94 protein-coding genes and 1 riboswitch are annotated in these 102,845 nt (G+C 68.6%); of the genes, 50 read left to right on the top strand and 44 right to left on the bottom strand.

Features of this window, described 5'->3' with window-relative positions; translation table 11 throughout:
• Nucleotides 1–122 precede the first annotated feature (122 nt).
• The 3 genes from J7I44_RS04265 to J7I44_RS04255 all read left to right on the top strand — a co-directional run bounded on the left by J7I44_RS04265 (nucleotide 123) and on the right by J7I44_RS04255 (nucleotide 3,414).
• Nucleotides 123–1,496: a M16 family metallopeptidase gene (locus J7I44_RS04265; protein WP_209616324.1), complete on the top strand. Its 1,374-nt coding sequence runs from the start codon at nucleotides 123–125 to the stop codon at nucleotides 1,494–1,496.
• 8 nt (nucleotides 1,497–1,504) lie between these two features.
• Nucleotides 1,505–2,923, top strand: a complete 1,419-nt coding sequence (locus J7I44_RS04260) for a M16 family metallopeptidase (protein WP_209616321.1) — start codon at nucleotides 1,505–1,507, stop codon at nucleotides 2,921–2,923.
• Between the two features lie 119 nt (nucleotides 2,924–3,042).
• Nucleotides 3,043–3,414, top strand: a complete 372-nt coding sequence (locus J7I44_RS04255; RefSeq protein WP_209616318.1) for a VOC family protein — start codon at nucleotides 3,043–3,045, stop codon at nucleotides 3,412–3,414.
• Nucleotides 3,415–3,436: 22 nt separating this feature from the next.
• Here J7I44_RS04255 and J7I44_RS04250 read toward each other — a convergent pair whose 3' ends face one another.
• On the bottom strand, nucleotides 3,437–3,931 hold the full coding sequence (locus J7I44_RS04250) for an NUDIX hydrolase (RefSeq protein ID WP_245187922.1): 495 nt from the start codon (nucleotides 3,929–3,931) through the stop codon (nucleotides 3,437–3,439).
• A gap of 101 nt (nucleotides 3,932–4,032) precedes the next feature.
• Between J7I44_RS04250 and J7I44_RS04245 the strand changes: the two genes are divergently transcribed.
• Both J7I44_RS04245 and J7I44_RS04240 read left to right on the top strand, forming a co-directional pair.
• Entirely contained in the window at nucleotides 4,033–4,824 is a 792-nt protein-coding gene (locus tag J7I44_RS04245) for a phosphodiester glycosidase family protein (RefSeq protein ID WP_209616312.1), read from the top strand.
• Nucleotides 4,821–7,241, top strand: coding sequence for a penicillin acylase family protein (locus J7I44_RS04240; protein WP_209616309.1), 2,421 nt, complete (start codon nucleotides 4,821–4,823; stop codon nucleotides 7,239–7,241). The genes J7I44_RS04245 and J7I44_RS04240 overlap by 4 nt, the downstream gene beginning before the upstream one ends.
• Before the next feature lie 292 nt (nucleotides 7,242–7,533).
• Here J7I44_RS04240 and J7I44_RS04235 read toward each other — a convergent pair whose 3' ends face one another.
• Nucleotides 7,534–7,923 (bottom strand): DUF3224 domain-containing protein, encoded by a 390-nt coding sequence (locus tag J7I44_RS04235; protein WP_209616306.1) that lies wholly within the window; start codon nucleotides 7,921–7,923, stop codon nucleotides 7,534–7,536.
• Between the two features lie 133 nt (nucleotides 7,924–8,056).
• Here J7I44_RS04235 and J7I44_RS04230 point away from each other — a divergent pair, with 133 nt between their 5' ends.
• Together J7I44_RS04230 and J7I44_RS04225 are read left to right on the top strand one after the other, a co-directional pair.
• Nucleotides 8,057–8,482, top strand: a complete 426-nt coding sequence (locus tag J7I44_RS04230; RefSeq protein WP_209616304.1) for a YciI family protein — start codon at nucleotides 8,057–8,059, stop codon at nucleotides 8,480–8,482.
• 54 nt (nucleotides 8,483–8,536) lie between these two features.
• Nucleotides 8,537–9,796, top strand: a complete 1,260-nt coding sequence (locus tag J7I44_RS04225) for an RNA polymerase sigma factor (RefSeq protein ID WP_209616301.1) — start codon at nucleotides 8,537–8,539, stop codon at nucleotides 9,794–9,796.
• A gap of 353 nt (nucleotides 9,797–10,149) precedes the next feature.
• Here the strand turns inward: J7I44_RS04225 and dapE are convergent, their stop codons facing one another.
• From dapE to dapD, 3 genes are all read right to left on the bottom strand, one after another.
• On the bottom strand, nucleotides 10,150–11,343 hold the full coding sequence (dapE, locus tag J7I44_RS04220) for a succinyl-diaminopimelate desuccinylase (RefSeq protein ID WP_209616297.1): 1,194 nt from the start codon (nucleotides 11,341–11,343) through the stop codon (nucleotides 10,150–10,152).
• 111 nt (nucleotides 11,344–11,454) lie between these two features.
• Complete coding sequence (locus J7I44_RS04215; protein ID WP_209616294.1) at nucleotides 11,455–11,811, bottom strand: Spx/MgsR family RNA polymerase-binding regulatory protein; 357 nt, start codon at nucleotides 11,809–11,811, stop codon at nucleotides 11,455–11,457.
• Nucleotides 11,808–12,635 carry a 2,3,4,5-tetrahydropyridine-2,6-dicarboxylate N-succinyltransferase gene (gene dapD / locus J7I44_RS04210; RefSeq protein WP_209616291.1) on the bottom strand — a complete coding sequence of 276 codons (828 nt, stop codon included), beginning with the start codon at nucleotides 12,633–12,635 and terminating at the stop codon, nucleotides 11,808–11,810. Before dapD ends, J7I44_RS04215 begins: the two co-directional genes overlap by 4 nt.
• Before the next feature lie 150 nt (nucleotides 12,636–12,785).
• On the opposite strand from dapD, the gene J7I44_RS04205 reads away from it, so the two are divergent.
• Nucleotides 12,786–13,901 carry an HD-GYP domain-containing protein gene (locus J7I44_RS04205; RefSeq protein ID WP_209616288.1) on the top strand — a complete coding sequence of 372 codons (1,116 nt, stop codon included), beginning with the start codon at nucleotides 12,786–12,788 and terminating at the stop codon, nucleotides 13,899–13,901.
• An 80-nt stretch (nucleotides 13,902–13,981) separates the two neighbouring features.
• Here J7I44_RS04205 and glnD read toward each other — a convergent pair whose 3' ends face one another.
• Entirely contained in the window at nucleotides 13,982–16,627 is a 2,646-nt protein-coding gene (glnD, locus tag J7I44_RS04200) for a [protein-PII] uridylyltransferase (RefSeq protein WP_209616285.1), read from the bottom strand.
• A gap of 220 nt (nucleotides 16,628–16,847) precedes the next feature.
• Nucleotides 16,848–17,612 carry a type I methionyl aminopeptidase gene (map, locus tag J7I44_RS04195; RefSeq protein WP_209616282.1) on the bottom strand — a complete coding sequence of 255 codons (765 nt, stop codon included), beginning with the start codon at nucleotides 17,610–17,612 and terminating at the stop codon, nucleotides 16,848–16,850.
• A gap of 306 nt (nucleotides 17,613–17,918) precedes the next feature.
• On the opposite strand from map, the gene rpsB reads away from it, so the two are divergent.
• Complete coding sequence (rpsB, locus tag J7I44_RS04190; RefSeq protein WP_209616280.1) at nucleotides 17,919–18,803, top strand: 30S ribosomal protein S2; 885 nt, start codon at nucleotides 17,919–17,921, stop codon at nucleotides 18,801–18,803.
• Between the two features lie 60 nt (nucleotides 18,804–18,863).
• Nucleotides 18,864–19,748 carry a translation elongation factor Ts gene (gene tsf / locus J7I44_RS04185; RefSeq protein WP_209616277.1) on the top strand — a complete coding sequence of 295 codons (885 nt, stop codon included), beginning with the start codon at nucleotides 18,864–18,866 and terminating at the stop codon, nucleotides 19,746–19,748.
• A gap of 182 nt (nucleotides 19,749–19,930) precedes the next feature.
• Here the strand turns inward: tsf and J7I44_RS04180 are convergent, their stop codons facing one another.
• Complete coding sequence (locus J7I44_RS04180) at nucleotides 19,931–20,317, bottom strand: VOC family protein (RefSeq protein WP_209616274.1); 387 nt, start codon at nucleotides 20,315–20,317, stop codon at nucleotides 19,931–19,933.
• A 123-nt stretch (nucleotides 20,318–20,440) separates the two neighbouring features.
• On the opposite strand from J7I44_RS04180, the gene pyrH reads away from it, so the two are divergent.
• The 21 genes from pyrH (at nucleotide 20,441) to J7I44_RS04075 (ending at nucleotide 43,787) form a co-directional block, all read left to right on the top strand.
• Nucleotides 20,441–21,163, top strand: coding sequence for a UMP kinase (gene pyrH, locus J7I44_RS04175; protein ID WP_209616269.1), 723 nt, complete (start codon nucleotides 20,441–20,443; stop codon nucleotides 21,161–21,163).
• 166 nt (nucleotides 21,164–21,329) lie between these two features.
• On the top strand, nucleotides 21,330–21,887 hold the full coding sequence (gene frr, locus J7I44_RS04170) for a ribosome recycling factor (RefSeq protein ID WP_209616265.1): 558 nt from the start codon (nucleotides 21,330–21,332) through the stop codon (nucleotides 21,885–21,887).
• Nucleotides 21,888–22,092: 205 nt separating this feature from the next.
• Complete coding sequence (gene uppS / locus J7I44_RS04165; protein WP_209616262.1) at nucleotides 22,093–22,815, top strand: polyprenyl diphosphate synthase; 723 nt, start codon at nucleotides 22,093–22,095, stop codon at nucleotides 22,813–22,815.
• Between the two features lie 26 nt (nucleotides 22,816–22,841).
• The gene (locus tag J7I44_RS04160) at nucleotides 22,842–23,663 is read left to right on the top strand and encodes a phosphatidate cytidylyltransferase (protein WP_209616259.1); all 822 of its coding nucleotides are present in this window, start codon (nucleotides 22,842–22,844) and stop codon (nucleotides 23,661–23,663) included.
• Between the two features lie 112 nt (nucleotides 23,664–23,775).
• A complete protein-coding gene (locus J7I44_RS04155) occupies nucleotides 23,776–24,951 on the top strand; it encodes a 1-deoxy-D-xylulose-5-phosphate reductoisomerase (protein ID WP_209616256.1) in 1,176 nt (391 codons plus the stop codon).
• Nucleotides 24,952–24,988: 37 nt separating this feature from the next.
• Nucleotides 24,989–26,335 carry an RIP metalloprotease RseP gene (gene rseP, locus J7I44_RS04150; protein WP_209616253.1) on the top strand — a complete coding sequence of 449 codons (1,347 nt, stop codon included), beginning with the start codon at nucleotides 24,989–24,991 and terminating at the stop codon, nucleotides 26,333–26,335.
• A 156-nt stretch (nucleotides 26,336–26,491) separates the two neighbouring features.
• Nucleotides 26,492–28,879: an outer membrane protein assembly factor BamA gene (bamA, locus tag J7I44_RS04145; RefSeq protein WP_209616250.1), complete on the top strand. Its 2,388-nt coding sequence runs from the start codon at nucleotides 26,492–26,494 to the stop codon at nucleotides 28,877–28,879.
• A gap of 202 nt (nucleotides 28,880–29,081) precedes the next feature.
• A complete protein-coding gene (gene lpxD / locus J7I44_RS04140) occupies nucleotides 29,082–30,110 on the top strand; it encodes a UDP-3-O-(3-hydroxymyristoyl)glucosamine N-acyltransferase (RefSeq protein WP_209616247.1) in 1,029 nt (342 codons plus the stop codon).
• The gene (gene fabZ, locus J7I44_RS04135) at nucleotides 30,103–30,576 is read left to right on the top strand and encodes a 3-hydroxyacyl-ACP dehydratase FabZ (RefSeq protein WP_209616243.1); all 474 of its coding nucleotides are present in this window, start codon (nucleotides 30,103–30,105) and stop codon (nucleotides 30,574–30,576) included. The genes lpxD and fabZ overlap by 8 nt, the downstream gene beginning before the upstream one ends.
• A complete protein-coding gene (gene lpxA, locus J7I44_RS04130; RefSeq protein ID WP_209616236.1) occupies nucleotides 30,573–31,346 on the top strand; it encodes an acyl-ACP--UDP-N-acetylglucosamine O-acyltransferase in 774 nt (257 codons plus the stop codon). Before fabZ ends, lpxA begins: the two co-directional genes overlap by 4 nt.
• Nucleotides 31,347–31,425: 79 nt before the next feature.
• The gene (gene lpxB / locus J7I44_RS04125; RefSeq protein WP_209616234.1) at nucleotides 31,426–32,619 is read left to right on the top strand and encodes a lipid-A-disaccharide synthase; all 1,194 of its coding nucleotides are present in this window, start codon (nucleotides 31,426–31,428) and stop codon (nucleotides 32,617–32,619) included.
• A 211-nt stretch (nucleotides 32,620–32,830) separates the two neighbouring features.
• On the top strand, nucleotides 32,831–33,403 hold the full coding sequence (gene rnhB, locus J7I44_RS04120; RefSeq protein WP_342451868.1) for a ribonuclease HII: 573 nt from the start codon (nucleotides 32,831–32,833) through the stop codon (nucleotides 33,401–33,403).
• A 182-nt stretch (nucleotides 33,404–33,585) separates the two neighbouring features.
• Nucleotides 33,586–33,789 (top strand): hypothetical protein, encoded by a 204-nt coding sequence (locus tag J7I44_RS04115; protein ID WP_209616231.1) that lies wholly within the window; start codon nucleotides 33,586–33,588, stop codon nucleotides 33,787–33,789.
• A gap of 94 nt (nucleotides 33,790–33,883) precedes the next feature.
• Entirely contained in the window at nucleotides 33,884–37,426 is a 3,543-nt protein-coding gene (dnaE, locus tag J7I44_RS04110) for a DNA polymerase III subunit alpha (RefSeq protein WP_245187914.1), read from the top strand.
• A gap of 311 nt (nucleotides 37,427–37,737) precedes the next feature.
• Entirely contained in the window at nucleotides 37,738–38,694 is a 957-nt protein-coding gene (locus tag J7I44_RS04105) for an acetyl-CoA carboxylase carboxyltransferase subunit alpha (protein WP_209616226.1), read from the top strand.
• Between the two features lie 15 nt (nucleotides 38,695–38,709).
• Nucleotides 38,710–39,087, top strand: coding sequence for a VOC family protein (locus J7I44_RS04100; RefSeq protein WP_209616224.1), 378 nt, complete (start codon nucleotides 38,710–38,712; stop codon nucleotides 39,085–39,087).
• Between the two features lie 59 nt (nucleotides 39,088–39,146).
• Nucleotides 39,147–40,373 carry a YbbN family protein gene (locus J7I44_RS04095; protein WP_209616222.1) on the top strand — a complete coding sequence of 409 codons (1,227 nt, stop codon included), beginning with the start codon at nucleotides 39,147–39,149 and terminating at the stop codon, nucleotides 40,371–40,373.
• 27 nt (nucleotides 40,374–40,400) lie between these two features.
• Nucleotides 40,401–41,156 carry an NYN domain-containing protein gene (locus J7I44_RS04090; RefSeq protein WP_209616220.1) on the top strand — a complete coding sequence of 252 codons (756 nt, stop codon included), beginning with the start codon at nucleotides 40,401–40,403 and terminating at the stop codon, nucleotides 41,154–41,156.
• On the top strand, nucleotides 41,149–42,453 hold the full coding sequence (tilS, locus tag J7I44_RS04085; RefSeq protein ID WP_209616216.1) for a tRNA lysidine(34) synthetase TilS: 1,305 nt from the start codon (nucleotides 41,149–41,151) through the stop codon (nucleotides 42,451–42,453). Before J7I44_RS04090 ends, tilS begins: the two co-directional genes overlap by 8 nt.
• A gap of 181 nt (nucleotides 42,454–42,634) precedes the next feature.
• Complete coding sequence (locus J7I44_RS04080; RefSeq protein WP_209616213.1) at nucleotides 42,635–42,892, top strand: exodeoxyribonuclease VII small subunit; 258 nt, start codon at nucleotides 42,635–42,637, stop codon at nucleotides 42,890–42,892.
• On the top strand, nucleotides 42,852–43,787 hold the full coding sequence (locus J7I44_RS04075; RefSeq protein WP_209616210.1) for a polyprenyl synthetase family protein: 936 nt from the start codon (nucleotides 42,852–42,854) through the stop codon (nucleotides 43,785–43,787). The genes J7I44_RS04080 and J7I44_RS04075 overlap by 41 nt, the downstream gene beginning before the upstream one ends.
• 124 nt (nucleotides 43,788–43,911) lie before the next feature.
• Here J7I44_RS04075 and J7I44_RS04070 read toward each other — a convergent pair whose 3' ends face one another.
• Together J7I44_RS04070 and pmbA are read right to left on the bottom strand one after the other, a co-directional pair.
• Nucleotides 43,912–44,256, bottom strand: a complete 345-nt coding sequence (locus J7I44_RS04070; RefSeq protein WP_425599739.1) for a DUF4870 domain-containing protein — start codon at nucleotides 44,254–44,256, stop codon at nucleotides 43,912–43,914.
• 205 nt (nucleotides 44,257–44,461) lie between these two features.
• Nucleotides 44,462–45,814: a metalloprotease PmbA gene (gene pmbA, locus J7I44_RS04065; RefSeq protein ID WP_209616207.1), complete on the bottom strand. Its 1,353-nt coding sequence runs from the start codon at nucleotides 45,812–45,814 to the stop codon at nucleotides 44,462–44,464.
• Between the two features lie 91 nt (nucleotides 45,815–45,905).
• Between pmbA and J7I44_RS04060 the strand changes: the two genes are divergently transcribed.
• On the top strand, nucleotides 45,906–46,145 hold the full coding sequence (locus tag J7I44_RS04060) for a DUF1653 domain-containing protein (RefSeq protein ID WP_209616204.1): 240 nt from the start codon (nucleotides 45,906–45,908) through the stop codon (nucleotides 46,143–46,145).
• On the top strand, nucleotides 46,142–46,705 hold the full coding sequence (gene yjgA / locus J7I44_RS04055) for a ribosome biogenesis factor YjgA (protein ID WP_209616202.1): 564 nt from the start codon (nucleotides 46,142–46,144) through the stop codon (nucleotides 46,703–46,705). Before J7I44_RS04060 ends, yjgA begins: the two co-directional genes overlap by 4 nt.
• 718 nt (nucleotides 46,706–47,423) lie before the next feature.
• On the opposite strand, the gene J7I44_RS04050 is transcribed toward yjgA, so the two are convergent.
• The 21 genes from J7I44_RS04050 to thiL form a co-directional block, all read right to left on the bottom strand.
• Nucleotides 47,424–48,689 (bottom strand): threonine/serine exporter family protein, encoded by a 1,266-nt coding sequence (locus J7I44_RS04050; RefSeq protein WP_209616199.1) that lies wholly within the window; start codon nucleotides 48,687–48,689, stop codon nucleotides 47,424–47,426.
• On the bottom strand, nucleotides 48,686–49,135 hold the full coding sequence (locus J7I44_RS04045; RefSeq protein WP_209616180.1) for an NfeD family protein: 450 nt from the start codon (nucleotides 49,133–49,135) through the stop codon (nucleotides 48,686–48,688). Before J7I44_RS04045 ends, J7I44_RS04050 begins: the two co-directional genes overlap by 4 nt.
• Nucleotides 49,136–49,362: 227 nt before the next feature.
• On the bottom strand, nucleotides 49,363–50,304 hold the full coding sequence (locus J7I44_RS04040; RefSeq protein WP_209616177.1) for an SPFH domain-containing protein: 942 nt from the start codon (nucleotides 50,302–50,304) through the stop codon (nucleotides 49,363–49,365).
• Nucleotides 50,305–50,389: 85 nt separating this feature from the next.
• Nucleotides 50,390–51,766, bottom strand: a complete 1,377-nt coding sequence (locus J7I44_RS04035; RefSeq protein ID WP_209616174.1) for a sensor histidine kinase — start codon at nucleotides 51,764–51,766, stop codon at nucleotides 50,390–50,392.
• Between the two features lie 22 nt (nucleotides 51,767–51,788).
• The gene (locus tag J7I44_RS04030) at nucleotides 51,789–52,124 is read right to left on the bottom strand and encodes a hypothetical protein (RefSeq protein ID WP_209616171.1); all 336 of its coding nucleotides are present in this window, start codon (nucleotides 52,122–52,124) and stop codon (nucleotides 51,789–51,791) included.
• A 142-nt stretch (nucleotides 52,125–52,266) separates the two neighbouring features.
• On the bottom strand, nucleotides 52,267–53,607 hold the full coding sequence (locus J7I44_RS04025) for a sigma-54-dependent transcriptional regulator (RefSeq protein WP_209616153.1): 1,341 nt from the start codon (nucleotides 53,605–53,607) through the stop codon (nucleotides 52,267–52,269).
• A gap of 82 nt (nucleotides 53,608–53,689) precedes the next feature.
• Nucleotides 53,690–54,919 (bottom strand): ABC transporter permease, encoded by a 1,230-nt coding sequence (locus J7I44_RS04020; protein ID WP_209616150.1) that lies wholly within the window; start codon nucleotides 54,917–54,919, stop codon nucleotides 53,690–53,692.
• Between the two features lie 10 nt (nucleotides 54,920–54,929).
• The gene (locus J7I44_RS04015; RefSeq protein WP_209616148.1) at nucleotides 54,930–56,234 is read right to left on the bottom strand and encodes an ABC transporter permease; all 1,305 of its coding nucleotides are present in this window, start codon (nucleotides 56,232–56,234) and stop codon (nucleotides 54,930–54,932) included.
• 37 nt (nucleotides 56,235–56,271) lie between these two features.
• Nucleotides 56,272–57,477 carry an ABC transporter permease gene (locus J7I44_RS04010; protein WP_209616146.1) on the bottom strand — a complete coding sequence of 402 codons (1,206 nt, stop codon included), beginning with the start codon at nucleotides 57,475–57,477 and terminating at the stop codon, nucleotides 56,272–56,274.
• A gap of 59 nt (nucleotides 57,478–57,536) precedes the next feature.
• Nucleotides 57,537–58,856 (bottom strand): ABC transporter permease, encoded by a 1,320-nt coding sequence (locus J7I44_RS04005; RefSeq protein WP_209616144.1) that lies wholly within the window; start codon nucleotides 58,854–58,856, stop codon nucleotides 57,537–57,539.
• Between the two features lie 194 nt (nucleotides 58,857–59,050).
• A complete protein-coding gene (locus J7I44_RS04000; RefSeq protein ID WP_209616142.1) occupies nucleotides 59,051–60,274 on the bottom strand; it encodes an ABC transporter permease in 1,224 nt (407 codons plus the stop codon).
• A 10-nt stretch (nucleotides 60,275–60,284) separates the two neighbouring features.
• Nucleotides 60,285–61,586, bottom strand: a complete 1,302-nt coding sequence (locus J7I44_RS03995; RefSeq protein ID WP_209616140.1) for an ABC transporter permease — start codon at nucleotides 61,584–61,586, stop codon at nucleotides 60,285–60,287.
• 89 nt (nucleotides 61,587–61,675) lie between these two features.
• A complete protein-coding gene (locus J7I44_RS03990) occupies nucleotides 61,676–62,911 on the bottom strand; it encodes an ABC transporter permease (RefSeq protein ID WP_209616137.1) in 1,236 nt (411 codons plus the stop codon).
• Between the two features lie 8 nt (nucleotides 62,912–62,919).
• Nucleotides 62,920–64,233 (bottom strand): ABC transporter permease, encoded by a 1,314-nt coding sequence (locus tag J7I44_RS03985; RefSeq protein ID WP_209616132.1) that lies wholly within the window; start codon nucleotides 64,231–64,233, stop codon nucleotides 62,920–62,922.
• Between the two features lie 166 nt (nucleotides 64,234–64,399).
• Nucleotides 64,400–65,632 (bottom strand): ABC transporter permease, encoded by a 1,233-nt coding sequence (locus J7I44_RS03980; RefSeq protein ID WP_209616129.1) that lies wholly within the window; start codon nucleotides 65,630–65,632, stop codon nucleotides 64,400–64,402.
• Nucleotides 65,633–65,644: 12 nt separating this feature from the next.
• Nucleotides 65,645–66,952 carry an ABC transporter permease gene (locus tag J7I44_RS03975; protein WP_209616126.1) on the bottom strand — a complete coding sequence of 436 codons (1,308 nt, stop codon included), beginning with the start codon at nucleotides 66,950–66,952 and terminating at the stop codon, nucleotides 65,645–65,647.
• A 184-nt stretch (nucleotides 66,953–67,136) separates the two neighbouring features.
• Nucleotides 67,137–67,850: an ABC transporter ATP-binding protein gene (locus J7I44_RS03970; protein ID WP_209616124.1), complete on the bottom strand. Its 714-nt coding sequence runs from the start codon at nucleotides 67,848–67,850 to the stop codon at nucleotides 67,137–67,139.
• A 134-nt stretch (nucleotides 67,851–67,984) separates the two neighbouring features.
• Nucleotides 67,985–69,256, bottom strand: a complete 1,272-nt coding sequence (locus J7I44_RS03965) for an efflux RND transporter periplasmic adaptor subunit (RefSeq protein ID WP_209616121.1) — start codon at nucleotides 69,254–69,256, stop codon at nucleotides 67,985–67,987.
• Nucleotides 69,257–69,791: 535 nt separating this feature from the next.
• Nucleotides 69,792–70,760, bottom strand: coding sequence for a potassium channel beta subunit family protein (locus tag J7I44_RS03960; protein WP_209616118.1), 969 nt, complete (start codon nucleotides 70,758–70,760; stop codon nucleotides 69,792–69,794).
• Between the two features lie 115 nt (nucleotides 70,761–70,875).
• On the bottom strand, nucleotides 70,876–71,379 hold the full coding sequence (locus J7I44_RS03955) for a phosphatidylglycerophosphatase A family protein (RefSeq protein WP_209616115.1): 504 nt from the start codon (nucleotides 71,377–71,379) through the stop codon (nucleotides 70,876–70,878).
• Nucleotides 71,380–71,417: 38 nt separating this feature from the next.
• Nucleotides 71,418–72,380 (bottom strand): thiamine-phosphate kinase, encoded by a 963-nt coding sequence (gene thiL, locus J7I44_RS03950; RefSeq protein ID WP_209616112.1) that lies wholly within the window; start codon nucleotides 72,378–72,380, stop codon nucleotides 71,418–71,420.
• A gap of 536 nt (nucleotides 72,381–72,916) precedes the next feature.
• On the opposite strand from thiL, the gene J7I44_RS03945 reads away from it, so the two are divergent.
• Nucleotides 72,917–73,387: a nuclear transport factor 2 family protein gene (locus tag J7I44_RS03945; RefSeq protein ID WP_209616109.1), complete on the top strand. Its 471-nt coding sequence runs from the start codon at nucleotides 72,917–72,919 to the stop codon at nucleotides 73,385–73,387.
• A 74-nt stretch (nucleotides 73,388–73,461) separates the two neighbouring features.
• Here J7I44_RS03945 and nusB read toward each other — a convergent pair whose 3' ends face one another.
• The 6 genes from nusB to ribD all read right to left on the bottom strand — a co-directional run bounded on the left by nusB (nucleotide 73,462) and on the right by ribD (nucleotide 79,038).
• On the bottom strand, nucleotides 73,462–73,908 hold the full coding sequence (gene nusB, locus J7I44_RS03940) for a transcription antitermination factor NusB (protein WP_209616107.1): 447 nt from the start codon (nucleotides 73,906–73,908) through the stop codon (nucleotides 73,462–73,464).
• Nucleotides 73,908–74,369 (bottom strand): 6,7-dimethyl-8-ribityllumazine synthase, encoded by a 462-nt coding sequence (gene ribH / locus J7I44_RS03935; RefSeq protein ID WP_209616104.1) that lies wholly within the window; start codon nucleotides 74,367–74,369, stop codon nucleotides 73,908–73,910. Before ribH ends, nusB begins: the two co-directional genes overlap by 1 nt.
• 178 nt (nucleotides 74,370–74,547) lie before the next feature.
• A complete protein-coding gene (locus tag J7I44_RS03930; RefSeq protein WP_209616101.1) occupies nucleotides 74,548–75,471 on the bottom strand; it encodes an LD-carboxypeptidase in 924 nt (307 codons plus the stop codon).
• A 156-nt stretch (nucleotides 75,472–75,627) separates the two neighbouring features.
• A complete protein-coding gene (ribBA, locus tag J7I44_RS03925; RefSeq protein WP_209616099.1) occupies nucleotides 75,628–76,719 on the bottom strand; it encodes a bifunctional 3,4-dihydroxy-2-butanone-4-phosphate synthase/GTP cyclohydrolase II in 1,092 nt (363 codons plus the stop codon).
• Between the two features lie 144 nt (nucleotides 76,720–76,863).
• The gene (locus J7I44_RS03920; protein WP_209616096.1) at nucleotides 76,864–77,505 is read right to left on the bottom strand and encodes a riboflavin synthase; all 642 of its coding nucleotides are present in this window, start codon (nucleotides 77,503–77,505) and stop codon (nucleotides 76,864–76,866) included.
• A 123-nt stretch (nucleotides 77,506–77,628) separates the two neighbouring features.
• Nucleotides 77,629–77,774, bottom strand: a riboswitch (FMN riboswitch).
• Between the two features lie 115 nt (nucleotides 77,775–77,889).
• Nucleotides 77,890–79,038: a bifunctional diaminohydroxyphosphoribosylaminopyrimidine deaminase/5-amino-6-(5-phosphoribosylamino)uracil reductase RibD gene (gene ribD, locus J7I44_RS03915; RefSeq protein ID WP_209616344.1), complete on the bottom strand. Its 1,149-nt coding sequence runs from the start codon at nucleotides 79,036–79,038 to the stop codon at nucleotides 77,890–77,892.
• A gap of 146 nt (nucleotides 79,039–79,184) precedes the next feature.
• Between ribD and J7I44_RS03910 the strand changes: the two genes are divergently transcribed.
• The 7 genes from J7I44_RS03910 to J7I44_RS03880 all read left to right on the top strand — a co-directional run bounded on the left by J7I44_RS03910 (nucleotide 79,185) and on the right by J7I44_RS03880 (nucleotide 84,395).
• Nucleotides 79,185–79,601 carry a YjfI family protein gene (locus J7I44_RS03910; protein ID WP_209616094.1) on the top strand — a complete coding sequence of 139 codons (417 nt, stop codon included), beginning with the start codon at nucleotides 79,185–79,187 and terminating at the stop codon, nucleotides 79,599–79,601.
• Between the two features lie 7 nt (nucleotides 79,602–79,608).
• Nucleotides 79,609–80,364 (top strand): PspA/IM30 family protein, encoded by a 756-nt coding sequence (locus J7I44_RS03905; protein WP_209616091.1) that lies wholly within the window; start codon nucleotides 79,609–79,611, stop codon nucleotides 80,362–80,364.
• 111 nt (nucleotides 80,365–80,475) lie between these two features.
• A complete protein-coding gene (locus tag J7I44_RS03900) occupies nucleotides 80,476–81,525 on the top strand; it encodes a potassium channel family protein (RefSeq protein ID WP_209616089.1) in 1,050 nt (349 codons plus the stop codon).
• Nucleotides 81,522–82,181 carry a DUF2491 family protein gene (locus J7I44_RS03895; protein WP_209616087.1) on the top strand — a complete coding sequence of 220 codons (660 nt, stop codon included), beginning with the start codon at nucleotides 81,522–81,524 and terminating at the stop codon, nucleotides 82,179–82,181. Before J7I44_RS03900 ends, J7I44_RS03895 begins: the two co-directional genes overlap by 4 nt.
• A 38-nt stretch (nucleotides 82,182–82,219) precedes the next feature.
• Nucleotides 82,220–82,627, top strand: a complete 408-nt coding sequence (locus J7I44_RS03890) for a DUF350 domain-containing protein (protein ID WP_209616085.1) — start codon at nucleotides 82,220–82,222, stop codon at nucleotides 82,625–82,627.
• An 11-nt stretch (nucleotides 82,628–82,638) separates the two neighbouring features.
• A complete protein-coding gene (locus tag J7I44_RS03885) occupies nucleotides 82,639–83,220 on the top strand; it encodes a DUF1190 domain-containing protein (protein WP_209616083.1) in 582 nt (193 codons plus the stop codon).
• Nucleotides 83,221–83,228: 8 nt separating this feature from the next.
• Nucleotides 83,229–84,395, top strand: coding sequence for a glutathionylspermidine synthase family protein (locus J7I44_RS03880; protein WP_209616081.1), 1,167 nt, complete (start codon nucleotides 83,229–83,231; stop codon nucleotides 84,393–84,395).
• 88 nt (nucleotides 84,396–84,483) lie between these two features.
• On the opposite strand, the gene nrdR is transcribed toward J7I44_RS03880, so the two are convergent.
• Nucleotides 84,484–84,996 carry a transcriptional regulator NrdR gene (nrdR, locus tag J7I44_RS03875; RefSeq protein WP_209616079.1) on the bottom strand — a complete coding sequence of 171 codons (513 nt, stop codon included), beginning with the start codon at nucleotides 84,994–84,996 and terminating at the stop codon, nucleotides 84,484–84,486.
• Between the two features lie 99 nt (nucleotides 84,997–85,095).
• Nucleotides 85,096–86,364, bottom strand: coding sequence for a serine hydroxymethyltransferase (gene glyA / locus J7I44_RS03870; protein WP_209616076.1), 1,269 nt, complete (start codon nucleotides 86,362–86,364; stop codon nucleotides 85,096–85,098).
• Nucleotides 86,365–86,499: 135 nt separating this feature from the next.
• Here glyA and J7I44_RS03865 point away from each other — a divergent pair, with 135 nt between their 5' ends.
• Together J7I44_RS03865 and J7I44_RS03860 are read left to right on the top strand one after the other, a co-directional pair.
• Nucleotides 86,500–87,579, top strand: coding sequence for an alpha/beta hydrolase family protein (locus J7I44_RS03865; protein ID WP_209616073.1), 1,080 nt, complete (start codon nucleotides 86,500–86,502; stop codon nucleotides 87,577–87,579).
• Nucleotide 87,580: 1 nt separating this feature from the next.
• Entirely contained in the window at nucleotides 87,581–88,189 is a 609-nt protein-coding gene (locus tag J7I44_RS03860; RefSeq protein WP_209616069.1) for a TetR/AcrR family transcriptional regulator, read from the top strand.
• On the opposite strand, the gene J7I44_RS03855 is transcribed toward J7I44_RS03860, so the two are convergent.
• Nucleotides 88,180–89,055, bottom strand: a complete 876-nt coding sequence (locus J7I44_RS03855) for a DUF817 domain-containing protein (protein ID WP_209616053.1) — start codon at nucleotides 89,053–89,055, stop codon at nucleotides 88,180–88,182. The genes J7I44_RS03860 and J7I44_RS03855 overlap by 10 nt on opposite strands.
• Nucleotides 89,056–89,211: 156 nt before the next feature.
• On the opposite strand from J7I44_RS03855, the gene ettA reads away from it, so the two are divergent.
• The 4 genes from ettA to J7I44_RS03835 all read left to right on the top strand — a co-directional run bounded on the left by ettA (nucleotide 89,212) and on the right by J7I44_RS03835 (nucleotide 93,711).
• Nucleotides 89,212–90,870: an energy-dependent translational throttle protein EttA gene (ettA, locus tag J7I44_RS03850; RefSeq protein WP_209616050.1), complete on the top strand. Its 1,659-nt coding sequence runs from the start codon at nucleotides 89,212–89,214 to the stop codon at nucleotides 90,868–90,870.
• Between the two features lie 184 nt (nucleotides 90,871–91,054).
• On the top strand, nucleotides 91,055–91,885 hold the full coding sequence (gene pyrF, locus J7I44_RS03845; RefSeq protein ID WP_209616047.1) for an orotidine-5'-phosphate decarboxylase: 831 nt from the start codon (nucleotides 91,055–91,057) through the stop codon (nucleotides 91,883–91,885).
• Between the two features lie 233 nt (nucleotides 91,886–92,118).
• Nucleotides 92,119–93,261: a hypothetical protein gene (locus J7I44_RS03840; RefSeq protein WP_209616044.1), complete on the top strand. Its 1,143-nt coding sequence runs from the start codon at nucleotides 92,119–92,121 to the stop codon at nucleotides 93,259–93,261.
• A gap of 114 nt (nucleotides 93,262–93,375) precedes the next feature.
• Nucleotides 93,376–93,711 carry a TfoX/Sxy family protein gene (locus J7I44_RS03835; RefSeq protein ID WP_209616041.1) on the top strand — a complete coding sequence of 112 codons (336 nt, stop codon included), beginning with the start codon at nucleotides 93,376–93,378 and terminating at the stop codon, nucleotides 93,709–93,711.
• A 64-nt stretch (nucleotides 93,712–93,775) separates the two neighbouring features.
• Here the strand turns inward: J7I44_RS03835 and J7I44_RS03830 are convergent, their stop codons facing one another.
• Both J7I44_RS03830 and J7I44_RS03825 read right to left on the bottom strand, forming a co-directional pair.
• Nucleotides 93,776–95,686, bottom strand: coding sequence for a hypothetical protein (locus J7I44_RS03830; protein WP_209616038.1), 1,911 nt, complete (start codon nucleotides 95,684–95,686; stop codon nucleotides 93,776–93,778).
• Between the two features lie 162 nt (nucleotides 95,687–95,848).
• Complete coding sequence (locus tag J7I44_RS03825; RefSeq protein ID WP_209616035.1) at nucleotides 95,849–96,712, bottom strand: hypothetical protein; 864 nt, start codon at nucleotides 96,710–96,712, stop codon at nucleotides 95,849–95,851.
• 398 nt (nucleotides 96,713–97,110) lie between these two features.
• Here J7I44_RS03825 and fusA point away from each other — a divergent pair, with 398 nt between their 5' ends.
• Nucleotides 97,111–99,150 carry an elongation factor G gene (gene fusA, locus J7I44_RS03820; RefSeq protein ID WP_209616031.1) on the top strand — a complete coding sequence of 680 codons (2,040 nt, stop codon included), beginning with the start codon at nucleotides 97,111–97,113 and terminating at the stop codon, nucleotides 99,148–99,150.
• Between the two features lie 175 nt (nucleotides 99,151–99,325).
• On the opposite strand, the gene J7I44_RS03815 is transcribed toward fusA, so the two are convergent.
• Nucleotides 99,326–99,874: a type 1 glutamine amidotransferase domain-containing protein gene (locus tag J7I44_RS03815; RefSeq protein ID WP_209616028.1), complete on the bottom strand. Its 549-nt coding sequence runs from the start codon at nucleotides 99,872–99,874 to the stop codon at nucleotides 99,326–99,328.
• 173 nt (nucleotides 99,875–100,047) lie between these two features.
• Entirely contained in the window at nucleotides 100,048–100,515 is a 468-nt protein-coding gene (locus tag J7I44_RS03810; RefSeq protein WP_209616024.1) for an SET domain-containing protein, read from the bottom strand.
• Nucleotides 100,516–100,669: 154 nt separating this feature from the next.
• Here J7I44_RS03810 and J7I44_RS03805 point away from each other — a divergent pair, with 154 nt between their 5' ends.
• Together J7I44_RS03805 and J7I44_RS03800 are read left to right on the top strand one after the other, a co-directional pair.
• The gene (locus J7I44_RS03805) at nucleotides 100,670–101,149 is read left to right on the top strand and encodes a hypothetical protein (RefSeq protein WP_209616021.1); all 480 of its coding nucleotides are present in this window, start codon (nucleotides 100,670–100,672) and stop codon (nucleotides 101,147–101,149) included.
• Nucleotides 101,150–101,216: 67 nt separating this feature from the next.
• On the top strand, nucleotides 101,217–102,845 hold a 1,629-nt coding region (locus J7I44_RS03800; protein WP_209616019.1), incomplete at its 3' end, for an acyl-CoA dehydrogenase family protein.

Here is a 102,845-nt window from a genome sequence, read left to right as displayed (position 1 = left end):
CCGCGAACGCGGGGGAAGGCTGGCGACGGCACCCGCGCCGCCCCTCCCAAACGTCACTTGCACCCCCTCGCCCCCCCGCCGCAGGATCGGGCTTCCATTCGCGTGGACAGAAGGAGATGCAGATGCGCGTTTTACGCACGGCCGCCCTGGTGGCGGGACTGGGCCTGGCCCTGGGGGCGCAAGCCGCCGCCAGCGATACGTGGCAGTTGCCGGTCGCCGTCAAGAAGCTCGACAACGGCATGACCGTCGTCGTCTCGGAGGATCACAGCTCGCCCACCGTGGGCATCAGCTTGGTCTACCACGTGGGCATGCGGCTGGAGCCGCAGAACCGTACCGGCTTCGCGCACCTGTTCGAGCACCTGATGTTCGAGGGCACGCCGGATGCGCCCAAGGGCACCTTCGAACGCGTGATCCAGGGCGGCGGCGGCGTGTTCAACGGCTCCACCCGCGCCGACTACACCAACTACATCGCCTCCGCGCCCTCCTCCGCGCTGGCGCCGATCCTCTGGCTGGAAGCCGATCGCATGAAGTCGCTGGACTTCAGCGCGAAGAACCTCGCCAACCAGCAGAACGTGGTCAAGGAGGAGATCCGCGTCAACGTGAAGAACCAGCCCTACGGCCTGTTTTTCTGGACCGACCTCAACGCGCTGGCCTTCGACAAGTGGGCCAACAAGCACGACGGCTACGGCTCGTTCAAGGACCTGGACCACGCCTCGATCGAGGACGTGAAGACCTTCCACGACACCTTCTACCAGCCGGCCAACGCGGTGCTCGGCATCGCCGGCGACGTCACGCCGGATGAGGCTTTCAAACTCGCCCAGCAGTATTTCGGCCAGATCCCTGCGCGCGACCTGCCCAAGCGCCCGGACGTTTCCGAACCGCTCAACACCAAGCCGCGCCATGCGGAGGAAACCGACGCCCTGGCCAAGGTGCCGGCGCTGGCGGTCGGCTGGAAGATGCCACCGCGCGGCAGCACCGACCAGGTGCCGATGATGGTGCTCTCGCAACTGCTGGTGGGCGACAGCGCTTCGCGCTTCTACCAGGGCCTGGTCAAGGGCCGCGAACTGCTTCTCAACATCGAGGGCGGCATGAACTTCCCGCTCGGCGACGGCAGCGACTACGCCGGTCCCGCGCTGCTGGGCCTGTTCGCGATCTACAAGCCCAACGCCACGCCCGACCAGGTACTGGGCGCGCTCGACGAGGAGATCGCCAAGGTCGCCCGCGACGGCGTGGACGAGTCCACCCTGGCCAGCGTGAAGACCAAGATGCTGGCCGACTGGTACGGCGGGCTCGAGGCCTTCATCAACCGCGCCGACACGCTGGCCAAGCTGCAGACTATGTGGGGCGACGCCAACGTCGCCAACAAGATGCCCGGCTGGATCGAGGCGGTGACCGCCGACGACATCCGCCGCGTGGCCCGCACCTATCTCACCGACGCCAACCGCAGCGTGGTCGTGCGCCGCCCCGTCGCCGCCGCGAAAGCCCCTGCCAAGTGAGGACCGCCATGAAGACGAACAAGACGTTCAAGCTGCTCGCGCTGGCCGTGGGTCTTTCGCTCGCCGGTTTCGTCCACGCGACGGAGAAGCCGCTGCCGAAGGACCTGCCCGCCTACGGCCCGGAAAAGCCGCTGCCGACGCCGCAGATCCAGCAGCGCACCCTGCCCAACGGCTTGACCGTGTGGGTGGTGCCGCGCGAGGGGTTGCCCAAGGTCAACCTGGAACTGGCCGTGCTGGGCGGCACCGCAGCCGATGATCCGACGACGCCGGCCATCTCATCGATGATGGCGCGCCTGCTCGACGAGGGCACCGCCACGCGCAGCTCGCGGCAGATTGCCGAGAAGCTGCAGTCGATCGGTGGCGACTACGGCGCCGGGTCCGATGCCGACGCCGTCGTCATCCGCGCCAGCGCCCTCGCCTCGCACGCGCCCGCGTTGTTCGAGCTTGTCGCCGATACCGCGCTGCACCCGAGCTTCCCGGCCAGGGAAGTCGCGCTGGCCCAGGCCAACGCCATGCAGGAGCTGAAGGTGCAGGAATCCAGCCCGGCATGGCAGGCACAGCGTGCGTTCGACCATGCCGCGTTCGGCTCGCATCCGTATTCACGCGACTCGCTCAATGAGGCCGCCGTGCAGGCGAGCACGCCCGATGCGCTGCGCGCGCTGCACGATGCACGCTTCCAGCCCGACCGCGCGCTGCTGGTGATCGTCGGCCGCATCGACGCCGCACAGGCGTTTAAGCTGGCCAGCGAGCGGTTCGGCGGCTGGAAGTCGGACGGCAAGAAGCTGGCGGCGACCACCCCCGCGCCAAGCGAACCGGCGGCCAGACGCCTGATCGTGCCGCGCGAGGGCGCCGTGCAGAGCAACATCCGCTACGGCCGCCCGGTGATCGCCGCCAGCAACCCGGACTACATCCCGCTGACGGTGGCCGACACCATCCTCGGCGGCGGCTTCACCAGCCGCATCACGCAGGACATCCGCGAGGACAAGGGCTATTCCTACAGCCCGTTCTCCTCCTTCGATGCCCAGCGCGCCGGCGGCAGCGCGTTCGCCCGGGTCGACGTGCGCAACGAGGTTACCGGCGCCACCCTCACGGAGCTGGCCAAGCTGTACGACAGCATGGCCACGCAGGCGCCGAGCGAAGAGGAACTGACGGGCGCCAAGCGGCTGGTCGGTGGCATCTACCTGCTGCGCAACCAGATCCAGGGCGCGCTCACGGCGACCCTTGCCGGCTACTGGATCGACGGCCTGCCGCCGGACTTCGTGTCCCGCTATGTGGCCGACGCCAACAAGGTCACCGCCGAGCAGGTGCAGGCCATGGGGCGCAAGTATTTCGCGTCGAAAGACCAGAGCATCGTGGTGGTGGGCGATCCCAAGGCGATCGACGCGCAGCTCAAGCCGTTCGGCAAGTTCGAAGTGTTCAAGCCCTGAGCCGCCGCGGCCGCCGGCGCCCGCCGGCGGCCGCGTGCCTGTTTGTCCGTCGCCTTCACGCCCGCTCGACCGGCGTGCGAACGAAATCCGGTGCCCGACCCGAAGCGGAGGCCCGAGCCATGCAGAACCCGGTCGCCTGGTTCGAAATCTACGTACAGGACATGCCGCGCGCGAAAGCGTTCTACGAGGCGGTGCTCGGCGTGGCGCTGGAAAGGCTGGAGGCACCCGACACCAGTGAAATGTGGGCCTTTCCCATGCAGCAGGACGGCAGCGGGGCGGCCGGTGCGCTGGTGAAGATGGAAGGGATGCCCTCCGGCGGCAACAGCACGCTGGTCTATTTCTCCTGCGGCGATTGCGCGGTGGAAGCCGGCCGCGTCGCGGGCCAGGGCGGCAAGGTCATCAGGGACAAGTTCGCGATCGGGCCCTACGGGTTCATCGCGCTGGTGGTCGACACCGAAGGCAACATGATCGGCCTGCATTCCAGGCAATGACCCGCGCGCGGAAGGCGGCGGCTCAAAGGCGGCTGTAGGACCACGACTGCATCCGGCCGCCCTTGTAGGGCATCACGCCGTGGAACGGCCGCGGGTCCGCGTCGAACACCAGCGGCAGGAAGTGGCGGTCGCCTTCCCACATCGGCAGTTCCATCAGCCGCGCGCGTGGCACCCACTCCAGCGTGCCCTCGTGGTTGCCCGTGTGGCAGGTGCCTTCGAACTGGTCGATCAGGAAGATGAAGCCGAGCCAGTCCTCGCCCTGCTTGCCGAAGCCGGGCCAGTTGAGGGTGCCGCGCAGGCGCATCGAGGTGCACTCGATGCCGGCTTCCTCGCGGATCTCGCGGCGCATGCAGGCGGCGATGTCCTCGCCCGGCTCCATCTTGCCGCCCAGGCCGTTGTACTTGCCCAGGTGCTGGTCGTCCGGCCGGGCGTTGCGGTGGATCATCAGCACGTGTTCGCGGTCGGGCGAAAGCACGTAGCCGAGCGTGGCGACGATCGGGCAGTAGGCGGTCGACATCGGCAGGAAGCGGCGGCAAAGCGGCAAGTGTAGCGCCGGGGCTGAACATGCGCCCGCGCGCACACTTGCGCCTGTCGCGCCCGGGCGGCGACCATCGGGACATGACCCGTTGCATCCCACGCCCGCCGCTCGCCCCGCTCGTCCTCCTGCTGCTCGCCACCCTGGCCGGCTGCGCGCCGCAAGCCCGGGCACTGGACAGCGAGGAGCGCGCGTTCGAGGGGCAGAACTACCGCGTGGTCAGCATCGACCTCAAGCGCGAGCCGCTCACCCTGCACTGGCGCGCGCCCGACAGCGGCGAACCGTTCGGCAGCATCGACAGCCTGCGCCAGTGGGGCGAGAAGCATGGCCGGCGGCTGCTGTTCGCCGCCAACGCCGGCATCTACGACGCCGCGTTCAAGCCACTCGGGCTGTACGTGGAGGGCGGCAAGCGGCTGGTGCCGCTGAACATGGCGCACGGCAATCCCGCCTCCGGCAACTTCTCGCTGCTGCCCAACGGCGTCTTCGCGATCTATCCCGATGGCAAGGCGGCGGTCGAAACCAGCGCGGACTTCAAGGCCGATGGGCGGGAAGCGGCATGGGCCACGCAGTCGGGGCCGATGCTGGTGATCGACGGCCAGATCAACCCGGCCTTCGTGCACGACTCGGACAGCCTGAAGTGGCGCAGCGGCGTGTGCGCGCGCACGCCGCGGAACGTGGTGTTCGCCGTGAGCGAGGCGCCGGTCAACTTCCACGCGTTCGCGCGGCTGTTCCGCGATGAGCTTGGGTGCCGCGACGCGTTGTTCCTGGACGGCACCATCTCGCAGTTCTATCTGGACGGCGAAGGCTACGCCGGCGCGCCGGCCTTCATGGTCAAGCCCTACGCCGGCATGTTCGCCGTGTTCGCGCCCGAATGACCCGCCGCCGTTTCCGGTGGTGGCGCGCGCTGGCCCTGGCCGTGCTGGTGCTGCTGGTCGCGGTGTTCGCCACGGGCTGGTACCTGCTCGCCGGCAGCCGCGCGCGGCTGGATGGCGAGCTGGAGATGGCCGGTCTCGCCGCGCCGGTGACGATCGCGCGTGATGCCAACGGCAGCGTCACCATCGACGCGCGCAGCCGCGCCGACGTGACCTTCGCGCTGGGTTTCGTGCACGCACAGGAACGCTGGTTCGAGATGGACCTGATGCGCCGCGTGGCGGCGGGCGAACTGGCCGGGCTGGTGGGTCCGGCGGCGCTGGATTCCGACCTGGACAACCGACGCCACCGCCTGCGCGCGGTGGCCCAGGCGGCCTACGCAGCGATGACACCTGAGCAGAAGCAGGTGCTCGACCGCTACCGCGACGGTGTCAACGCCGGTCTCGCCGACCTGCGCGAGAAGCCGTGGGAATATGTCCTGCTGGGAAGCACGCCCAAGCCCTGGCGGTCGGAGGACGGCCTGCTGGTGATCGGCGCGATGTACCTGGACCTCAACGGTCACGGTCACAACACGCGCGAGCTGGACATCGCCCGCATGCGGGCGGCGTTGCCGGCGCCGCTGGTGGATTTCCTGCTCTCGCCCGATCCGGACTGGGAAGCACCGCTGACCGGCGCGCTGTCGCGCCCGCCCGTGTTGCCCGGCGCGGACGTGTTCGACCTGCGCGCACAACCGGCACCGGCCACGACGGCCGCATCCGTGGCCGCGGCGCTGGCGCCGGCGCTGGAGGCGCGCCATCCCGGCAGCAACAACTTCGCGGTCGCCGGCCCGCTCACCGACACCGGTGCGGCGATGCTCGCCAACGACATGCACCTGGGCCTGCGCGTGCCGGACATCTGGTTCCGCGCGCGCCTGCACTATCCGGATGCGACGGCGCCCGGCGGCATGCGCGACGCGGTGGGCGTGACCCTGCCCGGCACGCCGGCGCTCGTCGTCGGTTCCAACGGGCAGGTCGCCTGGGGCTTCACCAACAGCTACGGCGACTGGCTGGACTGGGTGCGGGTCACGCGCGACCCGGCCGATCCCTCGCTCTACAAGGTGCCGGGCGGCTGGGCGACGGTCGAGCGCCACGCCGAACACATCCACGTCAAAGGCGCGCCCGACCGCGTGCTCGACGTGCAGGCCACCCGCTGGGGACCGATCCTCGCCAAGGACACCGACGGCACGCCGCTGGCCCTGGCCTGGATCGCGCACGACCCGCATGCCTACAACCTGGGCCTGATGCAGCTGGAGCGTGCACCCAGCGTCGCCGCCGCAGTGGACCTGGCGCCGACCCTGGGCATGCCGCCGCAGAACCTGCTGGTCGCCGATCGTGAGGGGCATATCGGCTGGACGCTCGCCGGCAATGCGATTCCGCTGCGCCCGTTCGGCAGCCAGCCGCAGCAGCCGGCGGACTGGTCGCAGCCGGGCACGGGCTGGCACGGCTGGGCGCCGCCCTCGCAATACCCGCGCGTGGTCGACCCGTCCGACGGACGGCTGTGGACCGCCAACAACCGCACCGTCGACGGTCCCGCGCTGGACCTGCTCGGCAATGGCGGCCATGACCTCGGCGCGCGGGCGCAGCAGATCCGCGACGATCTGCGGATGCACGGCGTGTTCACCCCCGGCAACTTGCTCGACATCCAGCTCGATGATCGCGCGGTGTTCCTCACCCCCTGGCAGCGCCTGCTGCAGGACACGCTGGCGGGGACGTCCGATCCCGCACTCGGCGCGCTGCGCAAGCTCACCGCGACCTGGCGCAACCGCGCCGCGCCCGACAGCGTGGACTACCGGCTGGTGCGCGCCTTCCGCGCGGAAGTGCATCGACTGGCGCTGGCGCCGTTGGTGGCCAGGGTAAAGGCGCGCTACCCGGGCTTCGCCTGGCCCTCCGGCGCCGGCAACGCGGAGGCGGCCGTGTGGTCGCTGCTCCGCGACCAGCCCGCGTGGCTGCTCGACCCGCGCTACCGGAACTGGAACGCGCTGCTCGAGGACGCCGCGCGCCGCGTGGCGACGGCGCTGGGCGGGCAGCCGGGCGGACTGGCCGCGCGTACCTGGGGCGAGGTCAACCCCGCGGACATTCGCCACGCGCTCTCGCCCGCGCTGCCATCTTTCCTGGCGCGCTTGCTGGACATGCCCGACACGCCGCTGCCGGGCGACGCCAACATGCCGCGCGTGGCCGCGCCCGGTTTCGGCGCCTCCGAGCGGCTGGCCGTGTCGCCGGGCCACGAGGCGGACGGCATCCTGGAAATGCCCGGCGGCCAGAGCGACAACCCGCTCTCGCCCTATTACGGCGCAGGACACGCGGCATGGGTGGACGGCCGGCCCACCCCGCTGCTTCCCGGGCCGGCCAGATGGACCCTGACGCTGAACCCCGGCACGCGGTAACGGCGGCCCGCCCGGGGAAGTCGGCCTGGCGAAGACGACTGCAGGTGTGCAGGCGCCTTGAATTGGAAGCCCCCCGCCAACTTCCGCGCGAGCCCCGGCCCCTCACCCAAACCCTCTCCCCGGCGGGGAGAGGGCTTTAGTGCGGCCGCGCTTTCAACGGATCGAAACCTTTGCGCCCTCCCCCGCCCGGGAAGAGGGCTGGAGAGGGGCCGAGGTTCGCGCAGACGCCCGTTCGTCAGGCAGCAACCGCCGGGAAGGCCTCCGCCGTACCGGCGCCGCCGCGCGAGCAGCGCTAGGGCAACTCGTACGCGAACGTGTATTCGTGCCGCCCCTGCTCGATGCGGATGACCAGCTCCCCCTTGATGCCGGCAAGCTCACCGGTGCCCGAGTCCGGCACCACCGACACCTTCAGGCTGGGCGCGCCGCGCTCCATCAGCCCGTAATGCATCAGCACGAAACTGCCCTGCCGCCCATGCAGCGACCCGCTCACCCGCTCGATCGCCACGTAGCCGGCCGAACCGGGCACCTCGGTGCCGGCCGAGAGCATCTCGCCCAGGCTGGTGGCGTCCAGATCACCCTGGAAGCGCTTGTCGATCGACAGCCGACCGAGCTGCGCCGCTTCGGTACCGGGCGCGGCCGGCTGTGGGGCAAGCTTCACATCGAAGGTTCCGCTGGCGTGCATGGGGCTTCCGGTCGGCGATGGCAGGGCCGTCCATCATGCCGCAGACGCGGCGCGCCGTGATGTCGAAAACGCCGGCGCCCGCGCGTCGTGCCATCGGGAGCCGGCGTCCGCCGGCGCATGAAGGAGACAAGCGATGCGCTGCATGGTGATGGTCCGCGCCACGGCCGAATCGGAAGCCGGGGTGATGCCGAGCGAAAAGCTGATGCGCCAGATGATGGCGTTCAACGAGGAACTGGTGAAGGCGGGCGTGATGCTGGCCGGCGAAGGCCTCAAGCCCAGCGCCGCGGGCAAGCGGGTCTACTTCGCCGGCAACGGCCGCAGCGTGGTCGACGGGCCCTTCGCCGAGGCCAGCGAGCTGATCGCCGGCTTCTGGCTGTGGCAGGTGCGCTCGATGGACGAGGCGCTCGAGTGGGCGCGCCGCTGCCCGCCACCGTTCGAGGGCGAGTGCTCGATCGAGATCCGGCCGCTGTTCGAGGCCGACGACTTCGGCGAGGCGATGACGCCCGAGATGCGTGAGGCAGAGGAGCGCCTGCGCGCCGACTTGGCCGGCAAGGCATAACACCCGGCCGGGACGGCCTTGCCGGCCCGTGCTGGCGGTGGTCTGATCGGCCGCATGAGCCAAGCCGACACCCACCGCGCGATCGAAACCGTCTGGCGCCTGGAAGCGCCCAAGCTGGTGGCTGCGCTGATCCGCGTCGTGCGCGACATCGACCTGGCCGAGGAGCTGGCGCAGGACGCGCTGGTCGCGGCGCTGGAGCGCTGGCCGACGTCGGGCGTGCCGGACAATCCCGGCGCATGGCTGATGACCGCGGCCAAGCGGCGCGGCATCGACCTGCTGCGGCACCGCCAGCTGGTCGAACGCAAGCACGCGGTGCTGGATGGCGACCCGGAGCACGAGGCGTTCACCATGCCCAACCTCGAAGCGCTCGACGACGACATCGGCGACGACCTGTTGCGGCTGATCTTCACCGCATGCCATCCGGCGCTGTCCACCGAAGCCCAGGTGGCGCTCACCCTGCGCCTGCTCGGCGGGCTCACCACCGCCGAAATCGCCCGCGCCTTCCTGACCGCCGAGCCGACCATCGCCCAGCGCATCGTGCGCGCCAAGCGCACGCTGGCGGACAAGCGCGTGCCGTTCGAGGTGCCGCGCGGCGCCGAACTCCAGACCCGGCTGGCGGCGGTGCTGGGCGTGATCTACCTGGTCTTCAACGAGGGCTACACCGCCACCGCCGGCGACGACTGGATGCGCCCGGCGCTATGCGAGGAAGCGCTGCGCCTGGGCCGCACGCTGGCTGGCCTGATGCCGCGCGAACCGGAGGTGCTGGGACTGCTCGCGCTGATGGAGATCCAGGCCTCGCGCAGCCATGCGCGGGTGGGCACCGATGGCCGCCCGGTGCTGTTGATGGAACAGAACCGCGCGCTGTGGGACCAGCTGCTCATTCACCGCGGACTGGAGGCGCTCGAACGCGCCGGCCGGCTCGGCGGCTCAGACGGAGCGTACACGCTGCAGGCCGCCATCGCCGCCTGCCACGCCCGCGCGGCCACCGCCGCGGCGACCGACTGGCCGCGCATCGCCGCGCTCTACGCACGCCTGGCGCAGGTGGCGCCTTCGCCAGTGGTGGAGCTCAACCGCGCGGTGGCCGTGTCGATGGCCGAGGGACCCGCCGCGGGGCTGGCGCGGGTCGATGCCTTGCGTGAGGTCGGGGCGCTGGCCGGCTATCACCTGCTGCCGGCGGTACGCGGCGATCTGCTCGCGAAACTCGGACGCGGCGACGAAGCGCGCGCGGAATTCGAACGGGCGGCGCAAATGACGCAGAACGCGCAGGAACGGGCGGTGATGCTGGATCGGGCGGCCGGGTGTGGAGCCACATAGAACATGCCTCGCTGCCCCCGCCCTGAATCTTCTCCCGTTGTGGAAGTAAGACCGAGGTGAGGGGCCGGGGTCCGGCGGGAATCCTGGCAGAGCCCGCCCGAACCACCTCTCCGGCAAGAGCGGCCCCTCACCCCAACCCTCTCCCCGGAGGGGAGAGGGAGCGAAAGGATTCCGCGCTCCGGGGGGAGAGGGAGCGAACGGATCCCGGCGCTGCGTGGCGCGAGGCGAGCAAGCGTTCGCAGACCGCCCGCTCTGCTTCCCCTTCCGGGGAGAGGACCGAGGTGAGGGGGCGGGGCTCGCCTGAAATCACGGCACGGCCACGCCTTGGTTAGCTCCCCGGCGAGAGCGCCCCCTCACCCCAACCTTCTCCCCGGAGGGGAGAGGGAGCGAACGGATCCCGGCGCTGCGTGGCGCGAGGCGAGCAAGCGTTCGCAGACCGCCTGGTAAAGCCCTGGCAACCGCTCCAGGTCCGCCACGGCCACGCACTCATCCACTTTGTGGATGGTCGCGTTGACCGGCCCCAGCTCCACCACCTCGGCGCCCAAGGGCGCGATGAAACGCCCGTCGGACGTACCGCCGCCGGTGCTCTGCTCCGGCTCCACGCCGCAGAGCTCGCGGCAGACGCCGAGCACCGCTTCGCGCAGGCGACCGCTCGCGGGGCTGAGGAACGGCTCGCCCGAAAGGTTCCAGTCCAGTTGCCAGTCCAGGCCGTGGCGATCGAGGATGGCCTCGGTGCGCGCGCGCAAGTCCGTGGCCGTGCTGGCCGTCGAGTAACGAAAGTTGATCAGTGCGACGAGCGCACCGGGAATCACGTTGGTGGCCCCCGTGCCGGCGTTGAGGTTGGAGACCTGGAACGAGGTCGGCGGGAAGTCCGCGTTGCCCGCGTCCCAGCGGGTCGCCGCCAGTTCGGCCAAGGCGGGGGCAAACGCATGGATGGGGTTCTTCGCCTTTTCCGGATAGGCCACATGGCCCTGCACGCCGCGCACGGTGAGCGTGCCGGATAGCGAGCCGCGGCGGCCGACGCGGATCAGGTCGCCCAGCCGCTCTTTCGACGAGGGCTCGCCGACCACGCACCAGTCCAGCCGCTCGCCACGCGCCCGGAACGTCTCGGCCACGCGACGCACGCCATCGAGATTGGTCGGACCTTCCTCGTCGCTGGTCAGCAGCAGCGCGACGCGGCCGGCGTGCTGCGGGTGCGTCGTCACGAATCGCTCGAGCGCCAGCACCATCGCGGCAACCGAACCCTTCATGTCGGCCGCGCCGCGGCCGTAAAGGCGGCCATCGCGCACCGCCGGCTCGAACGGGGAGCTGCGCCATGCGCTTTCAGGACCGCTCGGCACCACATCCGTATGGCCCAGGAAGACCAGCGTGGGACCTTCGCCGCCGTGCGTCGCCCACAGGTTGTCGACCTCGCCGTGGCGCAGGTGCTCGATGGCAAAGCCCATCCGTGCCAGCCGTTCGGCGATCAGCGCCTGGCAGCCGGCATCCTCGGGCGTCACCGAGCGGCGGCCGATCAGCTCACGGGTCAAGTCCAGTACGTCGCTCAAGCCAACCTCCACCTGCCTGCGAAAACCCGGTAGGAGCGCACTTGTGCGCGACCGCCATGCTCACCGTCGCGCGCAGGTGCGCCCCTGCAGGAACATCCCCAACGCTGAGCCCTACTTGCCGAACAGCTTCTTGAAGCCGTTGTCGGTAAAGCCAACGCTCACCGCCCCGTCCTCCCGCACCACCACCGGCCGGCGCACCAGCGCCGGATATTCCTTCAGCAGCAGCGTCCACTCCGGATCGGAGCCCGGGTTCTTGCGCTGCGGCAGCAGGTTGCGCCAGGTGGTGGACGACTTGTTGACCAGCTTCTCCCAGCCGCCCAGCTGCTGCGCCCAGGCCTTGAGCGTCGCCGCCGGGACCGGGTTGGCGCGGTAGTCGACGAACGCGTGCGGCACCTCGAAACGGGCGAGCCAGTTGCGCGCCTTCTTGCAGGTATCGCAGTGGGGCAAGCCGTACAGCGTGGTGCTCATTCGGCGCTCCTGAGCAGCTCGTTGATGCCGGTCTTGGCGCGCGTTTTCTCGTCGACCTGCTTGACGATCACCGCCGCGTACAGGCTGTGGCTGCCGTCCTTTGCCGGCAGGCTGCCGGCGACCACCACGCTGCCGGCCGGGATGCGGCCGTAGCTGACCTCGCCGGTAGCGCGGTTGTAGATGCGGGTGGACTGGCCCAGGAACACGCCCATGCCGATCACGCTGCCCTTCTCCACCACCACACCCTCGACCACTTCGGAGCGTGCGCCGATGAAGCAGTCGTCCTCGATGATGGTCGGGTTGGCCTGCAGCGGTTCGAGCACGCCGCCGATGCCCACGCCGCCGGAAAGGTGCACACGCGCGCCGATCTGCGCGCAGGAGCCGACCGTGGCCCAGGTGTCGATCATGCTGCCTGCGCCGACGTAGGCGCCGATGTTGACGTAGCTCGGCATCAGCACCGCGTCCCTGGCGATGTGCGCGCCGCGGCGCACCAGTGCGCCGGGCACCACGCGCGCGCCCAGGTGCTCCAGCTCCGCGTCGTTGCCATGGCCGAAGCGCAACGGCACCTTGTCGAAGGCCAGCGCCGGTCCGCCATCGACCACCCGGTTGCCGTTGATGCGGAAATAAAGCAGCACGGCCTTCTTGAGCCACTGGTTGACCTTCCAGCCGCCCTGCCCATCCGGCTCGGCCACGCGCTGCTCGCCCTGTTCGAGCAGTTCCATCACCTGGGCCAGCGCTGGGCGCAGGTGGGTTTCGATCTCGCTCAAGGTCAGTTCGCTGCGGCGCTCGAAGGCGTCGTCGATCAGGGTCTCGATGGCAGGCATGGCGGCTCGCGGCAAGGGGTTCAGGAAGCGCCCCAGTATACGGACGGCCCGTCGCCGCATACGGCGCAAAACTCAAGTTTGCGTCCGCATTGCCGATTCCCTTTCGCTCCCCATGGCTCATGCGACCGCGGGAGACGGAGAAGCGAAGCCATGCCACGGCGTCCGATCGACCCGGCCGAGATCACGGTCGGCCAACCCTTGCGATTCAACGCCTACGACGTCCGCGGCAAGCTGCTGATGCCGCTGGGCCAGGTGATCGGCACCGAGGCGCAGCTGGAAAAGCTGCTCGAGCACGGACTGTTCTACGGCTCGGAGGAAGAATGCCGTGGCCCCTTCCTGCCGCCTCCTCCTTCTCCGCTGGCGCTGGTGCTCGAAGCGCGCGAACGACTGCAGGGATTGCTCGCCGATCCCGCGCCGACGGACTTCCCCGGCACCCTGGCCGAGATCGCCGAGCGGGTGCGCGAGGCGTGCCGGCGCAATCCGGACGTGGCGCTGGCCAGCATCCTGCTGCGCCCGGAGGGGCCTTACGGTTCGCGCCACGCGGTCAACGCCGCGATCGCCTGCCAGCTCACCGGGACCGCCATGGCGCTGGAGCCGGTCGAACTGGCGGCGACCGTGTCCGCCGCGCTGACCATGAACATCGGCATGTTCGAACTGCACGACCAGCTGGTCGCGCTGGAAGGGCCGCTTTCGGACGAACACCACCTGGCGGTGCGCGCCCACTGCCGGCTCGGCGTGGCGCGATTGCGCGACCACGGCATCACCAGCGCCGCCTGGCTGAACGCTGTGCGCGACCACCACGAGCGCGCCGACGGCAGCGGCTATCCGGGCGGAAAGGCGGGCGAGGAGATCGGCCGCCCGGCACGCCTGCTGGCACTGGCGGACGTCTATTGCGCGCGAGTCTCCGGCCGCGACTACCGCCCGCCACTGCAGCCGACACTGGCCTTGCGCTGGTTGTTCCTCAACGAGGGCGCCGCGCTGGACGAGCGGCTGGCGCGCACGTTCATCAAGACGCTCGGGATCTACCCGCCCGGCACCGGCGTGCGACTACGCAACGGTTCGATCGCGGTGGTGACCCAGCGCGGCGCGGCCAGCCACCAGCCGGTCGTCGCCTCGCTCACCACCCACGACGGCCTGCGCGTGGGCTCCCCGATCCGTCGCCGTGGCGACGTGGAGGCGCACCACGTCAGCGAGGTGGTCGACCTGGCCGCGCTGGATATCGAGGTGGACATGCAGGCGCTGTGGGGTACCGACGCCGTGGCGTGACTACCGATCCCCCGCAGGAGCGCACCTGTGTGCGATCGCCATGCATCCCGGTCGCGCGCCGGTGCGCTCCCGCACGGATCTCAGTTGCCCTGTCCCAACCGTGCCAGCAAGGCCTGGCGCAACTGCTCCTGCTGCGCCTCGCCCAGCGGCGCGTCGTGGCGATCGGTGAGCTGGAAAAAATCCTCCACCCGTTCGCCGAAGGTCGCGATGCGGGCGTCGTGCACGCGCACCTGTGCTTCGACCATCGCCTGCGCCACGGCGGCCAGCAGGCCGGGGCGGTCGGTGCACACCAGCGCCAGCTGCGTGCGGCCGCCGGCGGCGTGGAAGGCGATCCGCGGCGTCATCTGGAAATGCTTGAGCTGGCGCGAGGCACTGCGTCGTGCCGGATGCACCGGCACGGTCTGCGCCAGCGCGCGGGCCAGCCGCTGCTGCAATTCATCCGCCCGCGCGGGCGTAGCCGGCTGCTGCGTTTCGGTATCCAGAAGCAGGAAGGTGTCCTGCGCCATGCCGTGGGGCGAGACCAGCACGCGGGCTTCCAGCACCGACAGCCGCAGGCGGTCCAGCATGGCAGTGACGGTGGCGAACAGGCCGTCGCGGTCGGCGGTGTAGACGAACAGTTCGGTGGTACCGCGTACGGACAGCGGATGCACCGCAATCAGCGGCAGCGCGCTCCCGGCACGCAGGATCGCGGCGGTCTGCCAGGCGATCTGCTCGGGCCGGTGGCGCAGGAAGCTGGCCTGCGGGAAACCGGCCCACACATGCTCGACGGTGGCCGTGTCGAAGCCGTCGGCCTGCAGCAGCGGCAACGCGTACTCCTGGCATTCGCGCACGCGGGTGGCGGCATCGCGGGGCAGTTCCACGTCGCTGCGCAGGGCGTAGCGCGTGGCGCTGTAGAGGTCGGCCAGCAGGCGGTCCTTCCAGCCGTTCCACAGCCTGGGGCTGGTGCCGATGATGTCGGCGATGGTGAGCAGGTAGAGCTGGCCGAGCTGTTCGCGGTTTTCCACCACGTCGGCAAAGCGCGCGACCACGTCCGGGTCGGTGATGTCCTGGCGCTGTGCAGTGACGCTCATCAGCAGGTGGTGGCGCACCAGCCAGGCCACGCGCTCGACGTCGTTGGGCGGCAGGCCGAGCTTGCTGCAGAACGCGCGCGCCTCCTCCTCGCCCAGCACCGAATGGTCGCCACCGCGGCCCTTGGCGATGTCGTGGAACAGTGCGGCGAGCAACAGCACCTCGGGGGTGGGCAGCGTGGGCCAGATCTCGCGCGCGAGCGGGAATTCGGCCTGCGCGCCCGGATCGGCGAAACGCGCCACGTTGTGCAGCACGCGCAAGGTGTGCTCGTCGACCGTGTAGACGTGGAACAGGTCGTACTGCATGCGCCCGAAGACGCGGCCGAACGCCGGCAGGATCGCCGCCAGCAGGCCATGGCGGTTCATCCGCCACAACGCATCGACCGAGCGCGCGCCCTGGCGCAGCAGGCGCAGGAACGCGGCCAGCACGTCGGGATCGTCGGCCAGCGTGCCATCGAGCTGCGCCGTGGCTTGGTGGATGCGCCGCATGGTGTCGGCGGTGAAGCCGACGATGCCCGGCTCGTCCAGCCGTGCGATGAAGGCCTCGACCAGGGCTGCGGGACGGCGCATGAACACGTCGGGGTCGCGCGCGGCCAGGCGCGTGCCGTAGCGCAGGAAGTCTTCTCCGATCGGAACCGCCGCCTGCGCCGGCTCGAGCATCTCCTCGAAGCGCTCGACGATCTGCACGCCCAGCCGCTCGATCTGGCTGGCGGCGCGGTAGTAGCCCTGCATGAACTGCTCCACGCCCAGGTTGGTGGCGTGTTCGTCGACGAAGCCCAGCTGTGCGGCAAGCGCGCGCTGGTAGTCGAACAGCAGCCGCTCCTCGGCGCGTCCGGCTTCCAGGTGCAGCGCGTAGCGGTAGCGGCGCAGGGTGGCTTCGGATTCCTCCAGCGTGGCGCACTCGGCCGGATCGAGCAGGCCCTCGCCGACCATCGCCTCGAAGCCGTCGGCATGCGCCAGGCGCTTGCCCAGCCAACGCAGCGCATCGAGCGTGCGCAGGCCGCCAGGGCCTTCCTTGACGTTGGGTTCGAGGTTGTAGGCGGTGTCGTCGTAGCGGGCGTGGCGCGCGTCGCGTTCGGCCAGGCGCACGGCGAGGTAGGCCGCCGGTGGCCACAGCGTCGGGTCGTCGACGATCGCCTGCAGTTCGGCGTCCATCGCCGCGTCGCCGGCCAGCCGGCGTGCATCGAGCAGGCTGGTGAACACGCTGGCTTCCTTCGCCGCCAATGCACGGCACTGCAGCGGATCGCGCACGGCATGGCCCACCTTCAGGCCGACGTCCCACAGCGTGGCGAAGCATTGTTCCAGCGCGCGCAGCCGGGCCGGCTGCGCCTCGCGCACGAGTGCCAGCAGGTCGACGTCCGAATGGGGAAACAAGAGCCCGCGGCCGAAGCCGCCGACGGCGAACAACGCGGCGCCCTCGACCTCGCCCAGGCAGGCGGTCCAGACGTGGGCGACCACGCGGGCAACCGCTTCGCCGCGGCGACGTGCGAGCGCGCCGGCATCCACACCGTCGCGGAAGGCGGTGGTCAGGGAGCGATCGACGTCATCGAGCAATTGGCGCAGGGCGCGGCGGGCTTCCACCGAAACGCCCGAGCGCGGGACTGCCGGCGGCAGGCGCGGCAGCGTGGGGAGCGCGGGGCGGGCGGGTTCAGCAGTCACGGCGGGCTTCGTCGGCAGGGCTGCGAGCTTACACGCGCGTCGATGGGGCGGCCCTTCGACTTCGCTGCGCTACGCTCAGGGCGAACGGTTGAAGTTAAGTCAAGGGAGAGGGCCCTTCGACTTCGATGCGCGATGCCGAGGGCGAAGGATTGAAGTCGACCGTTCGCCCTGAGCGTAGGCCGTAAGGCCGGAGTCGAAGGGCCTGCCGGGCCGCCTGCCCTCAGGCATCCGGCCACGGCGTCAGGATCTCGAACCCGTCGTCGGTCACCGCCACGGTGTGCTCCCACTGCGCGGAGAGCGAGTGGTCCTTGGTGACCACTGTCCAGCCGTCCGGCAGCTGCCGGGTCTGCGGCTTGCCGGCGTTGATCATCGGCTCGACGGTGAAGGTCATGCCCTTCTTCAGCTCCACCCCGGTATCGGGCTTGCCGTAATGCAGCACCTGCGGCTCGTCGTGGTAGACCTTGCCGATGCCGTGGCCGCAGTACTCGCGCACCACGGAGAATCCGGCCGCCTCGGCGTGCTTCTGGATCGCGTGGCCGATGTCGCCCAGGTGGGCGCCGGGGCGAACCTGCTCGATGCCGCGCATCATCGCCTCGTGGGTGGTCTCGACCAGGCGCTTTGCCAGTACCGACGGCGTGCCGACGAAGTACATGCGGCTGGTGTCGCCGTGCCAGCCATCCTTGATGACGGTGACGTCGAGATTGATGATGTCGCCGTCCTTGAGCACCTTGCCCGGCGTCGGGATGCCGTGGCAGATCACGTGGTTGACCGAGGTGCACAACGTCTTGGGAAAGCCGTTGTAGCCGACGTTGGCCGGCACCGCCTTCTGCACATTGACGATGTGTTCGTAGGCGATCCGGTCCAGATCCTCGGTGGTGACGCCCGGCTTGACGTGCTCCTTGAGCAGCGCCAGCACTTCGGCCGCCAGCTTGCCGGCGACGCGCATGCCTTCGAGATCCTGGGGAGATTTGAGGGTAATGGCCATGGAATCCGCTTTGGAGAAGGCGGAAGCGCCGAGGGGCCGGCAGCTTGCCGCGAAGCCGGCGCACCGGCTACAATTGCACGGTTTTGCAGGCCGTTGAAGTCCTTCGAGAAGGTCCGCGGCGCAAAACGAAACGGGATTGTAGCGCCCACGCGCTGCCAAGCCCAACCAACGCCACACACGCATCGGCACCGTCTTCGGGGTGCCGCGGTCCGTCTTTTAAGGCGGCCGCGGTCGAGGCCGGGGATGCGTGGAGGTCCCAACCCCCCGGGTCGTTCCCATAGCGGCCCAACAATCAGGAATACCACCATGGCACAAGTCACCATGCGCCAGATGCTCGAAGCTGGCGTGCATTTCGGTCACCAGACCCGTTACTGGAACCCGAAGATGGCCCCGTACATCTTCGGCGCGCGCGGCAAGATCCACATCATCAACCTCGAGAAGACCCTGCCGCTGTTCACCGACGCGATGAACTTCCTGTCGGGCCTGGCGCAGAAGCGCGGCACCATCCTGTTCGTCGGCACCAAGCGCTCGGCCCGCGAGCCGCTGGCCGAAGAGGCCGCCCGCGCCGGCATGCCGTTCGTCACCGCCCGCTGGCTGGGTGGCATGCTGACCAACTTCCGCACGGTCAAGCAGTCGGTTGCCCGCCTGAAGGAGCTGGAAGCGGCCGAGACCGACGGCACCTTCGACAAGCTGGTCAAGCACGAAGTGCTCTCGCTGCGCCGCGAGCGCGACAAGCTCGAGAATTCGCTCGGCGGCATCAAGAACATGAACCGCCTGCCCGACGCGCTGTTCGTGGTCGACATCGGCCATGAAGACATCGCCGTGCAGGAAGCGAAGAAGCTCGGCATCCCGGTGATCGCGGTCGTTGACACCAACTACAACCCGGAGCTGGTGGACTACGCCATCCCGGGCAACGACGACGCCATCCGCGCGATCCAGCTGTACGCCCGTGCCGCCGCCGACGCGATCCTGGAAGGCAAGGCTGCCGCCCCGGACGCCGCCCACGGCGACGCCAACGAGTTCGTCGAGCTGGACGAGGAAGGCAATCCGGTCGCCAAGGACGAGCGCAAGGCCGCCCCGGCGCGCCGCGAGCGCGACAGCCGTGGTCCGGCCAAGAAGGGCGCCGGCGCGCCGCGTCGTGACGGCGGCCGCGGCCGTGGCGGTCGCGAATCGACCGAAACCGCCGAGTAAGCCTTTCACGCTGCCGTGGCGGCCCGGCCGCCACGGCACACCCAGATTCGAGGATTCAAGATGAGCAATATCTCCGCACAACTGGTCAAGGAGCTGCGCGAGCGCTCCGGTGCCGGCATGATGGAATGCAAGAAGGCGCTGGTCGAAAACAATGGTGACATCGACGTCGCCATGGAATGGCTGCGCAAGTCGGGCCTGGCCAAGGCCGACAAGAAGGCCAGCCGCGTGGCTGCCGAAGGCCGCGTGGTCACCGCCCAGGACGGCGGCAAGGCCGTGTTGGTCGAGGTCAACTGCGAGACCGACTTCGTCACCAAGAACCCCGACTTCGTGAAGTTCAGCGACACCGTCGCCGACGTCGCGCTGAAGTCCGGCGCCGCCGATGTGGCCGCGCTGAACGCCGCCGCCTACCCGGGCGCTTCGTCCGTGGAAGAGGCCGCCAAGGGCCTGGTCGCCACCATCGGCGAGAAGATCGAAGTGCGCCGCATGGCGCGCGTCGAGACGACCGACGGCAAGATCGGCAGCTACGTCCACGGCGGCCGCATCGGCGTCCTGGTGGCGATCAAGGGCGGTTCCGAGGAGCTGGCCAAGGGCGTGGCGATGCACGTGGCGGCGATGAACCCGCCGTACGTGCGCGCCGACGACGTCCCGGCCGACTTCATCGCCAAGGAAAAGGAAATCGCGCTGAGCCAGATGTCCGACAAGGACAAGGCCAAGCCGGCCGAGATCCTGGAGAAGATCATCTCCGGCAAGATCAACAAGATCGTCTCGGAAGTCACCCTGCTCGGCCAGGCCTATGTGCTGGACACCAACATGACCGTGGGCGACGCGCTGAAGAAGGAAGGCGCGGACGTACAGCAGGTCGTGCGCCTGGCCGTCGGCGAAGGCATCGAGAAGGTGGAAGAGGACTTCCACGCCGAAGTGATGAAGCAGGCGGGCCTGGCGTAAGCGCCAGCTGCATTGCTTGAAAAAGGCCGCCGGCAACCGCGGCCTTTTTTTGTTCTTCCAACGATTCACCGGTGCCCTGTAGGAGCGCATCCTGTGCGCGACCGCGCGCTGCAGGCTGCGCGGCATGGTGCGGGCCTGCGGTCGCGCACAGGGTGCGCTCCTACAGGTCTCGGGGTCGACGCTCAGGCTCGCGGTTGCAACAGGTCCCAGCGGTTGCCGTAGAGATCCTCGAATACCGCGACGGTGCCGTACGCCTCTTCGCGCGGCGCTTCGCAAAACCGCACGCCCTTTGCCTGCATCGCTTCGTAGCTCGCGCGGAAGTCCTCCGTTTCCAGGAACAGGAAAACACGTCCGCCCGACTGGTTGCCCACCGTCCGCAACTGCTGCGGATCGGCGGCCTTCGCCAGCAGCAGACGCGTCTCGCGCGACCCCGGCGGCGCCACGACGACCCAGCGCTTGCCTGCGCCTTGCGGCGCGTCCTCGATCAGCCTGAAGCCGAGGGAGCCGGTGAAGTACGCGATGGCTTCGTCGTAGTCGCGCACAAGCAAGGCAATCGCGCCCAGATGCATGGGAACTCCGGGATTGGCGGGTCCTGCAGCATGAACGATCCGTCCGGTTCCCGTCGCCCCGCGCCTGACGCCGCACCGCCGCGCGGCTACAATATGCCGGTTTACCCACAATCCGGAGACCCCATGAGCGACCAGCCAACGTACCGCCGCATCCTGCTCAAGCTCTCCGGTGAAGCGTTGATGGGCGAGGCGGACTACGGCATCGACCCGAAGGTGATCGGCCGGCTGGCCAACGAGATCATCGAAGTGCGCAAGGCCGGCGTGGAAGTGGGTGTGGTGATCGGCGGCGGCAACATCTTCCGCGGCGCGGGCCTCGCCGCAGCCGGCATGGACCGGGTGACCGGCGACCACATGGGCATGCTCGCCACGGTGATGAACGCGCTGGCGATGGCCGATGCGATCGAGAAGCGCGGCGGCTACGCACGCGTGATGAGCGCGATCCAGATCCACGACGTGGCCGAGGACTTCATCCGCCGCCGCGCCATCCGCCACATCGAGAAGGGCCGCATCGCGCTGTTTGCCGCAGGCACCGGCAATCCGTTCTTCACCACCGACTCGGCCGCCGCGCTGCGTGCCGTGGAGATCGGCGCCGACCTGCTGCTCAAGGCCACCAAGGTCGATGGCGTGTACACCGCCGATCCGGCGCGCGACGCCAGCGCGACGCGCTACGACCAGCTCACCTACGACGACGTGATCCAGCGCAACCTGCAGGTGATGGACACGGCCGCGATCGCGCTGTGCCGCGACCACGGCATGCCGCTGCGCATCTACGACATGACCGTGCCGGGCAACCTCATGCGGATCATGCAGGGCGCGCAGGTCGGCACGCTGGTCACCGCCAGCTGATTCTCTTGCCGGGGCGCCCTCGGGCGCGACCGGCAACGAACGGCCGCCGGCAAGGTCCGGATGGCGGCCACGCCCAAGGGCGCTCGCACATGGGGCCGGGCGCGCCGGCCTGCTCACACTCCGCGCTGCTATACTTGCCTGCTTCACGCAACGCCGGGTGACTCCCATGCTCAACGACATCAAGACCGATGCCCAGACCCGCATGGGCAAGAGCATCGACGCGCTCAAGCACGACCTGACCCGCCTGCGCACCGGTCGCGCCAGCACCGCGCTGGTCGACCACATCAAGGTGCCCTACTACGGCTCGGACATGCCGCTGAACCAGGTGGCCTCGGTATCGCTGGCCGACGCCCGCTCGATCCAGATCTCGCCGTTCGAGAAGAGCATGGTCGCCCCGATCGAGAAGGCGATCATGGCCTCGGACATCGGCGTGACGCCGACCACCGCCGGCACCGTGATCCGCCTGAACATGCCGCCGCTGACCGAGGAGCGCCGCAAGGAGCTGGCCAAGCACGTGTCGCACGAGGGCGAGAACGCGAAGATCGCGATTCGCAACATCCGCCGCGACGCCATGCAGAAGGTCAAGGACCTGACCAAGGACAAGCAGATCAGCGAGGACGACGAGCGCCGCGCCGACGACGAGATCCAGAAGCTGACCGACCGCTTCGTCAAGGAAGTCGACGCCGTGGTCAAGGCCAAGGAAGACGAGCTGATGGCGATCTGAGCGTTACTGCGCTCGTTGCCATGAACGCGATGCCGCCTCTGTGCCTTGCTCCCTCTCCCCTCCGGGGAGAGGGTTGGGGTGAGGGGTCGCTCTTGCGGGAAGCTCTCTCCGACGCTCGCACAAGCAGCCTTCCCCGCGAGCCCCGGCCCCTCATCCGACCCTTCGGGCCACCTTCTCCCCGGAGGGGAGAAGGACTTGTAAGCGCATGACCATCCCCCGCCACATCGCCATCGTGATGGACGGCAACGGCCGCTGGGCGAAGGCGCGCCTGCGTCCGCGCAGCTTCGGCCACAACGCCGGCCGCAAGGCGGTGCGCGAAGTGGTCGAGGGCTGCCTGCGCCAGGGCGTGGAAGCGCTGACGCTGTTCGCCTTCTCCAGCGAGAACTGGCGCCGTCCGGACGAGGAAGTGGGCGCGCTGATGGAGCTGTTCCTGCGCGCGCTGGACAAGGAGGTCGACGAACTGCACGAGCAGGGCGTGCGGCTTCGTTTCATCGGCGACCTGACCGCGTTCAACCCTGAGTTGCGCAAGCGCATGGAGCTGGCGATGGCGCGCACCGCGGACAACCTGAAGCTCGCGCTCAACGTTGCTGTCAACTACGGCGGCCGCTGGGACATCGTGCACGCCGCCCGCCAGGCCGCGATCGCGGTGGCGCAGGGCGAACTGAGCGTGGAAGACATCGACGAGGCGCGTCTGGGCGGCTACACCTCGCTGGCCGAACTGCCGCCGCTGGACCTGTTCATCCGTACCGGCGGCGAAGTGCGCGTCAGCAATTTCCTGCTCTGGCAGCTTGCCTATGCCGAGCTCTACTTCACCGACACCTTGTGGCCGGATTTCGACCAGGCCTGCCTGGCCCGCGCCATCGAGGACTTTGCCCGCCGTGAGCGCCGTTACGGCAAGACCGGCGAGCAGGTCGCCCGATCCGTATGATCGGTCGATAACCCAAAGGATCCTCGATGCTGCTCCAACGCACCCTCACCGCCCTGCTGCTCGCGCCCCTGGCGATCCTGGTGATCCTGCTGCCGCCGGGCTGGACCTGGCTGTTCGCGCTGGTGACCGTGGCCGCCTTTCTCGCCGGGCTGTGGGAGTGGACACGCCTGTCCGGGCTGCGCAACCGGCCGGTGCGAGCCTTGTTGCTGGGGGGGGCGCTGGCCGTCTTTGCGCTGCTCTGGTGGCTGCGCGACATGATCCAGTGGCCAGTCCTGGTCGTGGGGGCCGCCTGGTGGGCGCTGGCCTGCGTTTGGCTCAAGCACTTCGCGTTCGCTGCCGCGCCCACGACGGAAAACCGCAATCTCAAGCTTGCCGCCGGCGCCCTGGTGATCTTCCCGGCGTTCGTAGGCCTGCTGGCGATCCACGCCAGCGAGCCGTACGGCCACTGGTGGACGTTGCTGACGCTCTTGCTCGTCTGGGCGGCCGACATTGGGGCCTACTTCAGCGGACGCTTCCTGGGCAAGCGCAAGCTCGCACCCAACATCAGTCCCGGCAAGACCTGGGCCGGCGTATGCGGCGCCCTCATCGCAGGCGCACTGGTGGCAGTCGTCGGCGGCGTGCTGCTGGGCGTGGAGGGTTGGCGCCTGCTTGCACTGGCGTTGCTGGCGGTACTCACCGTAGCCGCCTCGGTGGTCGGTGACCTGATCGAGAGCCTCATGAAGCGCCATGCCCAGGTCAAAGACTCCGGGCGCATGTTCCCCGGCCACGGCGGACTGCTCGACCGTATGGACAGCGTGTTCGCAGCGGTACCGGTATTTGCGCTGGGCAAGCTGCTGCTGGGTCTATGAAAAGCCGGGAATCGGGAATGGGGAATCGGGAATCGTGCCGGCGGGCTCGTGGACCCATGGCGAACCGGCCGGGGGTGCCCGGGTGGCGGTTGGGACGTCGCGGAGCCGCGCCGTGATCCGTATCGCCGTACTGGGTGCCACCGGATCGATCGGCGGCAGCACGCTCGACGTGATCGCCCGCCATCCGGGCCGCTTCCGCGCCACTGTGCTGGTTGCGAACCGCAATGTCGAGGCGCTGGTGGCGCTCTGCATGGCGCACCGGCCGGAGCTGGCGATCGTGGCCGATCCGGCCATGGAGGGCGCCCTGGCCCGCCAGCTCGCCGCCGCCGGCGTGCCGTGCGACGTGGCGAGCGGCGCCGACGCCATCACCGCCGCCGCGGCCGGCCCGCTGTGCGACACCGTGGTCGCCGCCATCGTCGGCGCCGCCGGACTGGAGTCGACGCTGGCCGCCGCACGCGCGGGCAAGCGCCTGCTGCTGGCCAACAAGGAGTCGATCGTGATGGCCGGGCCGCTGCTGCTGGCCGCGCTGCGCGAAGGCGGCGGCGAGTTGGTGCCGGTCGACTCCGAACACAACGCGATCTTCCAGTGCCTGCCTGGCGGCCGGCCGGAACTCGACGCGCACGGCGTGCGGCGGTTGATCCTGACCGCCTCCGGCGGCCCGTTCCGCGGCCGCAACCGCGCCGAGCTCGCCAGCGTCACGCCGGAACAGGCCTGCAAGCATCCCAACTGGGTGATGGGCCGCAAGATCTCGGTGGATTCAGCCACCCTGATGAACAAAGGGCTGGAAGTGATCGAGGCGCACCACCTGTTCGGCGCCGCGCCCGAGCGTATCGAGGTGGTGGTGCACCCGCAGAGCATGATCCATTCGATGGTCGAATACGCCGACGGCTCGGTGCTCGCCCAGCTGGGCAATCCGGACATGCGCACGGCGATCGCCCACGCGCTGGCCTGGCCCGAGCGGATCGAGGCGGGCGTGGCACCGCTGGACCTGGCCGCTTGCGCCCCGCTGGCCTTCGAGAAGCCGGACCTGGAAACCTTCCGCTGCCTGGCGCTGGCCTTCGCCGCCCTGCGCGAGGGCGGCGACGCCCCGGCCATCCTCAACGCGGCCAACGAGGTCGCAGTGGAGGCCTTCCTGGCCGGCGCACTGCCGTTCCTGTCGATCGCCGATCTCGTCGAGGGGGTGCTTGCGGAACTGCCGGCCCAGCCCGTGGTCGATGTCCAGACGCTGCGCGAACGCGATGCGCAGGCACGTTCAGCGGCACGGCGGAAGTTGCGCACGGCTTGCTGATAAGCTCGGACAGAGAAGTACCTCCCCAGGTTTTTAGATGAATCCCTTCTTCGGCTCGGTGTTCTGGTTGCTGGTCACGCTGGGCGTGCTGGTGACCTTCCATGAGTTCGGTCACTACTGGGTCGCACGCCGCTGCGGCGTCAAGGTGCTGCGCTTTTCGGTGGGTTTCGGTCGCGCCGTGTGGAAGCGCATCGGTCGCGACGGCACCGAATACCAGGTCGCGATGATCCCGCTTGGCGGCTACGTGAAGATGCTCGACGCCCGCGAGGGCGATGTCGATCCGGCGCTGCGCGAGGTCGAGTTCACCAGCAAGAGCGTGTGGAAGCGCATCGCCATCGTCATCGCCGGCCCGGGTTTCAACCTGATCTTCGCGGTGGCCGCACTCTGGCTGATGTTCATGCTGGGTCGCCCCGACGCCGCGCCGGTGGTGACCGCCACGCCCGGCAGCATGGCCGCCGTCGCCGGCATCCAGTCCGGCGACCGCCTGCTGCGGGTGGACGGCGAGCCGGTGGCGACCATGAGCGACGCGATGGACGGCATCGCCACCGCCCTGCTCGGCCGCGAACCGCTGCCGATGGTGGTCAAGGGGCGTGACGGCAGCCAGCGCGACGTGGTGCTGCCGCTGCAGGAACTGCCGGCCGGCCGCAGCATCGATAAGTATTTCGACAAGCTGGGCCTGAAGCTGGCCCCGCCGCCCGCGGTCGCCGCCACGGTCGTACCGGGCCAGCCGGCCGCGCAGGCAGGCATGCAGTCGGGCGATGTACTGGTTGCGGTCAACGGCAAGCCGGTGGCCGATTTCGAGGCGTTCGCCAAGGTCATTCGCGAGGCAGCGGCGCAATCGCCGAAACTGGACGTGACCGTGCGCCGCGGCCAGCAGACCCTGCACCTGCCTGTGGTGGCCCGCTACGAATCTCTGCAAGGGCAGCCGGCCCGGTGGTCGGTCGGCGTCGGCGCGATCCCGCCGGAAAACGCGACACGCCGGTACGGCCCGGCCAAGGCGCTCGGCGCCGCATTCGCAGCCACCTGGGATACCACCCGCCAGACGTTCACCATGATCGGCAAGATGGTCACCGGCGACGCTTCGACGAAGAACCTGTCCGGCGTGATCGGCATTGCCCAGGTGGCCAACCAGTCCGCCCAGGCTGGCCTTCCGTACTTCCTCAACTTCCTGGCGCTGGTCTCGCTCAGCCTGGCCATCCTCAACCTGCTGCCGATCCCCGTCTTGGACGGCGGTCACCTGCTGTATTACCTTATCGAGTTGGTCAAAGGCAGCCCGGTAAGCGAGCGGACCCAGATGATCGGTCAGTACATCGGCCTGGTCCTACTGTTCACGCTGATGGGGCTGGCGTTTTACAACGACATACACCGTACCCTGCTTTCGTGACGCGCGCGCTCTTCCCCGCGGCCATCGGCCCCGTCGTGGCAGTGACGCCCGCCACGGCGCGCGGGCGCATTGCGGGACGGGGCGCGGCCCTTTCCCGTTCGTACATGCTGGAACGGCCTTGCGGCCGGCCGTCGGAATAACCCACCGGAATCGACGATGAAGCGTATCGCCGCCCTGCTATTGCTTGCCTCCCTCTCGGCCAACGTCCTGGCGTTCGAGCCGTTCGTCGTTTCCGACATCCGCATCGATGGACTCAGCCGCATTTCCGCCGGCACGGTCTACAACTACCTGCCGGTGAACAAGGGCGACCAGCTGACCGACGAGGAGGCGGCCCGTGCGATCCGCGCCCTCTACGACACCAAGTTCTTCAGCGACGTGGAGCTCTCGCGCGAGGGCAACATCCTGGTGATCAAGGTGGTCGAGCGCCCGTCCATCGCCAAGCTCACCCTGCGCGGCAACAAGGACATCAAGGAAGAGGACCTGCGCAAGGGCCTGAAGGAGATCGGCCTGTCCGAGGGCGAAACCTTCGACCGGCTTTCGCTCGACCGCGTGCAGCAGGAGCTGATCCGCCAGTACTACAACCGCGGCAAGTACAACGTCTCGGTCGATCCGCACGTGACCCGTCTGGACCGCAACCGCGTGGCGATCGACATCGAGATCCGCGAGGGCAAGGCCGCGCGCATCAAGCAGCTCAACATCGTCGGCAACACCGCGTTTACCGACAAGGACATCCGCGAGGATTTCGAATCCGACACCAGCAACCTGATGTCCTGGTATTCCAAGGACGATCAGTATTCGCGCGAGAAGCTCTCCGGCGACCTGGAAAAACTGCAGTCCTACTACATGGACCGCGGCTACGCCGACTTCGGCGTGGATTCGACCCAGGTCACCATCGCGCCGGACAAGCGCGCGATGTACATCGCCGCCAGCATCAAGGAAGGCGAGGTCTATACCGTCTCGGACGTGCACCTGCTCGGCGAGCTGATCCTGCCCGAGGACGTGCTGCGCAAACTGGTGTTCGTCAAGAAGGGTGACACCTTCAACCGCGCGCGTGTCGAGGGAACCTCCGACGCGATCAAGAGCATCCTGGCCAACATCGGCTATGCCTACGCCAAGGTCACTCCGGTGCCCAAGCTGGACAAGGACAAGCGCACCGTCGACATGACCTTCTTCATCGAACCGGGCCAGCGCGTGTACGTGCGCCGGGTGGTGTTCCAGGGCAACACCCGTACCGAGGACGACGTGCTGCGCCGCGAAATGCGCCAGCTCGAGGGTACGGTGTACTCGCAGGCCGCAGTCGACCGCTCGAAAATCCGTCTGCAGCGCCTGGGCTATTTCAAGAAGGTCGACATCGACAAGCAGCGCGTGCCGGGCACGCAGGATGCGGTCGACGTCACCGTGAAGGTCGAGGAGCAGTCCGCCGGCAGCCTGATGTTCGGCGTCGGCTACTCGCAGTATTCGGGCATGATCCTGAACGCCTCGGTGTCGCAGAACAACTTCCTGGGCACCGGCGACAGCTTCAGCGTGGGCGCCGAGCACAGCTCCTACTACTCGCGCGTCACGGCCAGCTACTACAACCCGTACCTGACCGACAACAACATCGGCATCGGCTACAGCGCGACGTATTCGAAGACCGACTACGGCAACACCGACTTCGCCAACTACGAGAACAGCACCAAGGCGTTTTCCACCTACCTGGGCATCCCGATCAGCGAGACCGACGGCCTGCGCGTGGGCCTGGGCCTGTCCAGCAACAAGATCAACACTTACCCGAACATCACGCCGCAGGTACTGGTGGACTACCAGAACGCCATCGGCAACCGGACCGTGCACACCTGGACCGGCACGCTGGGCTGGAACCACGACACCCGCAACGGCTACTGGGCACCGACCCGCGGTGGCCTGCTCTCGGCCAGCACCGAGGTGGCGCTGCCCGGCTCGACCGTGCAGTACTGGAAGTTCATGGGTGAGGCCAACCATTACTGGCCCGTCGGCGGTGGCTTCGTGCTGTACCTTGACGGCCAGGTGGGCTACGGCGAGGCGTATGGCAACCAGACCTACAGCCGCACGTTCGGCGACTTCGTGGCAGGCCAGCCGTACGACTTCCCGTTCTGGGAGAACTTCTATTCCGGCGGCGTGCGCGACGTGCGTGGCTTCCAGGACAACACGCTGGGCCCGAAGGTTTGTATCGGCTCGGCCGGCACCGGGACGCCCAACGCCAACGGTACCTGCTACGGCGGCTACTATGCCCAGCCGATCGGTGGCGCGTTCAAGGTGCTGGGCACGGCACAGGTGTTCATCCCGCTGCCGTTCCTCAAGGACATCAACACCGCGCGCGTATCGGCGTTTGTCGACGTCGGCAACGCCTTCCGCAATTACCAGTCGTTCGACGCCAGCGACCTGCGTGCCTCGGCCGGTATCGCGCTGCAGTGGCAGGCGCCGATCGGTCCGCTGATCATCAACTTCGCCGTACCGATCCGTTCCGACCCGATGGATCGTCACTACGAGGAGCGCATCCAGTTCACCTTCGGCAGCAACTTCTGACCTGGGAACGATGGTTCCTCCCGAAACGCGGCCCCACCGGGCCGCGTTTTTGTTTGGGCCTGCTGCAGGAGCGCACCTGTGCGCGACCGCCATGTCTTCCGGTCGCACAGGTGCGCTCCTGCAGGAAACCACGCCGGCAGGCCTGCGGGAGTCGTCCCCCGCCCCGCCCTCGCCTACAATGCCCTGCCCCACAGGAGCGCGCATGAGCGAGCACAACTACACGGTGGCCGAGCTGGCCGAGCGGTTCGGCTTCGCCTTCCACGGCGAGGGTACGCGGCGGATCGGTGGCGTGGGCACGCTCGCCGCGGCAGGGCCGGACCAGCTCAGCTTTCTTTCCAACAGCAAATACACCGCTCAGCTGAAGGCCACCCGGGCGGGCGTCGTGGTGCTGCGCGAGGAAAACGTGGGCGACTGCCCCACCGCGGCGCTTGTCGCCGCCGACCCCTACGTCGCCTACGCGAAGATCGCCGCGTTGTTCGAACGCCTCCCGGCGGCCCCCCGTGGCATCCATCCCAGCGCGGTGGTCGCCACCAGCGCGAAGGTGAGCGCCAGCGCCAGCATCGGTCCGCACTGCGTGATCGAGGACGGTGCGGTGGTCGAAGACGGTGCCGTGCTCGGCCCGCACTGCATCGTCGGCCCCGATTGCACGGTGGGCGCGCAAACGCGCCTGGTCGCGCGGGTCACGCTGGTCACGCGGGTGACGCTGGGCAGGCGCGTGCTGGTGCACGCGGGCGCGGTCATCGGTTCGGACGGCTTCGGCCTGGCGTTCGAGCGCGACCACTGGATCAAGATTCCCCAGCTGGGCGGCGTGCGCATCGGCGACGACTGCGAAATCGGCGCGAACACCACCATCGATCGTGGGGCGCTCGAAGACACCGTGCTGGAAGAGGATGTACGGCTGGACAACCAGATCCAGATCGCCCACAACGTATACGTCGGCGCGCACACGGCCATGGCCGGCTGCGCGGCGGTGGCCGGCAGCGCCCGGATCGGCCGCTACTGCCAGATTGGCGGAAACGCGGGGGTGATTGGCCATATCGAACTGGCCGACCGGGTTACCATTACCGCCAAGAGCCTGGTCACGCATTCGATCCGCGAGCCCGGCGAGTATTCCTCGGGCGTACCGTTGCAGGACAACCGTCAGTGGCGCAGGAACGCCGCCCGCTTCAAGCATCTGGATGAGTACGCGCGCCGGTTGTCGGCGCTGGAGAAGGACAGTAACGATGAGTGACACCCCCGCGACCCTGGCCCTGCCGGTCAACGTGGAGCAGATCCAGCAACTGCTGCCGCACCGCTATCCGTTTCTGCTGGTCGACCGCGTGATCGAACTGGTGCCGGACAAGAGCGTGGTGGCGCTCAAGAACGTGACCATCAACGAGCATTTCTTCCTGGGCCACTTTCCTGGCCATCCGGTGATGCCCGGCGTGCTGATCGTCGAAGCGATGGCCCAGGCCGCCGGCCTGCTGACGCAGATCTCCAGCCGCCTCAAGGGCGACCAGGGTAGCCCGCTGTTCTACCTGGCCAAGGTCGACAACGCCCGCTTCAACGCCCCGGTGGTGCCGGGCGACCAGCTGCGGCTGGAGGTCTCGCTCAAGCGCCTGATGCGCGGCATGGGCCTGTTCGTGGCCCGTTCGCTGGTCGACGGCAAGGAAGTGGCCAGCTGCGAACTGATGTGCGCCGCGAGGTCCGACAAATGATTCACCCCACCGCGCAGATCGACCCCAGCGCCGTCATTGGCAGAAACGTCACCATCGGCGCGTACAGCGTGATCGGTGCGGAGGTGGAGATCGGCGAGGGTACGGTGATCGGCCCGCACGTGGTGGTCGAGGGCCCGACGAAGATCGGCCGCGAGAACCGCATCAGCCAGTTCGCCTCGATCGGTGGCGCGGCGCAGGACAAGAAGTTCTCCGGCGAGCGCACCGAACTGGTGATCGGCGACCGCAACCTGATCCGCGAGTTCGTCACCATCAACCGCGGCACCGGCGAGGGCGGCGGCATCACGCGCATCGGCGACGACAACTGGCTGCTCGCCTACGTGCACATCGCGCACGACTGCCAGGTCGGCAACCGCGTGGTGTTCTCCAACTACTCGGCGCTCGCCGGGCACGTGGAGATCGGCGACTGGGTGATCATCTCCGGCTATGCCGGCGTGCATCAGTTCTGCAAGGTCGGCGCCCACGCGTTCATCGGCATGGGCTGCCTGGTCGGCTCGGACGTGCCGCCGTTCGTGATGATGGCCAACGAGCAGCACGGCCGCCCGCGCGGCATCAACAGCGAGGGCCTGAAACGCCGCGGCTTCGACGCGCCGCGCATTTCGGCGATCAAGCGCGCCTATCGCACGCTGTACATGGCCGGCCTGTCGTTACCCGAGGCGCGCGCGCAACTGGAAACCCAGGCGCAGGATAGCGACGACGTGCGCGAAATGCTGGAGTTCCTGGGGCGCAGCGAGCGTTCGCTGGCCCGATAAGCGCCTCGCTGGTCGGAAATAGGCATGGGTTCTTGCTTTGGCTCCAGGAGACGTCGGCATGCAGGCTAGCGAAGTCTCTATGCAAGCCCCCCTCATCGCGCTCGTCGCCGGCGAAGATTCCGGCGACCAGCTGGGCGCCGAGCTGATCGCCGCATTGCGCAAGCGCTATCCGCAGGCCCGCTTTGTTGGCATCGGTGGCACGCGCATGCAGCGCGAAGGCTTCGAGTCCTGGTACGACATCCGGGAACTCTCGGTCATGGGTTTTGCCGAGGTACTGCGGCACCTGCCGCGCCTGCTGCACCTGCGCAAGGCGCTGCTCGGGCGCCTGCTCGAGGTACGTCCGGACGTGGTGGTCGGCATCGACGCGCCGGATTTCAACCTGGCCGTGGAGCGCCGCCTGCGCGAGGCCGGCCTGCGCACCGTGCACTACGTCAGCCCGTCGGTCTGGGCCTGGCGCGAGAAGCGAGCGGAAAAGATCGGCCTGAGCGCCGACCGCGTGCTGTGCCTGTTCCCGATGGAGCCGCCGATCTACCAGCGCCATGGCGTCGATGCCCGCTTCGTCGGGCATCCATTGGCCGACCGCTTCGCACTGGTGTCCGATCGCGTGGGCGCGCGAGACGCCCTGCAACTTCCGCAGGACGCCCCGGTGCTGGCCGTACTTCCAGGCAGCCGGCCGTCGGAGATCGACCGGCTGGGCGCCCTCTTCATCGAAGCGGCGCGCCGGGTCAGTGCGGCCCTGCCCGGCTTGCGCATCGTGCTCCCCGCGGCCAACGCGCAAGTGCATGCGCGCCTGAAGGCCCTGCTGGCCCGGGGCTCGCGCGACGAGAGCGCGCCACTGCTGATCGAAGGGCACGCGCACGAGGCCATGCTGGCCGCCGACGTGGTGCTGCTGGCCTCCGGCACGGCGACGCTGGAGGCGATGCTGGCCAAGCGCCCGATGGTGGTCGGCTACCGCGTCTCGCCGTGGAGCTACCGCATTGCCCGCGCCTTCAACATGCTCAAGACCGACGTGTACGCGCTGCCCAACATCCTGGCGCGCGCCTGCGGGCTGGGTCAGGAGAAGCTGGTGCCCGAGCTGATGCAGGACGACTGCACGGCGGAGAATATGGCGCAGGCCACGCTGGCGCTGTTCGCCGACAGCGAGCGGCGCGGGCGGGTCGTCGCCGCGTTCGAGCAACTGCACCGCGCGCTGCGCGGATCCGAAGAAGGTGGCGCGGGCGAGCGCGCGGCTGCCGCCGTGGCGGAACTGCTGGAGGCTCCCCGTGCGTCCTGACGATCTGGACGATGCGGTAGACCTGCTCCCTCTCCCCTCCGGGGAGAGGGCTGGGGTGAGGGGCCGCCCTAGCGGCAATGTTTCTACCGCCCGCGCTCCAACGGATTCCCCCGCAAGCCGTGGCCCCTCACCTCAATCCTCTCCCCGGAGGGGAGAGGAGGACGGCCTCCCCGCACCACAACGCAAGCCTTCCCCCAAAGCAAAGCGCCTCATCGCCGGCGTTGACGAAGCCGGCCGCGGCCCGCTCGCCGGCCCGCTCGCAGTAGCGGCCGTCATCCTCAACCCACGCCACAAAATCCAGGGCCTGGACGACTCCAAGAAGCTCACCGAGGCCCGCCGTGAAGCGCTTTACGCGCAGATCGTCCAGCGTGCGCTGGCCTGGCACGTGGTGCTGGTGGACGTCGAGGAGATCGACCGGATCAACATTTTCCAGGCCACGATGGCCGGCATGTGCCGCGCCGTGGCCGGCCTGAAGGTCGCCGCGCACGAGGCATGGATCGACGGCAACCAGTTGCCCAAGGCGCTGCCCTGCCCCGGCAAGGCCATCGTCGGGGGCGACGCATTGAAGCCGGCGATCAGCGCCGCGTCGATCATCGCCAAGGTCACCCGCGACCGTTTGATGTGCGCGATGGACGTGCAACACCCCGGCTACGGTTTCGCCGGCCACAAGGGTTACTCCACGCCCGAACACCTGGCCGCGCTCAGGCGGCTTGGTCCCTGCCCGCTCCACCGCCGCAGCTTCGCCCCGGTGAAACTGCTGTTCGACCAGGGCAGCCTCTTCTGACCCTGGCGCGGCGCTCGTTTCCCTACCGGGCACGGCTGCAAAAATAGGCCATCGGTCTATGCAACTTTGTGCGCGGCAGGAGCATCCTATGCTCATGGAGAGAAGGCCCGAGCGGCCTCTTCCCGCGTTCGCACGGACGCCGTCGTCCTCCACCGCGGAAACCCCTCCGCAGGAGTCGTGCCATGTTGTCGCGCTTCTTCCATGTGCGCTCTGCACTCAAGCCGTTCGCCGCACCCTCGGCCAGCCCGACCATCGAACCCGGCGTCAATCCGCGGCCCGAACCCGTCCTCCCTCACGTCGATTACGACAGGCATCCGCTGGAGACCAGCGGCTTCGACCACTACGTCGAGTGGAACGAGGACGACGAGCGGTTCTTCGTCCACTGAGTGCGACCGCCGGGTTCCGTCTCGCTGTCAAGCTTGTGAGAAGCAGGCGCCGCGCGTAGCCTTCACGGACTAACCCGGGGATGCTCCCGAGTCCTTGATGTCCGCCCGCTTCGTCCACTTCCACCTGCACAGCGAGTACTCGCTGGTCGACTCGACCATCCGCATCAAGGCGCTGGTCGATGCCTGCGTGCGCGAAGGCATGCCGGCGGTGGCGCTCACCGACGACAGCAACATGTTCGCGCTGGTGAAGTTCTACAAGGCGTGCAGCGGGGCGGGCATCAAGCCGATCGGCGGTTGCGATCTGTGGATCGGTTCGCCGGATGATCCGCGGCCGTGGCGGCTGACCCTGGTCTGCCAGAACCGCGAGGGCTACCTCAACCTGTCGCGGCTGGTGTCGCGCGCCTGGCGCGACGGCCAGCACGGCGGCAAGGCGCTGGTGGAGGCGACTTGGCTGACCCCTGAAACGACCGCCGGGCTGATCGCGCTGCTCGGGCGCGAGAGCGAGGTCGGGCGCATCGCGGTGAGCCAGGGCGTAGACCCCGCCATCACCCGGTTGCAACCTCTGGCACGTCTTTTTCCGGAGCGCCTTTACCTCGAGCTGACCCGCTGCGGCCGCGAGGGCGAGGAAGCCTGGAACACCGCCGCGCTGGCCCTGGGCGATGCGCTCGAGCTGCCGCTCATCGCCAGCAACGACGTGCGCTTCCTCAAGCAGGACGACTTCGAGGCGCATGAGGCCCGCGTATGCATCAACCAGGGACGCGTACTGGCCGATCCGAAGCGCCCACGCGATTACTCCGACCAGCAGTACCTGAAGTCGCCCAGACAGATGGCGGAGCTCTTCGCTGACCTGCCCGAGGCGCTCGACAATACGGTCGAGCTGGCCAGGCGCTGCAACCTGGAACTGAAGTTCGGCACCTACTACCTGCCCGACTTCCCGGTGCCCGAGGGCTACGACCTCGACAGCTACATCCGTGACACCGCGCGCGCGGGCCTGGCCGAGCGCCTGGCCGCCAACCCGCTGGCGCCCGGCCACACGCTCGCCGATTACGAAACGCGGCTGGAGCGCGAGCTCGACGTCATCATCGAGATGGGCTTCCCCGGCTACTTCCTGATCGTGGCCGACTTCATCAACTGGGGTAAGCAAAACGGGATTCCGGTCGGTCCGGGCCGCGGTTCGGGCGCCGGCTCGCTGGTCGCCTGGGTGCTCAAGATCACCGACCTGGACCCGCTGCAGTTCGACCTGCTGTTCGAGCGCTTCCTCAACCCCGAACGCGTGTCGATGCCCGACTTCGACATCGACTTCTGCATGGACCGCCGCGACGAGGTCATCGACTACGTCGCGCGCAAGTATGGCCGCGAGCACGTCAGCCAGATCATCACCTACGGCTCGATGGCGGCCAAGGCGGTGCTGCGCGACTCCGGCCGCGTGCTCGGCATGGGCTACAACGCGGTCGACAAGATCGCCAAGCTGATCCCGCCGCGCCCGCTCGACCTGACGCTTTCGGACGCGCTCGGACGCACCGAGAAATCGAAGAAGGAACCCGACCGCGTGGTCAGGGAGTTCTGCGCGCTGTACGAGCAGGACGAGGAAGCGCGCACGCTGATCGACCTGGCGCTCAAGCTGGAGAACCTCACCCGCAACGTCGGCAAGCACGCCGGCGGCGTGGTGATCGGGCCGAAGCCGCTGACCGAGTTCGCGCCGATGTACTGCGAACCGGGCGGCGCCGGCATGGTCACCCAGTACGACAAGGACGACGTCGAGGCGGTCGGCCTGGTGAAGTTCGATTTCCTGGGTCTGCGCACGCTCACGATCATCGACTGGGCGGTGAAGGCCATCAACGCGCGCCGCGCCGCGGCGGGCGAAGAGCCGCTGGACATCAGCGCGCTTCCGCTGGACGACGCGCCGACCTACGAGCTGCTCAAGCGCGCGCAGACAGTGGCGGTGTTCCAGCTCGAATCCTCCGGCATGCAGCGCATGCTGAAAGACGCCAGGCCCGACCGTTTCGGCGACATCGTCGCGCTGGTGGCGCTGTACCGCCCCGGCCCGATGGACCTGATCCCGAGCTTCGTGGCGCGCAAGCACGGCCGCGAGGACGTGGAGTACCCCGACCCGCGCGTCGAGCCGATCCTGAAAGAGACCTACGGCATCATGGTCTACCAGGAGCAGGTGATGCAGATGGCGCAGATCGTCGGCGGCTACACGCTCGGCGGCGCCGACCTGCTGCGCCGCGCGATGGGCAAGAAGAAAGTCGAGGAGATGGTCAAGCACCGCGCGACCTTCCGCGAGGGTGCCGCGAAGGACGGGCTCCCCGGCGACAAGGCCGACGCGATCTTCGACCTGATGGAGAAGTTCGCCGGCTACGGCTTCAACAAGTCGCACGCGGCCGCCTACGCACTGGTGTCCTACCAGACCGCGTGGCTGAAGGCGCACTACCCGGCCGAGTTCATGGCCGCGACGATCTCCTCGGACATGGACAACACCGACAAGGCGGTGACGTTCCTGGACGAGTCGCGCGCGATCGGCCTGACCATCCTGCCGCCGGACGTGAACGCCTCGGACTTCATGTTCGTCGCGGTGGAACCCAAGGTCATCCGCTACGGGCTGGGCGCGATCAAGGGTGTCGGCCAGGGCGCCTGCGAATCGATCGTCGAGGAGCGCCGCCGTGGTGGCCCGTACAAGGATCTGGGCGACTTCTGCCGCCGCGTCGATTCGGCCAAGCTCAACCGCCGTGTGCTCGAAGCGCTGATCCTCTCCGGCAGCCTCGATGCGCTGGCACCGACGCGCGCCAGCCTGATGCTGCAGCTGCCCGACGCAATCAAGGCGGCCGAGCAGCACCTGCGCGACAAGCAGTCGGGCCAGAACGACATGTTCGGCGCGCTGATGGGCAGCAGCACGCCGGCGGTGCAGATCGATCTGCCGACCGCACCCGAGTGGCCGCTGGAGCAGAAGCTGCAGGGCGAACGCGAAACGCTCGGCCACTACCTCTCCGGCCACCCCACCGACCCCTGGCGCGAGGAGCTGGCGCAGCTGTCCACCTGCCCGCTGGGCGAGATTGCCGAGCGCTACCAGCCGCCCCGCCCGCGCAAGAACGACGGCGAGGAGAACCGCTTCCGCCGCGGGCCGGACACGCCCTGGACCGTGGCCGGCATGGTCACCGCCGTGCGCAAGCGCGGCGACAGCGATGCCTTCGTACGGCTGGAAGACGGTACCGGCGTCATCGAGGTGAGCTTCTTCGGCGAGCTCTACCAGCAGGTCGCGCCGCTGCTCACCCGCGACGAGATGCTGATCGTCGACGGCGGCCTGCGCATCGATGACTTCTCCGGCGGCGGTTTCCAGTTGCGCGCCCGCGGTGCCATGACGCTGGCCGACGCCTGCCGCCGCCACGCCCGCGCGCTGAAGGTCAAGCTCAACGGCATCGGCCCGGGTTTCGAGCAGGAACTCAAGCAGACCCTCGCCGGCTACCGCGGCGGCCGTGCCACGGTGATCCTGCACGGCTACCACAACCGCAGCGCCCAGGCCGACCTGGAACTGGGCGAACAATGGCGCGTGGAAGCCATCCCGGACCTGCTGCGCGCGCTGCGCGGGCTGTCGTGGGTGGAGGCGGCCAAACTCAGGATCGTCAAGTCCGACGCGTAATCCAGAGCCCTTTTCCCCCTCGGGAGAGGGGTTGGGGAGACGGTCCGGTCAGCGCGAAGAGCCCGCTCCCGCCCGAACCCTCTCCCCCCCTGCGGGCACCCTCTCCCGGAGGGAGAGGGAACCCCAAATGCCCGTTCGCCCTGAGCGTAGGCCCAAAGTGCCGAAGTCGAAGGGTTCCCTCCGCGAAACGGGCCCTTCGACTTCGCTCCGCTACGCGCTCAGGGCGAACGGTGGTTGCCATACGCCCGCGTTCCCGCCTTTCCACCCACCCCGGCTATACTGGCCCGCTCAGCGTCCCGAATCGCCCGCGAATGAACCCCAACTTCCTCGATTTCGAACAACCGCTCGCCGAACTGGAAGCGAAGATCGAAGAACTGCGCCATGCCAGCCACGGCCAGGCCTTCAACATCGACGAGGAAGTTGGCCGCCTGCGCGAAAAGCTCAAGGTCAAGACCGCCGAGATCTTCCGCAACCTCAATTCCTGGCAGGTCACCCAGCTTTCGCGCCATCCGGCGCGGCCCTACACGCTGGACTACATCGGCGTGATTTGCGAAGAATTCCAGGAACTGGCCGGCGACCGCGCCTACGCCGACGACGCCGCCATCGTGGGCGGCCTGGGCCGCATCAATGGCAAGCCGGTCATGATCATCGGCCACCAGAAGGGTCGCGACACCAAGACCAAGGTGCGCCGCAACTTCGGCATGCCGCGCCCGGAGGGCTACCGCAAGGCGCTGCGCCTGATGAAGATGGCCGAGCGCTTCGGGCTGCCCTTGCTGACCTTCATCGACACCCCCGGCGCCTACCCCGGCGTGGGTGCCGAGGAGCGCGGCCAGAGCGAGGCGATCGCCCGCAACCTGCTGGAAATGGCCGACCTGAAGACGCCGATCGTCTGCACCGTGATCGGCGAGGGCGGCTCCGGCGGCGCGCTGGCGATCGGCGTGGGCGATCGCGTGAACATGCTGCAGTATTCGACCTACTCGGTGATTTCGCCCGAAGGCTGCGCCTCGATCCTGTGGAAGAGCCAGGACAAGGCGCGCGACGCCGCCGAAGCGCTGGGCATGACCGCCCCGCGCCTGCACGAGCTCGGCCTGGTCGACAAGGTCATCCGTGAGCCGCTGGGCGGCGCCCATCGCAACCCGCGCTCGATGGCTATTCGCCTCAAGGCCGTGCTGATGAACCAGCTGGACGAATTGGAAGCCGTCGCCGCGCCGGACCTGCTCGAACAGCGCTACCGTCGCCTGCGCGGCTACGGCGCCTACGCCGAATAAACCGTGATGACCGGCGTGCGCAGACTCGCCCATGCGAACCTCCGTGCACCCGAGGCGATGATCGAACGCCTGCGTCACTTTTACATCGACGTAGTCGGCCCGCGCGAAGGCCCCCGGCCGGCGTTCCGCTCCGGCTCGCGCGGCCACTGGCTCTACGCCGGCGACACCGACGTGCTGCACCTGACCATCACCCCTCCGGGTGACGCCTCGCCTGCGCCCACCGGCCACCTGAACCACCTCGCCTTCGCCTGCGCCGACCTCGCCGCCACCCGCGCCCGCCTGGACGCGGCCGGACTGGCCTACGAGGTCGACGAGGTGGACGAGCTGAACCAGGTTCAGCTCTTCCTCACCGACCCCTGCGGCCTGAATATCGAACTCAACTTTCTGCGATAGGCGCGCCATACCATGACTGTGGCGGTATCTTCGGGGCAGGCCCTGCAGGAAGCACGTCCTTGCGATTCTCCCTCGTCATCCGCGCCACTCTGGCGCTCTCTGCCGCCGCTGCCGCGCCTTCGCACGCGGCCAATCCGCCGATCCGTTCACGGGCCGAACTGGAGCGCTATCTGCGCGACACGCCGATCGCGTCCACGCCGCTCGCTCCGCTGCCACCGGCGGCGCGCCGCCGCTTCCTGGCGCGTTTGACGTTTGGCGCGCAGGGCGCCGACATCGACCTGGGCGAGCCGGAGGCCTGGCTCAGCCGCCCAGAGGTTGCGAATCTGTTCGCCTTGTTCGGGCGGCAGGAGCTGGCCGAACGTCTCGATATTGGCCTGACGGCCACCCAGAAGGCCCGCCGCGTCCGGGAGCGCGAAGAGGACGCCCGGCATCGCGGCTGCATCCCGGATCGTTGCCCGGAAAGCGACATCGAACGCCGTTTCGACCGGTTGAGCGCGATCAGCCATGTCTCGCTCCCCGACGCACAGCGGTTTGCCGCCGAAAAGCGCGATTACGATCGCCTGTTCGCCCGCTTCCAGCGCGCCGACCGGTTGCGCGAGCTCAGCGCCCCCGACCTGCGTCTGCTCGTGCGGGCGGTGCGACAAACCCTGTATGTGGCGCCCGATGCCGGGCATGTCGAGCAGTTGCGCGACGACCTGGCCGAGATGCAACGCCGGCGCATGACCGAGGCCGAGGATTTCATCGACCTGTACCGGGCGCAGATCGGCGCCCGCCAGTTCGACCAGGCCGCTGCCCTGCGCCGGCAACACCCGGGCATGGGCGTGCCGGCGCTGCCTGCGTTCAAATCCGACCACGCCACTTTCGCGGGCGTGCCAACGGCGCTCAGCGTCGACATTCGATCCGGCAGCATGCACCGCCAGGCCATGCACCTTGACGGCCCCCTGAGGATCGTCGTCATCGCCGGCTGCCATTTCAGCGAGGACGCGGCGCGTGCCATCGAGGCCGACGCAAGCTTGCGGCCCCTGTTCGCACAGCATTCGATCTGGCTGGCTGCACCCTCCCAGAGGATCGAAGACATCGCCGGCTGGAACCGGGAATTCAGCGACCTACCCATGCACGTTGCCTGGAACCAGGCCGAGTGGTCCATGCTGCCGGACTGGGGCATGCCGACCTATTACGTATTCCGGCACGGGCGTGAGATTGCGCGGTTTTCCGGCTGGCTTGGCATCGCACGGCTGAAGCAAGCGTTGCGCGACGCCGGCGCGATGACCATGCCGCAGCAGTAGGATCGAAGGCCACTATCGGGAGCCGCCATGGCCGACCACGCCAAACTCGCCGTACTGATCGACGCCGACAACGCCCAACCCGGCCTGGCCGAGGGTCTGCTCGCCGAAGTGGCCCGCTACGGCACCGCCCACGTCAAGCGCGCCTACGGCGACTGGACCGACAACCACCTGCGCGGCTGGAAGGACCAGCTGCTGGACCTGTCGATCCAGCCGATCCAGCAATTCGGCTATACCAAGGGCAAGAACGCCACCGACTCGGCGATGATCATCGACGCGATGGACCTGCTTTACACCGGTCGCTTCGACGGCTTTTGCATCGTTTCCAGCGACAGCGACTTCACCCGCCTGGCCGCGCGCATCCGCGAATCGGGCCTGACCGTGTACGGCTTCGGTGAGCGCAAGACGCCCGCGCCGTTCGTCGCCGCCTGCGACCGATTCATCTATACCGACGTGCTCGGCAAACCGGACAGCGACAACGAAAAACCGGCGGAGCTCGCGCCCCGCATGAAGACCCAGGAGCTGCGCAAGGACACCCGACTGGTCAACCTCCTGCGCAACGCGATCGAGGATGCCGCCGACGACACCGGCTGGGCCGGCCTGGGCGCGGTCGGCAGCATGGTCAGCAAGCGCGCGCCGGAGTTCGACTCGCGCAATTGGGGCTATGGCAAGTTGAGTGGCCTCATCGCCGCGATCGGACTGTTCGAGACCGAGGACCGCCAGCACGGCAACGGCAAGCACATCTACGTGCGCAACAACAAGAAGAAACCGGCTGCCCGTGAGTAGCCCACGCACGCTGCCCCAGACGCTGCGCCAGGCCCTCGACGGCCACCCGGACGGCCCGCTGTGCGTGGCTTTCAGCGGCGGACCCGATTCGACGGCCCTGCTGCATGCGCTGGCCGCACTGCCGCCGGCGCGCGCGCGCGGCTTGCGCGCGCTGCACGTGGACCATCGGCTGCATCCTGAAAGCGGCGCCTGGGCCGCCGAGGCCGCCGCTTTTTGTGCTTCGCTTGATATCGACTGCGAGGTGCGCCGGGTCGAGGTCGCGCGTGACGGCGGCGAAGGCCTGGAAGCCGCCGCGCGGCACGCGCGCTACGCGGCGTTCGCCACCGCGTTGCATCCCGGCGAATGGTTGCTGCTCGGCCACCATCGCGACGACCAGGCGGAAACGGTACTGCTCAAACTGCTACGCGGGGCCGGCCCGCAAGGGCTCGGCGGCATGCGCGCGATGCGCCCGCTCGGCCACGGCAGGCTCTGGCGCCCGCTGCTGGAGCTGCCGCGCGAAGTGCTGCGCGCCTACGTTGAAGACCACGAACTGCCCTGCGTCGACGATCCGTCCAATCGCGACACCACCCTTGCGCGCAACCACCTGCGCCACGAGATTCTGCCGCGGCTTCGCCGGCATTGGCCCCACGCGGTCGATTCGATCCTGCACAGTGCAGCACTCTGCCGCGCCGCCGACGAAGCCTTGCGCGCGGATTGGCTCAACGCCTTTGGCGCCGTGCACGACCCCGCCAGCGACAGCCTCGATGCGCAGGCCTGGCTCACCCTCGAACCCGCCCTGCGCGAGCCCCTGCTCGACCACTGGCTGCACGCCAAAGGCCTGCCTGCACCTACGGCCGCCCAGCGGCGGCAGATCGAGCGCCAATGCCATGCCCGAGCGGGCCAGCAGCCCTGCGTGCGCTGGCCGGGGGCCGAGCTGCACATCTGGAAAGGCCGGCTGTGGGCGCTGGCGCCGCGGACACCGGTCGATCGGGACTGGGAGGCGACCTGGCACGGCGCGGCGCTGACCTTGCCCGACGGTGGCCAGTTAGCACTCACGCCGGCCACCCGCCTGGACGCGCCGCTCACCGTGCGCCTGCGCCGGGGCGGCGAACGCATCAAGCCCGCCGGCGACCGGCATACGCGCGAACTGCGCGACCTGTTCCAGCAGGTGGCGCTGCCGCCCTGGCGCCGCGAAGCCTGCCCGCTGCTTTACGTGGAAGACGAACTGGTGGGGGTCGCCGACCTGTGGCAAACGGCACACGGCGCCGCCTTGTTCGATGCCGTGCGCGCACAGCCGCACTGGATACCGGCTGGCTGAGCCAGAACCTGCCCCCTTCCTTCCCGGAAAGGGCGAGCCGCGAGCGCCCACACTTCGCTCCGCCCGAACCCTCACCGGCCAGCCCTTCCCCGCATGCAGGCGCAAAGCGCCGACGTCGAACGGCCTCGCCAGGCCGCGAAAACATTGATTCCAACCCCCTGCTGCGCTAGCGTTGCCGCCCATGGCCAAACCCGCCCCCGCCCCCGCGGAAACCCCGTCCGTCGCCGACTTCGAGCACTCGCTGGACGAGCTCGAACAACTGGTGGCGCGCATGGAGGGCGGCGAGCTGAGCCTGGACGAATCGCTGGCCTCCTTCGAGCGCGGCATCGGCCTCTACCGTCACTGCCAGCAGGCCCTGGACAAGGCCGAGCTGCGCGTGCGCCTGCTGCTCGATCCCGATGCGCCCGACGACGCCGAACCCTTCGAATCCGAATCCTGACGCGCCGCCCCAACTCGGCCCCCGGCTGCTCGCGCTGACCGCGCGCGCCGACGCCGCATTGGCGCGCGTGCTGCCGTCCGAACAGCAGCCGCCGCTGGAGCTGCACCGTGCCATGCGCTACGCCGTGCTGGGCGGCGGCAAGCGGCTGCGGCCTCTGCTGGTCTACGCCGCCGGCCATGCGTTGGGGATGGACGGCAGTGAACTGGACGCGCCCGCCTGCGCGGTCGAACTGATCCACGCCTACTCGCTGGTGCACGACGACCTGCCGGCCATGGACGACGACGCATTGCGCCGGGGGCGGCCGACCTGCCACATCGTCTACGGCGAAGCGATGGCGATCCTCGCCGGCGACGCTCTGCAGGCGCTCGCGTTCGAGATTCTCGCCCACGATCCGCACACCGGCACCGATGCCTCTCGCACACTTCAGATGCTGCGCGTGCTCGGTCGCGCCTGCGGCGCCGAAGGCATGGCCGGCGGCCAGGCGCTGGACCTGACGGCCGTGGGCCGCAAGCTCACCCTGGCGGAGCTCGAACACATGCACGCCTGCAAGACGGGCGCGCTGATCCGCACTGCCGTGCGCTTGGGCGCACTCAGCGCCGGTGCAGACCTCGCAGCGCTCGATACGCTGGACCGTTACGCCGCCGCGGTGGGACTGGCCTTCCAGGTGCGCGACGACATCCTCGACGTGGAGGGCGAATCGGCCGTGATCGGCAAGACTGCCGGCAAGGATGCCGCCGCCGACAAACCGACCTTCCCCTCGATCATCGGCCTGGCGGCCTCGCGTGCGCGGCTTGCGGAATTGACCGCCACCGCGTTGCAGGCGATCGCGCCGTTCGGCGAGCGCGGCGTGCTGCTCGAAGAGCTGGCGCACTACGCCGCCCATCGCGCCCACTGAACGGCACATGGTGGGCTCAAGCCCACCTTACGCGGGGCTTCCGTGGATGGGCTTCAGCCCATCACTCACTCGACAAAAACAAAGGCGGGACCGAGCCCGCCTTCGTCATGCTTCGACCGCGTCCTTACTTAATCAACCGCAGCGTGAACGGGTAACGGTACCGCTCGCCCTCGTTCGCCTTGATCGCGGCAATGATCGTGAACACCAGCCACGCGATACCGATCAGGATGCCGATCGGCACCGTCAGCAAGGCGCCGAAGCCGAAAGTGATCAAGGTCAGCAGCAACAGCGCCACGCCGACGATGGCCAGCGTGATGTTGAAGTTCAACGCCTCCTTGGCCTGATCGTCGACAAAGGGCATCGTGTCCTTCTTGATCAGCCAGATGACCAGCGGCCCGATAAAGCAGCCGAGGCCGGCAAACGCGCCGGTGAGCAATCCGCCGACCAACGCGGAAAGGTGCGCGAACAGCGCCCACTGGCGCTCTTCGTGACTTGGCATGCCGGCCGAATCGAACGGCTCCGGCGGCGGGACCGGCTCGCCCGGAGGCGGCGGGGGCGGGACGACGGAATCGGGTGGAACGCTCATGCCAGGCTCCTCTTTCCTTCGATGACGCCGGCCTGTCGCCGGTGCCGCGATGCTAGCAAAGCCGCGCGGCGAAGCCATAGGCCAAAGGCTACTGGCCGCCGACGGTCATCCGGTCGAGCAGGATCGAGCCGGTCAGGATCTGCGCCCGGCGGTCCACGTCGTTACCTATCGCCACGATGCCGGCGAACATGTCGCGCAGGTTGGCGGCGATGGTGATCTCTTCGACCGGGAAGGCGATCTGCCCGTTCTCGACCCAGAAGCCGGCGGCGCCACGGGAATAGTCGCCGGTGAGCGTACTCACGCCTTGCCCCATCACCTCGGTCACCACCAGCCCGGTACCCATGCGATCGAGCAGCGCGTCGAAGTCGTCCTGGCCGGGCTCGACCAGCAGATTGTGGATGCCGCCCGCGTTGCCGGTCGATTCAAGCCCGAGCTTGCGCGCCGAATAGCTGCCCAGGATGTAGCGCGCCAGCACGCCGTTCTCCACCAGCGCGCTGTCGGTGGTGGCCACGCCCTCGGCGTCGAATGCACCCGAGCCCATGCCGCGCGGCAGGAACGGGCGCTCGACGATGTTCATCCACTCGGGCATCACGCGCTTGCCAGCGTGGTCGAGCAGGAAGCTGGCACGCCGGTAGAGCGCACCGCCGCTCACCGCGCTGACCAGGTGCCCGATCAGCCCGCGCGCGAGCTCGGGCACGAACAGCACCGGGCACTGGCGCGTGCCCAGGCTGCGCGAGTTCAGCCGCGCCAGCGTGCGCTGCGCCGCCTTGTCGCCGAGCGCCTGCGCGCTCATGAAGTCGTCGGCGTCGCGCACCGAGTCGTACCAGTAATCGCGCTGCATGCCGTCGCCCTCGCCGGCGATCAGCGACAGCGAAAGCGCATGGCGCGTGGCGCGCTCGCGCCCGACGAAGCCGTGCGAGTTGGCATACACCGAAAGGGTCTGGCCCGCCTGCACGGCGGCGCCGTCGGAATTGGTGATGCCCGCGTGCGCGCGCCCGGCCGCCTCGATCTGCTGGCCCAGCGCGATCGCCTCGGCCGTATCGACCTGCCACGGGTGCCAAAGATCGAGATCGGGAAAGCGGGTCGCCATGCGCGCCGGGTCGGCCAGCCCCGCGGCGGGGTCGGCCTCGGTGAAGCGCGCGATCGCGCAGGCCTGGTCGATGGTGGCCTGGATCGAGGCGGGATGGAGGTCGGCGGTGCTGGCGGTGCCCTTGCGCTGGCCGAAGTACACGGTCAGCCCGAAGCCGCGGTCGCGCGTATGCTCGACCGTCTCCACCTCGCCCAGGCGCACGTTCACGTTCAGGCCGCTGTCGATGCTTGCCGCCACTTCGGCCGCGCTGGCGCCGGCGGTGCGTGCGCGGCGGATGACATCCTCGGCGAGCTCGGCCAGGCGGTCGAGTTCCTGATGGCTGGTGTCGGCGGACAGGACGGCTGCACTCACGGGGCGTTCCTTCAGGCAGGTAGAATGGGCGGCGAATCACCGCACGACTTCCGGACATGGGGTCGCCCCTGACCGATCAAAAGGAGCGCGCATGCCACCGGTCGCCGGCATCTACCGACACTACAAGGGCCAGCGCTACCGGGTGCTCGGCATCGCCCGCCACAGCGAAACGCTGGAGGAACTGGTCGTGTACCGCGCGCTGTACGGCGAACACGGCCTCTGGGTACGCCCGATGGCGATGTTCGTCGAAACCGTCACGGTCGACGGCGAGCCCGTGCCCCGCTTCGCGCTGGAAACGCCCAGCCCACCCGATCCGATGGAAAGCCCGTGAGTCCCAGCCGCAGCCGCAACCAGACCGAACTCGACGAGCAGGACTACGGTCCCAGCCGTACCCAGCAGCGTCGCGAGGCGCTCGCCGTGCTGGCGCTCGCCAACCAGCTCGTCGAGCTTCCGCCCAGCCGCCTGGCCAAGCTCGACCTGCCCGAGGACGTGCGCGACGAAATCGCCAACGTGCGCCGGATCAGTTCGCACATCGCGCGCAAGCGGCAGCTCGCGTTCCTGGCCAAGAAGATGCGCCGCCATGAAGACGCGGTGTTCGACAGCGTGCGCGCGGAACTGGGCGAGAACCGCGAACGCCAGCGCCAGGAAACCGCGGCCATGCATCGCCTGGAGGCGCTGCGCGATCGCCTGGTCGACGACGACGAGGCTGCCGCCCCACTGATCGCCGAACACCCCTCGGTCGACCGCCAGCACCTGCGCTCGCTCATTCGCCAGGCGCGCAGCGAACGCGCGGCGAACAAGCCGCCGCGTGCCTACCGGGAGATCTTCCAGTTGCTCAAGGAACTGCAGCAGGAAGCAGCGGGCGACGAGGGCGAGGACGTCGAAGACTGAAACACCCGCCCCCTGGCTGATACGCCGAGGCGAGCCCCGCCCCTCACCCCAACCCTCTCCCTGGAGGGGAGAGGGAGCCCGTTCTCCGCAAGCCCTTTCCTCCAAGCCCTTCGCGTCGAAAGCAGTCCTGCCTCACGCCGGAAGCTTTCGCCCAGAATCCAGCCCCGAACTCGAGCTCGCCTCACTCCGCGCTCTGGCTCAGGCTCTGGGTCTGCGCTCTGGCTGCTCTGCGCTCTGGCTCTGCTCCGTGCTCTGCGCTTTGGCTCCTGCTCTGCGCTTTGGCTCCTGCTCTGCGCTTTGGCTCCTGCTCTGCGCTCTGGCTCCTGCTCTGCGCTCTGGCTCCTGCTCTGCGCTCTGGCTCTGCTCTGCGCTCTGGCTCCATTGAAAGGTGCGCGCAGGAAGCGCGCTGCTCTTCCCAAGTCCCCTATGGCGCGGCGGGCGGGTGGCGGATCAGCCCGAAGGGTGGCCGGCAGGACGCCGGCCAGTTTTTCGTCGGGGCAGGAAGCCCCGTCGAAAAACCCCGCCGCCCGCACGCGCACCCGAAGGGCGCGCCATCGGGGTGCCCTTCTCTTTGGTTACTTTCTCTTGGGCAAGCAAGAGAAAGTGACTCGGGCGCCAAAGGCGTCCGAAAGCTCCAAAGCTCTGCGCTCTAAAGCTCTGCGCCCCAAAGCGCTTCGCTCCGAAGGCCCCCACCTCCGAAGCGCCATGCCAAAGACCGCTAGAGCGACCGCCGCGGCGAAACCAGCAGGTCCCCGAACAACAACCCCGCCACCAGCGAAATCAACAGCGTGATCAACAGGATGAAGCTGTCCATCCCCAGCGTCGTGTCGCGCTCGAACAGATAGGACACGCTCTGGAACCCCACGCTGCCCGGCACCAGCAGAATGATCCCCGGCTCGCGCACCACCGCCCCCGGCCGATGCAAATAGCGCGCATACAAATTCGCCATCGCCCCCAGCAACAAGCCGCCGAGAAAGACACCAAACGGCGCTCCAGGCACGGCCTGGGACAACATGCCGCCCCAGCGCGTGGCCAGGTAACCGACCGCCACCGCAACCATCACCACGATCCAGTCGCGCCGGGCCGCCCGAAACAGGATCGCGAACCCCAACGCGCCGACCAAAAGCGACGGCCAGTCCATCCAGCGCGGCAACGGTTGCAACACGAACGTGCCCGCGGTGACGCCGAAGGCCGCGCACAACTGGCTGGCCGCCACGGTACCGAAGGTCAGCTTGAGCAGGGTCGCGATCGAACCGCCCATGCGCGCCATGCCTGAGGTCAGATGCTGGCTGGAGATCTCGCGCACCGCCGTAGTCAGCGACATGCCCGGCACCAGCACGATCAGCGCAGCCAGCACCACCGACTTGATCGCCAGCGGCACCACGAACGCGCTGACCAGGATCGCGCCGGCGGTGGCCACCAGCGCGCAGATCGCATCGCTGGCGGCCGCCAGCCGCGGTCGCGTGGCCGAAAGCACGGTGATCAGGCCGATCAGCAGACCGATCGCACCGGCTACCACCAGGTCAGCCCAGGAGCTGTGCAGGAACAGCGCCGCCACGCTCGCCGCCGACAGGCCGTAGCTGCCGATCACACCGGCCTGCGCCCGCCGCGTTTCCGGCCGGCCCAGTTCGCGCAGCAGGCGAAAACCCTCGCGCAGACCCAGCTCCCCCGCGATGGCACGGTCGGCGATCGCATCGGCCTCGCACAGGCGCGCCAGGTGCATGTCGCCGGGAGGCAACCGCATCACCTGCGTGACCTGCGCCAACCCTTCCTCGGCGCCGGCATCGGCGAAGGAGATGATGATCGCGGTGGGGCTGGACCAGACATCGGCGATGAGCGCCAGCCGCTGCGCCGACGCGGAAATGGCCATCTCCAGGCGCGGTGCCGACGTGCCGTATTGGTGGAGCCGGCGTGCCAGCTCCACCAGAAAGGCGATACGGGTTTCCAGCGGTGCCTGCGCCGCACCGGGGATCAGCCCGCTCATGCGGCCGGTCGTACCTGCAGGGTGTTGCCGTCGACGCTGAGCACCTCGACGGTGGCACCGAGCGGCAGGTCCGGCCCGTTGACCAGCCATTCGCCATCACCCACGCGGGCCTTGCCGCGGCCGTTGACGATCGGCTCGATCAGCACGTAGCGCTGGCCGACCATCTGCGCGCCACGGCGGTTGAGCCGCTCGCTGGCGGCGTCGCCACGCCGGAGCCTGGGCTTGATCGCACGCGCGTAGACCGCGCAGGCGAGGAAGGCGAGCACGGCGAAGGCGATCGCCTGCCCCAGCAGCGACATCCCCGGGAACAGCCAGGCCAGCACACCGGTGGCACCCGCGCCGATGCCGATCCACAGCAGGAAGTAGCCCGGCAGGCCGACCTCCAGCGCAATCAGCAGCAGGGCCAGCAGCCACCAGAGGTGATGAATCGCGAGGGTGGAGAACATGCGGACTCCGGGTTGCGTATGGCGATGGTGTCGCTTGCCACAAGCGGCGGCAAGCGCGTGGCGTGCGGCAAGGTTGCCCCATCCGCCCTTTGGGTACCTTCCCCCGTGAAATGGGGGAAGGATCGGTCATGTTGCGCAAGGGAGGAGCACACCTCCGACCCCGCATCCGGGTCCTTCCCCCGGTTCACTAGGGAAGGTGCCGACAGGCGGATGGGGGAAGCTCCGCCTCAGCGCGGCGGTGGTACCGCCTTCGCCCCCTGCTGCGACAACGACTCCTTCGCCAGCTCGGCGATGCCCGCCAGCGAACCGATGATGCCGGTGGCCTCCATCGGCAGCAGCAGCATCTTCTGGTTGGGCGAATGCGCGATTTCCTTCAGCGCCTCGACGTACTTGTTGGCGACGAAGTAGTTGAGCGCGTTGATGTTGCCGCTGGCGATCGCCTCGGACACCATCCGGGTCGCCTCGGCTTCGGCCTCGGCCAGGCGAATGCGCGCCTCGGCCTCGCGGAAGGCCGCTTCCTTCTTGCCCTCGGCCGCCAGGATCGCGCTCTGCTTCTCGCCGTCGGCCTTGAGGATCGCCGCCTGCTTGAAGCCCTCGGCTTCCAGGATGTTGGAGCGTTTCTCGCGCTCGGCCTTCATCTGCTTGGCCATGGCATCGACCAGGTCGCGCGGCGGCGCGATGTCCTTGATCTCGATGCGGTTGACTTTGACGCCCCACGGGTGGGTGGCCTCGTCGACCACGCGCAGCAGCTGCGCGTTGATGGTGTCGCGCTTGCTCAGGGACTCGTCCAGATCCATCGAGCCCAGCACCGTGCGGATGTTGGTCATCACCAGCGCCAACGACGCCTGCTCCAGGTTGGCCACCTCGTAGGCCGCCTTGGCCGCGTCCAGCACCTGGTAGAACACCACGCCGTCCACGCGCACCACCGCGTTGTCCTTGGTGATGACGTCCTGCGAGGGTACGTCCAGCACCTGCTCCATCATGTTCATCCTGGCGCCGACGGCCTGGTAGAACGGCACCAGAAAATGCAGGCCCGGGCTGAGCGTGCGCGTGTAGCGACCGAAGGTCTCCACGGTCCATTCGTACCCCTGCGGCACGATCCGCACCAGCTTGGCGATCACGATGACCACCAGCAACACCAACACCACGCCGATTATCCAGCTGCCCATGGCCCCCTCCTGTGGTTGAGCGACCAGTATAGGCGCGGGATGCCTGCAGGCGCGTGCCCGCGGGCCGGCGGCCACAGGCGCGCTCCTACGGATTTCTTGCCGGCAGCAGCAGGCTCACCCGCAGGCCGCCTTCCTCGCGGTTGGCCAGCGTGATGCGCCCGCCGTGCGCCTCGGTGATCTCGCGCGCCAGCGCCAGTCCCAGGCCAGTGCCGGAACGCTTGGTCGAGTAGAACGGCAACAGCGCCTGTGCCAGGACCGTCTCGCTCATGCCGGGGCCGCGGTCGGCCACTTCGATGCGCCAGTCGTGGCCGATCAGCGCCAGCGAAAGCGTGACGCCGTCGTCCGGACCTCCGGCCTCGTGCGCGTTCTTGATCAGGTTGATCAATACCTGTTCGACCTGCGCCTTGTCGAACCAGCCCGGCTCGGTCGGCACCGATCCGGCCAACCGGAAACGGCAATGCAGCGCCAGGCTGTCCAGGAAGGCCTGCCAGTCGATCGCCTGCGGTTGCGGGGTGGGCAGCTTGGCGAAGCTGGCGTAGCCGGCGATGAAGCCATGCAGGTGGCGCGCGCGCTCGCCGATGGTGGCGAACACGCCGGGCAGCCGCGCCAGGTCGCCGCGCCGGGCCAGTTCCGCACCCGAATGCGCCAGCGAGGAAATCGGCGCCAGCGAGTTGTTGAGCTCGTGGCTGATCACGCGGATCACCCGCTTCCACGTCGCCACTTCCTGCCGCGACAGCTCACGCGTCATGCGGCGCAGCGAATAGAGCTTGTGCGGCCGCCCCTGCAACCGGAACAGGCGCTGGGACAGATGAAAGGTTTCGTCGGTGCCGTCCATCGGCACGCTGAGCAAGGCATCCTCGCCGCTCTCCACCGCGCGCCGCAGCGCCTCGGGTACATTGAGCAGCAGCTCGCCGAAGTCCAGCCCGTTGAGGCTGCGTCCTTCGTTGAACAGGTGCCGCGCGGCGATGTTGGCGTAGGCGATGCGCCCCTGGGTGTTGGCCAGCACCAGCGACACGGGTGTGTGCTGCACCACGGTGTCGAGCAGCAGCTCGCGCTGCACCAGGTGCTGGCGTTGCTCGCGCAGGGTCTGGCCCAGCGCGTTGTGCATGCGGATCAGCGCACCCAGTTCGTCGCGCCGGTCGGCGGCGATGGAGAAGCTGAAGTCGCCGTCCCGGTAACTCGCCACCGCACCCTCGAGTGCGCGCAACAGGCGGCGGATCGGCGCCATCACCTGCCCGCCCAGCCAGAACGCCAGCGGCAGCAGCACCAGCAAGGTGCCGAGCAGGCCGCCGGAGATGCCGGGCCAGGTGGGCAGGTGAACGCCCAGCCGTGGATCGTGGCGCAGCCACGCCAGCACCTGCGGCAATGGCCATTGGGTCAGGCCGGCGTAGACCAGCGCGCCACTGAGGCTCGCCAGCATCAGCAGTCCGGTCAGCCGGGCCTGCAGCGATCTGAGTTGCATGCGCGGCTCCGGACCGGGCGGATCAGTGGCATGCAGGGTCCATGGGGGTTTGCGGGCAACTGACCGACGGACGGCCGTTGGCGTCCATGTTGCCCATGGTGCCTACCCCAGCCTTGCCCGAATGCGTCTGCGCCGCGTTGCCCGGCAGCCGCGGATCGTGATTGCCGCGTTCCTTGAACTTGAACGGGGAGGCCTTCGCGTCCGTTCCGGGCAATGCATTGGCATCGCGGTAGCTCACCGTGGAGGCCGGCGCCGGCGCAGTCCAGCGGTCGCTGGCGCCGGTGGCGGAGGGCGCCGACTGGGCGTGGGCTGCAGCGGCGGCCAGCAGCGAGGCGAGCACAATGACCTGGATACGCATGGTTCTCTCCTTGGGGACTTTGCGTCGATCATCCCTCGCCCCTGTGATACCGGCAACCGCCAAAATGCACGCCCAGGCGCCGTCGGCCGGGCTTCAGGCCCACCGCCCGGAAGTCGATCGAAGCGGTGGGCGGAAGCACACCCTAGGCATTCGTGGCCAGCCCGTAACGCTCCATGCGCCGGTACAGCGCCTGGCGCGACAGCCCCAGCGATTGCGCGGCCCGGCTGACCACGCCGTCGGCGCGGTGCAGCGCGGTCTCGACCGCTTCCCGACTGGGCTCGTCCAGATTGCGCGCGACCGCCGGCGTGTGCTGCGGCAGGTTGAGCAATGGCGGCGTCACCACCCCGTCGGTTGCCAGCAGCGCGGCGCGTTCGATCGCGTTCTTCAGCTCGCGCACGTTGCCCGGCCACGGATAGCTGACCAGCGCCTCGCGCGCGGCGTCGCCAAGCTCGGCACGGCCGTCGAGGAAATGCTCGGCCAGCGGCACGATGTCGTCGGTGCGCTCGGCCAGCGGCGGCAGGTTCACCTCGATCACGTTCAGGCGGTAATAAAGGTCCTCGCGAAACGTGCCGGCACGCACCATCGCCTTCAGGTCGGCGTTGGTGGCCGACAACACGCGGACCTTGACCTGTCGCGTGCGGCCCGACCCCAGCCGCTCGAACTGCCCGGTCTCCAGCACGCGCAGCAGCTTGACCTGCCCGGGCAGCGGCAGGTTGCCGATCTCGTCCAGGAACAGCGTGCCGCCGTCAGCCAGTTCGAAGCGGCCCTCGCGCGCCTTGTTCGCGCCGGTGTAGGCGCCGGCGTCCGCGCCGAACAGTTCCGCCTCGATCAGTTCGCCCGGCAACGCGCCGCAGTTGACCGCCACGAACGGCCCATTCCGCACCGGCGAGTTCGCATGCACGATGCAGGCGATGCGCTCCTTGCCCGCGCCGTTGGGGCCGGTGATCAGCACCGGCACATGCGAGCGGGCCACCTGGCAGGCCAGTTCCAGCGTCTGCGCCATCGCGTCGGAGGCAAACACGAGCGAGTCCAGCGCATAGGTCTGGCGCAGCACGTCGCGGCGCCGGCGCCGCTCGCGGCGGGTACGGTTGACCTCGCGGGTGGATTCGGAAAGTTCCAGCAGGTTTTCCACCGTGGCCAGCAGCTTGGTGTCGTCCCACGGCTTGGCCACGTAGTCGGCCGCGCCCGCCTTGACCAGCTCCACCGCCGTTTCCAGGTGCGTCCAGGCGGTCAGCAGGATCACCGGCAGGTCGGTGTGGCGCTGGCGGATCGCACGGAACAGCGCCACGCCCTCTTCGCCCGAGGTGGTGTCGGCGGTGAAGTTCATGTCCTGGATCACCACATCGACCAGCTCGCGATCGAGCATCGCCAGGCCGTCCTCGGGCGTCAGCGCGATCAGCGGACGGATGTCGTGCAGCGACAGCAGCAGCGACAGCGCCTCGCCGACGGCGGGGTTGTCGTCAATGATCAGGACGGTACGCATTTTTTTCCTGCACATGTGGGCATGGATGCATCTCCATGCCAAAAGGTTGCCACAGGTCCGCCAAAGGGGAAGCCACCGCCCCTCACACCGACCGCGTCGCCACCACCGGCGGCACCCGCGAGGCGCGTAGCGCCGGTGCCAGTACCGAGAGCTGGCCCAGCGCCCACAACGCCAGCGCGCCGGTCGGCAGGTACCACACTGGCAGGCGCGGCAGTTCGTAGCGGCTCATCAGCAACAGGTTCAGGATCAGCGCCAGGACCATGCCCAGCACCACGCCACCGCCCACGATCAGGAAATTCTCCGCCTGGAAGTAGCGCAGGATGTCGGTCCGGGTGGCGCCGATCGCGCGGCGGATACCGATGGTGCGGGTGCGCTGCTGCACCCAGAAGTTGGCCAGGCCCGCCACGCCGAGCGCGGTCACGAACAATAGCCCGAGCCCCGCGGACAACAGCAGACCGATCATGGTGGTGTCGCGCTGGAAGTAGTCCTCGCGCATCTGCGTGTAAGTCCGCCGGCCCGCCTCGGGAATCAGGCGGTCCGGGTCGAGCGCCTGCAGCGCCGTGGCGGCAGCGGCAAGCACCCGGTCGCGATCGGCGGGCGCGCTGCGCAGCAGATAGGTGGTTTCGTTGTCGTCGGGCAGTTGCGGCCAGAGCATGACCTCGCCATCGCTGCCGTCGCCGCGCAACATGGGCCGCACGACATCGCTGACGATGCCGACCACGCGACTGCTGTGCTTGCCGGCGAAGACCACCTGGCCAAGCGGGTCCTTGTCGCCGAAGAATTTTCTTGCGGCCGCGCGCGTGAGCATGATCGCGGGCACGTCGCCGGTGACGTACTCGTCGGGGGTGAAATCGCGGCCCGCGATCACCCGCAGACCCAGCGCCTGGAGAAAACCCTGGCTACCGCTGTAGGTGTCGATCGACAGGCAACCGCTGTGGTCCAGGCTGCTCGCGGCCATCGCGCGCTTGAGCGCCTCCTCGTTGGGGCAGACGCCGTAGCTGTTCACGCTGCTGCTGAAGGGCAGCGCCCAGCCCACCGCGACGGCCGCCTGCACTCCGGGAATCCGGCGCAGCGTATCGAGGTCGGCCGCGTGGCGTGCCTCGTGATTTTCGTCCTTGGCGGTGCCTTCCACCCGGATCAGCGAGAGCTGCTGCTCGGCCAGCCCGCTGGGCGTGTGGATGCGCTGCAGGCGCTGGGCCACCATGAAGGCCGCATTGGCGACGATCGCCAGCGTCAGGGCGACCTGCAGGACCAACAGGCCGGCGGTGAGCTTGTGGTGGCGAAGGCTGGAAAGGATCGGGCGCAAAGCCATGGCGTGTTCCTCACTGGGCCTTCAGTTGCAGGGCAGGCGCGACGCGGCTGGCGCGCCAGGCCGGCAGCATCCCGGCCAGCAGGCTGCCGGCGATTGCCAGCAGCACGGTCAGCGCCAGCATGGAAAGATCCATGCGGGCGACGTGTGCGTAGCTGTCCGGACGCTGGCGGACGCTCCACAGCCCAGCCTGCGCGATCGCCACGCCCAGCAGTCCGCCGAGGCTGCCCACCAGTGCCGACTCGACGCCGAACTGCAGGAAGATGTCGCGCCGCCTCGCCCCCAGCGCGCGGCGCACGCTGACCTCGCCGCTGCGCCGCAGGAACTTGGCCAGCAACAAGGCCACGATGTTGACCAGGCACACGACCAGGAAGCCCAGCGCCAGCCACAACTGCAGGCGTAGGTCGTTGGGCACCAGCTTCTGGTGCGCAAGCCAGTCCATCATCGGATACAGCGCGGCGTTTGCCGGCGGGCGCTCGAACCGCCCCAGCTTTTGCTGGCTGGCGGAATAGTCGATCAGGAACTGGCGATAGGCGCGCGCCTGCGCGGCATTCTTCAGCCGCACCCACACCTGCAGCCAGGTGTAGTTGCCGCTGGTCTTGCCGCCCTCCTTCCAGCTCGCCTGGTTGCCGCTCACGCTCAGGTCCAGGTCCAGCGCCGTGGCCAGCGGCAGGAAGAAGCGGTCCGATTCGCCGTAATTGCCTCGGCCGGAGGCGTCGGCATAGAACTGCGGCTGCGGCGCCCAGTCGGCGGTGACCCCGCCCACCTGGAACCGCGCGTCGCCCAGCCGCACCGTACGTCCCACCACGTCTGTCCGCCCGAACAGCTGCATGGCCAGCGCGTGGCTGAGCACCACCAGCCGCGCACGCGCCTCATCGTCCGCCGCGGTCCATCCCCGGCCCTGCTCGAAGCGCAGTCCGAACAGGTCGAAGAAGCCGGCGGTGGCGTAGCGGCCACCGATCCGGAACGGCATGCGGCCGGCCTGCACCGGCCACGCCAGCACCCTGCCCCCAGCCATCGCGGCCTGCTGGTCCGCGCGATGGGCCTCGAGCAGCGCCATCGCGTCCGGCCAGGTGAAGTTGTCGCTCGGATCGCCCCACTCGCTGCGAGCGGGGTAGTTCGCCGGCAACGGGTCCAGGTGCGGGTAGTAGAGCTGCGCACTCAGCTCCGGCAACGGATCGCGCGTCATGACGTGCAACACCGTCAGCATGGTCATGCTGGCACCGATGCCCAACCCGATCGCCAGCACCATCATGCCGGTGAGCACAGGGCTGCGCCGGAGGCTGCGCAGGGCGAGGTCGAGGTAGTAGGCGAACATTCCGTGTGCTCCTGGCGAATCGAACGTTGCGGCGAACTCAAACCGAGCGCGTGGCCACCACCGGCGGCACCGCCGCGGCGCGCAGGGCCGGCGCCAGCACCGCCAGCTGGCCCAGTACCCACAGCAGCAGTGCGCCGGCTGGCAGGTAGAACAGCGGCAGACGCGGCAGTTCGTAGCGGCTCATCAACACCAGGTTGAGCCCGAAAGCCAGCACCATGCCCAGCGCGATGCCGAAGCTGACGATCAGGAAATTCTCGGTCTGGAAGTAGCGCAGGATGTCGCCGCGGGTGGCGCCCAGCGCGCGGCGCACGCCGATCTGCTTGCGCCGTTGCTGGACCCAGAAACTGGCCAGCCCCACGATGCCCAGCGCGGTGACCAGGAGCAGCGCCGCGATCACGCCGACCAGCATGCCGGCCATGGCGCGGTCGGCAGCGAAGTAGGACCGGCGCAAACCGCTGATGGTGTCGGTGTAGTCCTGGTTCACCACCACGGCAGGCGCGACCCGCGCCACCAGTGCGCGCGCCGCCTGCAACACCTGGTCGGCCTTGCCCGGCGCGGTGCGCAGTACGTAGACGCTGGCCAGGCCCTTGCCGGGGATGCCGGCGAGCAACAGGGTGTTGTGCGTGTGGCCGGGGTTGGGATTGGGCCGCAGCAGCGAGCGGTAGGTGCCCACCACGCGGAAGGCCTTGTCGATCGCGTAGACGGTCTTGCCCAGCGGGCTCTCGCCCGGCCACAGCGTCCTGGCGTATTCGCTGTCGAGCATGATCGAAGGCGACCTGGGCAGGAACTCGCTGATCGGACCGAACTCGTCCGGCGTGAACCAGCGGCCTTCCGCAAGCTGCAGGCCCAGCGTCGAGGGCAGCGCCGGGCCGCCCACGTAGAAGTGCCCCTGGTTGTCGTAGTGCGGGTCGTCCGCGCGCAGGCGGAAGCCGGCTTCGCCCGCCTGCTGCCCGAACGGCACCGCATTGGTGACCGCCACCGACTGCACGCCGGCGATCCCCGCCAGTCCCGAACGCAGCCGCGCGGCGAGGTCGGCAGCGGCGTTGTCGTCGACGCCGTCGAGCGAAACCACCACCAGCCGGTCTTCATCGACGCCGCTGCTCACCTGCATGGTGTCGATGCGGGCGGAGATCAGAAACAGCGCGTTGCAGAGGATCGCGCAGGCCAGGGCGATCTCCATGCCGATCAGGAACGCAGCCACGCGATGGCGGCGCAAGGCGGCGAGGATGGGTCGGATTTGCATGTGTGGGATCCCGGATCTCTGAGGTTTGTGCGTTCCGTGCTCTCGCGCGGACGGCGCGGCTAAAGCGTCTTCAGTTGCAGCGCCGGCGGCACGCGGCTGGCGCGCAGGGCCGGGAACGCGCCGGCCAGCAGCGACGCGGCGACCGCGAGCAGGATCGTGAGCAGCAGCATCGGCACGTTCAGCGCCACCACGTCGGCGTACGCCACCGGCTGCTGGCGTACCAGCCACAGCCCCAGCAAGGTCAGCAGCAATCCACCCACGCCGCCGAGCAGGCCGATCACACCCGCCTCGGCCAGGCATTGGGCGAAGATCGCGCCACGCGTGGCACCCAACGCCCGGCGCACACCGATCTCGCCGCTGCGACGCAGGAACTTGGCCAGCAACAGGCCGACCGTGTTGAACAGGCACACCAAAAGGAAACCGAACGCCAGCCAGGTCTGCAGCTTGACGTCGCTGGGCACCGCGTTCTGGTAGGCCATCCACTCGTGCAACGACATCATCCGCGTGTTGGCCGGATGGCTGAGACGGCCGAGGGCGCGCTGCTGCGCATCGTAGGCATCCAGATAGCGGCGATAGGCGGCGGCCTTGGCGGCGGTGTCCAACTGCACCCACAGGCCCACCGATTCGCACGGCGCGTTGCGCAGGTCCATGCGGTCGGGCTTGCCCCAGCAACTGAACCAGCCGAAGTTGCCCGCGTTGATGTCCAGCGCGGTCGGCATCGGCAGGAACACGTCCTGCGGCCGCACGTAATAGCCGCCGGTGTCGCCGCCCGAATAGCGCGCACCCACCAGCATGTAGAACAGCGGCCGCGGCCGCCAATGGTCGAGCACGCCGACCACCTGTACGCCGGTACCGTTGAGCACGATCGTACGACCCACGCTGTTGGCGCCGCCGAACAGCCGCTGGTTGAGCACGTCGGAGATCACCACCTGACGCACCCCGCGCGCCTCGTCGGCGGCATTCCACGCGCCGCCGTAACGGAACGGCACGTCGAACATCGGGAAGAAGTCCGAGGTCGTGGCCAGCGTGTCGGCCATGAACGGGGATTGCCCGGCGAGGCCCGGCTGCAACTTGATCGAACCGAACACGACCATCGTCTGTCGGTCGGCCTTGCCCGACTGCCAGAGGTCGTGCGCGGAGATGTAGTCCAGGAGATCCGCGGGGTTCTTGCGCACGTCGGCGCCGGTTTCCGGATCCAGCTGCGGGTAGTAGATCCGGGCGCTCTTGCCGGGCAACGGATCGCCCGAGAGCAGGTACATCACCGTCAGCGTGGTCATGCTGGCGCCGATACCGACAGCGATCGCCAGCACCATCAGCCCAGTGAGAACCTTGTTGCGCTTGAGGCTGCGCATCGCCAGGTCGAAGTAATAGCCAAACATCAGACGCGTGCCTCCGTCCTGTGCGCCCTCTCCCCGCCGGGGACAGGGCTGGGGTGAGGAGTCGGGCAGAGCGAGGGCTGCCGCCGTCCCTGAATATTCGTTCCCAATGCCATCATCAGCTTTGCCTCGTAAAAACAGACGTCCCTGCGCGCCCCCGACCCCATCCCTCTCCCCTGAGAAGAGAGGCAGCCAGATCAAACGCTTCGCGTAGCCACTACGGGCGGCACCGCCGCGGCGCGCATGGCCGGTCCCAGCACCGCCACCTGCCCGATCAGCCACAGCGCGATCGCGCCGATAGGGAAGTAATAGGCAGGCAACCGCGGCAGCTCGTAATGCAGCATCAGGAACAGGTTGATGCCGTAGGCCAGCACCATGCCCAGCGCGATGCCGATGGTCGCCAGCAGGAAGTTCTCGGTCTGGAAGTAGCGCAGGATGCTGCCGCGGGTGGCGCCCAATGCACGGCGCACACCGATGGTGCGCCGCCGCTGGGCGACCCAGAAACTGCCCAGGCCGACGATGCCCAGCGCGGTGACCACCAGCAGCGCGATGCACACGCCGGCGAGCAGGCCGGCCATGGCGCGGTCGTCCTGGAAGAAATCGGCGCGAATGTCATCGAGCGTCTTTTTCTCCAGGATGATCCGGTGCGGGTCGTTCTTGCGCAGCGTGGCCGCGGCGGCCGCCAGCACGCGCTCACGGTCCTGCGGCGCGGTGCGGATCACGTAGCGGCTGGCGTTGTCCGAATCCATCCGCAGCGGGAACACCATCGACCACTGCGCCGTGGCGTCGCCACCGAACAGCGACGGACGGATCAGGCCCGCCACCACGCCCACCACGCGCATCGGGTCGCCGCCCAGGTAGAGGGTCTTGCCCAGCGCCGACTGGCCCGGCCACAACTTCTGGCCCAGGTCGCGGGTGATGATCACGGAGACGACCTTCTTGGCGAGCTTCTCGTCGCGCGCCACCAGGCGCATGTCCAGGTACTCGTCCGGCGCGAAGTCGCGCCCGGCCACCAGGCGGGTGCCGAAGGTCTGCAGCAGGTTCTCGCCGAAGTACTGCGTGGCGTTGAGGGTGGCCTGGTTCTGCTTGGGATCGAGCTTGACGCTGGTGTTCCAGGAGCTGTTGGTGAACGGCACCTGGTTGACCAGCGCCACCGACTTCACCCCCGGGATCTGCCGCAACGCGGTGAGGTCTTCCTGCGCGTGCGCCTTGGCGTCGGCGGTGTCGCCGATGCCGAAGGCCTGGATTTGGACCAGCTCGTGCTCGGCCACGCCGCTGGCCATCTTCATGCGCTCGAGCCGCTGGTTGATCAGGAACACCGCGTTGCAGACGATCGCGCAGGTCAGCGCGATCTCCAGCACCAGCAGCAACGCCGTGATCTTGTGCCGGCGCAGCGTGGAAAGGATCGGAAGGATGTCCATGGCCAGGCTCCTAGTTGCTCTTCAGCTGCAGCGCGGGAGTGACCTGGCAGGCACGCCAGGCGGGCAGCAGGCCGGCCAGCAGCGAGGCGCCGACCGCCAGCAGGAAGGTGGCCAGCAGCATCGGCAGGTCCAGGTGGGCGAGTGCGGCGTAATCGGACGGCTGCTTGCGCACCAGCCACAACCCCACCAGCGACAGCAACAGGCCGGCGATACCGCCGGTGAGCCCGATCACGCCCGACTCGACCAGCAGTTGCATGAACACCTCGCGGCGCGAGGCGCCCAGTGCGCGGCGCACGCCCAGTTCGGCGCTGCGGCGCAGGAACTTGGCCAGCATCAGCCCCACCGTGTTGACCAGGCAGACCAGCAGGAAGCCCAGCGCGAGCCACGCCTGCAGCCGCACGTCGCCCGGCACGACCTTGTTGTAGTCCAGCCAGCCCATCACGTCGGGCAGGCGCACGTTCGGCGGGCGCTGAAAACGGCCCAGCGCCTTCTGCTCCTGCGAGTAGTGGATCAGGAACTGCTTGTAGGCGGCGGCCTTGGCCGGCGTATCCAGCTGCACCCAGTACTGCAGCCACACGCAAGGGGCGGTGTCCATGTGGTCGGGGTCGGAGCCCTTGCCCCAGCAGTCGGTCGACCCGTTGCGGCCGAGCTTGAGCTCGTATGCGGTGGTCAGCGGCAGGTAGACGCCCTCGTCCTCGGCGTAGCTGCCGTTGTTGAGGTCGTAGAAATGCGGCGTCATCCGCCAGCTGTCCAGCACGCCGACGATGCGGAAGGCCACGTCGTTCATGCGCAGCGTCTCGCCGGTGCTGTCACGGCCCTGGAAGAGCTTGTCATTGAGCTTGCGCGAGATCAGCGCGACACGCGCGTGCGCTTCATCGTCGGCGGCCGTCCACGGGCGGCCGTAGAGGATCGGCACTTCGAACATCGGGAAGAAGTCGGCGCTGGTGTAGCGCGCGTTCTCGAAGAACGGCTCGATCGAGGACTGCGCCGGCTGCAACGGCACCGCACCGCCGGTCATCAGCGCCTGGCGGTCGGCACGCCCGGCACGCAGCAGGTTCATGCCGTCGGTCCAGGTCACCTGCACCGGCGGGTCCTCTCCGGGCTGGTAGCCGTCCATGTCCCGCGGGTCGAGCTGCGGGTAATACAGCTGCGCGCTCTTTCCCGGCAGCGGGTCGCCCGACAGCACGTGCAGCACGGTCAGCGTGGTCATGCACGCACCGATGCCCAGCGCGATGGCCAGCACCATCAGCGCGGTGAGCGCCTTGTTGCGCCTGAGGCTGCGCAGTGCGAGGTCGAGGTAGTAGCCGAACATGCTAGGCGCTCCAGGAGTGCAGGCACCGCCGCCGCCGCGGCATGCGGGTGCTGAAGAAGGGGCGGCGGCCGGCCGCGGGCGGTGGCAGCTCAACCGGCACGGGTCGCCTCCACCGGTGGCACGCGCGAGGCGCGCAGGGCGGGTGCCAGCGCCGCGGCCTGCCCTAGCAGGAGCAGAACCGCCACGCCCGCGGCGAGGTAGGCCGGTGACAGGCCCTGCATGCCGAAGCGCAGGATCAGCCACAGGTTCATGGCCAGCGCCAGCAGCACGCCGAGCAGGATCCCGCTGCCACTGACCAGCAGGTTCTCGACCAGGAAGTAACGGACGATGTCATGACGGGTGGCGCCCAGCGCCCGCCGGACGCCGATCTGCCGCCGCCGCTGGCCGACGCGGAAACTGGTCACGCCCACGATGCCGGCGGCGGTGATCGCCAGCAGCACCGCGCTGATCACGCCCATCAGCGTGGCCATGCCGCGGTCGCTCTCGTAGGCACGCTCGCGCACCTGGGCGAAGCTCAGCACCCCCATCCGGGGGTCGAACATGCGGCGCGGATTGCGGGCGACCAGCGCCGCGGGCGCCGCGCGCATCGCCGCGGCAAGCTGGCCCGGGTGCGTGCGCACGATGTAGTAGGTGCCCAGGGTACTGGTCAGCCGCCGCGGCACGATCACCACCCGATGCGCGAAATCCGCGGCCCAGCGCGCCACGCTCTGCGCCTGCAACCTGTCGACCACGCCGACGATGGTGGCCGGGCTGCCCGCCAGGTAGAGGGTGCGGCCGACCGCTGTGTCGCCATGGAACAAGGTGTCTGCCAGGGCCCGGGTGACGATCACCTGCGACGGATCGAGGCGATCCTGCGCAGCCATGACCCCGATATCCCCGGCGCGGAAATCTCGCCCGGCGACCAGCTTCAGGCCCAGCGTCCGCACGAAATGCTCGTCCGCGAAATACACCGTCGCACCGGTCGTATCGGTGAGCTGGTCGGGGTGCAGGCGGATGCCGTCGTCCCAGCCAGCGCCGCGCAGCGGATAGGAATTGCTGGTGGTGACGTCGGCCACCCCGGGCAACCGGCGCAACACTTCCAGGTCCGCACGGGCTTCGGCGTCCAGTTGCGCGTAGGAGGCCTTGCCCACCCATTCGTTCTGGATCACGAAAATGTTTGCCTCGTCCAGGCCGGTCGGCTCGGACAGGTGCGACAGGCGCTGGTGCACGATGAACAGGGCGTTGCACAGGATCGCCAGGGTCAGCGCGATCTGCAACGCGATCAGCACGGCCCCGGCCTTGTGGCGCCGTAGTGCGGAGAGAATGGGTCCGACCTGCATGTCCATGGCGTGCCTCAGTTGGACTTCAGTTGCCAGGCCGGCTGCACCTGGGCAGCACGCCACGTCGGGTAGAACGCCGCCAGCACCGTCGCGGCGATGGCGACCGCCAGCGAAAGCGCGACCAGCCGCAGGTCCAGATGCGCCAGGCAGGCGATCTGCGGCTGGAACACCAGCCCGATGCCGAACATGCCCACGCCGGTGAGCAGCACGCCCAGCGCGCCACCGGCCAGTCCCACCATGCCGGCCTCGGCCAGGAACTGGAGGTAGATGTGCCGTCGCGAGGCGCCCAGCGCGCGGCGCACGCCGATCTCCGGCGCGCGGCGGAGGAACTTGGCCAGCAGCAGGCCGATCGTGTTGACCAGGCAGATGATGAAGAAGCCGATGGCCACGGCCAGTGCGATCCGGCTTTCGGGCGGCACGGCACCGCGATAGTCGAGCCACTGGCGCACGTCGCGCAGGCGCACGTTCGGCGCCCAGCCGAACCGGCCGGCCTCGCGCAGCCGACGGGCGTAGCCTTCCAGGAAGCTGCGGTAGCCCTGCACCTGGGCGGCATCGTCCAGCTCCACCCACGGGCTGACCCACACGCATTCGCCGCGCAGCCAGCTTTCGCGGTCCGAGCCGCGCTTGCCACCGCTGCCGCAACTGTTGTTGCCATAGGTCTCGATACCGGCGGCGACGGCGAAATTGAAGGGCACGAAAATCTGCGGTGGATCGGCGTAGCCGTTGCTGCTGAACATGTCGAAGAAGCGTGGCTGGGGGTTCCAGTCGTCGATGACGCCGGCGACGCGGTACGCCTGGTCGTCCATCACGACCGTGCGTCCCACGCTGTCCGCCCCACCGAACAGGCGCTGGTTGAGCTGGCGCCCGATCACCACCACCGGTGCGCGTGCGTCGTCGCCGTCGGCGTTCCAGCCCCGGCCGTACAGGAAAGGCACCTCGAACATCGGGAAGAAATCGGCGAAGGTGGCGTAGCCCAGCGCCTTGAACGGCAGCCGGCCCGGTTGCTGCGGCATCACCGACAGGCCGACCTGGTAGAGCATGGTCTGGCGCGGCGCGCGACGGGCCTGCATCAGGGCCATCGCATCGGTGTAGGTGAGCGCGTCCGGCGGCTCGCCGTTGCGGTTGTAGCGCGGCCCGCGGTTGTCCAGCTGCGGCACGAACAGGCGCGAGGACTTCTGCGGGATCGGATCGCTGGAGACCACCCGGAACACGGCGTAGGTGACCATCGACGCGGCCACGCCGACGCCGATGGACATCACCATCAGCGCAGTCAGCAGCGGGTTGCGCCGAAGACTTGCCAGGCCCAGTTGGAGGTAATGGAGAAACATCCGGCATCCAGTGTGTGCCCGCTTCCGCCCGCGGACGAGGTTCGGGTGAGGTGGGGCCAGGCGCGCGTTCCACGCTCGCCTGGCCGATGCCCGGCCTTCGATCGACCTGCCGGGCGGTATCACGCTTCGTGCCTGTCTTCTTCCTGTGAGGACATCCAGACGGCAATCAAACCGACCGCGTCGCCTCCACCGGCGGCACGCGCGAGGCCTTCATCGCCGGAGCCAACACTGCGCCCTGCCCCAGCAACAGCAGCGCGATCACGCCGGCGGCCACGTACAGCAGCGACAGCCGCTCCATCTCGAAGTGGCTGACCAGCCACAGGTTCATGCCGATCGCCAGTGCCGCACCGACGATCACGCCACCGGCGCCGATCAGCAGGTTCTCGGTGAGGAAGTAGGAAAGGATGTCGTGCTTGGTCGCGCCCAGCGCACGGCGCACGCCGATCTGCTTGCGCCGCTGGCCCACCCAGAAGCTGGTCAGACCGACAATGCCCGCGGCGGTGATCGCCAGCAGCACGGCACACACCACGCCCATCAGGATCGCCATGCCGCGATCGCTCTTGTAGGCCTGCTCGCGCACCTGCGCGAAGGTGCGCACGCCGCGCTCCTCCGGGATCACGCGCATGCGGTTGGTCTGGATCAGCAGCTTCGGTACGGCCTTGGTCAAACGCTCCAGCTGCCCGGGCTGGGTGCGCACCAGGTAGCTGCCGAAGTTGCCGGTCAGCAGCCGCGGAATCAGGATCGTGTTCTCGGCGAAGTTGCTGGCCCAGGTGCCGGTCCAGGGCACCTGCAGGCGCTCGACGATGCCGATGATGGTGCTCGGCTTGGTGTGGCCGGAGTGGTACAGCACCTTGCCCAACGCGCTGCCGTCCGGATACAGCTTGTCCGCCAGCGCCTTGGTCACGATCACCACCGGCGTGGTCTGGAACTCCTTCGCATCGACCCACTCGATCTCGCTCGGGCGGAAGTTGCGACCGGCGACCAACTTGGCCCCCATCGCCGCCAGTGCATGGTCGTCGGTGAAGTAGAGGGTGGTGTGCGCCATCTCCTTCTTCGCCTCCGGCGTGGTATTGACGCTGGTCGACCAGCCACCACCGCGCAGCGGGTAGGAGTTGGTCAGGGTCGCGTCCACCACGCCCGGCATGCGGCGCAGCGCCTCCAGGTCGGTCTTGCCCAACGACGGGGTGGCCTTGTCGTCTGCGCCGACCCAGCGGTTGGCCACGGTCAGCAGGTTGGTTTCGGTCATGCCGGTCGGGCGCGAGAGATGCTCGGTGCGCTGCTGGATGATGAACAGCGCGTTGCACACGATCGCCAGGGTCAGCGCGATCTGCAACGCGATCAGGACGGTGCCGGCCTTGTGGCGCTTGAGGGCGGCGAGAATGGGCTTGATCTGCAACATGTCATCGCCTCCTCAGTTGGACTTCAATTGCCAGGCCGGCTGGACCTGCGCGGCCCGCCAGGTGGGATAGAACGCGGCCAGCAGGGTGGCCAGCACGGCGGCGACGATGGTCAACGCGATCAGCGATACATCCAGCGTGGCCAGGCGGGCGATCTGTTCATCGAACACCCAGCCCACGCCCAGCACGCCCAGGCCTGTCAACAGCAGGCCCAGCACGCCGCCAGTCAGGCCCACGGTGCCCGCCTCGATCAGGAACTGCGCATAGATCTCGCGGCGCGAGGCGCCCAGCGCACGGCGCACACCAATTTCCGGCGAACGGCGCATGAACTTGGCCAGCAGCAGGCCGATGGTGTTGACCAGGCAGATCAGCAGGAAGCCCAGCGACACCAGCAGCGAGATCTTCGACTCTGGCGGGACGACTTTCTGGAAGTCCAGCCATTCGGTGACGTTGCGCAGGCGCACGTTCGGCGCCCACTTGAAGCGACCGGCACGCTGCTGCTCGGCGGCATAGCCGGTGAGCCAGCGCTTGTAGGCATCGGCGTCGGCCTGGGTCGGAAGCTCGGCCCAGTACTCGATCCAGATGCACTCCGAATGCAGCCAGTTGTCCCAGCCGGTCCCCGGGGTTTCGTTGCAGTTGTTGTTGCCCGCGGTGGTCATCTGCAGGTCGATCGCGCGGGTGAACGGAATGAACAGGCCGATCGGATCGCCGAAGCCACCGGTGTTGACCGGGTCGAAGAACAGCGGCTGCGGATCCCATTCGCCGATCACGCCGGTGATGCGGTAGTCGTGGCCGTCCAGGTTGATCGTCTTGCCGACGCTGTCCTTGCCATTGAAGAGCTTGTCGTTGAGCTTCTTGCCGATCACCACCACCGCCGCGCGCGCGTCGTCCTGCGCCTGCGTCCACGGGCCGCCGTAGAGGAAGGGGATGTCGAACATGGCGAAGGCATCGCCGTACCAGGCGTAGCTGTTCTCCTCGATCGGCAGTCGGCTGGCGTCGGCCGGAATCACTGACGGGGCGATCGGGTACAGCGCGGTCTGGCGCTTGGCCTTGTGCGCCTGCATGAAAGCCATGGCGTCGGTGTAGGTCAGCGCCGGCGGCGGTTCGCCCTGGTCCAGGTCTTCCGCCTTCCAGTTGGCGATCTGCACGGCGTAGAGCTGGTCGGACTTCTGCGGGATCGGGTTGTTCGAGGTCGCCCGGAACACCGAATAGGTGATCATCGAGGCGGCCACGCCGAAACCGATCGCCATCACCATCAACGCGGTCAACAGCGGGTTGCGGCGAAGACTGCGCAGGCCAAGCTGGAAGTAGTAGGCGAACATGTCGGGGGTTCCGGATAGGTGGAGTTGCCGCACCTGCTCCCTCTTCCCCGGCGAAGGCGGGGCAGAAGGCTAGGGGGAGGGGGAGGCTCTTGCTCGGCCTTCCACGGCTGCAGAGCACAAACCAAAGGCCAACCCTCTCCCACCTCTCTCCCGGCAGGGCCGGGGGAGAGGGCCTGGAGCAACGTCAGGCGTCGGCGACGCGCGCGTTGTGCGCGTGGAAGCGCGGCTCTTCGGCCAGGTCGACCACCTGGCCGTCGATGATGTGCACGTTGCGCTGGGCGCGGGCGGCCAGTTCCGGGTCATGCGTGACCATGACGATGGTGGCGCCCTCGCGGTGGATCTCCTCCAGCAGTTCCATCACGCCGCGGGCCATCTGGGTGTCCAGGTTGCCGGTCGGCTCGTCCGCCAGCAGCAGGCGCGGGCTGCCGGCCAGCGCGCGGGCGATCGCCACGCGCTGCTGCTGGCCGCCGGAGAGCTCGGCCGGGTAGTGCTTGGCGCGCGAGGCCAGGCCCACGCGCTCGAGCGCGTCCATGATGCGCTGCTTGCGCTCGGCCGCCTTCATGCCGCGGTAGCGCAGCGGGACCTCGACGTTGTCGTAGACGTTGAGGTCGGGAATCAGGTTGAACGCCTGGAAAATGAAGCCGATCTTCTCGTTGCGGATCTTCGAGCGGGCGTTGTCGTTGAGCTGGCTCACCTCGATGCCGTCCAGGTGGTAATGGCCACCGGTGAAGGTCTCCAGCAGGCCGGCGATGGTGAGGAAGGTGGTCTTGCCCGAACCGGACGGGCCGGTCACGGCGACGAACTCGCCTTCCTTCACGTTGATGTTGAAGTCACGCAGCGCATAGGTCTCCACCACTTCGGTGCGGTAGACCTTGGACAGGTGGGTCATCTTGAGCATGGTTACGTCCTTCGGTGGTGGTGAGGGTTTGCTCCTCCCCCTGCTGGCAGGGGGAGGCTGGGAGGGGGTGGCCCGGGCGAAGCGAAGAGCGCCCCTCCCCAACCCTCCCCTGCAAGCAGGGGAGGGAGTGATCGTCAGTCGCTGATCGCGACCTTGGCCGCGTCCTTGAAGTTGTCGGTGCCGGAGATCACGATCCGGTCGCCTTCCTTCAGGCCATCCAGGATCTCGATCTTGTCGATGCTGCTGGCGCCCACGCGGATCGGCTTCTTCTCGGCAATGCCCTCGTGCACGACGTAGGCGTAGTTGCCGCCGGACTCGTCGACGAACGACCCGCGCTGCACGGTTAGCACGTTGTCGCGCTTGTCGAGCAGGATGCGCACGGACAGGCGCTGGTTCTGGCGCAGCTGCTTGGGCGTGGCACCGTCGAAACGCAGGCGCGCGGCTACTTCGCCGTTGACCACTTCAGGCGAGATGGCGCTGACGATGCCCTTCCAGGTATGGCCGTTGCCGGTGATCTCGCCGTTCATGCCGATCCCCAGGTCGCGCGCGAAGCTTTCCGGCACCTGCATCTCCACTTCGAGCGCGGAGAGGTCGATCACGCTGAGCAGCTTGGCGTCCTTGGCCACAGTGGCGCGCTCGGCGATGAACAGCTGGCCGACCTGGCCATCCACCGGCGACTTCACGTTGAGGTCGTCCACCTGGCGCTTGAGGTCCTTGACCAGCAGCTCCTGCCGCTCGTGCGCAAGCTTCTTGGACTTGATGTCGAAGTTCAGGCTGGCGTTGTCCATGCCCAGGTCCGACTTGGCGTGCTGGGTGGTCAGCTTGGCCTTCTGCAGGGTGTCCTTGGCGCGGTCCACGTCCATGCCCGAGACGGCGCCGAGCTTGAAGGCCTTCTCGTTGCGGGCCAGGTCGCGCTCGGCCGCCTGCTGGTCGATCAGCGCGTTGTCGTAGGCCTTCTGCAGCGAGGAGCGCTGCTTGCGCGCCTCGATCTGCGCGCGCTGGTACTCCACTTCCATCGCGTCGGCGTTGGACTCTTCCTGCAGCAACTTGTTGGTCAGCTCGGGGCTGTCGATGACGGCCAGCACCTGGCCCTTCTTCACCGTGTCGCCCGCGTGCACCTTGACCGTCACCGCGCCGCCGGAGGTGGCGTACATGGTCGGGCTGACCGCCGCCACCACCTTGCCCTCGGCCGCGATGTCGCGCACGAACAGGCCACGCTCGACGGTGCCGAAGGACAGCCGCGAGGCGCTCACCGAGGCGTCGGCCGAGAACAGCCGCATCGCGGCGGGCAGCGCAAAAGCCAGCGCGACCAGCACGGCCAGGCCGATGCCGCCGAAAAGCAGCTGGCGCTTGCGGTTGGGTTTGACCTCGACCAGGCGGTCTTGAGCGGAGGTGTCGCGGATCATCGGGCGGTCCTGACCTAGTGACTGTGGCTGGTACAGCAATCGCCGTGCCAAGTCGGGTCAGGAGCGCGCAACCCTCGTGGCTGCTGGTTTCGCGCGAAGGCGAGCCGGACGTGTCCGCTGTCCGCGGACACCGGCACGGACAGGCGGACAAGGCGCCGGACACCGGTTGATCCGGGAGAGGGTTCGGCGCTTCTGCCCCCTCTCACCTGCGGGAGAACCCGGGTGAGGGATCACGGCTTGCGAAGAGGGTCGTTGGAACAGGACCGATGCGGGAAGCTCCTGGCAGCCCCGGCCCCGCAGGGGAGAGGGAGCAGGAGTTCGAGGCACGACACGCGCCCCGGAATATCCTGAAGCCGCGCCCCCCCCTACCCTCCGGGAAGAGGGTGCAGGAGCTCGAGCCAGGACGCGCGTTTCGGCATGGCCTGAAAGCCACAGCTCCCTCTCCCCTGCGGGGGAGAGGGTTAGGGTGAGGGCCAAGGCTTGCCGGCAAGACCGGACGACGCGGTTGAAAGAGCCGCAGGCTACGCGGAAGGCCCTACCCCACCGCCTGCTCGATCCGCCGCTTCATCGCCGCATCGATGCGCGGCAGCAGCTCCAGCGCCGCCAGGTTCTGCTCCAGCTGCTCGCGTCGGCTCGCCCCCAGCAGCACGGTGGACACGTGCGGATTGGCCAGGCACCAGGCAAGCGCCAGCTGGGCCTGGCTCACGCCGAGCTCCTGCGCAATCGGTGCCAGGTGCCGCACGCGCTCCACCCGCTCGCGCCCGGACCCCAGCACGGTCTCGCGCAGCCATTCATAACCGGGCTGCGCCAGCCGCGAATCATCCGGGATGCCGTCGTTGTAGCGCCCGGCCAGCAGGCCGGAGGCGAGCGGCGACCAGATCGTGGTGCCCATGCCGAAGCGCTCGTACAGCGGCGCGTACTCGCGCTCGACCCGCTCGCGATGCAGCAGGTTGTACTGCGGCTGCTCGACGACCGGCGCGTAGCAGTGGTTCTCGCGCGCGATGCGGTGGGCCTCGTCGATCGCCTCGGCCGGCCACTCGCTGGTGCCCCAGTACAGCACCTTGCCCTGGCGGATCAGCGTGTCCATCGCCGCCACGGTTTCCTCGATCGGCGTGTCCGGATCGGGACGATGGCAGAAGTAGAGGTCCAGGTGGTCGACCCGCAGCCGTTCGAGCGCCTGGTGGCAGGCCTCGATGACGTGCTTGCGCGAGAGCCCGCGCTGGGTGGGCTTCGGATCGTCCACGGCACCGAAGAACACTTTGCTCGACACGCAATAGCTGTCGCGTGCAAAGCGCAGGTCCGCCAGCACGTCGCCCATCAGCCGCTCGGCCTCGCCGTTGTTGTAGGTCTCGGCGTTGTCGAAGAAGTTGACGCCCCGGTCATAGGCCAGTGCCAGCAACTCCCTCGCCTGCGAGCGCCCCACCTGCCGGCCGAAGGTCACCCACGCGCCGAACGACAGCGCGGACAGTTGCAGGCCGGTGCGGCCGAGGCGGCGGTAGAGCATGGCGGGTCTCCTCCAGGCGAAAGCGCCATTGTCGCCGACGTGACCTCAATGTCCTGTAGTAGCCCGCCCTGTACACGACCACCATGCGCCGCGCGATCGCGCGCAGGGTGCGGTCCTACAGGGCGATGGCGATCAACGCCAGCACGATGGCTGCGTAGAGCCCCGCCACCACGTCGTCGATCATCACGCCCAGCCCGCCCTTCATGTGGCCGTCCAGCCAGCCGATCGGCCAGGGCTTCCACACGTCGAACAAGCGGAACAGGCCGAAGCCCACGGCGACCAACCACCATGGCGAGGGCACCAGCAAAAGCGGCAGCAGCGCGAGCCACTGCCCGACGAATTCGTCCCACACCAGGCTGCGGTGGTCGTCGACGCCGAGCGCGCGACCGGCGACGTTGCAGGCCCACACGCCCATTGCAAAGGCCAGCACCAGGACCAGGGCGTAGAGCGGCACGCCCAGATGGCGCAGCGCGAGCCAGGGCAGGATCGCGGCGAGCGAGCCGAAGGTGCCCTGCGCCACGGGCGCCAGGCCCGAGCCCAACCCGCATGCCAGCCAACCCGCTGGCAAGGCGAGCAGGCGGCGGCGCTGGTCGGCGGTGAGTTTCTTCCTGTCGGTCATGCGGATTCCGTGGGTTGCGCGCGGGCGCGCGGCTCGCGCTAGGCGCCGAAATGATCCCAGCCCATGCGCATGGCGGCCAGTGGCGCACCGTCGATCGCGCGCACTCCCTGGCCCTCGACCATCGCGCCGATGCGCGTGGCGTGGGCGCCCACGGCTGCCAGCGCGGCCTGCATCGCGTCGACCGAACCCGGCGGCACGGTGAAGCACAGTTCGTAATCGTCGCCGCCGGTCAGCGCCAGTTCGCGCGCGACATCGCCGCCGAACACGCCGTGCAGCGCGGTCGACAGGGGCAGCGCGTCGAGGTCGAGCGCGGCGCCGACGCCGCTGGCGGCGCAAATGTGGCCCAGGTCGGCGAGCAGGCCATCGGAGACGTCGATGCAGGCGCTGGCATGCCCGCGCAGCGCCACGCCGGCACGCACCCGCGGCGTCGGGCGATCCAGCCGCTCACGCAAGGTGCGGTGCGCCTCGTTGTTCGCATCGAACGGCACCCTGCCCTGCAGCAACTGCAGCCCGCCCGCCGCGCTGCCGAGCGAGCCGGTGACGAACAGCGCATCACCCGCACGTGCGCCGCTGCGGGTCATCGCCTGCCCCGGCGGCACGAAACCGTGCACCGCGACGCTCAGGCAGAACGGGCCGCGAGTGGTATCGCCGCCGACCAGCGCCACGGCATGCTGGCGCGCCAGCTCCCCGAAGCCGCCGGCGAGGCCGTCGACGATGGCCGCGTCGCCGTGCGGCACGGTCAGCGCCAGCAGCGCCCAGGCCGGCACGGCGCCCATCGCCGCCAGGTCCGACAGGTTCACCGCCAGCGCCTTCCAGCCGATGTCCCGCGGCGCAGTGCCGTGAGGAAAGTGCACGCCCTCGACCAGGGTATCGATCGCCACCGCCAGCTGCTGCCCGGCGGGCACCGCGAGCACCGCGGCATCGTCGCCGATGCCAAGCCGCACATCCTCGCGCGTCAACGCGGTGCGGTCGCGGATGCGGTCGATCAGGCGGAATTCCATGGCGGGGACCGTCGGCGTGGGAACATGCAAGCAGAGCATCCGCGTGCACGCGAATGCAAGCCTCGGACAGCAGTCAGGACTCCGTTCCCGCCTGCGGGACAGTCCGGCAGGCGGGTGTGGCGAACAGGCGAGGCTCCGCGTGAGCTTCTCGCAAGACTTCCCCCATCCGCCCTGCGGGCACCTTCCCCCGTGAACGGGGGAAGGATCCAGGTCGCAAGCCCCGCATCCAGGCGTTCCGCCGCGAACGCGGAGGAAGGACGAGGCCGCAAGCCCCGCATCCAATCCTTGCTCCGCGAGCACGGAGGAAGGATCCAGGCCGCAAGCCCCGCATCCAATCCTTGCTCCGCGAGCACGGAGGAAGGGTCCAGGCCGCAAGCTCCGCCTCCGAGCCTTCCCCCGCGAACGCGGAGAAGGTGCCGACAGGCGAATGGGGGCGATCCTGGGTGCGATATCCCGATGCGCCCCGTGCCGGATGGCACGGCGCCGGCGGTCGACGGGGCTGGTTAGAATCGGTTGCCTTCAAGGGAGACCACCCGATGCGCCCTGTCCTCCTGCAATGCAGCCATGCCGTCCAACGCGCGGCACTGCTGGCCGCCCTTGTGCTCACCTGCGGAGCGGCGCAGGCCGACAGCACAGCCTCGCCCGCCAGCGTGCTCAAGCCCGTGCATGCCTTCTTCGACGCCATGGCCCGGCACGACCAGGCGGCGATGCGCGCGCAGGTGCTGCCGGCCGGCACCGCCACGCTGATGCGCGAGGGCAAGCCGGTGCAACTGACCCTCGGCGAGTTCGTCGACCACGTGAAGCCGGGCAAGGAAAAGATCGAGGAGCGCATCGGCCACCCGCAGGTGCTGGTCGACCGGGACCTGGCGGTGGTGTGGGCGCCCTACACTTTCCTGCTCGATGGCAAGCCGCACCATTGCGGCACGGACGTGTTCAACCTGGTGCGGGTGGATGGGCGGTGGCGCATCGCAGCCATCGCCGACAACAGCGGCAAGTGCGCGCCGTAGGGCTTTCGTAGGGTGGGCTTCAGGCCACCGCTCTTCCTGCCACCCCAGCCGGCGGGCTGCAGCCCACCCTGCAGCTAGCGTGCGCCCTTCTCGGCCGCGCGCAGCTCGCCAGCGAGCTTGTCCAGCACGCCATTGACGTAGCTGTGGCCGTGGTCGGCGCCGAAGCGCTTGGTCACTTCGATCGCCTCGTTGATGACCACGCGGTAAGGCACGTCGAGGCGATACTTCAATTCGTAGGCGGCCAGGCGCAGCGCGGCGCGCTCGATCGGGTCGATCTGCTCCACCTCGCGGTCGACGTAGGGTTTGATCGCCACGTCGAGCTCGCCCACGTGCGATTCCACGCCGTGCAGCAGGTCCTCGAAGTATTCGAGGTCGGCCACTTCCATGTCCTGCTCGTGGCGGAACTGGTCGATCACCGCCTTCATGTGGCTGCCCGACAGCTGCCAGGCGTACAGCGCCTGCAGCGCGCGACGGCGGGCGCGCGAACGGGCGGCCAGATCGATGCCTTGCGGAGCGCTCATCACAGCTTCCCGTACAGGTTGGCCATTTCCAGCGCGGCCAGCGCCGCGTCGGCGCCCTTGTTGCCGGCCTTGGTGCCGGCGCGCTCTATCGCCTGCTCGATGGTGTCGGTGGTCAGCACCCCGAACGCCACTGGCACGCCGGAAGCGTAGGCGGCCTGGGCCAGGCCCTTGGCGCATTCGCCGGCGACGTAGTCGAAGTGCGGCGTGGAACCGCGGATCACCGCGCCCAGCGCGATCACCGCCGCGTAGCGACCGGCGTTGGCCAGCTTGTGCGCGGCCAGCGCGATTTCCCAGGCGCCCGGCACGCGGATCAGGTCGATCGCGTCGTCCTTCACGCCATGGCGCACCAGCGCGTCGCGCGCGCCGGCCACCAGCGGTTCGACGACGAAGCCGTTGAAGCGGCCGGCGACGATGGCAAAGCGGCCCGTGGGCGTGGCGAAGTCGCCTTCGATGATCTTCATTGCGAATCCTTGGGCAGACGGGAAGCCCTTGCGGGGCCGGGTATTTTACGCATTTTGCGTACATCCCACAGTTCGCGAGATGCGATCACACATTTCGCGGGATAGTGCATGGCCAGCGTAGGGTGGGCTTCAGCCCACCGCCATTCGGCGCGAAAGGCATGGTGGGCTGAAGCCCACCCTACGGTGTCCGGAGGTGTGGGTAATCGTTGCATTCCAGCCGCGCTTCGCCGCCGGCGACGCGCAACCGCGCCTTGCCGCCGAACGGCAGCGTGAGCTGGCGCGACGCATGGCCGTGCGCCAGGCCGTGGATCACCGGGATGCCGGCCATCCGCGCCAGTTGCGCGAAGGCCTCATCCAGGCCGTAGCCGTTGTCGCGCGGCCCCGGGCGGCAGTTGTGGAAATCGCCCACGACCAGCGCGCGCTGCCTGGCGAGCACGCCGGACAATTGCAGTTGGTAGAACAGCCGCTCGATGCGATATGGCGGCTCGCCCAGGTCCTCGACGAACAGGATGCCGCCTTCGATCCGGGGGAAATAGGGCGTACCGAGCAGGCTGCACAGCACCGCCAGGTTGCCGCCCCACAGGATGCCCTGCACGTCCAGTTCGACGTCGCCCGCGCCGGACCAGGTGGCGACGCTCGTGTCCGAACGGAGCGTGTTCCAGAAGTGGTCCCAGGTGAAGGTCGGCATCGGTTCGGCGCCGAGGTCCGCCAGCAACGGGCCGGCAAAGCTGCGCACACCGCTTTTGGCGTACAGCGCCAGCTGCAGCGCGGTGAAGTCGCTGTGGCCGACCAGCGCAAGGCTCGAACCGGCCAGCCGTTCGCGCAAGGCGCCGTAGTCGAGCTGGCCGAGCAGGCGCGCCGCGCCGTAGCCGCCGCGGGTGGCCAGGGCGATGCCCGGCAGTTCGTCGAGCGTGGCCAGTACGTTGATGTCGCTCGCCCGCTCGGCATCGGTGCCGGCGAAACGCAGTTGCGCGCGTTGCAGCACTTCCTGGCCCTCGACGGTACAGCCGACGTCGCGCAGCCGCGCCACGCCACGCGCCATGACGGCGGGGTCGTGAGCGTAACCGGAGGGGGCGATCAGGCGGATGCGGGCGTGAGGCATGGGCTTGATGGCGGTGGGATGCGCGTCATCCTAAGGCATGTGGAGTTGTACGGCGGCGCTTCGACTGCGGCCTGCGCTCACGATGAACGGCCTTTCTGTGAACCGTTCGCCCTGAGCGTAGGCCTGAAGGGCCGGAGTCGAAGGGCCATGCTCACCTCACACGTACTCGACCACTTCCAGATCGAACCCGGCCAGGCCCACCAGCTTGCGTGGCGTACCCATCACGCAAAGCTTGTGGACGCCCAGGTCGGTGAGGATCTGCGCGCCCAGGCCGAGCTGGCGCCACTCCTGCTGTTGCGCATCCTCCGGCTCCAGCGCCACGGGCTGGCGTTTGAGCCGCGCCAGCAAGGCGTCAGTGGTGTCCTCGCCGGAGAGCACCAGCAGCACGCCGCGGCCCTCGTCGGCGATGCGACGCAGCGCGGCGGTGACGGTCAGTCCGAGGTCTTCGCGCTTCAGGTGGAGCACGTCGGACAAGGTGTTGCGCACATGCACGCGGGTAAGCACGGGCGCACCGTCATCCACCGTGCCACGCACCAGCGCGTAGTGAAGGCCATGCCGGATGGCGTCACGCCAGGCGACCAGCCGGAACGGGCCGAATTCGGTGTCGACCTCTTCCTCGTGCACGCGCTGGATGGTTTTTTCGGTTTCCAGCCGGTAGCGGATCAGGTCGGCGATGGTGCCTATCTTCAACCCATGTTTGGCCGCAAAGACTTCCAGTTCCGGGCGGCGCGCCATCGATCCGTCCTCGTGCAGGATCTCGATCAGCACGGCGGAAGGTTCCAGGCCCGCCAGCGCTGCCAGGTCGCAGCCGGCCTCGGTGTGGCCGGCGCGGGTGAGCACGCCGCCAGGCTGCGCGGTGAGCGGGAAGATGTGGCCCGGCTGCGAGAGGTCCTGCGGCCTGGCGTCGGACTTGACCGCCACCTGGATGGTCCGCGCGCGGTCGTGTGCCGAGATGCCGGTGGTGACCCCTTCGGCCGCCTCGATCGAGACGGTGAAGTTGGTGTGGTAGGGCGAGGTGTTGTCGCTGACCATGGGCTTGAGGCCCAACTGGCGCGTGCGCTGTTCGGTGAGGGTCAGGCACAGCAGGCCGCGCGCCTCGCGGACCATGAAGTTGACGTCCTCCGGCCGCACCATCTGCGCGGCCATGACGATGTCGCCCTCGTTCTCGCGGTCCTCGTCGTCGAGGATCACGACCATGCGGCCGGCGCGGAGGTCTTCGAGGATCTCGGGGATGGTGTTGAAGGGCATGCGTGGAATCCGTGGGTTAGTTATGTCGCTTCTCCTTCCGGAGGAGCTGCCCAAAGGGGCGAATGAGGGTTCGGGCGAGCTCAATGCCGCAGTCCGCCCGAACCCTCTCCCCAACCCCTCTCCCGAGGGGAGAGGGGCTTCAGGTCAGGCGAAGCCGTGCTGTTTGAGGAACGCCTCGTCCAGCCGCGGCGCCTCGCCGCTGCCGATCAGCCGTTCGACGTAGCGTGCGATCACGTCCACCTCGATGTTCACGGCATCGCCCGCGCGCCTGGCGTGGAAAGCCGTGTGTGCCACGGTGTGCGGGATCAGGTTCACGCCGAATCGCGTGCCGGCCACAGCGTTGACGGTCAGGCTGGTGCCGTCGATGCAGATCGAGCCCTTGGCGGCGATGTAGCGCGCCAGGTCCGTCGGCACCTCGAACGTCCAGCGCTGCGAACGTGCGTCGGGCGTGATCGAGACCACCTTGCCCACCCCGTCGACATGGCCGGACACCAGGTGCCCGCCCAGCCGGTCGGCCAGCCGCAGCGCCTTCTCCAGGTTGACCGGGTCGCCGGCCTTGAGCTGACCCAGCGTGGTCAGCGACAGGGTCTCGTTGGACACGTCGGCCGCGAAGCCGCGCTCGTCCAGGCTGATCGCCGTCAGGCACACGCCGGACACGGCGATCGAATCGCCCAGCTGCACGTCGGTGAGGTCGAGGTCGGCCGTGTCGACGTGCAGACGCACGTCGCCGCCGCGCGATTCAAGCCGTGCGATGCGGCCCACGGTCTGGATGATGCCGGTGAACATCAGCGCACCTCCCGGCCGGGGGTGGCGATGCGATTGAACTTGGACATGAAACGTTCTCCGCAAAACCGAAGTGAGAACGCCCCAAGGCATGAAGCCCACGCACGGCCCTGGGAAGCCCTGCGCGAGCGTCTTCTTTCATCCGGACTGTGACCGTCGGCTCCGGCATCGGACCGGATCTGCTGACCTTCCGCTGCGCGGAAGCGCTCGCGGGCTCGTTTCTTGCGAAACCTACCGCCGGTGGGGAATTTCGCCCCGCCCTGAAGACGCGATTGCCGGCCACGCCGGCGGGCGAAGTCTAGCACCGCCCCCGTCCCCGGTAGGAACGCATCCTGTGCGCGACCGCGCGGTACATCGCCACACGGCGGTCACGCACAGGATGCGTTCCTACCGCTCCGGTCGCAATTGCAGGCGGATGTCCTCGCCGACCATCCGTCGGTCCAGCGTACGCAGCCGCCAGCGATCGGCCATTTGGGCCAGCGGTGGCAGGGCCAGCAGCGGACGGGCGGTATCGCCGAGCAGCACGGGGGCGATGTAGAGCAGCAGTTCGTCGACCAGGCCGGCCGCCAGCAACGCCCCACACAACGCAGGGCCGGCCTCGACGTGCAGCTCGTTGACGTCGCGGCGGGCGAGCTCGGCGAGTGCGCCGTGCAGGTCCAGGCCGCCTTGACCTTCCGGAAGCGATACGCGATCGACCCCCGCCAGGTGCGGTGGCACGGGCGCGTCGGCCGCGTGCATGAGCAGGGTCGGCGCCTGCGCGTCGAGCACGTGGCTGCCGGCGGGCGTGCGCAACCGTCGGTCGAGGATCACGCGCAGTGGCGTTACTGGCGAAAAGGCCGCCGCCGCTCCCCCGGCGATCCCGCCGGAGACCAAGTCGTTGCCTGCCCCGGCCATGCCCGCGGAAAACCGCGAGCCGTCTTCGCCTTCCTGCAAACGCACGGTGAGGCGGGGGTTGTCGGCCAGCACGGTGCCACTGCCGGTGAGGATCGCCGAACTGCGCGCGCGCCAGTGCTGCACGTCCGCGCGTGCGGCCGCGCCGGTAATCCACTTCGATTCCCCGCCGGCCAGCGCGGTGCGTCCATCTAGGCTCATCGCGAGCTTCACCCGCACCCACGGCCGTCCACGTTCGATCCGGCTGAAGAACCCGATGTTGAGCTCGCGTGCGGGCTCGCGCAGCAAGCCGGATACCGCCGCAATGCCTGCCGCGCGCAGCTTCTCCATGCCGCGCCCGCGCACTTCGGGAAACGGGTCGTCCGCCGCCACCACCACGCGCGCCACGCCCGCGGCCACCAGCGCGTCGGCGCAAGGTGGCGTGCGGCCGAAGTGCGCGCACGGCTCCAGCGTCACGTAGGCGGTGGCGCCCCGCGCAGCATCGCCCGCTTCGCGCAACGCGAACACCTCCGCATGTGGCCCGCCTGCCCGCTGGTGCCAACCGGTACCCACGACACGCTCGCCGTGCGCGATCACGCAGCCCACGCGCGGATTGGGTTGCGTGGTGCAGAGCCCGCGCTCCGCGAGGCGCAACGCGAACGCCATATGGGCATGGTCGGTGGCGGTGAAGAAGGGCATGGCCGGTCCTGCGTTGGAACACCAAGGGTAACGCCAGGCCATCGGCGCTGGCCTGTCCCCGTCAAATTTGGTACAAGCCTGCGTTTACCCGATGGTCAAGGACGAACCCGCCCATGCCTCACGATACCCGCGGCCTGCATGCCCTGCTGGCCAGCCACCACGCCGGTGGCGACGATGTCAGCATCGAACTGATCGATTCCTCCGACCCGGTGATTAACCTGACCATGCACGCGTACGGCGACACGCAGGTACAGGTAGCGGCGTCGGGGGGCCAGATCTTCATTTCGACCATTCTGGTGCCTGCAGAACAGGTACGCGATCGCGACGGTTTCAATGACGCGTGCATGCGCATCAACCCGATCAACCCGCTCTCGAACCTGGGGCTGACCAGCATCGACGGGCGCGACGTCTACATCGTGTTCGGCGAACTGTCCGCCAATGCCTCGCTCGACGAGGTCGAGGAAGAACTGCAGGCGCTGGCGATGAACACCATTGACGCCGCGCAGGCGCTGAAACCGTATTTCGACTGAGGCGACCATGAGCATCCTGTCCAAGCTCTTTACCCTGCTGCGTGGCGTGGCCACCGAGTCCGGCCAGAAGGTGGTCGACGCCAATGCACTGACCATCCTCGACCAGGAAATCCGCGACACCAGTACCGAGCTCAATCGCGCCCGCGAGGAGCTGACCAAACTGATGGCCCAGGGCAAGCTGGCCCAGCAGAAAATGGACGCGCGTGCCGGCAAGATCGCCGAATACGGGCGCTACATCGAGGGCGCGCTGGCCAAGGGCGACGAAGCGCTGGCGCGCGAGGTGGCCGGCCGGCTGGCGCCGCTGGAAGCCGAACAGCAGACCGACCAGGCCAACCTCGCCCAGCTGGAGCGCTCGATCGGCACCTTGAAGGCGACCATCGGCAAGGCCGAGACCCAGCTCAAGGGCCTGCGCAGCCAGGTCGACACCGTGCGCGCCACTGCCTCGGTGCAGCGGGCACAGGTGGCGATCGCGGCACGCTCGGTCGGCACCGGCAGCAAGATGGGCTCGGCGCTCGAATCGCTCGAGCGCATCAAGCAGCGCCAGGCCGAGACCGCGGCGCGGCTGGAGGCCAGCGAAGAACTCCAGTCGCAGACTGGCGACGCCGATCTCGAGCGCAAGCTGGCCGACGCCGGCCTGCTGCAGGACGGTTCGAGCGCTGACACCATCCTCGCCCGCTACAAGAAACCGGCGCAGCTCGACCACCAGACGGTCGAGGTCCGGCAGATCGAGATGCCGGACCGGGTGCCGTCCAACCGGTCGTAACGTCGAGCAGGGTCAACAGGGGGCCCGGCTTCCAGGACATCGCGCCGCAAGCGGCAGCGCTGCCTTCAGAAGGTGGCCGGGGGACTCCCGCAGGGAACGCGGAGGGGAAACATGTGGACGATCGGGCGCCTGTCTCGGGCACTGGCCCGGCACGTGCGGCGGCTCAGCTGGCTGGCCGTGCTGCTGGCCCTGGTCGCGCACATGCTGGCGACCTGGGCGTTGCTGGCGCTCGCCGGCGAGGGCACCCTCACCGCCGTCGAGGCCTTCCCCTACTACTACATGACCACTGCCACCACCATCGGCTACGGCGACCTGTCGCCGCACACGACGATGGGCCGGCTGGTCGTCGCCTTCCTGTTGATGCCTGGCGCCGTCGCCTTCTTCGCTGCGGTACTGACCAAGACCAGTGCATCGCTGGCCGCCTACTGGCGGCGCCACATGGTGGGACGCATGAGCTATCGAGAACTTGAAGGGCACACGGTGCTCGTCGGCTGGCGCGGGCGCGAGTCCGAGCGGCTGGTCGAACTGCTGCTGTCGGACACCGCCACCGACGACGAAGGCCTGGTGCTGGTGGCGATGGAGGTGGCAGAGAACCCGCGGCCGGAGCAGATGCGTTTCGTCGCCGCGCTCAACTACGCCGACAGCCCCACGTATGCCCGCGCCGCGATCGGTCGCGCGCAACGGGTGATCATCCATCCCCCGGGCGACGATCAGGCGCTGGCCGCGGTGCTGGCCGTGATGGCGCACCAGCCGGCCGCACACGTGGTGGCGCACTTCGACAACGAGGCCGCGCTGCAGCTGGTACAGGCGCATTACCCGCGGGTGGAATGCACGCGGCCGATGGCCGCCGAGGTGATCGCCCGCGCCGCGCAGGATCCCGGCAGCTCCACGCTGACCCGCGAACTGCTTTCGACCGAGACCGGCCCCACCCAGTTCAGCCTCGCCATGCCCGCCGATACCGCAGCGACGGTCGCCCGGATCGCGAGCTGCCTGAAGGAGTGCGGCGCCCTGTTCCTGGGCGTCCGTGAACCGTCCGCCGCCGCGGTGCAGATCAACCCGCCCGACAGCCAGCGCGTCGCCGGCGGCGCCCTGCTCTACTACCTCGCACAACAGCGGCTCGACCCGGCCGTACTCGACTGCCTGCGCACGGTGGCGGCATGAGCCTGATCGACAAGCTGTTCGGCCGCACCCGCGCCGCGCCGCCACCGGTCAGTGGCGTGGCCACGTCGATGCCGCTGGGGCTGCGTATGGGCGGGCGGGTCCACTTCGACCGCATGATGTACCGGGTCGCACCCCGCGCGCTGAGCGCAGAGCTCCCCGCCGGCGACCAGGGCATCGAATGCTACGGCCACATCGACCTGGGCGACGGCTGCGTGATGCACCGTTTCTACCTGGAAGACGACGCCTACCTGCAGGTGATGACCGTCGGCCAGAGCGTCGAATCGATCAAGGCCTTCGTTTTCCACGAAACGGTCAATCCACCCACGCTGGCGGCCTTCCGCGAGTTCGTCGCCAGCCACCCGCACCTGGGTGCCGACGCCGTCGACTACGCCGGGCGACGCTGGTCGCGCGTCACCAGCCCCGAGGGCGGCCAGAAGATTCCGCCCATGGCGTTCGACGAGGTGCTCTACCGCGGCGTGCCGCCCAGGCGCGACGACAGCCTCACGCATTACGCCATGGTCTACGCACGCGACGTACCGCAGCTCGAACGCGAGGAATTGCTGTTGGTGACCGCGGAAGATTCTGGCCCCAACCAGTACTGCGTCACTTACGCGATCGGCCTCGACCTGAGCGAAGCCGACCTCGACATCACCTGAGCCGGACGGCTCGCCACCCAAGCCAAGGAAATGACCCCATGAACCACATCATCACGGCAGAGAGTTTCGTCGCCTTCCTCGCCTACTTCGGCACCGGCCTGGGCGTACTGATCGCGGCGGTCGTGGTGGTCGCGCTGATCACGCCGCATCGCGACTTCACGTTGATCCGGCAAGGCAACGCCGCCGCCGCGACCGCGTTCGCCGGCACTCTGGTGGGCGTCGCGCTGCCGCTGCACGCCGCCATCAGCCATTCGGTAAACTTGGCCGATGCAGCCATCTGGGGCGCCGTGGCGACCGTGTTGCAGATCGTCGCCTACCTGCTCGCGCGCGCCGTGGTCGGTGGCGTGTCCCGGCAGATCACGGAAAACACCGTCTCGGCGGGCATCTTTGCGGCAGGCATCTCCATCGCCGTGGGCCTGATCAACGCCGCCTCGATGACCCCGTGAGGACCCGGCCGATGAAGCGATCCTCCCACCTGCGCCTGACCCTGATGGCCGCGACGCTGCCGGCCGCGCTAGCCGGCTGCGACACCGGTCCCGCCACTGGCACCGTGCTGCGCTCGGTCGATGACTGCCCGACCGTCAAGGACGTGCCAACCGCCCAGTGCCAGGCTGCTTACCAGACAGCGCTGGCCGAGCACCAGCGACTCGCGCCGCGCTTCCACGACTGGAATGACTGCTACCAGCAGTTCGGCGCCTGCTCGCCGGTGGTCAACGATGGGGTGGTCAGCTATTACGTCCCGCCGATGGCGGGCTTCCTGCTCGGCTACGCGGCGGCCCGCCGCAACGACGATCGCGGTTATGCCTACAGTTACAGCGGACACAGCATTCCGCTGTACCGTGACCGCAGCGGTGACTTCTACAAGCCCAGCGGCGACTACGTGTCCGGTCGCTCAGGGACCGTCAAGGGCAACGCTGGCCACGCCACCGCACCGACGCGCGCGATCACCGTCTCGCGCTCGGGCTTCGGGTCCTCCAGCGCGGCGCGTTCGTCGTTTGGCCGGGGCGGTCACGGCGGCCATTTCGGCCACGGCGGCTGAGCTGTCGCATGCGACGCATCGCGATCGCCGAACGCCCGGACTGGCGCGAACAGGCCGCCAACCTGGGCTTCCACTTCCATACCATCGACGGCGAGCGCTACTGGGACGAGCGTGCGTACTACAACTTCACGCTGCGCCAGATCGAGGACGACCTGGAAGAGCCCACGCGTGAACTGCACGAAATGGCGATGGCGCTGGTGGACGAGGTACTGCGGTCGGAGCAACTGCTGCAGCGCCTTGCGATTCCCGAGGCGTACTGGGACTGGATCGTCGGCTCCTGGCGCCAGTCGCAGCCGCACCTGTACGGACGCATGGACCTGGCCTACGACGGCCATGGCCCGGCCAAACTCTACGAGCTCAATTACGACACGCCCACCTCGCTGTACGAGGCGGCCTACTTCCAGTGGTTGTGGCTGGAACAACAGATCGCGGCCGGCCTGCTGCCCGCCGATGCCGACCAATACAACCGCATCCAGGAACTGGTGTGCGAGAGCCTGGCCGGACTTGCCCGCGCCCAGGCGATCGGCAAGCGGCTGCATTTCTCTGCGGTCAAGGAATCGGCCGAGGATCGCGCCACCGTCAGCTACCTGCGCGACTGCGCGCACCAGGTTGGCATCGATACGGCCTACGTCGATATCGAAGACATCGGCATCAGTGCCGAGGGCTGGTTCACCGACCAGGATGACCAGGTCATCCAGACCCTGTTCAAGCTGTATCCGCTGGAGTTCATGATGGAGGAGCGCTTCGGCCCGATGCTGCCCAGCCACAAGATGCAGCTGGTCGAACCGCCGTGGAAGGCGATCCTGAGCAACAAGGGCATCCTGCCGCTGCTGTGGGAGCGCCATCGCGGCCACCCCAACCTGCTGCCCAGCCGCTACGCCGAAGCCGGGGTCGAGACGCCCGCCGGCTGGGTGCGCAAGCCGCTGTTCTCGCGCGAGGGTGCCAACATCGACATCGTCACGGCCGAGGGCCAGACCATCCACTCGCCCGGCCCCTACGCCAGTCCGCTGGCCATCCTGCAGGCGTACCACCCGCTGCCCGGGTTCGACGGCAACTACCCGCTGGTCGGCAGCTGGGTGATCGCCGACCAGCCGGCCGGCATCGGCCTGCGCGAAGACGCCACCCTGATCACCCAGGACACCTCGCGCTTCGTGCCGCACGCGATCATCGGCTGACCGGTCCGCGGCGTAGGGTGGGCTTCAGCCCACCGCTTTCTCCCGCATCAAAGCGGGTGGGCGAAAGCCCACCCTACCGGGTCCGCGCTTATTTGGCAGGCCGCTTGCTGCCGCCCAGCAGCGGCAACTGCAAGGCGTCCAGCCCCGGCAGGTCGCGCTCGAGCTTCTCGATCTCCTCGCGGAACGCCTGCACGTCCTCGAACTTGCGATAGACCGAGGCGAAGCGCACGTAGGCAACCTGGTCGAGCTTCTTCAGCTCGCGCATCACCAGCTCGCCGACCTGGCGCGAGGGCACCTCGCGCTCGCCACTGCGGCGCAGGTCATTGATGATCTCGCGCACGGAATGGTCGACGTCGTGGCTGGCCACCGGGCGCTTCTGCAGCGCGCGCTCGAAACTGGTGCGCAGCTTGCGCTCGTCGAACGCCTCGCGCCGCTCGCCGCTCTTGACGATCGCCGGCAGCTTCAGCTCCGCCGTCTCGAACGTGTTGAAGCGCTCGCCGCATTGCGGGCACTCGCGACGACGGCGCACGGTGGCGCCGTCCTCGGTCAGCCGCGAGTCGATCACGCGGGTGTCTTCGTGCTGGCAGAAGGGGCAATGCATTGGGGGGAATCGTCAATGGGAAATAGGGAATGGCAAAGAGCCAAGCTCGCGGGAACCGCCTTCACGATTGACGATTGACCATTCCCCATTCCCGGCTTCTCAGCCATACACCGGGAACTTCTTGCACTGCGCCTCGACCTTGCCGCGCACCGCGGCGATCACCGCCTCGTCGCCCGGCGCGTCGAGCACGTCGCACAGCCAGTTGGCCAGGTCCACGCAGTCGGCTTCCTTGTAGCCGCGGCTGGTGACGGCCGGGGTGCCCACGCGCAGGCCGGAGGTGACGAAGGGTTTCTGCGGGTCGTTCGGCACGGCGTTCTTGTTGACCGTGATGTGCGCCTTGCCCAGCGCCGCTTCGGCGTCCTTGCCGGTGACGCCCTTGCCGATCATGTCGACCAGCATCAGGTGGTTCTGCGTGCCGCCGGAGACGATCTTGTAGCCGCGCTCGATGATCGTCTTCGCCATCGCCTGCGCGTTCCTGACCACCTGCTGCTGGTAGGTCTTGAAGTCGGGTTCGAGTGCTTCCTTGAAGGCCACCGCCTTGGCCGCGATCACGTGCATCAGCGGGCCGCCCTGGATGCCCGGGAAGACGATCGACTGCAGCTTCTTCTCGATCTCCTCGCCCGCCTCGCCCATCGCCTCGCGATTGGCCACGATGATCCCGCCGCGCGGGCCGCGCAGGGTCTTGTGGGTGGTCGAGGTGATCACGTGCGCGTGCGGGAGCGGGCTGGGGTACACGCCGGCGGCGACCAGGCCGGCCACGTGCGCCATGTCGACGAAGAAGATCGCGCCGACCGAGTCGGCGATCTGCCGCATGCGCTGCCAGTCGACCACCTGCGAGTACGCCGAGAAGCCGCCGACCAGCATCTTCGGCTTGTGCTCGGTGGCGAGGCGCTGGACCTCGTCGTAGTCGATCAGACCGGCATCGTTCACGCCGTACTGCACGGCGTTGAACAGCTTGCCGGAAATGTTGACCTTCGCGCCGTGCGTCAGGTGGCCACCGTGGGCGAGCGACATGCCGAGAATCGTGTCGCCCGGCTGCAGCAGCGCCAGGTACACCGCCTGGTTGGCCTGCGAGCCCGAATGCGGCTGCACGTTGGCGTAGGTGGCGCCGAACAGCTGCTTGACGCGCTCGATGGCCAGGCGCTCGGCCACGTCCACGTATTCGCAACCGCCGTAGTAGCGCTTGCCCGGATAGCCCTCGGCGTACTTGTTGGTCAGCACCGAGCCCTGCGCTTCCATCACGCGCGGGCTGGCGTAGTTCTCCGAGGCGATCAGCTCGACGTGGTCCTCCTGGCGGCGCGCTTCATCGGCGATGGCCTTGGCCAGCTCGGGGTCGAAACCTTCGATCGTGCAATCCTTCGGAAACATGTTCGCCTCGGTGTTGGGGAGCGGGGGATCGGCCGAAAAGTGTAGTCCTCGCAGGGGTTCCCGGCCACTGCGGAGGCTTGCAGCCAGCCTGCGTACAGCGTACCGTACGCCGCACGCTATCCATGGAGCCTCCCGATGGCCCTGACCCGCCGCATGCCTGCCGCGCGCACGCCTGCGCTCGTACGCCGCCTGTACCGCCTGCTCGCGGCCGCCCTGCTGTCGATCCCGCTGGCGCTGTGTGCCGCCACGGTCGAGGGCGCGGGCATCCGGCCGATCAGCTTCCCGGACCCGGTCAACCAGGGCCATACGCCGGGCTTCGTGTTCTACCCCGCCTCCGCGCCGACGCATGGCACGACGGCCGTCGGCCCCTACGACGTCGCCGCCACGCCCGGCGCGCCGGCCCTGGCGGGCGCCTGGCCCCTGGTGGTCATCTCGCACGGGCACGGCGGTTCGGATCTGGGCCACCACGACCTGGCCTCCTATCTCGCGCGGCACGGCTTCGTGGTCGCCACCTTCGAGCAGCCCGGTGACAACTTCCACGACCAGAGCGGCTCGGCCACGTCGAAGGTACTGGTGGGGCGCGCGATCGCGGTGCGTGCGGTCATCGACACGTTGCTTGCGGATGCGCGCTGGAAGCCGCTGATCGACCCGGCGCGCATCGGCGTGGCCGGCTTCTCGGCCGGCGGCTACACCGGCCTGCTGGTCGTGGGCGCCAAGCCGCGCTTCGATCTTTTCATCGGCTATTGCCAGCGTCACCCGGACGACATGGAAACCTGCGGTCCGGCCAAGAAGCTCACGCCGGAGCAGGCCGCCGCCTACCTGGCGGCTATCCAGCATGACCTGACCCGCTGGGGCGACACCGCCGACCCGCGCGTCAAGGCCGCCTTCGTGATGGCGCCGCTGTCGCTGGTCTTCGACAAGGCCGGCGCTGGCGCGATCGATCGCCCGGTCGACCTCTGGTACGGCCAGCACGACCACGTGCTGCTGCCCTCGGAAAACGCGCGGCACATCAAACCGCTCGTTCGCACGCTCGCGCAGGTGCACGAGGTGGCGAAGGCCGACCACTGGGTCTTCCTGGCGCCCTGCTCCACTCGACTGGCGAAGGACGCCGGCGAGATCTGCAAGGACCCGCCCGGCGTGGACCGCGCAAAGGTGCATCAGCGGATCAATGCCAACGCCATGGCCTTCTTCCGCAAGGCGCTCGGCGCGCACTGACATGCCCAAGGCGCTCAGCGAACAGGACGAGGAGGCCTTCCGCGAGCGCATCTGCCAGGCGGCGGCCCGGCTGTTCGTCGAGGAAGGCCCGGCCGCCGTCAGCATGCGCCGCATCGCCGCGGAGCTCGGTTGCGGCACGATGACGCCCTACCGCTACTTCGCCAGCAAGGAGCAGATCGTCACCGCGGTGCGCACGCGCGGCATGCACCGGTTTTCCGAGGCGCTGGAGCGCGCACTGGACACACCCGGCGACGGCCGCACGCGCAGCCGCGCCGTGCGCGATGCCTACATCGACTTCGCCCGCCGCGAGACGGCAACTTACCGGCTGATGTTCGAGTATCCCGAGCCCCGCCGCGAGGATCCGGCCTACCGCGAAGCCCATGCGCGCATGTGGCGCACCGTCGCCGCCCACGTCGAGGTGCTGGTGGCCGAGGGCGCGGTGGAGGCCGATCCGGCGCTGCTCGGCCACCAGATCTGGGCGGCGCTGCACGGCGCGGTCATGCTGGAGATCGCCGGCCTGCTGCCGAACGGTTTCGACGCCGCCTCGCTGCACACCCGCACCGCCGGCACCCTGTTCGAGGCGGCGCGGCCCGGGCGCGGTCAGGCCTGATCCCCGCGGGCGCTTCCCCTGCGCCGGTGCAGCGCCCAGACCATCGCGTAGCTGATCACCATCAGCAGCAGCCACGAGCCGAGCTTCGATAGCGGCACCATCGACCAGCCGTGACGCTGCGCCGGATACAGCCAGGCGCGACTGAAGGTGCCCACGTTCTCCGCCAGCCAGATGAACAGCGCCACCAGTACGAAGCCCAGCAGCAGCGGCATGCGCCGATGCACGCGGCGGACGCGGTAGTGCACCCAGGTGCGCCGGAACAGCCAGGCCAGCGCGACGAACAGCAGCACCCGCGCGTCCGGCAGGTAATGGTGGCTGAAGAAGTTGAGGTAGATCCCCAGCGCCAGCACGGCCGCCGGGACGAAACCCGGATGCCCGCTGAAGCGGAAGTCGAACAGGCGCCAGGCCCGCGCGATGTAGCTGCCCACCGCGGCGTACATGAAGCCGGAAAACAGCGGCACGCCACCCAGGCGCAGCAGCGAGGGCTCGGGATAAGCCCACGAACCGACCGCCGTCTTGAACAGTTCCATCAGCGTGCCGACCAGGTGGAACAGCGCGATTACCCGCGCCTCGCGCGGGCTCTCCAGCCGGCTCGCCAGCAGCGCCAGCTGGATGCCGAGCGCGGCCAGGGTGAGGAAGTCGTAGCGCGCCAGCGGCGCGTCGGCCGGATACCAGCGCCAGGTCGCCAGCAGCAGCGCCACCATCAGGCCGCCGAACAGGCAGGCCGCGGCCTGCTTGAGGCCAAAGCAGAGGAACTCGTAGGCGAAGGCCGCCCACCTTCCGCGGCGCGAGGCCTGATGCGCGACCCACCGGTCCAGCCACCGCAAGCCTGACCGCGCACCGCGCCGACTGCCGATCGCCTCCATCGCCCCGCTCCCGTGCAAAAACACAGAGGGTCGGGGCCCGGACGGCGCGCCGCATGGCAAGACGAGGCCCGATCGGCGATAATTGGCGGTCATTTCCCCGCCTTTTCCGCTCGGACCGCTCCCGCGGCCCGCGGACGCCCTTAAGGGAGCCGCAGCATGCAGTACATCTACACCATGAACGGGGTGAGCAAGATCGTTCCCCCGAAGCGCCAGATCATCAAGGACATCTCGCTCAGCTTCTTCCCCGGCGCCAAGATCGGCCTGCTGGGCCTGAACGGCGCGGGCAAGTCCACGGTGCTCAAGATCATGGCCGGCGTGGACACCGACTTCCAGGGCGAGGCGCGCCCGCAGCCGGGTATCAAGGTCGGCTACCTGGCGCAGGAGCCGCAGCTCGATCCGGACAAGACCGTGCGCGAGGTGGTCGAGGAAGGCGTGCACGAGATCCTCGACGCGCAGAAGCGGCTGGAAGAGGTCTATGCGGCCTATGCCGAGGAAGGCGCGGATTTCGATGCGCTCGCCAAGGAGCAGGAGCAGCTCGAAAACCTGCTAGCCGCCAACGACGCCCACGCGCTCGAGCGCCAGCTCGAAGTGGCCGCCGACGCGCTGCGCCTGCCGCCGTGGGACGTCAAGGTCGGCCCGCTCTCCGGCGGCGAGAAGCGCCGCGTCGCGTTATGCCGCCTGCTGCTGTCCAAGCCCGACATGCTGCTGCTGGACGAGCCGACCAACCATCTGGACGCCGAGTCGGTCGAGTGGCTGGAGCACTTCCTGCAGGATTACCCCGGCACCGTGGTGGCAGTCACCCATGACCGCTACTTCCTGGACAATGCCGCCGAGTGGATCCTCGAGCTCGACCGCGGCCGGGGCATCCCGTGGAAGGGCAACTACACCGAGTGGCTGGAGCAGAAGGACCAGCGCCTGAAGCAGGAAGCGCAGCAGGAGAAGTCGCGCCAGAAGGCGATCGAGAAGGAGCTGGAGTGGATCCGCTCGGCCGCCAAGGGCCGCCAGTCCAAGGGCAAGGCGCGCCTGAACCGCTTCGAGGAGCTGAACTCGGTCGAGTACCAGCGCCGCAACGAGACCAACGAGATCTTCATTCCGCCGGGCGAGCGCCTGGGCAATGAAGTCATCGAGTTCAAGAACGTCAGCAAGTCCTTCGGCGACCGCCTGTTGATCGATGATCTCTCGTTCAAGATTCCGGCCGGCGCCATCGTCGGCGTGATGGGCCCCAACGGCGCGGGCAAGTCCACGCTGATGAAGATGATCATGGGCAAGGAACAGCCCGATTCGGGCGAGGTCAAGCTCGGCCACACGGTCAAGCTCGCCTACGTCGACCAGTCGCGCGACGCGCTCGATGCCAAGAACAACGTGTGGCAGGAAGTGTCCGGCGGCTCGGACATCCTCACCATCGGCAACTTCGAGATCCAGTCGCGCGCCTACATCGGCCGCTTCAACTTCAAGGGTACCGACCAGCAGAAGATCGTCGGCAGCCTCTCCGGCGGCGAACGCGGTCGCCTGCACATGGCCAAGACCCTGCTGCAGGGCGGCAACGTGCTGCTGCTCGACGAGCCGTCCAACGACCTGGACGTGGAAACCCTGCGCGCGCTGGAAGACGCGCTGCTGGAGTTCCCCGGCTGCGCGGTGGTGATCTCCCATGACCGCTGGTTCCTGGACCGCATCGCCACGCACATCATCGCCTTCGAGGGCGATTCGCACGTGGAGTTCTTCCCCGGCAACTACAACGAGTACGAAGCCGACAAGAAGCGCCGCCTCGGCGACGACGCCGGCCCGAAGCGCGTGAAGTACAAGAAGTTGGCCTGAGGCCCGCCTGCTCCTCAGACCCGCCCCTTCCCCCTCCGGGGAGAGGGCTGGGGTGAGGGGCCCCGCTTCAATTCAATCGGCGCAGCGCGAAGCGCCACCTTCGCTCCCTCTCCCCTCCGGGGAGAGGATTGAGGTGAGGGGACCACCCTGGCCTCGGAACATACACATCCACGAGGAACCTTCCATGCACTTCATGCAGTCCCTGCACCAGGCATGGCAGCGCAACAACTCCCTCGTCTGCGTCGGCCTCGATCCCGAGCCGGCCAAGTTCCCCGCGCACCTGCGCGACACTCCCGACGCGGTCTACGCCTTCTGCCGCGCCATCGTGGACGCCACGGCGGACCTCGTCTGCGCCTACAAACCCCAGATCGCCCACTTCGCCGCCCTGCGCGCCGAAGACGCCCTCGAACGCCTGATCGCCCACATCCACCACGCGCACCCGGGCATCCCGGTGATCCTCGATGCCAAGCGCGGCGACATTGGTTCCACCGCACAGCGCTACGCCACGGAAGCCTTCGAGCGTTACCAGGCTGATGCGGTAACGCTCAATCCTTATCTGGGCCGCGACTCGATCCAGCCGTTCCTCGACCGCGTCGACAAGGGCGTGATCCTGCTTTGCCACACCTCCAACCTCGGGGCGGCTGACCTGCAGGACCTGATCGTCGAGAGCTCTGCCGGCGATCGCCTCCCGCTCTACCAACACCTGGCCCGCACCATCGCCCGCGACTGGAACGGCAACGGCAACTGCGCCCTGGTCACCGGCGCCACCTGGCCGGAGCAACTGGCGCAAGTCCGCGCCCTGGTCGGCGACATGCCTCTGCTGGTTCCCGGCATCGGCGCCCAGGGCGGCGACGTCGAAGCCGTCCTGCGCCACGGCCGTACCGCCGACGGCACCGGCCTGATGGTCAGCTCCTCCCGCGCCATCCTCTACGCCGGCAGCGGCGATGACTTCGACGCCGCCGCCCGCAAAGCCACCGAGACCCTGCGCGACCAGATCAACCGCTGCCGCGGCTGAGGCGAGCGACCGCTGCCCGTTCCGTTGCGAACAGGGCGAAGCAAACACCGCTGGACAGGTTTGCACCGCTGACGAGTCGGCACACGCGATCGCCCGTTGCCCACGATCGCGGCAAACTCCTACGCCCGGCGGCACGCGCGGCTGATGGCCCAGCGCTGCGCAATGCCTATCCTTCCCGCTCGCCCACGGGACAAGGAACGGACATGGCAAGCAGACGATGGACGGCGACAGGCATGGCCCTGGCTGCGGTTCTGGCAGGCGCGCCGCGCGCGCGTGCCGGCGACCAGGACACCGTGGTGGCTGTCATGCCGGTGTTCAGCCAGCTTGTCGCGTGGCCGATGCCCTCAGGCTTCGCTCGGGTCAACGAAGAAACCCATGCGAACGACTACCTGTTCGAGGCAGTGCGCGAGGGCGACACCTTGGCTGACTGGTCGCAGATGGTCAGCCTGACGGGAGCCGCCGGCCTGGCCGACTACCCGCAGGTCACGCCACGGGATTTCGCAACCCGCCTCGCGGCAAGCTTCAAGCAGACGTGCCCGGACTCCTATTACGGCATCGAACTGAAGGCCCCGATCGTCGATGACTACCCTACCTACGCCGCAGTAGCCGGCTGCGGAGCGGTCCCCGGCAGCAAACCCGCCCACGGCGAGACAACGCTGATCGTGGTGATCAAGGGCGCGCACGACTACTACACACTGCAATGGTCCGAACGCAAACCCGCGCAATCGGAGCCTCCGCGGATCGATGCCGCGCTGTGGTCGCAGCGGCTGGCGACATTGATGCCGATCCAGGTGTGCGACCGTGTTGCGGGGGAAGCGCCACCTTATCCGAGTTGCACCTCATCTTTCGCCGCGAAGCGCAACGCGCTCACCCAACGCGCGTCCACCGCCGGAAAAGAACCCGCGATCGATTCGAATGCCGTCGAGGCCGGATGGGAAGCTACTGGCTTCACATTGACGCTCCAGCATTATCTTTCCGCGTTGGCATCCACTTGTGATTCGCTGCCCGGCGTATCGGTCGACGGCAAGGGCATCTTCGACATGTGGCAAGAACGCGCCCGCAATGGCGTGTTCCTGGATGCCAGCCGGATGTACCAGACCACACTCCTGGTTGCGGTGCAGAACTCCAGCGGCAAGCAGGCGGCCGATCGCATCCTCGCCGGGCAGATGGCGCTGGTGCACCAGCAGGGCGACGGCGAGGCCGCAAAGCTGCTTGCCGGCACGCCGGCGCAGGTGGCTGAAACGTGTCGCCGCGCTGCCGCCCACGTGACGGCGGGCGAATACGACATCACCGAGAAACTCCCGGTCTACGCCACACTGGACCGGATGGCCCGCGACCTGGCCCCGGATGGCGACAGCGACGCCGGCGCGCCTTGACACACAGCTTTTCGCCGACCGGGGCAACGGCCGCCGGGCCCGCCACGACAGGAACGAACGTGCGATAAAGGGACGCCGCCAGTACCCCGGCGGCGGCGCTTCGCGAGGTCATGCATGGCAACCGATTCATCCTTCGTCGAATACGTCGTCGAACAGGCCGCGCTGGACGAACGCATGACGTTCAAGCGGATGTTCGGCGAGTACGGGATCTACCTCGACGACAAAGTGGTCGCATTCGCATGCGACAACAGCCTGTTCGTCAAACCGGCGAACGCCACGGCGGAGCTGACGGCAAACTTGCCGCGCCGCCCGCCCTACCCCGGCGCCAAGCCCTATCCGGTCGCGGACGAGCTGCTGGACGATTCGGACCAGTTGCAGGCGTTGCTGCTGGCGACCGCGAGTGCCATGCCCGAGCCCAAGCCGAAGAAACCCAGGAAAGCTCGGGAGTGATCACCGCACGGTAAGGGGTAGTCAGTTCGCCGGACGGCACAACGATCGCCCCGCCAGGCGGCTGTCAGAACTGGTCGCTCGCCGGTATCCACGAACTTGAACTGCTGGGCGGCGCGCGCGCGGGCGCGGGCGCCGGCTCGACAGCCTTGCAGCCGGGCGGCAGCGGACCGCCGCTGACGCGCGCAGCGGCGCATTGCGCCGCGTTGTCCAGCTTGATCGGCGCCGCGGGCACGGCGGTCGACGTGGCTTTCGCCGCGCTGCTGGATGCGGTGGGGTCGAGCGATTTCACCGGCGCCAGGTTCAGGCGCTTGTAGAGATCCGGATCCTTGGCGGCCTTCGCGGGCGGGTCGCCGCCGCAGCCGAACAGCGCGATGGGGAACAGCGGGCTGACCTTGCAGTTGATCCGCACGCCGCGCGGCAGATGGAAGGTGTGCTTGATGGTGGTCTTCTCGACCGCATGACGCAGCGCGGTGTCGATGGAGCTTTCGCCTTCGGGCGCCCAGTCCTCTTCGAACCGGGTGGGCCGATAGCCGATGTCGGGCGCGCGATGCTCCATGATCTCGGTGTCTCCGCGCGGTTTGAGCTGGATGTAGCTGCCCAGCTGTCCCTGCCGGGCACCTTCGGCCGCCCCCGGCCGTGTCTTGCCCTGTCTGCCCTCGCCCGGCCCCTTGCCCTGGCCGGTCCTCGGCGCGGGTGCGCCGTCGGCGTCGGCCGTTTCGGGCGCGCCTTCCCGGGCGCCGGGTGTGCCGGTGTCGCTGCCTTGGGGCGTCGCATCGGGAGCGCTGGCAGGCGAGGTCTCCTGCGCGTTTGCGCCGCCCGGGGCCGGGGCGGCCGTTTCGCCGGCAGGCGCGGCGGCCTGCGCCGGCGTGGCCTCGGCCGACGGCGTGGCGGCGACCTGTGGGCGGGCCAGGATGAGCGAGGCTGCGGATGGCGCGGCCTTGGGCACCTCGATGGTGGGCGCCGCTGGTTGCTGCGCGGCGGGCGCCGGTGTGGTCTCCAGCGGAACGGCCGAGAGCTGGGGTTCGGCGAGCTGGATGCTGGGCGCCTGCACGCGCGGGCGTTCGCGCGGAACCAGCGGCGTGGGCGCGCTCACCTGCGGCGCCAGGTTGATGGTGGGCGCGGCCTGTGCCGGCAGCGGGATCGCTTCGATCGCGGGCATGGCCGGCGCGGCCGGCGGTTGCGGGCGGACCAGCTCCACGGTGCTGGGCGGCAGCGCCTTCGTCGGGGCGACCTGGTCGAGCGCGATGCTGGGCGCCGCGATCGGCGGGGCCGCCTGTGCGGGCATGTCGGGCATCGCCAGCGAAGGCGGCGCGGGCATGGGCCGATTGCCTTCGGCCTGCGGCTTGCGCACCGGTTCGGGCTGGAACTTCGGCGGCACCGGGCGCACCGCGGGTGGCGTTTCCAGAGTGATTTGCGGTGGCGTCCCGGCCAGCGGCACGGGCGCGAGGTCCGGCGCCGGCTGTGGGCGTGGCAGCGTGAGTGGAGGGGGCGGCGCGGAGGCCTTGGCGATCTCGATGGTCGCCTTGGGCGCGGTCACGGTGATGACCGGCGTGTCAGGCCTGGAAGGCGTCGGTGTCGGTGCGCTGGGCGGCGCCGGTGTGGCTTGCTTCGCTGCCGCTGTGCTTGTGTTGCCGCGATGGCGCGGCCCCACGCGCTTGGGCGGCGTGCCACGCACCGGCGGCGGGGGCGGCGGCTCGGGCCTGTCGATCAGTCGCACCTGCAAAGGCGCGGTTTCGCGTGGCGATTCCGGCAGTTCGTAGGCGGGACCCAGGATGGCGCCGAACAGCACCATCAGATGCACCAACAGCGTGCCTGCCAGTCCGGCGATGCGCAGGCCACGGTCGCGCGGCCGTTCGGCACGCCGGCGGCGGTAGACGAGGGCTTGCGCCGCCGCCTCGCGCGGCGAGCGCAGCATGACCACCGGGCGCGCGTCGGCGGGCGAGTCGCTCGGCTTGTCCGCGGGGGGCAGGGGCATGGCGAAAGTGTAGCTTGCGGGGTGCTTACGCCGTGCGCCGTGAACGGACGCAGCGGCGGGCGCGGGATTCACCCGCGGCTGCGGCGGTGCCGGGCTGGTGCGCGGAACCGGTCGCCCACCAGCGGTCTTTCGCAAGCGTCCGGTGGATGGGGCGCAGCAGCGTCACGGCTTGGGACAGTGCACCGGTGGTGGCTTGCCAGCCTGCCGGGCTTCCCCGCATTCGGCATCGACGGCGCGAGCCGGCGTGTCGGTCGGGCAGCCGTGGGGCAGCGGCTTGCCAGCGCGATAGAGGGCAATGCATTCGGACAACGTGCGGGCGGGTGGTGCCAGTTCCTTCGCCAGCGGGGCGGGGGCCATGTCGAGGCGCTCGTCGCCGTCTTTCTTCGAGGGGGGCGCCGGCGGCATCGTGCAATCAGGCGTGGGGATGCCGAACAACGTCCTGCACTTGAGGTGGATACCGTGACCCAGGCTGACCGACTTGTGTTCGTTCGTGTGGGTCGCGCTCATCGCGCGGCGCACGCCCTGGCCGATGATCGTTTCGTCCGGCGGCGGGAAATATTCCTCGAAACGCGTGGCCTTGTACCTGATCGGCGTGTCGTGGCGCATCACCTGGCTGTCGCCCTGCGGCATGCGCTGGATGTAGCCGGGCGTTGGCGTGGCGGTCGTGGCCGGACCCGCAGGCAACAGGGGTTGGCCGGTGCGGTCATAAAGCCGGGGCGTGACGGCGGTCGCGGCGCTGGGGGCGGCAGGCAGGCTGGCAGTCATCGCATCGCTGCGTGGCCGTTCGCGGGCAGGGAGCGGCAACGTGGCAGGAGTCCGCTTCGGAAGGGCCGGCGGTGATGGGGGCAGCGCTGCGCGCGGACGCGCGATCAGGCGCACCTGCAGCGCTTCGCCTGGGCGCACACGCACGATTTCACGCGCGGGCCGTGGTTGCATCTCCCACCACACGATGATGCCGAACAGCCCGTGCAGCACCAGCATGAGCGCCAGCGCGAGACGGAAGCGCCAGGGCTCGCGCGGCGGCATCCGCTCCTGCCAGGCGCGCAACAACGCGCGCGTGTCCTCGTCCAGCGGCGCCAGACCGGTGCGGGGCGAGGGAGCGTGCCAACGGTGGGGTTCGACCTGCGGTGGGGAAACGATGGGAAAGCTCCGTGCGTCGGGAAGCGGGCCGTCGCATGCCCACCTTCGCAAGACCATCACGTTTCCAAGGGGTTCCCGGTCGCATGGCATCTTGACCGCGCGGTCCGATCGCACAAGGCTAGATAAGCGGCACCCGCCGCACCCCGCCATGACCGCCCCCGCCCGCGCTTGCGCGCTTGAGGACGACCATGACGGCCCGCCATCGTCAGCCGCCTGAGCGCGGCCTCGTGCGGCGCCGTTCATGCCGATGCGAGTCCCGCGCCTTGCCAGAGGAGGGACGTCTCGTGTCGCACAGCACGGAAAACATCCGCAACATTGCGCTCGCCGGCCACGCCGGCAGCGGCAAGACCACCTTGTTCGAAGCCCTGCTGCATGCCGGCGGCGTGATCCAGACGCCCGGCTCGGTCGAGCGCGGCACCACCCAGTCGGACACCGACGCGCAAGAGAAGGCGCGCGGGCATTCGATCGACAGCGCGATCGCGAGCATCGACCGCGACGGCTGCCACATCAACCTGATCGACACCGCCGGTTACGCGGACTTCCGGGGCGCCACGCTGTCCGCGTTCGCGGCGGTGGAGACGGTGGCGATCGTGGTCAACGCCAGCAACGGCGTCGAGCACGGCACGCGACGCATGATGGCGCATGCGCGCGAGCGTGGGCTTGCGCGCGTGCTGGTGGTGAACAAGATCGATACCGAGGGCGCGCGGCTGGCGATGCTGGTCGACACGCTGCGCGACGAGTTCGGCCCGGAATGCCTGCCGGTGAACCTGCCCGCGCAGGGCGGCACGCAGGTGCTGGACTGCTTCTTCCACGGCGACGGCGCCACCGACTTTTCCTCGTTGGCTGCGGCGCACCAGCAGATCCTGGACCAGGTGGTCGAGATCAACGAGGCGACCATGGGCGCCTACCTCGACCAGGGCGAAGGCGCACTCAGCCGCGAGCAGTTGCACGACGCGTTCGAACAATGTCTGCGCGAGGGCCACCTGGTGCCGATCTGCTTCGTCAGCGCGCGCACGGGCGTGGGCGTCACCGAGTTCCTGGAGCTGGCCGGACGCCTGCTGCCCCATCCGGCCGAGGGCAATCCGCCACCGTTCGCCGATGGGCAGGGCGAGGCGATCACGGTCGATGGCGACCCTTCGAAGCATGTGATCGCGGATGTCTTCAAGATCGTCAACGATCCGTTCGTCGGCAAGCTGGGCGTGTTCCGCGTGTGGCAGGGCACGATCCGGCGCGACACGCCGTTGTTCGTGGATGATTCGCGCAAACCGTTCAAGGTGGGCCACCTGTTTCGCCTCAACGGCAAGGCGCACGTGGAGATCGAGCAGGCGATCCCGGGCGACATCGCGGCGGTGGCCAAGGTGGAGGAGATCCACTTTGACGCCGTGCTGCACGACTCGCACGAGGAGGACGGCATCCACCTCGCGCCGATGGATTACCCACACCCGATGTTCGCCCTGGCACTCACGCCCCGGCACAAGGGCCAGGAGCAGAAGCTCTCGCAGGCGCTGGTGCGGCTGGCCGAGGAAGACCCGTGCCTGCGCATGGAACATCACAAGGAGCTCAACGAAACGGTGGTGCGCGGGCTGTCGGAGCTGCACCTGAAGGTGATGCTCGAACGCATGCGCGAACGCTACGGCGTGGAGGTGGACACGCATCCGCCGCGCATCGCCTACCGCGAGACCATTGCCGCGCATGCCGACGGCCACCACCGGCACAAGAAGCAGACCGGCGGCGCCGGGCAGTTCGGCGAGGTGTTCCTGCGCGTGGACCCGCTCGACCGGGGCGCCGGCTTCGAGTTCGTCGACGAGGTCAAGGGCGGCGTCATTCCCAACCAGTTCCTGCCGGCCATCGAAAAAGGCGTGCGCCAGGCGATGGAGAACGGCGCGGTCGCCGGCTATCCGATGCAGGACCTGCGCGTGACCGTGTACGACGGCAAGTACCACCCGGTCGATTCGAAGGAGGTGGCGTTCGTCAGCGCAGGCCGGAAGGCGTTCATCGACGCGGTAGGCAAAGCGCGGCCGATCGTGCTGGAGCCGATCGTGGATGTGGAGGTGGCCATCCCCGAGGCCAGCGTGGGCGACGTCACCGGCAGCCTTTCGGCCAAGCGCGCGCGCATCATGGGGACCGACACGCAGCGTGGGGGCGAACTATTGATCCGCGCGCAGGCGCCGCTGGCGGAGTTGACCGACTACCCGACCGAACTCAAGGCGATGACCGGGGGACAGGGGCGCTACAGCCTGGACCTGTCGCACTACGAGCCGGTGCCGCCTCCGGTGCAGAGGCAGCTTTCCGAGGCGTGGAAACCGCATGTGGAGGAGGACTGAGGGCTGGGGCAAGGCCTTCCCCCATCCGCCTGTCGGCAGTTTCCCCCGTGAACGGGGGAGGGCTCGCTGGACGTATCCCTCGTCCCGGCCACATCCCTCATCCTGGTCCTTCCCCCGTCACACGGGGGAAGGTGCCCGAAGGGCGGATGGGGGAAGCCTCGCCTCGGCCATCACACTACGCCGCCAGCGCCTCGATCACTGCCTTGGCGAACGCCGGAATGTCGTCGGGCTTGCGGCTGGTGATCAGGTTGCCGTCGCGCACGACCTCGCGGTCCTCCCACTTCGCGCCGGCGTTTTCCAGGTCCTGCCTCAGCGACGGCCATGAGGTCACCTTGCGGCCATCGACCTGGCCCGCGTTGATCAACGTCCACGGCCCGTGGCAGATCGCCGCGACGGTCTTGCCGGCCTTGGCGAACGCCTGCACCAGTTCCACCGCGGCCGGCTGCGTGCGCAGCTTGTCGGGGTTGATCACGCCGCCGGGCAGCACCAGCGCGTCGAAGTCGGAAGCATCGACATCCTCCAGCTTCATGTCCACCGGCACGCTGCCGGCCCAGTCGCCGCCCTTCCAGCCCTTGATCTCTTTGGCGTCGCCGGGGGCGACGACCTGCACGTCGGCGCCGGCTTCCTCGAGCAGGCGCTTGGGCTCGGTCAGTTCGGAATATTCGAACCCGTCGGTGGCGAGCACGGCGATGGCGCGGCCGCTGAGCTTCTTCGATGGCGTCATGGTGGTCTCCTGCAGACGAAGCGGGGGAGCATGACGTCTGGTGCATGCGCAAGGCGTCTTGAGCATGTCATCCGGGCGTTAGTGCCGCAGGTGCAGGAGCTCACTTGTGGGCGATGCTTTTGGTGGCCGTGGCGAAAGAGCATCGCCCACAAGTGCGCTGCGACAAGCGCGGATCAGCGCTTGGGCTTGAGCAGCGTCCCGGTGCAATCAGGCGAGCCGCACAGGCACTGCCAAAGCTTCTTCAGCCGCGCGGTGTAGGGCACGTCCAGCACGATGCCGTAGTCGTAGGTCAGCTCCTCGCCCGGCTTGATGTTGCGGATCGCCTCGATCAGCACGCGGTCCTTGCGCGGATCGCCGCTTTCGCTTTCCTCCACCACCGCGCGGCAGTTGGGCGCACAGCTGTGGTTGATCCAGCGCGCGGTATTGCCCTTGCGGTTGGCGTCAATGATGTAGTCGTCGTTGAGCGTGAACAGGAACGTGTGCCCGGTCTCGCCGCCGTCGCCATACATGTCGTCGGCCTCGGCGTGAGTCATCAGTGTGCCCTTGTACTCGACGATCTCCTCGCCCTTCCTGATCGGTGCGGTGGCGAACACGCCATTGCCGTGGATGGGGGAGCGGCGTGCGACGTAGCGGCGTGACATGCGTGGGGAACCCTTGGGGCGAAAGACGCTGATGATGCCCGTTCGCCGCGCACCGCGAAACCACGCCAACCGTCGCGTCCGCCGTGCGGCTGACGCGGACCGGCCGGCTATGGTTAGAATCAGGAATTCGAACGATCGTTTGGAGAATCCCACGATGCGTTTCCTGCGCTGGATCGTCCCGCTGTCGCTGGCCCTCGCCCTGATCGCCTGCGGCCCGCCCCGCAAGAGCGTGTTCCCGCCCACCGTGAGCATCCAGCAGCTGGAGCTTGCGCCCGGCGGCGCCTGGCGGCTGACCGTGCGCATCCAGAACAACAGCTACGCCGGCATGGATTTCACCGCCCTGGACGCGCAACTGGCGATGGCCGACAGCGTGCCGGTGCGCGTGCATGGGAACTTCGAACGCGACATCCCCGCCTTCGCCGGCGACTCGGTGCAGATCGACGTGCTGCCCACATCGGCCATGAGCAAAGCCTTGGCCGCCAGCGCCGCCAGGGGCAGTGCCGGCGCCCTGCCTTACACGCTCTCCGGCAGCGTGCGGGCCAAACCCGAACAGGAGAAGTCGCCGCGGGATTTCGACTTCTCCGGCAAGGACTGGCTCTCGCCGGTGCCCGGTATCGCCAACACCTGGCGCTGACTGCGCGCCCGCACACACCGCCATGGCGGGCCGAAGCCCGCCCAACGCTTGATCCGAGGAATGACCGATGACGATGTACAAGGCCCCGCTCGACGACATGCGCTTCGTGCTGCACGACCTGTTCCGCGCGGAGGCCACGCTGACGCCGCTCGCCGGCGGCGAGGGCCACACCCGCGACCTGCTCGATGCGGTGTTGGAAGAAGCCGCGCGCTTTAACGAACAGGTGCTCGCCCCGCTCAACGCTTCGGGCGACGCCGAGGGTTGCCACTTCGACAAGGCCACCGCCACCGTCACCACGCCGAAGGGCTTCAAGGAGGCCTACCGCACCTACGTCGAGGGCGGCTGGGCCGGCCTGACCATGCCCGAAGCGATGGGCGGCCAGGCGCTGCCGGAAGTCGTCGGCGTGGCGATGAAGGAAATGCTCGACTCGGCCAACCTCGCCTGGGGCAACTACCCGCTGCTCAGCCAGGGCGCAGCGCACGCGCTGCAGCTGCACGGCGACGACTGGCAAAAGGAAGTGTTCCTCAAGCCCATGGTCGAGGGCCGCTGGTGCGGCAGCATGTGCCTGACCGAGCCGCAGGCCGGCTCCGATCTGGGTCTGCTCAAGACCCGCGCCGAACCGGGCGCCGACGGCAGCTACCGCCTCACCGGCACCAAGATCTTCATCACCGCCGGCGAACACGACCTCACCGAGAACATCGTGCATCTGGTGCTCGCCCGCCTGCCCGACGCGCCGGCCGGCAGCCGCGGCATCTCGCTGTTCGTGGTGCCGAAGTTCAAGGTCGCGCGCGACGGTTCCATGGGCGAGCGCAACGCGGTCGCCGCCGGTGCGATCGAGCACAAGATGGGCATCCACGGCTCACCCACCTGCGTGATGAATTTCGACGGCGCCGAAGGCTGGCTGATCGGCCAGCCGCACAAGGGGCTGTTCGGGATGTTCACGATGATGAACGCGGCGCGCCTGGCGGTCGGCGTGCAGGGCATCGGCCTGGCCGAGCGCGGATTGCAGAACAGCCTCAACTATGCGCGCGAGCGCCTGCAGGGCCGTGCGCTGAGCGGCCCGGCCTACCCCGACAAGCCGGCCGACCCGCTGGTGGTGCATCCGGACGTGCGCCGCATGCTGCTGACCCAGCGCGCCATCGTCGAGGGCGGCCGCGCGCTGATGCTGTACGCCGCGCTGCAGCTGGACGTCGAGGAGCGCGCCGCCGACGAGGCCGCGCGGGCGAAGGCCGGCGAGCTGGTGGCGTTCCTGATCCCCATCGTCAAGGGCGTGCTCACCGAGCTGGCGCAGGAGAGCGTCAAGGAGGCCGTGCAGGTCTACGGCGGGCACGGCTACATCGCCGAGAACGGCGTGGAGCAATTCGTGCGCGACGCCCGCATCATCACGCTGTACGAGGGCACCACCGGCATCCAGGCGATGGACCTGCTGGGCCGCAAGATCATGCAGCTCAAGGGGACCGGCTTCCGCCACTTCCTGGAGGAGATCGGCGGCTTCTGCCAGCAGCACGCCGGCGACGCGGCGCTGGGCGAATTCATCGCCCCGCTGTCGAAGGCGGCCAGGGAATGGCAGGCGCTTACGATGGCGGTCGCCGAGCGCGCGCAGGCCAACCCGGAAGAGCTCGGCGCGGCGGCGGTGGACTACCTCTACTACGCCGGTTACGTGGCGCTGGCGTACATGTGGGCGCGCAGTGTGGCG

It is taken from the genome of Frateuria flava, assembly GCF_017837635.1.
GTDB lineage: Bacteria > Pseudomonadota > Gammaproteobacteria > Xanthomonadales > Rhodanobacteraceae > Frateuria_A > Frateuria_A flava.
The sequence above is the reverse complement of the archived record's forward strand: the minus strand, read 5'-3'. Positions and strand labels throughout refer to the sequence as shown.

What these genes read in the sequence shown, in the direction of transcription:
- J7I44_RS04240 (WP_209616309.1), top strand. Translation starts at nt 4,821, where the DNA reads ATGACCCGCCGCCGTTTCCGGTGGTGGCGCGCGCTGGCCCTGGCCGTG.
- J7I44_RS04035 (WP_209616174.1), bottom strand. Translation starts at nt 51,766, where the DNA reads ATGCAACTCAGATCGCTGCAGGCCCGGCTGACCGGACTGCTGATGCTG.
- J7I44_RS03975 (WP_209616126.1), bottom strand. Translation starts at nt 66,952, where the DNA reads ATGTTCGCCTACTACTTCCAGCTTGGCCTGCGCAGTCTTCGCCGCAAC.
- J7I44_RS03835 (WP_209616041.1), top strand. Translation starts at nt 93,376, where the DNA reads ATGGCAACCGATTCATCCTTCGTCGAATACGTCGTCGAACAGGCCGCG.
- J7I44_RS03970 (WP_209616124.1), bottom strand. Translation starts at nt 67,850, where the DNA reads ATGCTCAAGATGACCCACCTGTCCAAGGTCTACCGCACCGAAGTGGTG.
- J7I44_RS03880 (WP_209616081.1), top strand. Translation starts at nt 83,229, where the DNA reads ATGCGACGCATCGCGATCGCCGAACGCCCGGACTGGCGCGAACAGGCC.
- J7I44_RS03905 (WP_209616091.1), top strand. Translation starts at nt 79,609, where the DNA reads ATGAGCATCCTGTCCAAGCTCTTTACCCTGCTGCGTGGCGTGGCCACC.
- J7I44_RS04230 (WP_209616304.1), top strand. Translation starts at nt 8,057, where the DNA reads ATGCGCTGCATGGTGATGGTCCGCGCCACGGCCGAATCGGAAGCCGGG.
- J7I44_RS03980 (WP_209616129.1), bottom strand. Translation starts at nt 65,632, where the DNA reads ATGTTGCAGATCAAGCCCATTCTCGCCGCCCTCAAGCGCCACAAGGCC.
- thiL (WP_209616112.1), bottom strand. Translation starts at nt 72,380, where the DNA reads ATGGAATTCCGCCTGATCGACCGCATCCGCGACCGCACCGCGTTGACG.
- nrdR (WP_209616079.1), bottom strand. Translation starts at nt 84,996, where the DNA reads ATGCATTGCCCCTTCTGCCAGCACGAAGACACCCGCGTGATCGACTCG.
- lpxB (WP_209616234.1), top strand. Translation starts at nt 31,426, where the DNA reads ATGCAAGCCCCCCTCATCGCGCTCGTCGCCGGCGAAGATTCCGGCGAC.
- J7I44_RS04105 (WP_209616226.1), top strand. Translation starts at nt 37,738, where the DNA reads ATGAACCCCAACTTCCTCGATTTCGAACAACCGCTCGCCGAACTGGAA.
- J7I44_RS04115 (WP_209616231.1), top strand. Translation starts at nt 33,586, where the DNA reads ATGTTGTCGCGCTTCTTCCATGTGCGCTCTGCACTCAAGCCGTTCGCC.
- bamA (WP_209616250.1), top strand. Translation starts at nt 26,492, where the DNA reads ATGAAGCGTATCGCCGCCCTGCTATTGCTTGCCTCCCTCTCGGCCAAC.
- J7I44_RS03840 (WP_209616044.1), top strand. Translation starts at nt 92,119, where the DNA reads ATGGCCCTGGCTGCGGTTCTGGCAGGCGCGCCGCGCGCGCGTGCCGGC.
- J7I44_RS04180 (WP_209616274.1), bottom strand. Translation starts at nt 20,317, where the DNA reads ATGCATCTGGGCGCGATTGCCTTGCTTGTGCGCGACTACGACGAAGCC.
- frr (WP_209616265.1), top strand. Translation starts at nt 21,330, where the DNA reads ATGCTCAACGACATCAAGACCGATGCCCAGACCCGCATGGGCAAGAGC.
- J7I44_RS03920 (WP_209616096.1), bottom strand. Translation starts at nt 77,505, where the DNA reads ATGTTCACCGGCATCATCCAGACCGTGGGCCGCATCGCACGGCTTGAA.
- J7I44_RS04250 (WP_245187922.1), bottom strand. Translation starts at nt 3,931, where the DNA reads ATGTCGACCGCCTACTGCCCGATCGTCGCCACGCTCGGCTACGTGCTT.
- fabZ (WP_209616243.1), top strand. Translation starts at nt 30,103, where the DNA reads ATGAGTGACACCCCCGCGACCCTGGCCCTGCCGGTCAACGTGGAGCAG.
- J7I44_RS04060 (WP_209616204.1), top strand. Translation starts at nt 45,906, where the DNA reads ATGCCACCGGTCGCCGGCATCTACCGACACTACAAGGGCCAGCGCTAC.
- glyA (WP_209616076.1), bottom strand. Translation starts at nt 86,364, where the DNA reads ATGTTTCCGAAGGATTGCACGATCGAAGGTTTCGACCCCGAGCTGGCC.
- J7I44_RS04025 (WP_209616153.1), bottom strand. Translation starts at nt 53,607, where the DNA reads ATGCGTACCGTCCTGATCATTGACGACAACCCCGCCGTCGGCGAGGCG.
- J7I44_RS03830 (WP_209616038.1), bottom strand. Translation starts at nt 95,686, where the DNA reads ATGCCCCTGCCCCCCGCGGACAAGCCGAGCGACTCGCCCGCCGACGCG.
- J7I44_RS03855 (WP_209616053.1), bottom strand. Translation starts at nt 89,055, where the DNA reads ATGGAGGCGATCGGCAGTCGGCGCGGTGCGCGGTCAGGCTTGCGGTGG.
- J7I44_RS04235 (WP_209616306.1), bottom strand. Translation starts at nt 7,923, where the DNA reads ATGCACGCCAGCGGAACCTTCGATGTGAAGCTTGCCCCACAGCCGGCC.
- dapD (WP_209616291.1), bottom strand. Translation starts at nt 12,635, where the DNA reads ATGCCTGCCATCGAGACCCTGATCGACGACGCCTTCGAGCGCCGCAGC.
- J7I44_RS03815 (WP_209616028.1), bottom strand. Translation starts at nt 99,874, where the DNA reads ATGACGCCATCGAAGAAGCTCAGCGGCCGCGCCATCGCCGTGCTCGCC.
- J7I44_RS03885 (WP_209616083.1), top strand. Translation starts at nt 82,639, where the DNA reads ATGAAGCGATCCTCCCACCTGCGCCTGACCCTGATGGCCGCGACGCTG.
- J7I44_RS04245 (WP_209616312.1), top strand. Translation starts at nt 4,033, where the DNA reads ATGACCCGTTGCATCCCACGCCCGCCGCTCGCCCCGCTCGTCCTCCTG.
- J7I44_RS03865 (WP_209616073.1), top strand. Translation starts at nt 86,500, where the DNA reads ATGGCCCTGACCCGCCGCATGCCTGCCGCGCGCACGCCTGCGCTCGTA.
- uppS (WP_209616262.1), top strand. Translation starts at nt 22,093, where the DNA reads ATGACCATCCCCCGCCACATCGCCATCGTGATGGACGGCAACGGCCGC.
- J7I44_RS03910 (WP_209616094.1), top strand. Translation starts at nt 79,185, where the DNA reads ATGCCTCACGATACCCGCGGCCTGCATGCCCTGCTGGCCAGCCACCAC.
- J7I44_RS04015 (WP_209616148.1), bottom strand. Translation starts at nt 56,234, where the DNA reads ATGTTCGCCTACTACCTCGACCTCGCCCTGCGCAGCCTCCGGCGCAGC.
- ribH (WP_209616104.1), bottom strand. Translation starts at nt 74,369, where the DNA reads ATGAAGATCATCGAAGGCGACTTCGCCACGCCCACGGGCCGCTTTGCC.
- ribD (WP_209616344.1), bottom strand. Translation starts at nt 79,038, where the DNA reads ATGGCGTTCGCGTTGCGCCTCGCGGAGCGCGGGCTCTGCACCACGCAA.
- nusB (WP_209616107.1), bottom strand. Translation starts at nt 73,908, where the DNA reads ATGAGCGCTCCGCAAGGCATCGATCTGGCCGCCCGTTCGCGCGCCCGC.
- J7I44_RS04030 (WP_209616171.1), bottom strand. Translation starts at nt 52,124, where the DNA reads ATGCGTATCCAGGTCATTGTGCTCGCCTCGCTGCTGGCCGCCGCTGCA.
- J7I44_RS04000 (WP_209616142.1), bottom strand. Translation starts at nt 60,274, where the DNA reads ATGGACATCCTTCCGATCCTTTCCACGCTGCGCCGGCACAAGATCACG.
- J7I44_RS04090 (WP_209616220.1), top strand. Translation starts at nt 40,401, where the DNA reads ATGGCCGACCACGCCAAACTCGCCGTACTGATCGACGCCGACAACGCC.
- J7I44_RS04265 (WP_209616324.1), top strand. Translation starts at nt 123, where the DNA reads ATGCGCGTTTTACGCACGGCCGCCCTGGTGGCGGGACTGGGCCTGGCC.
- J7I44_RS03860 (WP_209616069.1), top strand. Translation starts at nt 87,581, where the DNA reads ATGCCCAAGGCGCTCAGCGAACAGGACGAGGAGGCCTTCCGCGAGCGC.
- J7I44_RS03890 (WP_209616085.1), top strand. Translation starts at nt 82,220, where the DNA reads ATGAACCACATCATCACGGCAGAGAGTTTCGTCGCCTTCCTCGCCTAC.
- rseP (WP_209616253.1), top strand. Translation starts at nt 24,989, where the DNA reads ATGAATCCCTTCTTCGGCTCGGTGTTCTGGTTGCTGGTCACGCTGGGC.
- J7I44_RS03930 (WP_209616101.1), bottom strand. Translation starts at nt 75,471, where the DNA reads ATGCCTCACGCCCGCATCCGCCTGATCGCCCCCTCCGGTTACGCTCAC.
- ettA (WP_209616050.1), top strand. Translation starts at nt 89,212, where the DNA reads ATGCAGTACATCTACACCATGAACGGGGTGAGCAAGATCGTTCCCCCG.
- J7I44_RS04050 (WP_209616199.1), bottom strand. Translation starts at nt 48,689, where the DNA reads ATGAGCGGGCTGATCCCCGGTGCGGCGCAGGCACCGCTGGAAACCCGT.
- J7I44_RS03900 (WP_209616089.1), top strand. Translation starts at nt 80,476, where the DNA reads ATGTGGACGATCGGGCGCCTGTCTCGGGCACTGGCCCGGCACGTGCGG.
- J7I44_RS03825 (WP_209616035.1), bottom strand. Translation starts at nt 96,712, where the DNA reads ATGCCGCCGCGCGAGCCCTGGCGCTTCCGTCTCGCGCTGGCGCTCATG.
- J7I44_RS03965 (WP_209616121.1), bottom strand. Translation starts at nt 69,256, where the DNA reads ATGATCCGCGACACCTCCGCTCAAGACCGCCTGGTCGAGGTCAAACCC.
- J7I44_RS04225 (WP_209616301.1), top strand. Translation starts at nt 8,537, where the DNA reads ATGAGCCAAGCCGACACCCACCGCGCGATCGAAACCGTCTGGCGCCTG.
- J7I44_RS04005 (WP_209616144.1), bottom strand. Translation starts at nt 58,856, where the DNA reads ATGTTTGGCTATTACTTCGACCTGGCGATGCGCAGCCTCAAGCGCAAC.
- J7I44_RS04075 (WP_209616210.1), top strand. Translation starts at nt 42,852, where the DNA reads ATGCGCCCGACGACGCCGAACCCTTCGAATCCGAATCCTGACGCGCCG.
- J7I44_RS03895 (WP_209616087.1), top strand. Translation starts at nt 81,522, where the DNA reads ATGAGCCTGATCGACAAGCTGTTCGGCCGCACCCGCGCCGCGCCGCCA.
- J7I44_RS04215 (WP_209616294.1), bottom strand. Translation starts at nt 11,811, where the DNA reads ATGAGCACCACGCTGTACGGCTTGCCCCACTGCGATACCTGCAAGAAG.
- J7I44_RS04260 (WP_209616321.1), top strand. Translation starts at nt 1,505, where the DNA reads ATGAAGACGAACAAGACGTTCAAGCTGCTCGCGCTGGCCGTGGGTCTT.
- J7I44_RS03985 (WP_209616132.1), bottom strand. Translation starts at nt 64,233, where the DNA reads ATGTTTCTCCATTACCTCCAACTGGGCCTGGCAAGTCTTCGGCGCAAC.
- J7I44_RS04205 (WP_209616288.1), top strand. Translation starts at nt 12,786, where the DNA reads ATGCCACGGCGTCCGATCGACCCGGCCGAGATCACGGTCGGCCAACCC.
- J7I44_RS04160 (WP_209616259.1), top strand. Translation starts at nt 22,842, where the DNA reads ATGCTGCTCCAACGCACCCTCACCGCCCTGCTGCTCGCGCCCCTGGCG.
- J7I44_RS04040 (WP_209616177.1), bottom strand. Translation starts at nt 50,304, where the DNA reads ATGGGCAGCTGGATAATCGGCGTGGTGTTGGTGTTGCTGGTGGTCATC.
- tsf (WP_209616277.1), top strand. Translation starts at nt 18,864, where the DNA reads ATGAGCAATATCTCCGCACAACTGGTCAAGGAGCTGCGCGAGCGCTCC.
- map (WP_209616282.1), bottom strand. Translation starts at nt 17,612, where the DNA reads ATGGCCATTACCCTCAAATCTCCCCAGGATCTCGAAGGCATGCGCGTC.
- J7I44_RS04020 (WP_209616150.1), bottom strand. Translation starts at nt 54,919, where the DNA reads ATGGCTTTGCGCCCGATCCTTTCCAGCCTTCGCCACCACAAGCTCACC.
- ribBA (WP_209616099.1), bottom strand. Translation starts at nt 76,719, where the DNA reads ATGCCCTTCAACACCATCCCCGAGATCCTCGAAGACCTCCGCGCCGGC.
- J7I44_RS03960 (WP_209616118.1), bottom strand. Translation starts at nt 70,760, where the DNA reads ATGCTCTACCGCCGCCTCGGCCGCACCGGCCTGCAACTGTCCGCGCTG.
- J7I44_RS03990 (WP_209616137.1), bottom strand. Translation starts at nt 62,911, where the DNA reads ATGGACATGCAGGTCGGACCCATTCTCTCCGCACTACGGCGCCACAAG.
- J7I44_RS03805 (WP_209616021.1), top strand. Translation starts at nt 100,670, where the DNA reads ATGCGTTTCCTGCGCTGGATCGTCCCGCTGTCGCTGGCCCTCGCCCTG.
- J7I44_RS03945 (WP_209616109.1), top strand. Translation starts at nt 72,917, where the DNA reads ATGCGCCCTGTCCTCCTGCAATGCAGCCATGCCGTCCAACGCGCGGCA.
- lpxD (WP_209616247.1), top strand. Translation starts at nt 29,082, where the DNA reads ATGAGCGAGCACAACTACACGGTGGCCGAGCTGGCCGAGCGGTTCGGC.
- pyrF (WP_209616047.1), top strand. Translation starts at nt 91,055, where the DNA reads ATGCACTTCATGCAGTCCCTGCACCAGGCATGGCAGCGCAACAACTCC.
- J7I44_RS04255 (WP_209616318.1), top strand. Translation starts at nt 3,043, where the DNA reads ATGCAGAACCCGGTCGCCTGGTTCGAAATCTACGTACAGGACATGCCG.
- lpxA (WP_209616236.1), top strand. Translation starts at nt 30,573, where the DNA reads ATGATTCACCCCACCGCGCAGATCGACCCCAGCGCCGTCATTGGCAGA.
- pyrH (WP_209616269.1), top strand. Translation starts at nt 20,441, where the DNA reads ATGAGCGACCAGCCAACGTACCGCCGCATCCTGCTCAAGCTCTCCGGT.
- rpsB (WP_209616280.1), top strand. Translation starts at nt 17,919, where the DNA reads ATGGCACAAGTCACCATGCGCCAGATGCTCGAAGCTGGCGTGCATTTC.
- J7I44_RS04045 (WP_209616180.1), bottom strand. Translation starts at nt 49,135, where the DNA reads ATGTTCTCCACCCTCGCGATTCATCACCTCTGGTGGCTGCTGGCCCTG.
- J7I44_RS03955 (WP_209616115.1), bottom strand. Translation starts at nt 71,379, where the DNA reads ATGACCGACAGGAAGAAACTCACCGCCGACCAGCGCCGCCGCCTGCTC.
- J7I44_RS03810 (WP_209616024.1), bottom strand. Translation starts at nt 100,515, where the DNA reads ATGTCACGCCGCTACGTCGCACGCCGCTCCCCCATCCACGGCAATGGC.
- J7I44_RS03995 (WP_209616140.1), bottom strand. Translation starts at nt 61,586, where the DNA reads ATGTTCGGCTACTACCTCGACCTCGCACTGCGCAGCCTCAGGCGCAAC.
- J7I44_RS04010 (WP_209616146.1), bottom strand. Translation starts at nt 57,477, where the DNA reads ATGCAAATCCGACCCATCCTCGCCGCCTTGCGCCGCCATCGCGTGGCT.
- J7I44_RS04080 (WP_209616213.1), top strand. Translation starts at nt 42,635, where the DNA reads ATGGCCAAACCCGCCCCCGCCCCCGCGGAAACCCCGTCCGTCGCCGAC.